The sequence below is a fragment of the Methylobacterium sp. Leaf100 genome (genome assembly GCF_001422845.1).
Taxonomy (GTDB): domain Bacteria; phylum Pseudomonadota; class Alphaproteobacteria; order Rhizobiales; family Beijerinckiaceae; genus Methylobacterium.
Genome location: NZ_LMMW01000001.1, coordinates 284,244 through 391,095, shown reverse-complemented (window position 1 = coordinate 391,095; position 106,852 = coordinate 284,244). Strand labels below are relative to the sequence as shown.

At 68.6% G+C, this 106,852-nt stretch carries 121 protein-coding genes and 2 tRNA genes (2 of these 123 only partly in view); 43 read left to right on the top strand and 80 right to left on the bottom strand.

Features of this window, described 5'->3' with window-relative positions; translation table 11 throughout:
* The 3 genes in view from ASF25_RS01850 to ASF25_RS21680 are tightly spaced (at most 25 nt apart) and all read right to left on the bottom strand, a layout consistent with a single transcriptional unit that may run on beyond the window.
* On the bottom strand, positions 1-3,070 hold the 5' portion of the coding sequence (locus tag ASF25_RS01850; protein WP_056302941.1) for an error-prone DNA polymerase. Its footprint begins 248 nt before the window's first position; 3,070 of the gene's 3,318 nt are visible here — the first part of the coding sequence; its start codon is at positions 3,068-3,070; the stop codon falls past the left edge of the window.
* A 25-nt stretch (positions 3,071-3,095) separates the two neighbouring features.
* Positions 3,096-4,700, bottom strand: coding sequence for a DNA polymerase Y family protein (locus tag ASF25_RS01845; protein ID WP_056302940.1), 1,605 nt, complete (start codon positions 4,698-4,700; stop codon positions 3,096-3,098).
* The gene (locus tag ASF25_RS21680; RefSeq protein WP_082502451.1) at positions 4,612-5,475 is read right to left on the bottom strand and encodes an ImuA protein; all 864 of its coding nucleotides are present in this window, start codon (positions 5,473-5,475) and stop codon (positions 4,612-4,614) included. Before ASF25_RS21680 ends, ASF25_RS01845 begins: the two co-directional genes overlap by 89 nt.
* Before the next feature lie 276 nt (positions 5,476-5,751).
* On the opposite strand from ASF25_RS21680, the gene ASF25_RS01835 reads away from it, so the two are divergent.
* On the top strand, positions 5,752-6,651 hold the full coding sequence (locus ASF25_RS01835; RefSeq protein WP_056302936.1) for a collagen-like protein: 900 nt from the start codon (positions 5,752-5,754) through the stop codon (positions 6,649-6,651).
* 46 nt (positions 6,652-6,697) lie between these two features.
* On the opposite strand, the gene ASF25_RS01830 is transcribed toward ASF25_RS01835, so the two are convergent.
* Positions 6,698-7,921 carry a TIGR03862 family flavoprotein gene (locus ASF25_RS01830; RefSeq protein ID WP_056302934.1) on the bottom strand — a complete coding sequence of 408 codons (1,224 nt, stop codon included), beginning with the start codon at positions 7,919-7,921 and terminating at the stop codon, positions 6,698-6,700.
* Positions 7,922-8,142: 221 nt separating this feature from the next.
* On the opposite strand from ASF25_RS01830, the gene ASF25_RS01825 reads away from it, so the two are divergent.
* Complete coding sequence (locus ASF25_RS01825) at positions 8,143-9,159, top strand: TerC family protein (protein ID WP_056166673.1); 1,017 nt, start codon at positions 8,143-8,145, stop codon at positions 9,157-9,159.
* Positions 9,160-9,183: 24 nt separating this feature from the next.
* Here the strand turns inward: ASF25_RS01825 and ASF25_RS01820 are convergent, their stop codons facing one another.
* The 3 genes from ASF25_RS01820 to ASF25_RS01810 all read right to left on the bottom strand — a co-directional run bounded on the left by ASF25_RS01820 (position 9,184) and on the right by ASF25_RS01810 (position 11,174).
* Entirely contained in the window at positions 9,184-9,942 is a 759-nt protein-coding gene (locus tag ASF25_RS01820) for an N-acetylmuramoyl-L-alanine amidase (RefSeq protein WP_056302932.1), read from the bottom strand.
* A complete protein-coding gene (locus tag ASF25_RS01815) occupies positions 9,939-10,664 on the bottom strand; it encodes a molecular chaperone DjiA (protein ID WP_056166682.1) in 726 nt (241 codons plus the stop codon). The genes ASF25_RS01820 and ASF25_RS01815 overlap by 4 nt, the downstream gene beginning before the upstream one ends.
* A 240-nt stretch (positions 10,665-10,904) precedes the next feature.
* The gene (locus tag ASF25_RS01810; protein WP_056088870.1) at positions 10,905-11,174 is read right to left on the bottom strand and encodes a hypothetical protein; all 270 of its coding nucleotides are present in this window, start codon (positions 11,172-11,174) and stop codon (positions 10,905-10,907) included.
* A 217-nt stretch (positions 11,175-11,391) separates the two neighbouring features.
* Here ASF25_RS01810 and ASF25_RS01805 point away from each other — a divergent pair, with 217 nt between their 5' ends.
* On the top strand, positions 11,392-12,015 hold the full coding sequence (locus ASF25_RS01805) for an urease accessory protein UreE (protein WP_056302929.1): 624 nt from the start codon (positions 11,392-11,394) through the stop codon (positions 12,013-12,015).
* A gap of 163 nt (positions 12,016-12,178) precedes the next feature.
* Positions 12,179-12,358 carry a hypothetical protein gene (locus ASF25_RS01800; protein ID WP_056302927.1) on the top strand — a complete coding sequence of 60 codons (180 nt, stop codon included), beginning with the start codon at positions 12,179-12,181 and terminating at the stop codon, positions 12,356-12,358.
* A 108-nt stretch (positions 12,359-12,466) separates the two neighbouring features.
* On the opposite strand, the gene ASF25_RS22465 is transcribed toward ASF25_RS01800, so the two are convergent.
* On the bottom strand, positions 12,467-13,540 hold the full coding sequence (locus ASF25_RS22465; protein ID WP_156368824.1) for an ATP-binding protein: 1,074 nt from the start codon (positions 13,538-13,540) through the stop codon (positions 12,467-12,469).
* 15 nt (positions 13,541-13,555) lie between these two features.
* Between ASF25_RS22465 and ASF25_RS01795 the strand changes: the two genes are divergently transcribed.
* Positions 13,556-13,627 (top strand) — tRNA-Thr (locus ASF25_RS01795).
* A 137-nt stretch (positions 13,628-13,764) separates the two neighbouring features.
* Here the strand turns inward: ASF25_RS01795 and ASF25_RS01790 are convergent.
* The 17 genes from ASF25_RS01790 to ASF25_RS22455 form a co-directional block, all read right to left on the bottom strand.
* On the bottom strand, positions 13,765-14,259 hold the full coding sequence (locus tag ASF25_RS01790; protein ID WP_056302925.1) for a hypothetical protein: 495 nt from the start codon (positions 14,257-14,259) through the stop codon (positions 13,765-13,767).
* Positions 14,256-14,672, bottom strand: coding sequence for a hypothetical protein (locus ASF25_RS01785; RefSeq protein ID WP_056302923.1), 417 nt, complete (start codon positions 14,670-14,672; stop codon positions 14,256-14,258). The genes ASF25_RS01790 and ASF25_RS01785 overlap by 4 nt, the downstream gene beginning before the upstream one ends.
* Before the next feature lie 84 nt (positions 14,673-14,756).
* Positions 14,757-15,254, bottom strand: coding sequence for a hypothetical protein (locus ASF25_RS01780; RefSeq protein WP_056302921.1), 498 nt, complete (start codon positions 15,252-15,254; stop codon positions 14,757-14,759).
* A 58-nt stretch (positions 15,255-15,312) separates the two neighbouring features.
* A complete protein-coding gene (locus ASF25_RS01775) occupies positions 15,313-15,633 on the bottom strand; it encodes a DUF6527 family protein (RefSeq protein ID WP_056302919.1) in 321 nt (106 codons plus the stop codon).
* Complete coding sequence (locus ASF25_RS01770) at positions 15,633-16,298, bottom strand: lysozyme (protein WP_244472861.1); 666 nt, start codon at positions 16,296-16,298, stop codon at positions 15,633-15,635. The genes ASF25_RS01775 and ASF25_RS01770 overlap by 1 nt, the downstream gene beginning before the upstream one ends.
* Positions 16,299-16,381: 83 nt before the next feature.
* Positions 16,382-16,948: a hypothetical protein gene (locus tag ASF25_RS01765; protein WP_156368823.1), complete on the bottom strand. Its 567-nt coding sequence runs from the start codon at positions 16,946-16,948 to the stop codon at positions 16,382-16,384.
* A gap of 11 nt (positions 16,949-16,959) precedes the next feature.
* Positions 16,960-17,940, bottom strand: a complete 981-nt coding sequence (locus ASF25_RS22460) for a hypothetical protein (protein WP_156368822.1) — start codon at positions 17,938-17,940, stop codon at positions 16,960-16,962.
* Positions 17,940-19,355, bottom strand: a complete 1,416-nt coding sequence (locus ASF25_RS01760; RefSeq protein WP_056302915.1) for a hypothetical protein — start codon at positions 19,353-19,355, stop codon at positions 17,940-17,942. Before ASF25_RS01760 ends, ASF25_RS22460 begins: the two co-directional genes overlap by 1 nt.
* A gap of 21 nt (positions 19,356-19,376) precedes the next feature.
* Positions 19,377-20,849 (bottom strand): hypothetical protein, encoded by a 1,473-nt coding sequence (locus tag ASF25_RS01755; RefSeq protein WP_056302913.1) that lies wholly within the window; start codon positions 20,847-20,849, stop codon positions 19,377-19,379.
* Positions 20,850-20,873: 24 nt separating this feature from the next.
* Positions 20,874-21,095 (bottom strand): hypothetical protein, encoded by a 222-nt coding sequence (locus ASF25_RS01750; protein WP_056302911.1) that lies wholly within the window; start codon positions 21,093-21,095, stop codon positions 20,874-20,876.
* Positions 21,088-21,627: a hypothetical protein gene (locus ASF25_RS01745; RefSeq protein WP_056302909.1), complete on the bottom strand. Its 540-nt coding sequence runs from the start codon at positions 21,625-21,627 to the stop codon at positions 21,088-21,090. The genes ASF25_RS01750 and ASF25_RS01745 overlap by 8 nt, the downstream gene beginning before the upstream one ends.
* Positions 21,624-25,928, bottom strand: a complete 4,305-nt coding sequence (locus tag ASF25_RS01740; RefSeq protein WP_056302906.1) for a host specificity factor TipJ family phage tail protein — start codon at positions 25,926-25,928, stop codon at positions 21,624-21,626. Before ASF25_RS01740 ends, ASF25_RS01745 begins: the two co-directional genes overlap by 4 nt.
* 13 nt (positions 25,929-25,941) lie before the next feature.
* Positions 25,942-26,136 carry a hypothetical protein gene (locus tag ASF25_RS01735; RefSeq protein ID WP_056302904.1) on the bottom strand — a complete coding sequence of 65 codons (195 nt, stop codon included), beginning with the start codon at positions 26,134-26,136 and terminating at the stop codon, positions 25,942-25,944.
* A 10-nt stretch (positions 26,137-26,146) separates the two neighbouring features.
* Positions 26,147-26,545: a hypothetical protein gene (locus ASF25_RS01730; protein ID WP_056302903.1), complete on the bottom strand. Its 399-nt coding sequence runs from the start codon at positions 26,543-26,545 to the stop codon at positions 26,147-26,149.
* Complete coding sequence (locus ASF25_RS01725; RefSeq protein ID WP_056302901.1) at positions 26,542-27,090, bottom strand: DUF1833 family protein; 549 nt, start codon at positions 27,088-27,090, stop codon at positions 26,542-26,544. The genes ASF25_RS01730 and ASF25_RS01725 overlap by 4 nt, the downstream gene beginning before the upstream one ends.
* A gap of 4 nt (positions 27,091-27,094) precedes the next feature.
* Positions 27,095-27,466: a hypothetical protein gene (locus ASF25_RS01720; protein WP_056302899.1), complete on the bottom strand. Its 372-nt coding sequence runs from the start codon at positions 27,464-27,466 to the stop codon at positions 27,095-27,097.
* Positions 27,467-27,468: 2 nt separating this feature from the next.
* Positions 27,469-29,685, bottom strand: a complete 2,217-nt coding sequence (locus tag ASF25_RS22455) for a hypothetical protein (RefSeq protein WP_156368821.1) — start codon at positions 29,683-29,685, stop codon at positions 27,469-27,471.
* Positions 29,686-29,698: 13 nt separating this feature from the next.
* Between ASF25_RS22455 and ASF25_RS01710 the strand changes: the two genes are divergently transcribed.
* Entirely contained in the window at positions 29,699-29,953 is a 255-nt protein-coding gene (locus tag ASF25_RS01710) for a hypothetical protein (protein WP_056302895.1), read from the top strand.
* Here the strand turns inward: ASF25_RS01710 and ASF25_RS23855 are convergent.
* The 20 genes from ASF25_RS23855 to ASF25_RS01620 all read right to left on the bottom strand — a co-directional run bounded on the left by ASF25_RS23855 (position 29,950) and on the right by ASF25_RS01620 (position 45,740).
* On the bottom strand, positions 29,950-30,078 hold the full coding sequence (locus tag ASF25_RS23855) for a hypothetical protein (protein ID WP_280137315.1): 129 nt from the start codon (positions 30,076-30,078) through the stop codon (positions 29,950-29,952). The genes ASF25_RS01710 and ASF25_RS23855 overlap by 4 nt on opposite strands.
* A 29-nt stretch (positions 30,079-30,107) precedes the next feature.
* Positions 30,108-30,509, bottom strand: a complete 402-nt coding sequence (locus tag ASF25_RS01705; RefSeq protein WP_056302893.1) for a gene transfer agent family protein — start codon at positions 30,507-30,509, stop codon at positions 30,108-30,110.
* Entirely contained in the window at positions 30,506-30,952 is a 447-nt protein-coding gene (locus ASF25_RS01700) for a phage tail tube protein (protein ID WP_056302890.1), read from the bottom strand. The genes ASF25_RS01705 and ASF25_RS01700 overlap by 4 nt, the downstream gene beginning before the upstream one ends.
* A gap of 2 nt (positions 30,953-30,954) precedes the next feature.
* Entirely contained in the window at positions 30,955-31,398 is a 444-nt protein-coding gene (locus ASF25_RS01695) for a DUF3168 domain-containing protein (RefSeq protein WP_082502428.1), read from the bottom strand.
* Positions 31,395-31,955, bottom strand: coding sequence for a hypothetical protein (locus ASF25_RS01690; protein ID WP_056302887.1), 561 nt, complete (start codon positions 31,953-31,955; stop codon positions 31,395-31,397). The genes ASF25_RS01695 and ASF25_RS01690 overlap by 4 nt, the downstream gene beginning before the upstream one ends.
* A 1-nt stretch (position 31,956) precedes the next feature.
* Entirely contained in the window at positions 31,957-32,301 is a 345-nt protein-coding gene (locus ASF25_RS01685) for a head-tail adaptor protein (protein WP_056302885.1), read from the bottom strand.
* Positions 32,301-32,765: a head-tail connector protein gene (locus ASF25_RS01680; RefSeq protein ID WP_056302883.1), complete on the bottom strand. Its 465-nt coding sequence runs from the start codon at positions 32,763-32,765 to the stop codon at positions 32,301-32,303. The genes ASF25_RS01685 and ASF25_RS01680 overlap by 1 nt, the downstream gene beginning before the upstream one ends.
* The gene (locus tag ASF25_RS23455) at positions 32,765-33,184 is read right to left on the bottom strand and encodes a collagen-like protein (protein ID WP_244472860.1); all 420 of its coding nucleotides are present in this window, start codon (positions 33,182-33,184) and stop codon (positions 32,765-32,767) included. Before ASF25_RS23455 ends, ASF25_RS01680 begins: the two co-directional genes overlap by 1 nt.
* Before the next feature lie 299 nt (positions 33,185-33,483).
* On the bottom strand, positions 33,484-33,978 hold the full coding sequence (locus ASF25_RS01670) for a hypothetical protein (RefSeq protein WP_156368820.1): 495 nt from the start codon (positions 33,976-33,978) through the stop codon (positions 33,484-33,486).
* 13 nt (positions 33,979-33,991) lie between these two features.
* A complete protein-coding gene (locus tag ASF25_RS01665; RefSeq protein ID WP_056302878.1) occupies positions 33,992-34,507 on the bottom strand; it encodes a hypothetical protein in 516 nt (171 codons plus the stop codon).
* 65 nt (positions 34,508-34,572) lie between these two features.
* Positions 34,573-35,973 carry a phage major capsid protein gene (locus ASF25_RS01660; protein ID WP_244472859.1) on the bottom strand — a complete coding sequence of 467 codons (1,401 nt, stop codon included), beginning with the start codon at positions 35,971-35,973 and terminating at the stop codon, positions 34,573-34,575.
* A gap of 29 nt (positions 35,974-36,002) precedes the next feature.
* A complete protein-coding gene (locus ASF25_RS01655; protein ID WP_056302876.1) occupies positions 36,003-36,689 on the bottom strand; it encodes an HK97 family phage prohead protease in 687 nt (228 codons plus the stop codon).
* Positions 36,673-37,944, bottom strand: coding sequence for a phage portal protein (locus tag ASF25_RS01650; RefSeq protein ID WP_082502426.1), 1,272 nt, complete (start codon positions 37,942-37,944; stop codon positions 36,673-36,675). Before ASF25_RS01650 ends, ASF25_RS01655 begins: the two co-directional genes overlap by 17 nt.
* A complete protein-coding gene (locus ASF25_RS01645; protein ID WP_056302874.1) occupies positions 37,941-39,632 on the bottom strand; it encodes a terminase TerL endonuclease subunit in 1,692 nt (563 codons plus the stop codon). The genes ASF25_RS01650 and ASF25_RS01645 overlap by 4 nt, the downstream gene beginning before the upstream one ends.
* The gene (locus ASF25_RS01640; RefSeq protein WP_056302872.1) at positions 39,632-40,243 is read right to left on the bottom strand and encodes a phage terminase small subunit P27 family; all 612 of its coding nucleotides are present in this window, start codon (positions 40,241-40,243) and stop codon (positions 39,632-39,634) included. The genes ASF25_RS01645 and ASF25_RS01640 overlap by 1 nt, the downstream gene beginning before the upstream one ends.
* 589 nt (positions 40,244-40,832) lie before the next feature.
* A complete protein-coding gene (locus ASF25_RS01635; RefSeq protein WP_156368819.1) occupies positions 40,833-41,600 on the bottom strand; it encodes a transcription termination/antitermination NusG family protein in 768 nt (255 codons plus the stop codon).
* A gap of 254 nt (positions 41,601-41,854) precedes the next feature.
* Entirely contained in the window at positions 41,855-43,621 is a 1,767-nt protein-coding gene (locus tag ASF25_RS01630) for a DNA primase family protein (protein WP_056302867.1), read from the bottom strand.
* Positions 43,622-43,652: 31 nt separating this feature from the next.
* Positions 43,653-44,879 carry a CHC2 zinc finger domain-containing protein gene (locus ASF25_RS01625; RefSeq protein WP_056302865.1) on the bottom strand — a complete coding sequence of 409 codons (1,227 nt, stop codon included), beginning with the start codon at positions 44,877-44,879 and terminating at the stop codon, positions 43,653-43,655.
* Between the two features lie 76 nt (positions 44,880-44,955).
* Positions 44,956-45,114, bottom strand: a complete 159-nt coding sequence (locus ASF25_RS22450) for a hypothetical protein (protein WP_156368818.1) — start codon at positions 45,112-45,114, stop codon at positions 44,956-44,958.
* Positions 45,111-45,740, bottom strand: coding sequence for a hypothetical protein (locus tag ASF25_RS01620; RefSeq protein WP_056302863.1), 630 nt, complete (start codon positions 45,738-45,740; stop codon positions 45,111-45,113). The genes ASF25_RS22450 and ASF25_RS01620 overlap by 4 nt, the downstream gene beginning before the upstream one ends.
* Positions 45,741-45,813: 73 nt before the next feature.
* Here ASF25_RS01620 and ASF25_RS01615 point away from each other — a divergent pair, with 73 nt between their 5' ends.
* From ASF25_RS01615 to ASF25_RS01555, 14 genes are all read left to right on the top strand, one after another.
* Positions 45,814-46,053, top strand: coding sequence for a hypothetical protein (locus ASF25_RS01615; RefSeq protein ID WP_156368817.1), 240 nt, complete (start codon positions 45,814-45,816; stop codon positions 46,051-46,053).
* Between the two features lie 299 nt (positions 46,054-46,352).
* On the top strand, positions 46,353-46,733 hold the full coding sequence (locus ASF25_RS22445) for a helix-turn-helix transcriptional regulator (protein WP_156368816.1): 381 nt from the start codon (positions 46,353-46,355) through the stop codon (positions 46,731-46,733).
* 358 nt (positions 46,734-47,091) lie between these two features.
* The gene (locus tag ASF25_RS01610) at positions 47,092-47,331 is read left to right on the top strand and encodes a hypothetical protein (protein WP_056302858.1); all 240 of its coding nucleotides are present in this window, start codon (positions 47,092-47,094) and stop codon (positions 47,329-47,331) included.
* Positions 47,331-47,705, top strand: a complete 375-nt coding sequence (locus tag ASF25_RS01605; RefSeq protein WP_056302856.1) for a hypothetical protein — start codon at positions 47,331-47,333, stop codon at positions 47,703-47,705. The genes ASF25_RS01610 and ASF25_RS01605 overlap by 1 nt, the downstream gene beginning before the upstream one ends.
* 1 nt (position 47,706) lies before the next feature.
* Entirely contained in the window at positions 47,707-48,057 is a 351-nt protein-coding gene (locus ASF25_RS01600) for a hypothetical protein (RefSeq protein ID WP_056302854.1), read from the top strand.
* 32 nt (positions 48,058-48,089) lie between these two features.
* Positions 48,090-49,067 carry a DUF2303 family protein gene (locus ASF25_RS01595; RefSeq protein WP_056302852.1) on the top strand — a complete coding sequence of 326 codons (978 nt, stop codon included), beginning with the start codon at positions 48,090-48,092 and terminating at the stop codon, positions 49,065-49,067.
* A 104-nt stretch (positions 49,068-49,171) separates the two neighbouring features.
* Complete coding sequence (gene dnaN, locus ASF25_RS01590; protein WP_056302850.1) at positions 49,172-50,293, top strand: DNA polymerase III subunit beta; 1,122 nt, start codon at positions 49,172-49,174, stop codon at positions 50,291-50,293.
* 2 nt (positions 50,294-50,295) lie between these two features.
* Entirely contained in the window at positions 50,296-50,622 is a 327-nt protein-coding gene (locus tag ASF25_RS01585; protein ID WP_056302848.1) for a hypothetical protein, read from the top strand.
* The gene (locus ASF25_RS01580; protein ID WP_056302846.1) at positions 50,619-50,840 is read left to right on the top strand and encodes a hypothetical protein; all 222 of its coding nucleotides are present in this window, start codon (positions 50,619-50,621) and stop codon (positions 50,838-50,840) included. Before ASF25_RS01585 ends, ASF25_RS01580 begins: the two co-directional genes overlap by 4 nt.
* Entirely contained in the window at positions 50,837-51,094 is a 258-nt protein-coding gene (locus ASF25_RS01575) for a hypothetical protein (protein WP_156368815.1), read from the top strand. The genes ASF25_RS01580 and ASF25_RS01575 overlap by 4 nt, the downstream gene beginning before the upstream one ends.
* A complete protein-coding gene (locus ASF25_RS01570; protein WP_056302842.1) occupies positions 51,091-51,411 on the top strand; it encodes a hypothetical protein in 321 nt (106 codons plus the stop codon). The genes ASF25_RS01575 and ASF25_RS01570 overlap by 4 nt, the downstream gene beginning before the upstream one ends.
* A complete protein-coding gene (locus ASF25_RS01565; protein ID WP_056302840.1) occupies positions 51,408-51,905 on the top strand; it encodes a hypothetical protein in 498 nt (165 codons plus the stop codon). Before ASF25_RS01570 ends, ASF25_RS01565 begins: the two co-directional genes overlap by 4 nt.
* The gene (locus ASF25_RS01560; RefSeq protein ID WP_056302838.1) at positions 51,902-52,150 is read left to right on the top strand and encodes a hypothetical protein; all 249 of its coding nucleotides are present in this window, start codon (positions 51,902-51,904) and stop codon (positions 52,148-52,150) included. The genes ASF25_RS01565 and ASF25_RS01560 overlap by 4 nt, the downstream gene beginning before the upstream one ends.
* On the top strand, positions 52,147-52,407 hold the full coding sequence (locus ASF25_RS01555; RefSeq protein ID WP_056302836.1) for a pyocin activator PrtN family protein: 261 nt from the start codon (positions 52,147-52,149) through the stop codon (positions 52,405-52,407). Before ASF25_RS01560 ends, ASF25_RS01555 begins: the two co-directional genes overlap by 4 nt.
* Positions 52,408-52,445: 38 nt before the next feature.
* Here ASF25_RS01555 and ASF25_RS21665 read toward each other — a convergent pair whose 3' ends face one another.
* Both ASF25_RS21665 and ASF25_RS01550 read right to left on the bottom strand, forming a co-directional pair.
* Positions 52,446-54,320 (bottom strand): ATP-binding protein, encoded by a 1,875-nt coding sequence (locus ASF25_RS21665; protein WP_156368814.1) that lies wholly within the window; start codon positions 54,318-54,320, stop codon positions 52,446-52,448.
* Positions 54,321-54,535: 215 nt separating this feature from the next.
* Positions 54,536-55,624, bottom strand: a complete 1,089-nt coding sequence (locus ASF25_RS01550) for a site-specific integrase (RefSeq protein WP_056302834.1) — start codon at positions 55,622-55,624, stop codon at positions 54,536-54,538.
* A 122-nt stretch (positions 55,625-55,746) separates the two neighbouring features.
* Between ASF25_RS01550 and dusA the strand changes: the two genes are divergently transcribed.
* Positions 55,747-56,769, top strand: a complete 1,023-nt coding sequence (dusA, locus tag ASF25_RS01545; protein WP_082502424.1) for a tRNA dihydrouridine(20/20a) synthase DusA — start codon at positions 55,747-55,749, stop codon at positions 56,767-56,769.
* Here the strand turns inward: dusA and ASF25_RS01540 are convergent.
* The 3 genes from ASF25_RS01540 to cobS all read right to left on the bottom strand — a co-directional run bounded on the left by ASF25_RS01540 (position 56,766) and on the right by cobS (position 58,577).
* Positions 56,766-57,461, bottom strand: coding sequence for a TIGR02281 family clan AA aspartic protease (locus tag ASF25_RS01540; protein ID WP_056302832.1), 696 nt, complete (start codon positions 57,459-57,461; stop codon positions 56,766-56,768). The genes dusA and ASF25_RS01540 overlap by 4 nt on opposite strands.
* On the bottom strand, positions 57,458-57,691 hold the full coding sequence (locus ASF25_RS01535; protein ID WP_056303153.1) for a DUF1289 domain-containing protein: 234 nt from the start codon (positions 57,689-57,691) through the stop codon (positions 57,458-57,460). The genes ASF25_RS01540 and ASF25_RS01535 overlap by 4 nt, the downstream gene beginning before the upstream one ends.
* Positions 57,692-57,752: 61 nt before the next feature.
* Positions 57,753-58,577 carry an adenosylcobinamide-GDP ribazoletransferase gene (gene cobS / locus ASF25_RS01530; protein ID WP_056263580.1) on the bottom strand — a complete coding sequence of 275 codons (825 nt, stop codon included), beginning with the start codon at positions 58,575-58,577 and terminating at the stop codon, positions 57,753-57,755.
* A 101-nt stretch (positions 58,578-58,678) separates the two neighbouring features.
* Here cobS and cobT point away from each other — a divergent pair, with 101 nt between their 5' ends.
* The gene (gene cobT, locus ASF25_RS01525; protein ID WP_056263582.1) at positions 58,679-59,716 is read left to right on the top strand and encodes a nicotinate-nucleotide--dimethylbenzimidazole phosphoribosyltransferase; all 1,038 of its coding nucleotides are present in this window, start codon (positions 58,679-58,681) and stop codon (positions 59,714-59,716) included.
* Here cobT and uraD read toward each other — a convergent pair.
* The 5 genes from uraD to ASF25_RS01500 form a co-directional block, all read right to left on the bottom strand.
* A complete protein-coding gene (gene uraD / locus ASF25_RS01520; protein ID WP_056166695.1) occupies positions 59,713-60,219 on the bottom strand; it encodes a 2-oxo-4-hydroxy-4-carboxy-5-ureidoimidazoline decarboxylase in 507 nt (168 codons plus the stop codon). The two genes, cobT and uraD, sit on opposite strands and share 4 nt — an antisense overlap.
* 6 nt (positions 60,220-60,225) lie before the next feature.
* A complete protein-coding gene (uraH, locus tag ASF25_RS01515) occupies positions 60,226-60,579 on the bottom strand; it encodes a hydroxyisourate hydrolase (protein WP_056166698.1) in 354 nt (117 codons plus the stop codon).
* A gap of 39 nt (positions 60,580-60,618) precedes the next feature.
* On the bottom strand, positions 60,619-61,179 hold the full coding sequence (gene uraH / locus ASF25_RS01510) for a hydroxyisourate hydrolase (protein ID WP_082502423.1): 561 nt from the start codon (positions 61,177-61,179) through the stop codon (positions 60,619-60,621).
* 25 nt (positions 61,180-61,204) lie between these two features.
* Positions 61,205-62,596, bottom strand: coding sequence for an MFS transporter (locus tag ASF25_RS01505; RefSeq protein ID WP_082502422.1), 1,392 nt, complete (start codon positions 62,594-62,596; stop codon positions 61,205-61,207).
* A 129-nt stretch (positions 62,597-62,725) separates the two neighbouring features.
* Entirely contained in the window at positions 62,726-64,327 is a 1,602-nt protein-coding gene (locus tag ASF25_RS01500; protein ID WP_056302830.1) for a HAMP domain-containing sensor histidine kinase, read from the bottom strand.
* A gap of 253 nt (positions 64,328-64,580) precedes the next feature.
* Here ASF25_RS01500 and ASF25_RS01495 point away from each other — a divergent pair, with 253 nt between their 5' ends.
* The 3 genes from ASF25_RS01495 to ASF25_RS01485 all read left to right on the top strand — a co-directional run bounded on the left by ASF25_RS01495 (position 64,581) and on the right by ASF25_RS01485 (position 67,718).
* Positions 64,581-65,036 carry a (2Fe-2S)-binding protein gene (locus ASF25_RS01495; protein WP_056302829.1) on the top strand — a complete coding sequence of 152 codons (456 nt, stop codon included), beginning with the start codon at positions 64,581-64,583 and terminating at the stop codon, positions 65,034-65,036.
* Between the two features lie 48 nt (positions 65,037-65,084).
* The gene (locus tag ASF25_RS01490) at positions 65,085-67,289 is read left to right on the top strand and encodes a xanthine dehydrogenase family protein molybdopterin-binding subunit (protein WP_056302827.1); all 2,205 of its coding nucleotides are present in this window, start codon (positions 65,085-65,087) and stop codon (positions 67,287-67,289) included.
* Between the two features lie 174 nt (positions 67,290-67,463).
* Entirely contained in the window at positions 67,464-67,718 is a 255-nt protein-coding gene (locus ASF25_RS01485) for a hypothetical protein (RefSeq protein ID WP_156368813.1), read from the top strand.
* 54 nt (positions 67,719-67,772) lie between these two features.
* Here ASF25_RS01485 and ASF25_RS01480 read toward each other — a convergent pair whose 3' ends face one another.
* Both ASF25_RS01480 and ASF25_RS01475 read right to left on the bottom strand, forming a co-directional pair.
* Positions 67,773-68,048: a hypothetical protein gene (locus tag ASF25_RS01480; RefSeq protein ID WP_056166716.1), complete on the bottom strand. Its 276-nt coding sequence runs from the start codon at positions 68,046-68,048 to the stop codon at positions 67,773-67,775.
* Between the two features lie 132 nt (positions 68,049-68,180).
* Positions 68,181-69,353 (bottom strand): zinc-dependent alcohol dehydrogenase, encoded by a 1,173-nt coding sequence (locus tag ASF25_RS01475; protein WP_056302824.1) that lies wholly within the window; start codon positions 69,351-69,353, stop codon positions 68,181-68,183.
* Positions 69,354-69,835: 482 nt separating this feature from the next.
* Between ASF25_RS01475 and ASF25_RS01470 the strand changes: the two genes are divergently transcribed.
* On the top strand, positions 69,836-70,465 hold the full coding sequence (locus ASF25_RS01470) for a uracil-DNA glycosylase family protein (protein WP_056302822.1): 630 nt from the start codon (positions 69,836-69,838) through the stop codon (positions 70,463-70,465).
* A gap of 57 nt (positions 70,466-70,522) precedes the next feature.
* Complete coding sequence (gene pyrF, locus ASF25_RS01465; RefSeq protein ID WP_056302820.1) at positions 70,523-71,218, top strand: orotidine-5'-phosphate decarboxylase; 696 nt, start codon at positions 70,523-70,525, stop codon at positions 71,216-71,218.
* 7 nt (positions 71,219-71,225) lie between these two features.
* Here the strand turns inward: pyrF and ASF25_RS01460 are convergent, their stop codons facing one another.
* On the bottom strand, positions 71,226-71,867 hold the full coding sequence (locus ASF25_RS01460; RefSeq protein WP_082483599.1) for a TetR/AcrR family transcriptional regulator: 642 nt from the start codon (positions 71,865-71,867) through the stop codon (positions 71,226-71,228).
* Positions 71,868-71,945: 78 nt separating this feature from the next.
* A complete protein-coding gene (locus ASF25_RS01455; protein WP_056166727.1) occupies positions 71,946-72,143 on the bottom strand; it encodes a hypothetical protein in 198 nt (65 codons plus the stop codon).
* Between the two features lie 194 nt (positions 72,144-72,337).
* Between ASF25_RS01455 and ASF25_RS01450 the strand changes: the two genes are divergently transcribed.
* Positions 72,338-72,598: a BrnA antitoxin family protein gene (locus ASF25_RS01450; protein ID WP_244472858.1), complete on the top strand. Its 261-nt coding sequence runs from the start codon at positions 72,338-72,340 to the stop codon at positions 72,596-72,598.
* A gap of 33 nt (positions 72,599-72,631) precedes the next feature.
* On the opposite strand, the gene ASF25_RS01445 is transcribed toward ASF25_RS01450, so the two are convergent.
* The 3 genes from ASF25_RS01445 to ASF25_RS01435 all read right to left on the bottom strand — a co-directional run bounded on the left by ASF25_RS01445 (position 72,632) and on the right by ASF25_RS01435 (position 77,043).
* A complete protein-coding gene (locus tag ASF25_RS01445) occupies positions 72,632-74,428 on the bottom strand; it encodes an NADPH-dependent assimilatory sulfite reductase hemoprotein subunit (protein WP_056166734.1) in 1,797 nt (598 codons plus the stop codon).
* A 212-nt stretch (positions 74,429-74,640) separates the two neighbouring features.
* On the bottom strand, positions 74,641-76,413 hold the full coding sequence (locus tag ASF25_RS01440; RefSeq protein WP_056302815.1) for a flavodoxin domain-containing protein: 1,773 nt from the start codon (positions 76,411-76,413) through the stop codon (positions 74,641-74,643).
* Between the two features lie 123 nt (positions 76,414-76,536).
* Complete coding sequence (locus ASF25_RS01435; RefSeq protein ID WP_056166999.1) at positions 76,537-77,043, bottom strand: Lrp/AsnC family transcriptional regulator; 507 nt, start codon at positions 77,041-77,043, stop codon at positions 76,537-76,539.
* Between the two features lie 228 nt (positions 77,044-77,271).
* Between ASF25_RS01435 and ASF25_RS01430 the strand changes: the two genes are divergently transcribed.
* From ASF25_RS01430 to ASF25_RS01415, 4 genes are all read left to right on the top strand, one after another.
* Positions 77,272-78,069, top strand: a complete 798-nt coding sequence (locus tag ASF25_RS01430; protein WP_056166739.1) for a phosphoadenylyl-sulfate reductase — start codon at positions 77,272-77,274, stop codon at positions 78,067-78,069.
* Positions 78,066-78,995: a sulfate adenylyltransferase subunit CysD gene (gene cysD / locus ASF25_RS01425; RefSeq protein WP_056166742.1), complete on the top strand. Its 930-nt coding sequence runs from the start codon at positions 78,066-78,068 to the stop codon at positions 78,993-78,995. Before ASF25_RS01430 ends, cysD begins: the two co-directional genes overlap by 4 nt.
* Before the next feature lies 1 nt (position 78,996).
* Positions 78,997-80,403: a sulfate adenylyltransferase subunit CysN gene (gene cysN / locus ASF25_RS01420; RefSeq protein WP_056302813.1), complete on the top strand. Its 1,407-nt coding sequence runs from the start codon at positions 78,997-78,999 to the stop codon at positions 80,401-80,403.
* A 139-nt stretch (positions 80,404-80,542) separates the two neighbouring features.
* Positions 80,543-81,232, top strand: coding sequence for a class I SAM-dependent methyltransferase (locus ASF25_RS01415; protein WP_056302811.1), 690 nt, complete (start codon positions 80,543-80,545; stop codon positions 81,230-81,232).
* 34 nt (positions 81,233-81,266) lie between these two features.
* On the opposite strand, the gene ASF25_RS01410 is transcribed toward ASF25_RS01415, so the two are convergent.
* Positions 81,267-81,572: a helix-turn-helix transcriptional regulator gene (locus ASF25_RS01410; RefSeq protein ID WP_056302810.1), complete on the bottom strand. Its 306-nt coding sequence runs from the start codon at positions 81,570-81,572 to the stop codon at positions 81,267-81,269.
* A complete protein-coding gene (locus tag ASF25_RS22435) occupies positions 81,572-81,718 on the bottom strand; it encodes a hypothetical protein (RefSeq protein ID WP_156368811.1) in 147 nt (48 codons plus the stop codon). The genes ASF25_RS01410 and ASF25_RS22435 overlap by 1 nt, the downstream gene beginning before the upstream one ends.
* Before the next feature lie 136 nt (positions 81,719-81,854).
* Here ASF25_RS22435 and ASF25_RS01405 point away from each other — a divergent pair, with 136 nt between their 5' ends.
* The 3 genes from ASF25_RS01405 (at position 81,855) to ASF25_RS01395 (ending at position 84,126) form a co-directional block, all read left to right on the top strand.
* The gene (locus tag ASF25_RS01405) at positions 81,855-83,057 is read left to right on the top strand and encodes a pyridoxal phosphate-dependent aminotransferase (protein ID WP_056263617.1); all 1,203 of its coding nucleotides are present in this window, start codon (positions 81,855-81,857) and stop codon (positions 83,055-83,057) included.
* A gap of 455 nt (positions 83,058-83,512) precedes the next feature.
* A complete protein-coding gene (locus ASF25_RS01400) occupies positions 83,513-83,800 on the top strand; it encodes a hypothetical protein (protein WP_056263620.1) in 288 nt (95 codons plus the stop codon).
* Between the two features lie 107 nt (positions 83,801-83,907).
* Positions 83,908-84,126, top strand: coding sequence for a hypothetical protein (locus ASF25_RS01395; protein WP_056166762.1), 219 nt, complete (start codon positions 83,908-83,910; stop codon positions 84,124-84,126).
* A gap of 8 nt (positions 84,127-84,134) precedes the next feature.
* Here ASF25_RS01395 and ASF25_RS01390 read toward each other — a convergent pair whose 3' ends face one another.
* Complete coding sequence (locus tag ASF25_RS01390) at positions 84,135-84,521, bottom strand: hypothetical protein (protein ID WP_056302808.1); 387 nt, start codon at positions 84,519-84,521, stop codon at positions 84,135-84,137.
* Between the two features lie 470 nt (positions 84,522-84,991).
* Here ASF25_RS01390 and ASF25_RS01385 point away from each other — a divergent pair, with 470 nt between their 5' ends.
* Positions 84,992-85,201 carry a cold-shock protein gene (locus ASF25_RS01385; RefSeq protein WP_055956856.1) on the top strand — a complete coding sequence of 70 codons (210 nt, stop codon included), beginning with the start codon at positions 84,992-84,994 and terminating at the stop codon, positions 85,199-85,201.
* A gap of 192 nt (positions 85,202-85,393) precedes the next feature.
* A complete protein-coding gene (locus ASF25_RS01380; protein ID WP_056166770.1) occupies positions 85,394-85,624 on the top strand; it encodes a hypothetical protein in 231 nt (76 codons plus the stop codon).
* Positions 85,625-85,842: 218 nt separating this feature from the next.
* Here the strand turns inward: ASF25_RS01380 and ASF25_RS01375 are convergent, their stop codons facing one another.
* Positions 85,843-86,724 carry a 3'(2'),5'-bisphosphate nucleotidase CysQ gene (locus tag ASF25_RS01375; protein WP_082478733.1) on the bottom strand — a complete coding sequence of 294 codons (882 nt, stop codon included), beginning with the start codon at positions 86,722-86,724 and terminating at the stop codon, positions 85,843-85,845.
* Positions 86,725-87,079: 355 nt separating this feature from the next.
* On the opposite strand from ASF25_RS01375, the gene ASF25_RS01370 reads away from it, so the two are divergent.
* Entirely contained in the window at positions 87,080-87,574 is a 495-nt protein-coding gene (locus ASF25_RS01370; protein ID WP_056166776.1) for a DUF6101 family protein, read from the top strand.
* Positions 87,575-87,577: 3 nt separating this feature from the next.
* Here ASF25_RS01370 and ubiA read toward each other — a convergent pair whose 3' ends face one another.
* Both ubiA and ASF25_RS01360 read right to left on the bottom strand, forming a co-directional pair.
* Positions 87,578-88,528, bottom strand: coding sequence for a 4-hydroxybenzoate octaprenyltransferase (gene ubiA, locus ASF25_RS01365; protein ID WP_244472857.1), 951 nt, complete (start codon positions 88,526-88,528; stop codon positions 87,578-87,580).
* A gap of 117 nt (positions 88,529-88,645) precedes the next feature.
* Positions 88,646-89,128 carry a hypothetical protein gene (locus ASF25_RS01360; protein ID WP_244472856.1) on the bottom strand — a complete coding sequence of 161 codons (483 nt, stop codon included), beginning with the start codon at positions 89,126-89,128 and terminating at the stop codon, positions 88,646-88,648.
* A 270-nt stretch (positions 89,129-89,398) separates the two neighbouring features.
* Here ASF25_RS01360 and ASF25_RS01355 point away from each other — a divergent pair, with 270 nt between their 5' ends.
* The 5 genes from ASF25_RS01355 to ASF25_RS01335 all read left to right on the top strand — a co-directional run bounded on the left by ASF25_RS01355 (position 89,399) and on the right by ASF25_RS01335 (position 93,225).
* The gene (locus tag ASF25_RS01355) at positions 89,399-90,151 is read left to right on the top strand and encodes a 16S rRNA (uracil(1498)-N(3))-methyltransferase (RefSeq protein WP_056302803.1); all 753 of its coding nucleotides are present in this window, start codon (positions 89,399-89,401) and stop codon (positions 90,149-90,151) included.
* Positions 90,152-90,279: 128 nt separating this feature from the next.
* Complete coding sequence (locus ASF25_RS01350) at positions 90,280-91,647, top strand: glutamate--cysteine ligase (protein ID WP_056166784.1); 1,368 nt, start codon at positions 90,280-90,282, stop codon at positions 91,645-91,647.
* Positions 91,648-91,766: 119 nt separating this feature from the next.
* The gene (locus ASF25_RS01345; protein ID WP_056302801.1) at positions 91,767-92,225 is read left to right on the top strand and encodes a hypothetical protein; all 459 of its coding nucleotides are present in this window, start codon (positions 91,767-91,769) and stop codon (positions 92,223-92,225) included.
* A gap of 100 nt (positions 92,226-92,325) precedes the next feature.
* Positions 92,326-92,571, top strand: coding sequence for a sulfurtransferase TusA family protein (locus tag ASF25_RS01340; protein WP_056302799.1), 246 nt, complete (start codon positions 92,326-92,328; stop codon positions 92,569-92,571).
* A gap of 81 nt (positions 92,572-92,652) precedes the next feature.
* Positions 92,653-93,225, top strand: a complete 573-nt coding sequence (locus ASF25_RS01335) for an NUDIX hydrolase (RefSeq protein WP_056302797.1) — start codon at positions 92,653-92,655, stop codon at positions 93,223-93,225.
* A gap of 128 nt (positions 93,226-93,353) precedes the next feature.
* On the opposite strand, the gene ASF25_RS01330 is transcribed toward ASF25_RS01335, so the two are convergent.
* The 12 genes from ASF25_RS01330 to ASF25_RS01275 all read right to left on the bottom strand — a co-directional run.
* The gene (locus ASF25_RS01330; protein WP_244472855.1) at positions 93,354-94,787 is read right to left on the bottom strand and encodes a GumC family protein; all 1,434 of its coding nucleotides are present in this window, start codon (positions 94,785-94,787) and stop codon (positions 93,354-93,356) included.
* Positions 94,788-95,239: 452 nt separating this feature from the next.
* Entirely contained in the window at positions 95,240-96,346 is a 1,107-nt protein-coding gene (locus ASF25_RS01325) for a glycosyltransferase (protein ID WP_056302793.1), read from the bottom strand.
* Positions 96,343-98,367, bottom strand: coding sequence for a glycosyltransferase (locus tag ASF25_RS01320; protein WP_056303149.1), 2,025 nt, complete (start codon positions 98,365-98,367; stop codon positions 96,343-96,345). The genes ASF25_RS01325 and ASF25_RS01320 overlap by 4 nt, the downstream gene beginning before the upstream one ends.
* 141 nt (positions 98,368-98,508) lie before the next feature.
* Positions 98,509-98,585: transfer RNA gene (locus ASF25_RS01315), tRNA-Pro, on the bottom strand.
* 102 nt (positions 98,586-98,687) lie between these two features.
* The gene (locus tag ASF25_RS01310) at positions 98,688-99,476 is read right to left on the bottom strand and encodes a 4'-phosphopantetheinyl transferase superfamily protein (RefSeq protein WP_056302791.1); all 789 of its coding nucleotides are present in this window, start codon (positions 99,474-99,476) and stop codon (positions 98,688-98,690) included.
* Complete coding sequence (locus ASF25_RS01305) at positions 99,473-99,670, bottom strand: hypothetical protein (RefSeq protein WP_156368810.1); 198 nt, start codon at positions 99,668-99,670, stop codon at positions 99,473-99,475. Before ASF25_RS01305 ends, ASF25_RS01310 begins: the two co-directional genes overlap by 4 nt.
* 240 nt (positions 99,671-99,910) lie before the next feature.
* Entirely contained in the window at positions 99,911-100,783 is an 873-nt protein-coding gene (locus ASF25_RS01300) for an RNA polymerase factor sigma-32 (RefSeq protein WP_056171967.1), read from the bottom strand.
* 239 nt (positions 100,784-101,022) lie between these two features.
* Positions 101,023-101,616, bottom strand: coding sequence for a CarD family transcriptional regulator (locus ASF25_RS01295; protein WP_056263635.1), 594 nt, complete (start codon positions 101,614-101,616; stop codon positions 101,023-101,025).
* A 530-nt stretch (positions 101,617-102,146) separates the two neighbouring features.
* Positions 102,147-102,485 carry a ferredoxin FdxA gene (gene fdxA, locus ASF25_RS01290; RefSeq protein WP_056171963.1) on the bottom strand — a complete coding sequence of 113 codons (339 nt, stop codon included), beginning with the start codon at positions 102,483-102,485 and terminating at the stop codon, positions 102,147-102,149.
* Between the two features lie 214 nt (positions 102,486-102,699).
* The gene (locus ASF25_RS01285; protein WP_056171960.1) at positions 102,700-103,005 is read right to left on the bottom strand and encodes an RNA-binding S4 domain-containing protein; all 306 of its coding nucleotides are present in this window, start codon (positions 103,003-103,005) and stop codon (positions 102,700-102,702) included.
* A gap of 15 nt (positions 103,006-103,020) precedes the next feature.
* Positions 103,021-106,431: a helicase-related protein gene (locus ASF25_RS01280; RefSeq protein ID WP_056302789.1), complete on the bottom strand. Its 3,411-nt coding sequence runs from the start codon at positions 106,429-106,431 to the stop codon at positions 103,021-103,023.
* A 68-nt stretch (positions 106,432-106,499) separates the two neighbouring features.
* Positions 106,500-106,852, bottom strand: the 3' portion of a protein-coding gene (locus ASF25_RS01275; RefSeq protein ID WP_082502421.1) for a hypothetical protein. Its footprint extends 19 nt past the window's final position; the window shows 353 of its 372 coding nt (coding positions 20-372); its start codon lies off the right edge, out of view; the stop codon is at positions 106,500-106,502.

Sequence of the window (106,852 nt, the reverse complement as noted above, 5' to 3'; positions counted from 1 at the left end):
CGATGCCGGTTTCGTCCTCGAGGGTGAGGAAAACCGTCCCATGGGCCGTGCCGGGCCGCTGGCGGGTGAGCACGAGCCCCGCCACGGTGACGCGGGCGTTGTTGGGCACCCGCATCGCGTCGTGGTGGTCGCGGGCGGGAATCGCACCGATCCGGGCGAGCCGCGCCCGGAAGAACGCCACCGGATGACCCTTCAGCGAGAGCCCGGTGGTGACGTAATCTGCGGCCACGTGCTCGGATTCGGCCATGGCAGGCAGGGCCAAGGCGGGCTCGGCCCGAAACAGTCCGTCATCGGCATGAAAGGCGAACAGCGGTAGCGGCGCTTCCAGCAGGTGCGCGCGCCGGTCCGTCGCGGTCCAGGCGGCTGCCTTTCTCGAGGTGGTGCCCTCCAGGGTCCGCACCGCCCAGAGGGCCGCGCGCCGGTCGAGGTCGAGGGAGCGAAAGGTATCGGCTTCGGCCAGGCGTTCCAGGGCGTTGCGCGGCAGGACGAGGGCCGCCTGCAATCCCTCGATGCTGGCGTAGCCGTTGCCGCGAAGGGCCACGAGACGGCGCATGGCGGCCTCCGACACGCCGCTGATCTGGCGCAGGCCGAGCCGCACGGCGAGCCGCCGGGGGACCTCCGGGGGTGGAAGCTCCGAAGCCGGTTCCAGGGTACAGTCCCAGTCGCTCGCGTTCACGTCGACCCCGCGCACCTCGACCCCGTGGGCGCGGGCGTCGCGGACGAGTTGGGCCGGCTGGTAGAAGCCCATGGGCTGGGCGTTGAGGATCGCGGCGAGGAAGACGTCGGGGTGCCGGCACTTCATCCAGGCCGAGGCGTAGACGAGGAGCGCGAAGCTCGCCGCGTGGCTCTCGGGAAAGCCGTAGGTGGAGAACCCCTCGATCTGCTTGAAGCAGCGCTCGGTGAAGTCGCGCGGGTAGCCGCGCGCCACCATGCCCTCCACGAACTTGGTGCGGAAGTTCACGATCTCGCCGTTGTGCCGGAAGGTCGCCATGGCCCGGCGCAGGCCGTCGGCCTCGGACGGCAGGAAGCCCGCCGCCGTGATGGCGATCTGCATGGCGTGCTCCTGGAACAGGGGGACGCCGTAGGTTCGCTTGAGCACGCTCTCGAGTTCGTTTGCCGGACCTTGGCTCGGATGGGGCGAGGGGTAGAAGACCGGCTCCAGGTTCTGCCGCCGGCGCAGATACGGATGCACCATGTCGCCCTGGATCGGGCCGGGGCGGACGATGGCGACCTGCACCACGAGGTCGTAGAATTCGGCCGGTTTCAGGCGCGGCAGCATCGACATCTGCGCCCGGCTCTCGACCTGGAACACGCCGACGGAATCGGCCTTCGACAGCATGGCGTAGACGGCCGGGTCGGCAGGCGGGAGGTCGGAGAGGGTCGGGTAGTCGTGGCCGTAGTCGCGGGCGAGGAAGTCGAGGCCGCGCTTGAGGCAGCTCAGCATGCCCAGCGCCAGGATATCGACCTTCATCAGGCCGAGCACGTCGATGTCGTCCTTGTCCCACTCGATGAAGGTGCGGTCCGCCATGGCGGCGTTGCCCACCGGCACGGTCTCGTCGAGGCGCCCGCGCGTGAGCACGAACCCGCCGACATGCTGCGACAGGTGGCGCGGGAAGCCGATGAGGGCGTGGGCGAGATCCAGCGCCTGCCGGATCGCCGGGTTCTTCGGGTCGAGGCCGGCCTGCTCGATATGGGCGTCGGGCAGGGCGGCGCCCCACGAGCCCCACACGGTGTCGGCCATCAGCCCGGTGATGTCCGGGGTGAGGCCCAGCACCTTGCCGACCTCGCGGATGGCGCTCCGCGGCCGGTAGTGGATCACCGTGGCGCAGATGGCGGCGCGGTCGCGGCCGTAGCGCGTGTAGAGGTATTGGATCACCTCCTCGCGCCGCTCGTGCTCGAAATCGACGTCGATGTCGGGCGGCTCCGCCCTGTTCTCCGAGATGAAGCGCGCGAACAGCAGGCGGATCTCGGTGGGGTCCACCGCCGTGATGCCGAGGCAGTAGCACACCACGGAATTGGCGGCCGAGCCCCGGCCCTGGCACAGGATGCCTCGGCTGCGCGCGAACTCGACGATGTCGAACAGGGTGAGGAAGTAGCGCGCGTAATCCATTTTCGCGATGAGGCGGAGTTCCTCCGCGATCGTCACGGCGATGTTCTCGGGAATTCCATCCGGGTAGCGCCATCGGGCGCGCTCGTGGACCTTGTCCGTGAGGTAGCCCTGCGGGGTCCAGCCCGGCGGCACCGGTTCGTCGGGATACTCGTAACGGAGCTGATCGAGGGAGAAGCCGCAGGCCTGCGCGATCTCCACCGTCCGCGCGATGGCATCCGGATGCTCGGCGAACAGCCGCGCCATGGCGGCGGGGGCCTTGAGGTGCCGCTCGGCGTTGGCCTCCAGCCGGTAGCCGGCCTCGCGCAGGGTGCAGCCGGCGCGGATGCAGGCGAGGATGTCCTGCAGGGGGCGCCGGCCGGGCACGTGATAGAGGGCGTCCGATACCGCCACCAGAGGCGCGCCGAGGCGGTTTCCCCACTCGGCGAGGCGGCCGAGGCGCCGGCGCTCGTCGCCGCGATGGCGGTGGCTGCCAGCGAGAAACGTCCGCCCCGGCGCCGCCTCCGCCAGGGCGGCGAGGCGGTCCGCGAAGGCGCCGCCCGGGACCTCCGGCGGCATATCGTCCGACGGCATGGCGATGAACATTTGCCCCGCGCTCGCCCCCAGCATCTCGGCGAAGGAGAAGTGGCAGGCGCCCTTCTCCGCCCGGCGGTTGCCCAGGGTGAGGAGGCGGCACAGGCGGCCATAGGCGTCCCGGTCCATGGGGTAGGTGACCGCCTCGAACCCGCATTCCGTCACCAGGCGCACGCCGACCAGGGTGCGGACGGAGGGTTCCCCGGCCTTGGCCCGGCGCAGGCCCTCCGCATAGGCGCGCACCACGCCCGAAAAGGTGTTGCGGTCGGCGATCCCGATGGCGACGAAGCCGAATTCGGCCGCCCGCGCCACCATCTCCTCCGGGTGCGAGGCCCCGCGCAGGAAGGAGAAGTTCGTGGTGACCGCGAGCTCGGCGTAGGGCGGCGTCATGCTCCCGCCCGGCGGGGAGGCGGCTTCACGCGAACATCCCGTGGACGAACCAGCCGACCGTCTGGGCCCGGGCAAGCGTCTGGGCTGGAGGAAGCGTTTGCGCCGGGGAAGCCGCCTGCCGGTAGACCCACAGGCGGCGACCGGCCTCGTCCTCGACCACGTAATAGTCGCGGGTCGGGGTGGCGCCCGACCACCATTCCCCGGCGATGCGCTCGGGGCCCTCCGCATGGGCGACCCGGTGCAGGCGTCGGCGCCAGCGGAAGCGCTGGGGCGGCCCATCGGGGGCGAGAACGTCCTCGGCCGCTTCGCTGCGGGTGAGGAGAACGAGGGGCCGGGGCAACCCCGCGCCGGCCCGGGCCGGACGGTGCAGGGCGATGCGGGTCACGCGCCACGGCTCGGCCGTCTCGGCCCGCTCGGGCACGTGGCTCTCGTGATGCGCGAGGCGCAGGATGCCGCGCCCGAGGCGCTGGCGCAGGGCATCGGCGAGACCCGCCGCGCCCGTCGCCGCGCGGCCATCCCCCGAGAGATCGCCCTGACGCGCGGTGACCGGGCCGGTGCCGACCACATCGAGGCGCACGGTCTCGAAGCCGAAGCCGGCATCGAGGGCCGCCCCGAGGCGGTCGAGGCGGAGGTCGAGGAGCCGTCCCACCAGCACCGGACAGCGGGTCGGCTCGCTCAAGGCAAGGTCGAGGGTCCGGATCACGCCGTCGACCCGGTGCAGGGTGAGGCGCAGGGCCCGTGCGCCGAGGCCGGCGGCCTCCAGGCGCGGGGCGACGGTCTCCATGAGGCGCGTCGCCGTCGCCACGATGGTGTCCTGATGGCCGATGGGGTCGAGGAAGCCGCGCGCGGCGCCGAACGCCAGCGGTTCGTCGAGGGGGGCCAGGGGGTCGGGCCGGTGCCCGAGGGCCTGGTCGAGGCGCCGGATGAGGGTATCGCCGAACCGCCGGACCAGGGGCGCCCGGGGGGCGTCGACGAGGTCGCCGATCCGGCGCAGGCCGAGGCGGCCGAGGGCCGCGGCCGCCTCGGGGTCGATGCGCAAGGCGAGGACGGGCAGGCCGCGCAGGGCATCGGCCTCGCCGCCGGGGGGTACGTGACCGCCGGCTCCGTGGCGGGCAAGGGCGAAGGCGCAGCCGGGATTGCCCGCGAGGGCGAGGCGCGCCGGCAGACCGTTGGCGCCGAGGCGCCGGGCGAGGTCGGCCATCAACCCGGCCTCGCCACCGTAGAGGTGGCTCGCCCCCGCGACGTCGAGGAAGAACCCGTCGCGGCCCTCGGCCTCGCCGAAGGCCGCGACGCTCGGGGTGTAGCGCTTGGCCCATAGGCAGAGACGGTCGAGGGCCGCCGCGTCGGCCTCCGGATCTGCCGGATGGACCGCGAGCGGCGTGTTCAGTCGGGCGCGGGCGCGGGCCAGGGGCTCGCCGGGGCGCAGTCCCAGGGCCCGGGCCCGGGCATCGACGGCGGTGAGGCGCAGGCCCGTCGCTTCCCCGGCGGCGACGACGAGGGGGGACGCATCGTCGTGCGAGCATGCGCGGTGGGGAGACCCATCATGGCCGCCCTGCGCGAGGCCCGCATGCGCCCGCCTCAGGCGGGTGACCGGCCAATGCTCCAGCCAGACCGAAACGATGCGCGGCATGATCCCACTCCAGAAGCCAATCCCCCGTCCGTCCGTTGCGGCAGCGGTCGAGCCGCACCCGCCAGCACGGCCGCTCGATGCAGCCGAACCGGTCGCGCAGGGCCTTGCCGGCGGCGATCCGCCACCGGGTCGCGGCCACGTTGGGGCTCTCCGCCCCCGCCGGGCGTAGGACCACGAGGAGACCTTCCGTGCGGGCCCCGGCCAGATGCAGCCGCCGGCTCTGGATCAGGGGGATGCCGGCATCGACGAGGCCCGCCACCGCCGCAAGACCGCCCCCGGCGGCGGCTTGCCCCCCGTTGCCTGCGGCTGGGCCACCGTTGCCGCCGGCCCGCAGGGCCTCCTCCAGGGCGCGGTAGACGTCGCGGTCGCTGCCCGCCTCGAACAGGAGCAGCCGGTCCGGGTCGAGGCCGAGGCCAGCGAGGCCGTGGCCGTAGGGCATCGGATGCCCCTTCGCGATGACGAGGAGCGCCTCGCCCCGGACGGCGGCGAGGCGCCGGGCGACGAGGGCGAGGGCGAAGCCCAGGGCCGCCGGCTCGTCGCCCTCGGCCTCGGGGGCGACCTCGTGGAGCTGGCCGAGGCCGAGGCCACCGCCGGGCAGGTGCCCGTCGACGGCGTGGACCCCGAAGGACAGGGTCTTTCGCGGGGCGTCCCGACCATGGTGAAGGGCCACGCGCGCCCGCAGGGATGCGAGCCGTGCGGGAACGTCGGTCGCATCCCCATCCGCCCGGTGGGACGCATCCGGGGATTGGGAATGGGGGTGGGGGCGTTGCGACATCCGGGTGGCTCCATGGCCGGATGATAAGAACAAAACAGGAACATATTCAACCGATTTCCGGTGGCCTTGCCCTCGGCCTGCGACTTCTCGGCGTTCCGTCCCTGTCGCCAGAGGTTTGGCCTGTGGAGGGCTGTGGATGCGTGTGGACGGAGCGCCCGACGTGGTGGGAGCCGCGATCGCGCCTGCGGTCGATTACGTAGCTTGACCCTGGGGAACGGGCAGGGCAGCAATCCAGGCCGCCGCGCGCGAGACGCGGGCTCAGCCGGGAGAGAATGCATGCGCGTCGATCGCGTCCTCGTGGTCCTGTCGGGCCTGTTCGTGTGCGCCGGACCGATCTCGGCCCAAGCCCAGGCTCGGCAGGCCCAGGCTCAGCAGGTCAAGCCGCAAGCCCGCCGGGCGCAGGCCCCGTCCCAGCCGATCCAGGTCTACGACGCGCGCTTCGAGAACGGCGACCTGCGGATCTCCGGCAGCGTGCGCAAGGCCGGCACCACCGTGATCCTCGACGAGGACATCTCCGTCATCGCCGACAGCCGGGGCCGCTTCGTCTTCCGCCTGCCCCACATGCCGAACAATTGCGTCGCGACCCTCAAGGCGGGCGAGGACGAGCGCGAGGTGGTGGTGGGCAATTGCGGTCCGGCGGGCCAGCCTGGGCCGAAGGGAGAGGCGGGTGCCAAGGGGGAGCCCGGCGCAAAGGGGGAGCCCGGCGCAAAGGGCGAGGACGGCGCCACCGGACCTCAGGGCGTCGCCGGCCTTCAAGGCTCACCCGGTCCTCAAGGCGTTCCGGGCGCCAAGGGCGAGACGGGTCCGAAAGGCGAAGCGGGTCCCAAGGGTGACACGGGTCCCAAGGGAGAGATTGGTCCCAAGGGTGACACGGGTCCCAAGGGAGAGATTGGTCCCAAGGGCGACACGGGTCCGAAGGGCGAAGCCGGCGCCAGGGGCGCTGCCGGTCCGCAGGGCCCGGCCGGCGTCGCGGCTCCGGTGGCCGCGTCGTCGCCCCTGCGGGCGGTGCGTCAGGAATCCTGCCCGGCGAGCGGTTGCGCCGTGACCTGCGAGACCGGCGAGACCCTGGTCTCGGCCTATTGCCTGCCGACCGGCATCCCGACCATGAGCAAGGGCACCGGCGCGGCCTGCCCCTCCGAAAGCCAGGGGCTGGTGGCCGTCTGCGGCCGCATCTGATCCGCCGCCGCGTCCCCGCGAATGCGGAGAGGCAGCCGGATTCCCATCACGGGCGCGCCATCCAGGCGCGCATCCCCTCCGCCGCCGCCCGGCCGCTGGCGAAGGCCCCCTGGAGCAGGTAGCCCCCCGTGGGGGCGTCCCAGTCGAGCATCTCGCCGGCCACGAACGTGCCGGGCCGGGCGTTCAGCATGAAACGGTCGTCGACCTGCCCGAACGGCACGCCGCCGACGGACGAGATCGCGCGTTCGATGGGGCGCGGGGCCAGGAGACGCAGGGGCGCGGCCTTGATCAGGGCCGCGAGGGCCGCCGCATCGCCGGGGAGCGCCGGGCCCGCCGCTTCGCGCAGGAACCCGGCCGCCACGGGGGACAGCCCGGCGGCCTTGCGCAGGCGGTTGGCGAGCGATTCGCCGGGTCTGGTGTTGCCCAGGGCCCGCGCCAGGGCGGCTTCCGCGAGGTCGGGGCGCAGGTCGAGGCTGATGGCGCCGCCCATCCCCTCGGCGAGGGCCGCCCGGATCGCCTGGGAGGCCGCGTAGAGGGCACCGCCCTCGATGCCTTCCGCTGTGATCATCGCCTCGCCGCGAACCCGATGTTCGCCCACGCTCAGGGCGATGCGCTTGAGGGGTTGGCCGGCGAAGCGATCGGCGAACACAGGCGACCAGGCGACGCAGAAGCCGACATTCGAGGCCCGGAGCGGCGTCACCGGAATGCCCTGGCCCTCCAGCACGGGCACCCAGGCCCCGTCCGAGCCGAGGCGCGGCCAGCTCGCGCCGCCGAGCGCCAGCAGCAGGGCGGCGGGACGAGCCGCGACCCGCCCCTCCGGCGTCTCGAACAGCACCGCCCCCGTCTCCGACCATCCGACGAAGCGGTGCCGGGTGCGGAGCGTGACGCCGAGGCCGTCGAGGCGCGCGAGCCAGGCCCGGAGCAGGGGCGAGGCCTTGAAGCTCTCGGGAAACACCCGGCCGCTCGACCCGACGAAGGTCGGCTGGCCGAGATCGGCGCACCATGCCCGCAGGGCCTCTGGCGGAAAGCTCCCGACGGCTCCGGCCAGGGTCCCGTCCTGCGGCTGATAGCGGGCGAGGAAGGCGGGCAGGGGTTCGGAATGGGTGAGGTTGAGGCCGCCCCGCCCGGCGATGAGAAGCTTTCGCGCGGGCGACGGCATCCGGTCGTAGACGGTCACGGCATGGCCGGCCCGCGCCAGAACCTCCGCCGCCATCAGCCCGGCCGGGCCGCCGCCAATCACCGCCGGGCCGCTCTCGTGGTGTTCCGTCATCCGAACTCCGGTGGATCCCGCGCCGCTCGCCCCCGGCAAGCCCGTGGCGCGGGGGCCCTGTCAAGCGCCGTCCTCGATTCGCGTCGCCCTTGATTCGCATGCACCCTGGCCCCAACTCCGGCCCATCGGCTGCGGGCCCCTCTGGCGGGACGTTCTGTGATGCGTTCCGTGATGTCGGAGCCGATGCTTTCTCTTCCCCAAGAAGCATCGACGGTCCGCACATGGAACTTCTCACCTACGAATGGCTCGGCAAGCCGGTCTGGATGTGGCTCGGCTTCCACGCCCTGGTCGCGGGTCTGCTCGCCTTCGATCTCGGGCTCCTGCACAAGGACAAGAACCACGAGATCGGCGTGAAGGAGAGCCTGCTCCTCACGGCGTTCTACTTCAGCCTCGGCCTCGTCTTCGGCGGCTGGGTGTGGTGGTACCTCGGGCCGCAGGCGGGGCAGGAATACGTCGCCGGCCTCGTGGTCGAGAAGTCGCTGTCCATGGACAACGTCTTCGTCATCGCCGTCATCCTCACGGCCCTCAACATCCCGCGCGCGGCCCAGCACCGGGTGCTGGTCTGGGGCATCCTCGCCGCCGTGCTCCTGCGCGGTCTGATGATCGGGCTCGGCGCCGCCCTGGTGCACCAGGCCGCCTGGGTGCTGTCGATCTTCGCCGCCTTCCTCATCTTCGCCGGGCTCAAGATGCTGTTCTCGAAGGAGGAGGAGCCCGGCGACATCAACGAGAACCGGGCCGTGCGCTATCTGCAAAAGGTCCTGCGCATCACGCCCGAACTGCACGGCCAACGCTTCGTGGTGCGCAAACCCGATCCGAAGACCGGCAAGCTCGCCCTGTGGCTGACGCCGATGGCCCTGGCCCTCATCCTCGTCAACGGCGCCGACGTGATCTTCGCCGTCGACAGCGTGCCGGCGATCTTCGCCATCACCACCGACACCTTCGTGGTCTACACATCCAACATCTTCGCCATCCTGGGCCTTCGTGCGCTCTACTTCGCCCTGGCCGCGATGGTGGACCGCTTCGCCTACCTCAAGACGGCGCTCGCCTTCATCCTGATCTTCATCGGCACCAAGATCGTGGTCGCCGACACGTTCGACCTCGTCCACGTGCCGGCCTGGGTGTCGCTCGCCGTCACCGTGGTGCTGCTGGTGGCCGGCGTCAGCTACAGCCTGTGGCGCACGCGGGGTGAGGTCCGCCCCGATGCTTCGGAAGCGGACAAGGCCCCGCACCACGCCTGAGGGGAGGGGGCTCTCCCCCCTCCTTCAACTCCGGCCCGGCAGGGCTGCGATGAGATCGCGCAGGGTGGTGATGGTGGAGGCGTCGGCAACCCCGTCGACCCGGGCGGGGCGGAAGTGGCGCTGGAACGCGGTGACCACCGCTCCGGTGCGGGCGTCGAAGACGCCGGTCACCGGCAGGTCGTAGCCGTAGAGGGCGAACATCGCCTGAAGCGCCTCGATGGGCTGGCCGGAATCGCCCTGGGAGAAGAAGCGCCCGTCGCGGATCGGCGTCGGCGTCACCCAATGGCCGATGCCGGCCCGCGCGAGGCGGTCCCACGGAAAGTGCTCGCCGGGGTCCTCCTTGCGTTCGGGCGCGATGTCGGAATGGGCCAGCACCCGGTGGCTGGGCACGTTCCAGCGCCCGGTCAGGTCGCCGCAGAGCGCGATCACCGCCGCGATCTGCGCCTCCGGATAAGCCGGCAATCCGCCCGCATGGCCGCCGTTGACGATCTCGATGCCGAGCGACCGGGAATTGACGTCGGTGATGCCCGCCCAGGCGGCCTGCCCGGCATGCCAGGCCCGGCGGCCCTCCGGCACCATCTGCACCACGCGGCCATCCTCCAGCACCACGTAATGCGCCGAGACCTCCGCCACCGGATTGGCGAGGCGCTTCAGGGCGGCCGCCGCACTCTCCATCCCGGTGTAGTGCAGGATCAGCAGGTCGACGGGGCCGCTCCGCCGCTCGCCGTGGTTGGGTGAGGGGTGGACGGAGGTGGCGAGGGGGCTCTCGGCCGTCGGCTTCATCGCAAACCTCGCTCGGCGGCGATCCGGTCGTAGGCCGCGTTGATGGCGGCCAAGCGCCGGGTGGCGATGGTCACGGCCTCCGGCGGCAGGCCGCGCGCCATGGCCCGGTCGGGGTGATTTTCGATGGCCAGGGCGCGGTGGGCCGCCTTAAGGGCGGCGTCGTCCACTCCGTGGTCGAGCCCGAGCACCGCGTAGGGATCGTCCGACAGGCTGACGTGGCGTGCGGCGATGCGGCGGAAGGCCGGCTCGTCGAAGCCGAAGGTCTCGGCCACGGCGCGCAGGTAGCGCTCCTCGGCCTCGTGGATCGCCCCATCGGCCTTGGCGATGTGGAACAGGCCGTCGAGGACGTCCTCGAGCAGGCCGGGTTCGTCTTGGAAGGTGGTGGCGAGCTGGCGCGCATAGGCCTCGAAGCCATTGGACGTGCCCTTGGCGAGATCGAACAGGCGCTGAACCCCGGCGCGCTCGCGTTCGCCCACCTGCACCACCTGGGCGAACGCCTCGATTTCGGAGGGCGTCACCACGCCGTCGGACTTCGCCATCTTGGCGGCGAGGGCCACGAGGCCCGTGGTGAACACCACGTCGCGGGGCGTGGTACCGAACGGAGCGCCCTCGCGGTCGACGAGGAAATGGCCGGCGACCCCGCCGACGAGACCGCCGATCGGTCCGCCGACGGCGAGGCCAAGACCCGCACCCCCGAGCTTGCCCCAGATGCCGATGCTCATCGTTGGAGACTCGGGTGGGATCTCGGAGCGGACCTCGCGGCCGGGCGCGGCAGGGCAGGGGCGGGGGGCGGGGGCATCGGCGGCCGGGTGGGAGAGGGATCGTGAGGCGCCCTTATACCGGAGGGGTCCAGCGATGCGAGGGGTGACGACAAACGAAGGAAGGGCCGGAGCGTGTGCCCCGGCCCTTCCCGAACTCCGCGGTCCGCCGCGCCCGGAGGCGCGGCATCCCATGGATAAAACTCAGCGGCAGTACACGTCGCCGTAGGCGTCGCGGTAGGTGCCGTAGGGGCAGCGCGGGGCGGTGGAGGCGCCCACGATGGCGCCGCCGGCGCCGCCGATGGCCGCACCCGCGAGCGCGCCGCCGGCCCGGCCGGTCGCCGCGCCGCCAATGGCCGCACCCGCGAGCGCACCGAGGCCGGCGCCGCCGAGGGCGCGATCCTCGGGGGTGTTGCAGGCACCGAGCGAGAGGGCGAGGGCCCCGGCGAGGGTGGCGGCGATGAGCTTCTTCATGGTGCGAGACTCCCGTAGGCGTGGTGGTGTCCGGTCTTGGGCCGGTCCGAATCGAGGCTTGAGCTTAGCTATTCCGCTCAAGTAATGCACGTCCTACGGCTAAGGTTCCCGCCGACGTGGGCTGCGGTCGAAGTTTCCGCATTCGGGCCGATGGTTCGCGGCGCTTTCCGTTCGAGCCCGAAATCCGGTAGGGGTGTGGCCTGTCCGAGAGGTTCCCATGCTGCGCGCCACCACCCTGATCCGCAAAGCCGCCGTCCGCGCCGACGCCGTCGTCGATCGCGTCACCCTCGATCATGGCGCCCGTCAGGCCCTGCCCGCGACCCTGACGGGCGTCGGTGGCCTCGGCTTCACGCCGGCGCTGACCAAGGCGGCCGGCCTCGAGGACGGCGACGCCCTGCGGCTGGAGGACGGACGCCTGATCCTCGTGGAGGCGGCCCCCGAAGCCCTGCTGCAGGTTCGCGCCACCAACCCCGCCCGTCTCCTGCGCCTCGCCTGGCAGCTCGGCGGCAGCCACGTTCCGGCGGAGATCGCCGCGGAGGTGCTCTACGTCCCGGCTTCGGCCGCCGAACTCGTGCGCGGCCAGGGCTGCACCGGAACCCCCGTGACCCGCGCCTTCAAGCCGGAGCGCGAGGCCCACGACCACAGCCAGTGCGGACACGATCACGGCCATGATCACACGCACGCGCATTCCCACGGCGAGGCGGGCCAAGCGCATGGGCAAACGCATGGGCATGACCACGGGCACAGCCATGACCACGCGCATGACCACGGCCACAGTCATGATCACGCCCACAAGGATCACGGCCACGTCCACGGGCCCGACTGCAAGCACGATCACTGACCGTCCGCCGCGGTGAAGCCGCGCTCGACTCCCATGGCGATGCGATGATTTCCGACGACCTGCGCTTCTCCATCGCGCCCATGATGGATTGGACCGACGCTGCCAGTTCTATAGAGCGAAAACGGGTATCACTGAGAGGCATGCTGTAGGAAATGCTGTAGTGATGATGGGTGAGGTCGACATTGCCGTCGGGCGCCTGATGCTGTTCGCAGCCGGCCTCGGCGTCGACGAACTCACGCTGCGCCTGATTGCCCTGACGGTCTGGACGGACAGCGTTGAGCGGACCGCCGAGGGTAAGGTCGCGGAGGTCCGGCGCCGGCTGATGCAGTCGGCTGGTGCCTGAGATCGATGGGACTGGCGCCAGTGATTAAGAGGCACAGCCAAGTCGTTGATTTTTCAGAGAGGCGTTGGGAACGCGACTGCTCACTACATCGCCAATCTGACCACAGGCCTACCCGCCTATGAATGGAAGAGACGGAAAAGTCAGGCCCATTGGGCCAACTTCATTATGATGCTGAATCAATATCCGGTCTGATATTTTCTGAACTTCATCGAGTTTTGATCTATTATCAGGATCGGTCCACGCAGTTCCAAGTCTCCACATAATATCTGAGGGAATTTGAATCTTGAGTTCAGCGCCTAATCCGCCATCCAACCCCATGCTCAAGGATATATCCAAATCTGTTTCAGTACCTATCATGCACATATATGTAATTTCAAGCACTTCGAATTGGACCCCTGGTGGCAAAACAATACCATTCGTGAGGCTGCCAACAACCCAGCGATGATCACTGCTTGGAAGGTACTCCCACCTATCCTTCCGACCTAAATGGTAGCTAACGGCACTCGTCTCAGGGGCATCGGCACGAATATATAAATCTCGGCCCATTCCTCGACCAACATTCCTGGCTGAAATCACAATTGCAGCCTTGGTGAATTGTCCGCCTGGATTGTATTGAAGCCGCATACGCGCTGACAGTGATAGCTCTGCATTTGGTTTTCTTCCAAACATTCCAGCCAGAATGCCAGGTGTGACCTTATGAAATGACGATCCAGCACGCATATAGTATCCCTGCGCCTCCGGATGATTGCTGTGAAATGGGATATCAAATCCTGGCGGAATATAGGTTACAACAAATCCTGACTGGCCTTCGCCAACAATAAGACTTATATTCTCTGCTTTGCTGTTCTGCGGTGAGACTAGGCCGCCCATTTCTCCATCAAGTATCGACTTAAATGCAGCCGCATCTACGATCAGCTTTTCGCCGCTTGGAACGTCCCCGACTTCACCTCGCTTGCATATGACGCCCCAAACGATGATTCCGCCGTCTCCATTTCCAAAACCCGACAATGCTTTAGCTAAGTTCTTTCGGTCAAACTTATCCAGAGATCGGGAAGGGAAAGATGTGTTCGCTGTTTTATAATCTATGAACAGATCTTCGGAATATGCAGCCTCTATCATTCGCCGTATTTCGCCCACACCGTCATTACGAAGGCGACGGAACAATTCATCTGCGCGTGTCATTGCTTGCCCTCGGAGGCCACGCCTCCTTTCTAGGCGAACCGCCTTGTAAGCGGTAGGTCGCGAGTTCAAGTCCCGCAACCGGCACCACTTTTTCCGACGCGAGTTGAAACTGACGCCGAAAGTTTCAACTCGCTTTCGCGATCCGCCTTTCCAGGCGCCAACCGAATCACCCGTCCAGAACGCAAAAACCCGCCTCGGCGGTGAGCCGGGCGGGCTTTGGTGGATCAGGGCATGGGACTGCGACAGACCACATCGAACGGCGTGATGATGTCCGGCTTCCGTCGGCGCTGCACCACCCGCTCATACCAATCGCAGGCCACGGACACGCTCTCGACGAGGTAGGCCGGGCCGCAGGGGAAGTTCTCCGGCAGGCCGATGGAGCTTTCCTGCGGCTTGCCGCTGCGGTCCCAGGGGGGATGATCGAAGATCACATCCGGCGGGAGGTAGCGCCGCCCGGCCTCGACGGTGCTTTGCACCCGCCGCTCGTACCGGATCTCGCAATCGTCGTGGTAGTCGATAGTCCGCCGCAGGATCAGGTTGCCACCGGGCTCCACCTCTTCCGTGATGAGCTTGCGCTGACGGACATCGTAGGGCCAGGCCTCAGGGGCTGCGAGGCTCCCCGCCGCGTAACCGACGACGGACGCCACGATGAGGAAGACGAGGCCGCCGAGGGTGTGGCAGGCGCGCGTCAGCCAGCGGTCGAAGGTTCGCACCGTCATGGCGTCCCTTTCTTGAAGAGGTTGAGGATGTCCCGGATGAGCGGCAGCTTATCCATGCCAAACTGCGCCGCCGCGAACATGGCCGGAACGATGAGGAGCCCGAGCTTGTAGATCCGGCTCCAAAAGCGCCGCATGGCCCGGCGCTCAAGCTGCTCGTCGATCAGCTCCGTCAGGGTGTCGAGCCGATCCGGGGTCTGGCGTCGGATGAAGTTGCGCCAGTCCTCAGCGAACAGGACGTAGCTGCGGGGCCCATCCTCGTCGGCGGTGCGGTCCCGCATGGCGCGCTCCACCATCTCCTCCCCCAGGCTCTTGGTCGGCAGGGGGGTGGTCAACTCGACGGCCCGCGCACACCCAGCCGCGACGGCCTGTGAATTCGGGGGCGTCGGCGGCTTCTTCGTTGGCTGTGCGGTCATGGTGTCCCGATGTCCGAGGACGTGACGTGGAGGCTTGGGGCGAGGCCGCGCGCCGCAGCACGCGGCCCGCGTGAGCGGCCCGGCCTACTTCGCGGAGAGGGCCGCCTGCGCCGGCGCGAGGGTGTTGCCGGCGTTGGCGCCATCCTCGAGCTTCAGGGTGCGGAAGATGAGTTCGGCCACGCCCTTTTCGCCGCCGGCCGCGGCCAGCACCTTGGCGGGCACCACGTCGACGGCGCGCTGCACGCCCTTGGCGATGACGGCCGAGCCGACCGGGATGGTGAGGGTCTGGCCCTTCGCCGCGCCCTCCACGGCGTTGAGGGCGTAGTCGGTGACGGCCTTGGTCATCTGCTCGATGCGGGACTGCGTCAGCACCAGGCGCGCCCAGGGGGCGACCTGATAGACCGCCCCGCTGACGAGGCCGACGAGGACGGGCAGCAGGATCGCGGTGAGCATCGTTCCGGCGGACACGATGTAGTCGCCCCACGGGATGACGACGGACGGCATGGGGGCGGCCTCGACGGCAAGGGCATGGGTGGAGAGGGCACTGGCGAGCGCCAGCGCCACGACAAGCGTGCGGGTCATGGTGGTTCTTTCGAAGGCGGAGGTTGCGCGGCTGGCCCGGCCGGCTCGGGATCTCGGATCAGGCCGCTTCGAAGTCGGGGAGCGGCACTGTCTGGCCGGCAAGCGCGTGCGTGCAGTCGCCGAGGAACTGGATCTGGCCGTCCGTCACGAAGGCGTGGCAGACCGCCGGGGGAGCGCCGTCCTGGCCCGCATCGGCGCCGTCGTAACGGACGAGGACGGACGGCGTGAATGTCGGCCGGTCATAGTCGCCGTTGAACCCCCATCGGGAGCCAGGGCTGGCGTCGGTGCTGACGCGGAGCCCGTGCGCCCCATTGCAGCCCGGGCACCAGAACATGACGTGACCGCCCTCAACAGTGCGGAGTTTTCCACGCACCGCCATCAGGCAGTCCTACGGATCGTCGGCAGGCCCGCATCGTTGGCGGGCACGCGGGCGCCGTCGCCATAGGTGTCGTCGATCCAGCGGAAGAACCGCATGAGGAGGTTCGGCCGGGCGGTAACGGCCGGCGCCACGGGCACGATGACGGGGGTGGACACCTCGGGGTGCAGAACTTCGATGACGGGCGCGGCGACCTTGATGGGCTTGGCCGCCGTCGTCGCGCGCGGCAGGGCGACGGCGTAGGGCGTCACGAACTGCTCGGCCTCGGCCTCGCGCCGAGTGATGATCGCGGCCGGCTTCTTCCACATCAGGATCGCGTCGCGGGCGCCGGCCATGTCTCCGGCATTGATCCGCTTGAGGAAAGTCGAGCCCGCGAACGCGGCCGGGCCGATGTTGAAGCAGATCGACACCAGGGCATCGAACACGTGCTGCGGCACGGCGACCTTCAGCCCCTTGCGCACGGGGGCAACATAGGCCTTCGCATCGCGGGCGAAGATCGCGTCGCACTCGGCCGCCGAGATGGTGAGGCCGGCGGTGACGAGCGGCGCGCCTGCCGCCGAGGTGTGGCCGATGCCGATGGTCCAGACGCCGACGGAATCGCGGTAGGCCTTCAGCCGGCGGCCCTCGCGGGCGATGAGCACGGCTTCGCCAATGGCGCTAAGCTCCATGATGGATCTCCTAGTTTTCAGAACGTCAGCAGCTCGGGCCGGGCGGCACGGCGAGCGGGATCAGGATGGTGGTGCGGGCCGGCTCAGGCTCGGATCAGATCGGCACGGCGGAACAGATCGTCCGTGGCGTCGCTGTCGAAATCGAACCGGGTGGCGAGGCTCGACACCAGCGTGCCTTGCCGGTCGTACGTGTTGGCCTGTTCCCAGGCCTGCCAGTCGATGTCCGCCGCCACCCGCGCCGGCTCGAACTCGCCCAGCTCGCGCGTATCCTCGACCGCCTTGCGCAGGGTCGTGTCCACGGTGGTGAACAGCGAGCGCCCATCCGGCATGGGAACCTGCCGCATGATCGCGCGGGCTTGGAAGTTGGTGACGCTGGACGGCACCGGCGCAGGCTCAGGCGCCGGGATCGGCTGATAGGTCACTGACCAGACCGGGGAGCCGTCGGCGTCGACTGGCTCGCGGCTCACTTCCATTTGCCCAGACGGTGGCGCGTCGGGCTCGGGAATGCGAGGCAGGCCGAACGCAGCGCACTCCGCATCTGACCATGCCTGCAGAGTGTCCCAGGATACCGCGACGCCGTCGGCGTTCGTGACCATCGGGGAATAGGGTAGCAGCGTCCAGCCGGAGCCGGATGGGATTGCGTGCGTCATGGCTGGGGGTCCTAGTAGGGGGCTCGGATGGCGAGGTAGATGATGTCGCGAGCGGCGCCGTAGAGTTGCCCAGAAGGCAGGGTGAAGCCGGACGACGATACGGTCATGTAATTTCCGGGGCCGAACTCTGCGGCGGAGTCGTTCGGCTGAAGAACCCTACAACCAGAGCCGAACCCTCGCTGCCCATCCATGATTAGCCATGCGGAGTTCGTTCCAGAGGCGGCCTTAATCAGAACGAACTGCGGTTGCCATCCGAGGTTTACGGTAGCTCCAAAAGTTCCATCGAGAGAGAAGCTCCCACACTGCACAATCCCGTCTGCGCTCGGATCGTGCGCGAAGACGAGGCCGACGTAGTCAACCCCAGCTTGGTTAAATGACGGGTTCACTGTGAAGGAAGTTGCTGTGGCTAAAGCACCATACAGGGTGCTTGCCGTGGCATATGCGCTCGTTGTTTGGAGTGTGAGATAATCTGCTGCTGGATTAGGAAGGCTTCTATGATAAACCGGCCAACCAGTGGCGCTGTTTCTGCCTTTGCCAATAATCATCCCCGGCACAACACCAAGTGCATGCGGGATCAGCCTGTTGCTTGTGCCGTCACCCGTCCATGTGACGATGTCGAAGAACTTGGCGGCGCGGGCAAGAGAATATCCTACCCGCTTATATGGCGCCGCGATTGCATCAAAACGGTATCCGTTGTTATTGAACTGAACTACACCGACGGAAGCCCCGCCGGTATATTCGGCATCCGTATTGTTTGTGATTAGAATGCGCGTAGGGCCACGCGGCGTATCTGTTAAAAGCCAACCCTGAGCAATGTCGCGTGCCTTTTCGAGGACGGCGCCGCCACGTCCAAGAAAATCGATCCCGTTGACGATGGTCTTTTCGGCACCATCCCCCGTCCATAGGTCCGTCGCGAACACGTCCTGCGGCTTCAGGATCGCGCCGCCAGCAATCGCCGGCTTGATGATGGCGGGCGCTGCGAACGGGAACATCAGCGTGCTCCCTTCAGGAAGCCGGTGACCTGAAGCACGAGCGTCCCGCCGACCATGCGCAGGTAGCCCGTGACCAGATCGACCGCACTCGCCGCCGTCGAGGCCGTGATCGTGAGGCCGGTCGGGATCTTGAAATAGGTGGTGTTGAGCGCGAGCGTACGGCCGCCGGTGGCGTCCTGCGCGAACTCCAGGGCGATATCCTCGCCGTCCTTCCCGCCGATGAAGGGCCCGCCGAGCGTGGTGTTGCCGGTAGCGACGATGGACTGCCGAAAGCCGTTCGTTCCCCAATCCGGGATGAATGTCGCGGCCCAGGCCGGCGAGGTGTAGGCCATGGCGTCGGCCATGGATTTCGCCGTGAGGAACTTGGCGTCGTCCGTGAGGGTGCGGAGATCCGTGCCGGCTGCCTTGCCGGGTACGCCCGCCGCCGACGCCAGGGCCGCCGCGTTGGTCAGCGTGAGGAGGCCCCGCCCGTAGGCCGTCGTGGTGAGCGCTGCGATGGCGTCGAGGTCGGCATCCCACGCCTGGACGTTGGTGCCGATGACCAGGGCGAGCAGCCCTCGCATAGCGGCGTAGTCGGTTGCCGTGAGGAGCGACCGACCATTCGCCGAGGCATCCGCGATGTTGGCCGCATTGATTGCGGACAACAGTGCCACCGCACCAAGGCCTAGATTGGTCCGGGCCGTGGGCTTGTCGACGAGGTCCGCGAGGTTCTGGGCCTTCGCCAGCTTGCCGCCGACAACGGTGACCAGGGCCGCGTCGGAAGTTTCGTTGGCGACAAGCCGGCCGGCGATCTCATTCAGGGTGTCGAGATCGGACGGTGCCATGCCGATGATGGCCTGCACCGCCGCCGTAAGATCGGCCTGAGACACGGCGCCGATCACGTTCCGGCCCGCTGCGGCGTCAGCGATGGCGAGCAACGAGCGGCCGAGCGCCGTTGTGGTCAGGGCGGCGATGGCCGCGAGGTCGGCATCATAGGGCTGCACCTCGAAGCCGGGCCGCAGGGCGAGGTTCTGACGGGCCGCCGCCGGATCGGCGAGGTCGGACAGGTTCGCCCCGCGCTTCGAGGCCTCGGCGTCCACCTCGGCGATTGCACCCTGTACGTTGGTGGCCGCGATCCCGCCGACGGGGGCGAAGGTGATACCCGAAGCCGCCGCACTACCCTGGCCGGCGTTCTGGATATCGACCAAGGCCTGGTCGCGAGCGGCGTTGATGGCGGTGATCGCCGAGGCGCGCACCGCGACGATGATGGCCTGCTGCGACACGCTTGCAGCCAAGAGGTCCGACACGGCCACGGTGGGCCGGGTGGATTCGATGGCCTTGCCGATGAGCAGCAGCGCCTTCGGGTCGGGCGTCGCCGGCAGGGCGTTGATCGAGGCCTGGATACCGGCATCGAACAGGGTGAGATCAAGGGCCATGGCGAACTCGCGAGTGAGGGGTCAGAGGCCGCAGAGGGCCAGGGTTTCGAGGTCGTCAGACCATTCGGTGCCGGAGGCGTCGGCCTTGATCGCCAGCACCTTCCCGGCGTCGTGCTGGGTGAAGGACGGGATGCCGGAGGCCGCCGCGGCGCTCGCCGCCGCCGCCTGCGCCGCATCGCGAAAGCTGCGGCTCTCGTCGCGGTAGCCGAAGCTCAGATCCCGGGCGGTGACGGCCTGGTCGCGTGCCCCGGTCGCCGTGGTGACGGCGGCCTGGATCTGCTGGAAATTGCCGAACACGCCGGTGGCGTCGGCCAGGGCCTGCGTGGTGGCGGCCCGGTCCTGCCCGGTGCGGACGCGGTCGGCCGCAGTGGCGGTGGCCGCTGCGCTCGCTTGGCCCGCCGAGGTCTGGGCATCGTTACGGAAACCCTCGGCCGCACCCCGCGCGGCAACGCTCGCGTCCCGCGCCGTCTCCGCCCCCTGGCGTGCCGTGGTGGCGGTGGTGGCCGCCGTGGTGGCAACATCGCGGGCCCCGACTGCCGTGGTCGCGGCGTCCGTTGCGGTGGTGGCCTTGGTCGAGGCCGTGGCGGCCGAGGTGGCGGCGTTGGTCTCCGATGTCTTGGCGTTCGTGGCTGCCGTGCTGGCGGTGGTGGCCGAGCCGGCGGCACCGTCCCGGGCGGTGATGGCGGTGGCCGCCGACGCCGTGGCCGAGGTGGCGGCGCCGCTCGCCGTGGTGGCCGACGCGCCGGCCGCCGTGGCCCTGTCCGTGGCCGTGGTCGCCGCCGCCGTGGCGACACCCGCGCGCTCCGTCGCGGTGGCCGCCGAGGAGGCCGCGCCCGAAGCCGAGGCACCGGCCAGGGTCGCCTTGTCCGTCGCGACCGTGGCTGCACCGGTCGCGGTGGTCGCCGCACCCGTGGCGGCGCTGGCCGCCCCCGTCGCCGTGATGGCCGCTGCCTGCGCGATCTCGGCCTTGTTGCCGACGGTGCCGGCCGCCGCCTGCGCCGCCGCCGCCGCGGCCTGCGCTTCGGCCGTGGTCTGCGCCGGGGTCGTCTGCACCACCTGACCGCTCGACCAATCAGAGGCCGCCCCGGTGTTGGCAAGCTTCACGTAGAGGGTGAAGGGCAGTGGATCGACGGAGAGGTAGACGAAGTTGGCCGGCTGATTGTTGTAGGCGTCACGCCCCGCGAACGATCCGGCCTGGTCGAACTTGAACGGCAGCGCGCCGTCGAGCTTCCGCAGCAGTTCGTTGAGCTGTTTGTTCGTGGTGACGCTCGTCGACCAGTACGGGCCGGACAGGCTCACATCCCAATCGGTCCGTCCCGCCAGCGTGGGGCCGGGCCACGGCTGCGCCAGGGTGATCTGACTCGGCACCGACGAGGCAACGGTGACCGTGATTCCGGCGAGGATGAAGAGGTCGCCCGGCTGGACGATGAAAGCGGTCGCGGTGCCGACAACCGAAGTCGACCCGCTCGTCACGGAGACGGCAGGGAGGGCCATGGGGATTCCCGGTGTGGTGTGGCGTCAGGACTTCGGCGACGGGGTCTTGGGCTTGCCGATCCGGGCCTTCACGGCCTCGCAGGCCTCGACCCATGCCAGGGACTCGGCCGGGATCGGCTGGCCGTCGGCCAGGGCACGAATGGCCTTCGCGAGGGCGTCGAGCCCGTCGCCAACGTCCGGATATTCGGCGGCGCGACGGGCGCGGTAGTCGGTGCTGTGGCGCAGCGTCCGGCGAGGCTCAGCCATCGGCAGTCACCGTGAACACCGCATCGCGATAAGCCGGGGCCCGCACCGTCACGGTGTACGTGCCGGGGTGTTCGAATTCGAGATCCAGGACCGGCGCGTCCCAGGCGTAGACCGTGGGCAGATCCGGCGGGATCATGATGGCGACCTGACACGGCATCGGCAGGCCGCTCAGGGTCAGCCCGTCGAGGGTCACGGGGCTCGGCCGCTTCTCCCGCACCACCCTGGCGTCGAGGTCGACGTAGTGGGTGGTGCCGAGGTCCTCCGCCGGCATGAAGCCGGGGCCCCAATCGAGATCCGGCGCCGCCAAGATGCCGCCGCTGTGGACCCGCTCGATCTGGATGGCCCCGAACGACATCATGCCCCAGCCGTGCACGGTGCCGTCAGGGTGGTGGCGCACGAACCGCACGCTCCCGAGCAGCCGCGGGTCGGTGTCCTCGCGGCTGAAATGCCCGTTGGTCGCCTCCGTCCCGACGGGGGCCGTATCCTCGCGCAGGACGAGGGCGGTACCGGTCTCTTCCATGGCGGCGCTCATTTCGAGAGTTCGGTGACCACGATGGTGACACCCCCGACGCCCTGGCCGTTGGTGTGGACCGCCGTATAGGTGTGGTACCCGCCGCCCGGCTGGTCGATCGCGACCGTCGCCATGGAGCTGAGGTAATACTGGATGTTGCCGCTGTCCGGTTTGAACAGGGCGAACGACGCGTTGACGATGGAGATGTTCTGCCCGTCGCGCTGGATGATGAGCTGACCCGGGCCGTTGGTGCTGCCGCCGTTCGAGTTGCCGTTGAAGTAGGCCTTCACCTCAAGCCGGGCGCTACCCCGGACGCCGATCCCGACTGAGGCGGACGTGCCCCCCGAGCCGGCCGCCACGATCTGCGACACGGCCCCATCCGCGATCTGAATGTTGCCGACGATCAGATTCCCGATCTGCGCCGACTGCGTGATGAGGTTCTGCGCCGAAAGGGTCCGCCCCGTAATGCTGCCGTCAACGATGAGATCCCCGCGCAGGCGCAAGGTGTAGGCCGCCGCGCCGTTGAGCTGGCGCATGCCGGTGAAGACTAGGCCGCCACCGTTCCCGTCGAGATCGAAGGCGACGCCCCATTGGACGCTGATGCCGTCGATGGAGGACCCGTACTGCGTCAGGGTGGCGGTGTGCCCGTTCTGTGTCGTGCTCAGGACCGAAAGGGACTGCGCCTGCGAGCTGACCCGGCCGTCGATGTTGCTCGTGGTGGCCGTCAGGCTGGAAATCGCGTTGGCCTGCGCGTTCACCTGGCCGCCGACGCCGCTGATGATCGACTGCAGGTCGATGGCGAACCTCGTGACGGAGCTGATACCGGCCTCGTTGGCCGAAACCCGCGACGTGAGGAGTTGGGTCGCCGTGGCCTGACCCGCGATCTGCCCACTCTGGCCCGACAGGATGGAATTCAGCGTGATGGCGTATTCGGTAACGGAGCTGACCCCCGCCTCCGTCTGCGTCACGCGCGCCGACAGGTTGCTGATCGCCGTGGCCTGACCGCTCACCCGCCCGTTCGGACCGGTCACTTCGGCCTGCAACGCGGTGTAGGACTGCGACAGCGAAGAGATGCCGCCCTCGGTCTGGCTCACCCGCGTGGTGAGCTGCGAGGTGGCGATGGCGTTGCCGCTGACGCCCGTTTCCGTGTTCTGCACCCGCGAGGTCAGGCTGGTCACGGATTGCGAGGTCGAGGTGACCCGCCCGTCCACGTTCGTCACGGTGGTGGTCAAGCTCTGCAGCGCGGCGGCGTTGCCGACGATGTTGCCCTCGGCGTTGGTCAGCCGGGCGCCGAGGGTGGTGGTCACCCCGGCAAAGGCTTCCTTGTCCGAGATCCGCAGCTTGTCGACGCGCTCCAGGGCGGCGAAATTGTCCTGCGCCCGGCCCTCGGCCGCGACCTTGTTGAACTGGCGCGCCTCGTAGGCGGCGCCGGCCTCCGTGGCGGCCGCCTGCGCGAATTCCTCCAGGCGCACGTTGAGCTGACGATTCACGTCGAGCAGGATCGCCATGCCGGCGCGCAGCTCGCGCTCGGCGAGCTGGCCCGCCTGCGCCAGGGCCTCGGCGCCGATGGCGTTGACCCGGTCGATCTCCTCGCGAACCCCGGCGAACAGATCCTCGAGGCCCTCGACGTACTCGCTGCGCACGATGGGCGCGACGGTGGTGAACGTCGCGGTGATCCAGGGGCCGGGAAGGCCCGTGCGCCCGTAGGCGCGGGCCCGCACCGTGACCGGCCCGTCGACCTGGCGCATGGCGGCACGGCCCGACGATTCGGGACCGAACGGCGACAGGGTCTCCCAGGTCGCCGCATCGTACGACAAGTCGGCCTCGTAGTTCCGGGCGCCGCGCGTGGCCGAGACGCCCCACACCACCTCGATGCCGGTTTCGATCCGGACGCAGCGGGCGTGCAGCACGGAGATCTGCGGCACCAGCGGCTCGGCGAGGCTGTCGGCGTTGACCGGCGCCGGTGCGATCACGGTCTCATCGAGCAGTTGCCAGACGCGCGGATCGTCCTGCACCATTTCGATCTGAACGTGGTCGGCGTCGCTCGGGAGCGCGGCCCGGGCCACATAGGTTTCCTGCAGCTCGACGAGGTCGCCGAGCACGATGGTGGTCGGATCCTGCGTGTCGCGGGCGAGCACATCGCCGAGGCCAAGCCCGGTCTGCACCCGCAGCGCCGCCACGTCGTCGGGGTGGAGCTCCAAGCCACGCGGGCCGACGCCGCGCATGCGCAGGATGCCCCACTCGCGCCCAACGCGGGTCCGGACGGAGCCGTACCCCCACTCGACCGGCACGTTGGCGACGGTGTCGAGCTGCAGCACCGTACCGGCGCGCGAGGCGACGCCGTAGGTCTGTTTCCCCTTCAGGAACCACAGGTCGGACAGGATATGATCGCCCGGGTAGACGAGGCGCCCATCCCACTCCGTGGTGACCTTACGCTCGACCCCGCGGAACACCGACACCGCCGCGAGCCAGGTCGCATGCTTCAGGGCGTGCAGCCCATCGGTGATGCCGGCGACGCGGTAGCGCTTCGGCGTCCGGGTCGGCGGGCCGTAGGAGAACCGGGCCTCGTCGGGGCGGCGCGGGTCGCCGTCGCGATCGAACTCTACGATGACATCGCCGCCCTCGACCTTCGTGCTGTAGCTCGCGCCCGAGCTGTCGCGCACGATCTGCCGCCGGGTGAGGACGTGACGGGGCTCGGCCCGGCTCTCGTCGCGCACGAAGGAATGCACGGCGCCGACCTTCACCGGGTCGGCGCGGAGCGGATGCAGTACTTCCGAGGCGGCTTCCCAGAACGACGACACCTCGGGCAGTTGCCCGTCATAGGTGTCGTTCGCGGCGAGCAGATCGCCGTAATACAGGGCTTTGTCGGCATCGACCCCATCGGGCGCATCGAGGCCGTAGCTGTTCCGCACCAAGTCGCAGAACGCCCACACGGCTTTCCGGGTCGGCTGCTCGACCCAGGCCGAACCGTCCCACACCGGCAAGATGCGGGTGGCCTCGACGGAGATATCCCCGAAGGCCGTCACGGTCAGGCCCTTTCCGGCCCGGACGCGCAGGACGATTTCCGTAGTCTGCGGCCGAACCCGGGTGTCGTCCTCGAAGGCGAACATGCCGTCCCAGACCACCCGGTTTTCGATCTCGACGCCGGGCAACGGCTCCGGATAGAGGTTCTGTGCGCTCACCTCATAGGCGCCGGATTTCGGCAGCCGGAAGTAGGCGTTCCGGCGTAGCGGCGTGCGGATATAGGCCTCGCCGGGTTCCTGCGAGCGCCACATCTCGAACTCGGGTCCGATGACGTTGCCCGTGTTCGGGTCGATCTCACGCCCGAAGAACACCACCCCGGCCGGTGCCCCGCCGGATTTCCCCGACGACGACACCCGGTAGATCGCCGGATAGGTCCAGTTGAATTGCGCGGCATCGACGGAGACGCCCTGCGGCGCCAGGCGGTACCACGGCGTGCGGGCCGGATTGCCGCCCGGCCGGGGCAGTTCCTGACCGCCGACGGACGGCGACGGGATGATGTCCCCGGGGACGATGGCAGAGGGCTGCTCGTACAGGAACTCAACCACCGCGCCCTGCGGACCGGTGACGGCGTTGAACGGCGCCTGGATACCCGAGGCCTCATTCCAGAACAGCGCGTCGCCGACCCGGATGCGGTGGATCTGGAACTTGCCCAGCCCGAGCGTCATCCGCTTGGTGAGCACGTTCGCATCACCGTCGATGGTGAAGTAGTCGGGTTGGCTCAGGGGCGGCGAGGTCCAGCGCCGGCCGTAGAGGAGGGGCTTGCGCGCACCGGGCTTCGGCACGTTGCCGCCGCCCGACACGCTGTAGAGGTCGCCGTTGGCGCGCTTGGCCGCCGCCTTCGAGGCCTGCGCCGCGTAGCCGAGCGCCAGACCGCCCACCACCATGCCGGCCTGGATCGCGATGGTGAGGCCGCCGGCCGCCGCGCCGGCCCCGGCGCCAAAGACCGCCGCCCCTGCGATGGCCGGGGCCGCGTAGGGCGCCAGGGCGATGAGGGCGATGGAGGCGATGGCGAGGCCGATGGAGGCCACGCCCTTCCCCAGCGGCGTGAGGGTGATGACCACCACGTCGCCCGGCCCCACCAGTGTCTTCGGCCAGCTCGCGCGGAGGCGCACCGTCCGGTCCGACGGCGGGTAGGCCTCACTGGCCTGGCCGCGCCGATGCACCGACACGATGAAACGCCGCCCGGCCGGCGGCCGATGCCGGGCCACCACCGTGGACAGGCGTCGCCGCCGACCGGACAAGCGCACGGGCTCGCCGCGCGGCTGGCCGACCACGTTGGTGGTGAGGACGAGGGTCATGGGGCTCGGGGGATCAGGCGGGCTTGTCGGCCGACGCTTCCTCGGCGTCGAGGTCGATATCAGTCAGCGTCAGCGTCACGCTCATCTTGCCCGCAATGATGACGGGCCCGCCGCTGACCACGGCCACTTCCGTGCCGTCGATGCGCGCGCGGCGCACCTGACCGTCCGAGCTCTGGATCAGGGTCACTTTGGTTCTCTTCGCGGCCATGTCGGGGCTCCTACAGGGGGATGAGGTACGTGAGCCGCCACCGGCGCGCCTGCGCCAGTTCCAGCGGCGGATCGAGGGCCACGCCGTGCCCCTCGTCGGTGTGCAGGATCAGGCCGCCGTCCTCGGACAGCCACGTCCCCGCATGGGTTTCCGCGCCCGGCACCCGGCCCATGAGGACCAGGGCCCCGTCCACGGGTTTGGGAATCGCGCGCCAGGCCGCCCGCACCGGATGGGTCGCGAGGATCCGGGCCCGGGCCCGGAGATCCGCGACCAGCCCGGGGTCGCCGGCCGGGAGCGTGCGCCCGAACAGCACCGCCTGCGCAAGGCTGGCGAGGTGCCAGCAGTTGAAGCTGGCGCGGTCATAGGGCCGTCCGCGCACGCTCCGGAGGAACGCCGCGCGATCCGTCATGAGAACAGGGCGGGGTAGTCGTCGCGGGCGAAGAACGCGTTGGGCCCGGTCGGCACGTTGAGCTGTCGGCCGTCCGGCCAAGCGATGGTGCCCTCGGCACGCTCGGCCGAGATATCGAACCGGGTCATTTCCAGACCGGTCAGATCGTCGTCGTCCGGCCCGGTCACAGCGTCGAGCTGCCCCGGCAACACCCGGTATTGCCGAAACCCGATGGTGATGGCCTCGTTGTAGCCGACCACGCCGCGCATCAGCTCGTGCAGTAGGTCCGACACGTTGTCGATCTGCAGCTTGCCGTCCGTCGGCCCGTCCATGTCGGCACCCGGCGGGATCAGGGTGAAGGCGCAGAGCTGATGCGGCAGGCGCGGGCCGCCCTCGAACAGGGGCAGTGCCAAGGTGTCGCCCGGCGCGCCCAGGTCGCTGTCCACGTTCTGCACGAGCAGGATCGCGGCATCGAGGGACGGGTGGTCGACTTCGCAGGTGGTGAGGATCACGCCCTCTTCGTCACCCGAGGCGTAGGCCTCGGCCAGCGCGGCGCTCAACGTCATTGGCTCACCAATCCTGCACCACGAGGGCGAAGGTCACCACGGAGGTCGGCCCGTCGTCGCGTTCCGACACCGCACCCTCGATGCGACAGGTGCGCGGCGCGAGGACGCCCGAGGGCACCCGCACGGGCGCCGTGAATCGGCGGGTACCCATGTTGAGATCGGCCCGCACGAAGGCGCAGAACGTGACGAACTGCGCCCGCGTCAGCCGCAGGCTGATCTTGCGAGCCGTCGAATCGTAGAGCTGACGACGCCGTGCGCGCGGCGGGCCGTCATCGAACTCCGTCACCTGCGGCGGGGTGTAGAGGGCCTCGGTGCCGCCCGATCCGACGAGGGGCACCAGATCGGGCAGGCCAGCCGGCCAGGACGGCAACGCCATGGTCAGCCTTTTCGCGAGGCGGCGGTGTTGAGGAACGGCGCGAGCGGCCCCTGCCCGGCGCGCCCGCGCCCGCCCAAGCCCCGTTCGGCCTGGCGGATGACGAGGTCCACGCCGCCATCGCTGCGCCGCTGCGGCGTCGCCTGCACCTGCTCGCCGGCATAGTTGTAGACGTTGACCGGGGCTGCACCGCCGCCGTTCCCGGAGCCCTGGAGGATGGGCACGATCTGCCCGCTGCTGTTCGGGATGAACATCTCTCGGCCGCGCTCGCCAACCGTGTACGCCTGACCCGCCTCGACTGGTCCGCCGTTGGCCTTGAACCCTCCGAAGAACCCCTTGAGCAGGCCGGCGATGCCGCCAACGGTGTCACCGGAGCTGGCCGCGGGGGCTGTACCCAGCAGTCCGGCAAGCGGCCCCTGACCGGTGAACGAAGCCTGCAAAGCGGATCGCGCGATCTGTTTCGACAGGTTTCCGACAATGTCGCTGAAGGAACGGCCTTCCAGAATGGCGTCGGCGAAGGCGTTCGAGGCGGCCTCGCCGAAGTAGCGGGACGATTCGGCCGCCTGACGGATCGCCTGATTGGCGTCCATGGTGCGATCCTTATAGGTCTGCCAGGCCTCGGCGCCGGCCAGCACGCGCTTGCGCTCATCATCCGAAAGGGCTGCGCTCTCGCGGTTGCCCTTTTGCACCTCTTCACGCGCGGCGGCCTCGGCCTTCGCGATCGCCACCGCCTTCTCACGCTCAACGTTCGTCTTCTCGACGTTGTCGAGTTCGGCCTTGGCGGTGTCGCGGGCTTTTTCCAGCTGATTGATCAGGGTCTCAACGGCGTCGAGGCGTTCACTGCCTCCACGTGCTGATCGCCCCCCACCCAATTGCGGGAGCGGATTTCCGCCGCCGCCGCGGCGGCGGGGCGCTTTGACCTCGATCTCTGGCAACTCGGCTTCGGCCTGCCCGATGATGCCGATCGCCTTGCCGGCCTCGCGAAGCGCCGTGATCTGATTGCCGGCCGTCAGCACCTTGCCGATGTATGGAATCTGATTGACGACCTCTTTTATCCCGCCAACGATGCTCGTGACTTGCGTGTAGAGACTGACCGCCGCGCCAACCGCACGCACGATCGCGGACTCGACCTGCAGGAATGCGTCGTAAGTGTCGAGAACTGAAGCCGTGATATCCTTTTGGATCGGTGCGAGCGCGGAAGCCAGTGTATTGGCGATGTCCTTCGCCTTAGCGTCGAGTTGATTGGCCCGCTCAACTTCCTCTGCACCGACAATCTGAATGCCAGCAACCGTTGTTGAGGTGTTGTCCATCGCCGCCTTGAGCTTGTTGACGGCATCCTCACCGTTGCGAAGCTGACGCTCGAACTCAGGGCCGACGAACTTTCCAGCCAAGTCAAATGCGACGAGATCCTTGCCTTCGTCTTTAAGACTTTGGATTATAGCAAGAAGTGCACGAAGTTTTGCTTCGTTGCCATCTGCGCCATCAACGGACTTTTTTTCCGATCCGGTGATATTATTAGCAAGAACGTTCTGCTGAAGCCGGTCGCTGAGCGCCGACGTATTGCGTCCATCCTTGCCCTCGCCGAGCTTCAAGTCGGCGGCGTCGCGGAAACGGTTGAGCGATGCCGCAGCCTGATCAACCGTGAGACCGTACTTCTCAGCGCCTAGCGTAACCCGCTGGAAATACTCAGGGGAAACGCCAGCACGCTCAGCCTCTTTACCAATCTTGACGAAATCGGCGATGTGCTCACGCGCCGCGTCAATGGATGCCGACACGCTGGCGAACACGAGCTTCGCGGCCTCGAATGCGATGAAGGCGCCGAGCAAGGTCCGCAGGGCGGGGATCTGTGCGCCGAGCGTGGTGATGGCGGTTGTCGTGCCAGCAATACCCGCCTGGACACCAGCCTGCGCCGCCTGCGAAGACGCTGCCGCAGCGGTGAAACTGGTTACAACGCCCTGAAGCGTCGCTTTCTCAGCCGTGGCCGCGTTGGCCGTAGCAGTCGCGATGTTCTTTACGTCGCTTCCGATGGCGCCGGCTGCGCGGGTGAGGTTCTGCTGTAGGGCACCCAGAGCGTTGCCGGTCTGGTTGCTGTTGGCAGCCAGGCCAGACAAAGCAACACCAGCCGACGCCATGTTGCCGGCTATGGACGCAGCAAGGCTTGCCATCGCGTTCTGAGCGCGCGAGGTGTCTGCGCCGAATTGAATGACAAGCGGATCGGCCATTTAGGAAACGCCCATGTATTTGATCCTCGTCCTCATGGCCTGCACGCCAGGTGGCAAGCAGGTGCCCTGCACGTTCGACCGGGTCAGGGAGCCAGTGACGCCACTGGAATGCGCCCGCTATGTCGACGGGCGGCTATTGGACGGGCGCAAGATGTTCATCTGTGCGACCGACGACGACCTGAAGGACCTCAAGCGCACAAAGGGCATGGCAGCTACACTGGACAAGACGACAGCCATTGCGGTTCGGCTGACTTCTCAGATCCGCTAAGCTCGCCCAGCCGCCATTTCTTCCATGAGCACCTCGAGGAACTCATCATCGGACGGCGCCTGCTCAGCCGGACTATGGGCCGAGATGAACCCGTCGAGCGCCGCGTGGAACTCGGCCAGCGTCATCCCCTTCACGTCCTGCGGCGTGTAGCCCGCTACGGCCCCGGCGCGGATGAAGACGGAGAGGTCTCCGGGGCGGAGTTTTCGCCCCCCTCCGTCACGCCGTTTCCCTCCGGCACGCCGCTGACAGCGCCTTGCACGATCTGCACGGCGAGGCCCAGGAAGTCGGCGATGGGATAGTTCGGAGGGTGGTAGCGCATCACCAGGGCCTGCGCCTCGACCGGCGAAGAGCCGGCGCCCTCCAAGCCGAGACGGATCGGCTCCCAGATGTCGTTCACACCGAACCGGTGCGTGGCGAGCCGGGCCATGATCTCACCGACGCCCGCATTGCACAGGCGTTCCAGCTCGGACAGCTCGCCGAGTCGGAGCTGGAAGTTGCGGTCACGCCCCCCGAAAGGGGCGCGCACCATCGTACGGGAGGTGTCGCCCGCGCTCACGTGGCGCCGGTCCAGGCAAGCGCGCCGTCGCCGCGGAACTGCGCCGTGAACGACACGATGCCGTTGTTGTTCTTCGTGATCTCGAAGTTCTCGATGTGGACGTTGCCTGCCCACTTCCCGCCGCCGCCGGCCGCATCGCGGTCAATACGGAATTCGTAGGGCACTGCCGTTTCGCTATCCACGTCGGCTCGGAAGTCGTCGAGGTGATCGGCCGCGAGCGAGCCGGCGAACCGGCCGCCCCACGAGGTCGAGCTTTTAATGCTCTTGCGAGTCGGGATCGCCGTAGGGTTGGCGCAATCGGGGACCGTAGCATCCTCGTAGGCATTGGTAATGGTCAGCGTCTGCGAGGTCGCGAGGCACACGAACTTGGCGGCATCACCTGCGCCTCGGTAGGTACGAAATCGGTTGCCGGGAAGGAGATCGGCATAATCGGGGGTCGCCATGGTCAGCTCTCCATATCCGGGCCCGGCCCGGTGATGAGGGTGGTGAGATCGAGGAACACCGACTTCGCCTGGAGCGGGTCGATCACGTCGCCGGCCTGCGTGACCTCGATCATCTTCTGCAGGCGGAAGGGCGCGGCGAGCGGCGGAGTGAACACCTCCCGCCCGTCGAGGGCCGCCGTCATCGCATCGATGAGCGACCACGCCTCGGTTCGGCCGGCGGCGGTGGAGACGGCAAAGAGGCGCGCCTGAACTGTCCAGCCGCGCCCGCACCCGACCTCGAACCGCGTGTGGCGCATAGGCCCAATGTAGGCGTAAGGCGGTTGCGCTTTGCCTGTCGGCACTTCGTCATAGATTCGGTAGTCAGCGATTTCGCGGAAGCCCAAATCGGATTGCAGGCATTTCCGGATAGCGTCACGGAGAGGCAGAATAGGCGACAGCGCGGTCATAGCCCCTCACGGCTTGCTGCGCGCAGCTCGCCGGTCCAATCGGACAGGGCTTCGCGGGCGGAATTGTAGAAATACGGTTGCGCCTCCACGTCGGTCGGGCCCGAAGCCCGCACCTGGCGTCCACCGGCGCCCGTGGTGTCGGCGAACAGATTGCCGTCCGCGACCGTGCCGCCGGCCCGGTGACCGGCCTCGACGGCCAAGGCGTAGTCGTATCCATCACGATCCGCCGTGGCCTCGACCACCCACGTCTTCCCCTCGCGGCGGTACGTGATGCCGTTGAGGAGCAAGCCGCTGTCCTGCGGCACGCGGGAGCGCATCAGGTCGACCATTTCGCGGGCGGCCTGCTCGCTTGCGTTGTCGGCCCGCAGGGCGAGTTTCACCCCGAACTGGACAACTTGCTTGGTGACGGCCTCGACACCGAAGATGCCGGACACCGTGTCGATGAGCCGGAGCCCGGACAGGATGCCCCGACCGTTCGAGAAGTCGCGCGCCGCACCCGTCAGCGTGAGGGCGGAATAGCCTTGCGTGGCGAGGCCAAAAGTTGCGCTGATGTCCATGCTACTGGCCGCCGAGGTTGCTGGACAGGGTGAGGACGATGAGGCCGGTCCGCCGATCCGGCAGGCCGACCCCGGTGACCGCGAAGTTGCGGCTTTGCAGCAGGACCCGGTCTGCGTTGGTGACCGTGCGGGCGTTCGCCGAATCGCGGATGGTCAAGGCACCCTCTTCCACGTTCTGCGCGCCGCCGCCCTGAACGGCCTCGCGCACGGATTGCGTGCGGAAGTTGGCCCAGACCGTGAAGACGGACGCATAGTCGCCCCGGTCGCCGGTATCGCGCCCCTCCGCGTCGAGGATGGGCGGCTGGCGCAGGAACTGCGCCCGGAGATCCAGCCGGCCGGGGTCCATCAGATGCCCCACACGCGGTAGGGCGACAGGAGCGCATCGACGCCCATGGGCATGGCGCCCATGCTCGTGGCCGCCGTGACGGCCATACGGTTCTCATAGAGGTGGCCGACCATGAGCAGGATCGCGTGGCGGATCGGCGCCGGTACCGCACTATCGACATAGCCCGCGCGATAACGCACGGTGACGCCGTCGGCGGACGGGGTTTCGCTGACGATTCCGAGCAGGGGCGGCAACGGCAGGCGCCGCTCCCGCGACCAGACGCCCGCCGGCAGAACCACCTCAAGCACCTGCTCGCCGAGCGCCCGCCCGAGCCAGCCATCCGGCCCATCGATCCAGGCTGTCGCAACGGCGATCAGTCCCTCGACATAGACCTTCGCGCTCACGTCGCCGTCGAGGCGGAGGTGCGCGTTTGCCTGTTCCCAGGACACGACCGGTTGCGGTGGCGTGATGACGGAGACGCGCATCAGTTGCAGATGACCCGGATGGTGATGGGCGTGGCCGGCGCCGGCTCGAACGGGCCAGCGGTGAGCAGCAAGGTGCCGCGCGAGCGCTTGGCCGCGACGGTCGCGCCGGACAGGGTCTGAGCGGTGACGCCGCCAATCACCATCTGCTCGCCGACCCAGGACGGGATCACGTCCACGTCCGGCGTGGTGGTGCAGGGCGTCCAGGTGAAGGTGGCGATGCCCGCGACCGACGACGTGACGGTGTAGCGCTCGATGCGCTTCGGTGCGCCGGCCGGGCCGGTGGCGCCTACACCACCCTGAGGCCCTGTCGGGCCAGTCGGGCCGGTATCCCCCTTCGGACCAACCGGGCCGTTCGGTCCCGGGAGGCCTTGGATTCCGCGCTCGCCTGCACCGCCGGCCGGACCCACAGGTCCCACCACGCCATCTGCACCGCGAGCGCCAGGTGCACCGTCTCCACCGCGAGAGCCTGTTGCGCCTGCAGGACCCGCAGGCCCCGTTCCACCACTTGGTCCGGCATCGCCCTTGGCTCCCGTCGGTCCCTGTGGCCCCGCGGGACCAACGGCCCCGGGCGGCCCTTGTTCGCCCTGAGGCCCTTGCGGCCCCGCCGGAGCGACCCGCGGGACACCGTCACCCATCATGGGGCTCGAGGAACGCAGGGTGCCGTGCGCTGGCGTAGCGAGCGCCAGCGCGGCGCAGAGCAGGATCGAGAGGACACGCATCAGCCGCCCCGCCCGTACTGAAGCTCCGGCGCGCACTCGCCCGTCGGCGGCGCCGTCGCGATCAGGGACACGAATTTCGGCTCGCTCGTGCCCAGCGTTTCCGACGAGCGGGCCATGAAGCGGGTGCCGGTCCGCAGCGTCACGGTCTCATCCATGCTGGACACCTTGCGGATCCGGACATCGACGTTGCACGGGTTCACGAACCGATAGCTGGTCGCGTCCGCCGGCTTGGTGATGGCGAATTGCTTCGCCGTGGCAGTGACCCCATCGAAGATGATCGGGTCACCCATGCCGGAGCGGATGAAGGGGGCCGCCAGCACCGCCATCGGCGTCATCGGCCCACCGCAGGGGACCGCGACCCGGTTCGAGCCGGTGTCGCAGTTGAGCACGATACCAGACAGGTTCGTCCCATCGGGCTGCCGCCAGGGCATGAACCCATTCTGCGCAGCGAGCAGGCCGACCATTATGAGTCCGAGGGCTGCCGTAGCAGCCACGCGGCCCATCGGCTCAACCCTTGGTCACGGGCGCGGCAGGGTCGCCCTTATTGGCAACCGGTGGCGCAGCCTTGTTGCTGACCGCAGGCGCGGCTTTCTCGGCCTTGGCGGCCTCCGCCTCATGCGCCAGGACACGTTTACGCTCCTGCGCAGCCGCCTCGGCATCGGCAACGGACCGCTTGAGCGCGTCGAGGCGCTCGGCGGTCGACCGCTCGGTGCCCACGACATCCCGCCGAAGCACGTCCAGGCGCTCGGCCGTCGTCCGCTCCGCTTCTGCGGCGGCATCCACCGCCTTCCGATGGCGCTCACCGGCCTCGGTCACGAGCCGGTCGAGGCGCGCGAGTTCCTCTGTGCCGGCGGCGATCTGGGCCGCCACATCGAGCACCGAAAGCTTGCGCCTCGGACCCGTGCCGTCATCGACACAGATTGCGCCCATGGCTTCCAGACGGTCGAAATCAGCCCGGTCGAACTCGCGAACGGAGCCCTCCGGATCGCCATCGAGGGGCTTGAGTAGAATGGCCTTGATCATGGTCCGTCTCCTTTCGGTTCATGGAGCGGGCGGCCGAAGCCGCCCGCCTGCATGAGCCGAGGGGGCTACGCGACGCGGCCGAGATCGCCGTAGACGATGGCCTGCGGGCGGTAGATCGCCATCGCCAGCCGCTCCTCCGCGCGGATGGTGACCTTGTTGCGGACGAAGTTGTCCTGGTCCTCGGTCGACACGTCGATGGTGGCGTCCTGGCGATCGAAGATCTGCGCCGCGAGGTTGAAGGCGCCGACCAGGGCCTTGTCGACGCCCATGGCCTGCGTCGGGACCAGCGGCAGGCCCCACAGCGTCGGGGCGACGGTGCCCTGCGGGTTGCCGATGATGTATCGCCCCTGCGTGTCCTTCCCCATCTCGATGGCAGCCCAATCGATCGGGTTCAGCACGATACCGTTCGGGGGATACTCGGCGAGGGCCGCCTGCAGGATCATCAGGCGGAGCGTGTCCACCTGCGTGGTGGCGATGAGCCCGCCGGGAGCCGCGTAGGCGACGGCCGCCGTCACGAGGCCGAGCAGGTTCTGCCCGGTGCCGGACCCGTTGAGGAGCTGATTCTCCTCGGCGAGGGCCAGGCCGTAGCGCAGGCGCTGGTCGATGATGGAGCGCAGGCCCGGCGCGTCGGCGAGGATCTGCACGGAAGTCCGCATCCAGTGCGCGATTGTCCGGACGGTCGCCGTCTTGTCTTCGAACTGCAGTTCCGACTGCGGCTTCACGGCCCCTTCGGCGACCAGGGCGGCGTTGTTCGTGAACAGCTTCTCCTGCTCGTACTCGATGGAGTTGCTGGCCGTCTGGCCCGGGAGGATGAGCGAGCGGACGGTGAGGCGGCGCTGCGGCAGCTCCACCTGCAGTCCGCGCCGGTCGGCCGGGATCAGGGCCCCGGCCGAACCGGCCGCGTCGGTGGTGAGCGACGTGATATCCTTCACCTCGACGAGGACGCGCCCGCGGGGACGCGTCTGGCCGGCGAAGCTCTTGAACGCATCGTCCTCCACGAACCGTTCGCCGGCCGTAAGCAGCCGATCGTCCGGCTCGCCGCGACGGGCCATCTTCTGGTCGAGCTCGTCGAGGCGAGCTTTGGCTTCGTTCATGCCGAGGATGGCCTGATCGGCGAGTTCCTTGGCCGTGGTCGCGAGCGGCGTCCCCTTAGCGGCCTCGGCCAGGGCCTTTTCCGCGATGGCCTTCACACCGTCGTGCTTAGTGTCGAAGTCCCGCTTGAAGTCGGCGGCCAGCTCGGCCGCGCTCTTGCCGCCGGTACCACCCTCGCCGGGCCGCTCGAACAGGATGCGGGGGCCGATGGCGCAGGCCGCGAGGCGGGCGATGCCACCGGCTCCGGCCAGGGCCCAGGGAGCCAGGGAGGTGGAGGCGAGGGCCGAGCCGAACGCGGCGTGCGCGTCGGGTGCAGCGGTGATGAAGGCGAGGGCCATCAGGCCCGCCGCCATGAGGGACAGGAAGGTTTTCACGATGATCTCCGAAATCGGGGGTTGTGCCGTCAGTTCGTCAGGGCACGCAGGAAGGCGAGCCCGTCATCCGCCGCGTCGGCAGGTTCCCCCTGCCCCTTCAGGTGGAGGCGCGCGGCGCGCTCCGCCTGCGAGTTCGAGAAGCCCAGCCCCTTCAGCCAGACCTCGAACTCTCGCTCTGTCAGCCGGTCCCCGGCCTTCAGCTTCTCGGTAAGATCGTGCGCGGCCTTGGCGGCCTTCACGCTCTGCACGACCGCATGTTCGTTGGCGCCGACGGACACGATGCTGACCTCGACGAGGTCCAGCTTCTCGAGGGTCCAGACCCCCGTATCGGTGTCGACGCTGTAGGCCTTGATCCGGTAGCCGATGGAGAGGCCGTCTATGTCGCCGGCCTTCAGCAGCGCGTACGCCTCGCGACCCCGCTGCACGTCCATGTTCAGCTTGCCCTGCATCAGCAGGCCCCGGTCGTCTTCCTTCGCGCCGACCCAACGGCCGATCGGCTCATCGGCGTTGTGCTGCCAGAACAGCTTAGGCATCGTACCCTTGGCCTTGTGCGCCGCGAGGCTGTCGGCGTAGGCGCCGGAGGCAATCACATCGCCGTAGGCGTCCGGCTCGCCATTGAAGGTCGAGCCGTACCCCTCGAACTCGCCGGATTCCTTGAGCGCCTTGATCGCCAGGACCGGGGCGGTGCGCCGATTGTCCTCACTTGAGCGCTTCATTTCGATCCCCGCTGATGGCACTGGCGAGCGGCACATCCTGCATCTGCACCGTCACCACGTCGCCGCCGGCAACCGGCGGCAGGTTTTCGAGCGCGCGAACCTCGTTGCGGGTCGCGATGCCCATCCGGATCGCCTTTTCGTAGGCCTCGTACCGGCTGGCCGTGTCGCCGCGCAGCAAGCCCTCGAAGTTGAATTCGATCGTAAGTCCCTGCGCGCGTCGTTCCGCGAGGGGTACGAGCTGTTTCAACAGGGCCTGCTCGATGCGCTTCAGACGCTTGCGCAGCGTGAATTTCTGGAATCCCAAGACATCGACTTCCTTGCCGGTGCCCCAGTTCGACGCCTTGTCGCCGAAGCCAACCATCCCAGGCGGAACACCGAAGATCCGACAGACTTGTTCACCGCTGAACTTACGACTTTCCAGCATCTGCGCATCGGCGGGATTGATGGACAGCGGAACCCAGGTCAAACCACCATCGAGCAGCATGGGCACACCTTGCTTCATACTCCCCATGTACTTTTCACGAAGGTTTTGCTCCAACTCGTCGCGCTGAGGCTTCGTGAGCCGGACATTTTCAGGCGTTGACAGGACGCCGCTCGCGTTCACGCCGTTGCGGAACATGGCGCCCGCCGCGTTCTCGGCCTCCAGCGCGTCCCGGAACACCCCTTGGCAAACCGACAGGGTCGATGCCCCCGACAGCGCGTCGCCCAGTGAGCCCCGGATGTGCAGCACATCCTCGCCCCGCTTTACGATGCGCCGCCCGTCCTCTTTCCACTCGTACTCAATGCCGCCATCACCACGGCGGCGCCCCTTAACCAAGTCTGGGCGGATCGGGTGCAGCGCGGCGATGGCGCCGGACGAACCTCGCTCCATCAGCGCGTAGGCGTTGCCCTGCAACTCGATGCCGGCAGCCATGAACTCCCAGAAGTCGACGGCCGTCTGGTCATAGTTGGGGCTGTCGTGCAGCACGAAATACAGGGGATGGTCGCGCGCGACCCTGCGGACACCGGACGCATCCGTCCGGTAGACCATGAGGGGCAGCGACGCGATCGTGCCGGCGATGAGCTGAACGCAGGCCCATGTCGCTGACAGACCGACCACGCCACCTCCATGCGCGGCATGCGAATCGCGGTAGTCGGCGACGGTGACCTGATTGGTGACGAAGTTGTTGCCGTTCTCAGTCGAGGCTTGCCTAGACCGAAACGGCTCGATGTCCTTCCCACCATCGAGCCCGAAGGCCCGCCTCAGCCATTTCATGCGTAGCTCTCAATCCAGGCGTTGGGGTCGAAGGGCGATTCCTGCGCGATGGCGAGGCCGAGCCCCATGATCCCGGCCACGGGACCGTCGATCTTCTCCGAGGACTTGACCTTCGTCGGCTTGATGTTGCCGGCGTCGTCGGTGGCGATGGCGATGTTACCGATCATCCACCGCAGGGCCGGATGGCCGCCGTGGTCGAGCAGTCCGGCCAGCACCAGGCGCTCCCATTCCTTCGAGGGCGCCGACATGGAGGCGAAGCCCTGGCCGAACATGACGACGTTGGCGCCGTCCTCAGCCAAGCGGACGGCCGTGCCGGTGGCGTTCCACCGGTCGAGGGCGACGCCCTGGACATCGAACGCCTCGGCGTCTGCCTTCACTTGGCGCTCGATGACGGCGTAATCGACCACGTTTCCGTCCGTGGCGATGACCGCCCCGGCTTTCGCCCAGGCATCGTAGGGAACGCGGTCCCGCCGGGCCCGGAGCGCGATGGATTCCGTCGGCACCCATAGGCGCACCACCAGCTTCCACCGCTCATCGGCCTCGACGGGCGGGAACACCCACACGAGGGCGGTGAGGTCCGACACCGACGACATGTCGAGGCCACCGAAGCACCGCCGCCCGCGCAGCTCGACGGGGAAGCGTTGCCACGCCTCCGGGTCGGGCGCACAGGCATCCCACTTCATCAGGGACAGCCAGCGGACCACCTGCTCGGTCCACTGATTGAGGTGATACCGGCGGAAGTCGTTCTCTAGGCGGGGATTGTCCCGCGCCTTGGCGCACTCGGCCCGCAGGTATTCGATCTTAGGCGAGATCCCGAGGTTGGGGTTGGCCTTGAGCCACACCGCCTCGTCGGTCCAGTCATCTTCCGCGGCGGCGGCGAAGATCACCACCAGGGTGGTCGCGTCGGCCAGCCCGCCCGTCAGGATCGACAGGCATTCCTCCCACAGCACCCACCCGTAGTTCCGGCTCTTGAACCCGGCCGTCGAGCCATAGAGCTCGATAGGCTGATCGCGGGCCGCGATGGATTGGTGCAGCGTCCCGTACAGGGTGCCGTCCGCCCATTCGTGCATCTCGTCGCCGACGATGACGGAGGCGCTGAGACCGTGCTTGCCCTCCGCCTTGCCCGACAGCAGCTCGAACTTGGACCACAGGTCGGGCAGGTAGAGCGATTTCTTGAACGCCTGCACCCGCTTCGAGAACGCGGGCGAGAGGCGGACCATCGTCTTGGCCTTCTCGAACACGATGCGCGCCTGCGCTTCGTTCCGAGCCATGGCGTAGGCCTGCCCACCCATCTCCCGATCGCACACCCAGAACAGGATGGTGAGCGCGGCCAGGAACTCGGTCTTGCCGTTCTTACGCCCAATCCAGAGGAACAGGCGCCGGAAGAGCCGGAACCCATCGGCGGTTTTCCACCCGACGAGCAGGCGTACAATAGCCGCCTGCCACACGGTGAGGCGGAAGGGTTTGCCGGCCCAGCGCCCCTCCGTGTGGCGGAACAGCGTCGGCCACATCGCGACGACGCGTTCGGCCAGTGCGTCATCGAACCATGCGCCCGGCGTCGCGGCGGCCCGATCCCAATGGACCGCGACGAAGGCCAGGGCCTGCGCCTCGGCTTCACTCACCCACCCCGGATGCGGGAGCGGTGAAGGATTCGCGAGCGCCGCCATGAGGGCGGGCGACGCGACCATCAGTTCGGCCGCGTGCCCGGCGCCGGGGCTGCATGGTCGGCCATGAAGCCGACAGGATCGACTTCGGTCGCCGGAGTCGGCGACGCCGGACCTTGGCCGCGTTCGGTCTCATCATCGAACAGGCCGCCGAGGGGATTGGCCGCCTGGTCGCGCATTACTTTGTAGCGGTCCGCCGGGGTGAGGCCGTAGGAGGCTTCGAGCTTACCCATGGCGAGTTCGATCCGGTCCCGGTGGCTGGCAGCCGGATGCCGGCGGGGCATCTCATCGCCCGTGACCGTCTTCACCAAGCGGGTCACGCCCTCTGTCTTGATCGTCTGCGTCGCCTCGATCCACTCGGCCTGGTAGACGCACCAGCGCGCAAACGCGTAGCGGTCCATCCGGTCGAGCAGATTGCGCCGGTGGAGATGCGGGGCCTGCTCGCGCCAGATCTTCAGGGCCAAGGTGAAGGCTTCGTCACCCTTGCCCGTGGTGAGGAACGTCGGCGGGCGCAGCGGATCGTTAGCCGCGAGGCGTTCGGTGCGCGCCATGGTCCGGGCCGCGCGGGCACGCTTGCCCGGGCTACCCTTCGCCGCCTGTAGCGCCGGGCTGTCCGGCTTCCGTCCACGCGTCATCGGCGATCAGCCAAGCGGCCTTGGCTCCTCTCATAAAAAAAGTTTCCGCCAATATCGCGGAGAAAAAGAGGGGGTTAGACAACCGGTCTACAGCTGTCTTCTCTGAACTTTCGACACCCCCCCCACCCCCTCAGCGTGCCGCCTGTTCTTCGGCTTGCTTGGCTGAGTTGTGGTGCGGGGTGCACAAGGACTGGAACGGGCCAGCCCAGAACCTCGCGACATCGCCACGGTGCGGCTCGACGTGATCGCACACGACAGCTGCAGTCACTCGACGCTCGGCCATGCACATGCAGCACAGCGGTTCGAGCCTCAACTGCTCGGCCCGCGTCGCCTGCCATCGGGCCGTCCCATACAGGGCGCGGGTCTCAACCTCTTGGCGACGGCGTCGGTCATAGGCCCGTGTCGCCTGCGCCCGGTCCGCATCGGAGCCAGGGCCAGCAGCGGGCCGAAAGGTACGGGGACGCCAAGCCATACCTTCGGATACGAAAAGACCCCGCATGCTCGCGCACCGGGGCCATTCACCAAAGCTAACGCACGGGGCGGTGGTTGCAGATTTGCAACAACAGTCCCGTGCGACCTCCAATCGCTATCACTCCAATGCCACATCGGCAAGCATCATCGGCACGGAGAAAGACCGGCCGAACAGGGTGATCCACACATCGATCCTGTCCGGCGGGCTCACGGCGTCCACGACACCGCCAAAGGATCGGTAGGCGCCGCTCAACACGCGCACCTTCCGCCCTGGCGCAAACCGCAGCGCAGTCCTGGCCCAGGCCTGCGCACCCTCATCCGCAGCCCTGGCCTCCATCGCCGCATCGGAGAAGTCATACACGCCCGCAGCCTGCGCTGTGCGCAATCCTTGGATCAGCTCGACCGGCACAGTCGCCGGCACCCCGCCCACGCGCACCATGCCTTCGAGGCCCGGCGTCTCCCGCAGGCCGTACAGGCTCTGCCCCGGTCCGAGCCCCACGAACAGGTAGCGCGGCAGCAGTGGCGCGGCCTCCGTCACACGCTGACGGCTCCGCGTGCGGCTCACCGTCATCACCGGCAGGCACGTCACGAACTCCCGCCGCTGCAGGGTCTTGGCCGCCGTCTGTTCCCGCTTCGGGTTCGTGTAGGCCACGAACCACTCCCGCTCATCACCGTCGTTCGTGTGACCAGCATCAGGCGCCAGGGCGACCTCTGCGGCGGCCTTGCGGTCGCTCGCCGCCACCCAGCCGGCCCGCTGCTCGGGAGAGAAGTCCGACGGGCGCAGAGCCTTGGGGGCAGAGGCGGGCACAAAGCTATCATGCTGCATCACGAAATCCGTCAGGTGAGAGTGGTGAGACTTGGAGGATAGTTCAAAATCAACCGTCACCAAACAAACTCCTATCAAATTCAACAACTTAAATAGATATGGTGAGAGTGGTGATAGTTTTTCCACGTAGTGTCTATGAATTCTGTTCTAGCTTACCCCGGAACCCCGATTGTCTATACCTACGCGCGAAACCCTCACCAGTATCACCATTGGCACCTAAGTGCCTGCGATCACACAGAAATAGGGTGGTGATACTTACATTCAGAGGGTCACCACACCCTCACCACCATCACCACGAAACGGCGTGGTGAGGCTCAACGACGGAAGTCGAGCCCGTCCTGGGGTTGCGGGGCGTCAGGTCGGTCCGGCACGTCGTGCAGCTCGCAGCCCTGGTAATAGACCCGTCCGGCAATGGGTCCGTGATCGTAGAGCTGTTTCAGTCGCTTCCCGAACCGCGTCTGCGATAAGGTCCGCTTCGCGTTGGCGAGGGACCACGAGTGATAGGCCTCGTAGAGCGCGTGCGCCGTTTCTCGCCCGTTGGGGGTCGCGCGCACACAGGCGGCCAGGAACTCACCCACCGGGTCCATATCCTCCCGGTATTCCTGCGTGTCGGCTGTCACCGAGGGCGCGATGACGAGCCCGTTCGCCATGAAGTCGCACACGCCTTCGATGAGCCATGCCAGGATGCCGGCGCCCTCGCCATCCACGAACCGGGATATGACCACCTCGAAATCGTCGCGTTCCTCGACGGGGATGGTCTGATCCCAATGCACCAGCAGCATCCGGCGCCAGATGCCGTTGTCCGTGCCGGTGATGGTCGGATAGTCGTTGCCGCTCATATGCGCGGTCGCGAAGTTCTGGAACTCGAAATAGCCCTTGTAGAGCGACCGAACCGGGATTGGCTCGCCACCGGTGAGCTTCTTGATCATATCCTCCTGCAGCGGCACGTTGCCCGCCACTTCGAGGATGCGCACGAACCGCCGCCCGTATAGCCGGGCGATATCGGGTGACGCCCCGCCCGACGCCCGTTCAGAACCGCCGACGATGGATTCGCGCGGCAGGCCGACCGCGAGGCTGGGGCCCAGCACCCGGGCGATCGTCTCCAAAAACACCGACTTGCCATTGGCGCCGAGCCCGTAGTGGAACATCAGGTGCTGCACCGGCACGCTGAGCAAGCCGAGCGCCGTGAACTGCTGCACCGTTCGCCGCTTAGCCGCGTCCGGCAGCATCCGCTCCATGAAGGCCCGCCAAAGAGGTGCCTCGGCGCCCTTCCGATAGGGTTGCGGGACCACGGCGGTGATCCAGTCCTCCCGGCGATGCCCCTCTATGGCGTCGCAGATCCCGACGAGCCGCGTCACGGAAGGATCCGGGCACTCGTCGTCCCGTTCGGACCGGAACGCCAACGTGTGCGTGAGGCAGGCCACCCGGTAGCGGTCAGCGTTGAACGCGTCCGGATTCCGTCGCAGTCGTGGCGCCGCGCAGTGCAGCGTCGCCTCCAGACGCGCCTTGTTCTTCGAGGAAACGCCGAAGGCGCGACGCTTGCCCCGGCGCCTGTCCAGGGCATCGGCTGCCGCGGCCCCTTGCGCCACGGTCACCTTCTCATCGTCCGTCAGGTCGGCCCGCGCCTTTCCCTCCAGGGCTTCGGCAGCCTTGATAGCAGCATGCTCCCGCGGGCTCGGGTGGATGAATTCGGATTCGAGGATGATCCGGTCGCCCAGCAACTGCACCACCATGCTGGCGAGCGCCAACCCGCCGGCCAGGTCCCAATGCGTCCCCGTCCATGCGAGCCACGAACCGCCCGACACCTCGTCCTGCGCCACCACCGACAGATCGGCCCCGAAATGCCGGATGAGGCGCTTGCCGTTATCGGTGTCGGAATGGTCGAGGGTCGCGCAGTGCGCCAAGTCCTCCGGGTCCACCTTGCGCGGACCACCGGGCCCAGCATCGTCGGCGTCGCCGAAGGGTGGTTCCGGAGGGCCGCCGCCCCAGCCCTCGCCCGGGTCGAAGTCGCCGTCATCGCCGCCGACGGGTGTCGCCTCGTCCACCAACCGTTTGATCTCGCGGCGCGGATCGTCCGTCATGCTGTTTCCATCGCGTTGATGAGATTGAGATTCACGCCGCAGCCCTCCGCAGCACGTCATTGAAATCCTCGCCCTCAGGCGCCCATGCCACCCGCACGGTGCAGCCGGGCACCTGGTGGCGGATGCGGGCCGCGCCGCGGGCCAGGGCGTTCTCCGTGAGCGTCCGGTCACTGTCGGAATCGCCCAGCTCCCACACCTGCCGCAGGGTCGCCGGCACGGGGATCGACGGCGCGGCCAGATCCGGCACCGGCCCGGGCACCGGGCGCGCCCGACGACGGCCGAGGCGGTCGATCGTCGCTTCGCTCGGGTGCGGAACCGACTTGGCGGCCCGGCCGCCGATGTTGCCGAGGCTGTAGCCCGACCAGAACGCCGCCTCGGCCACGCGCGGGTCACCCGCCGCCACCAGGGCCCGCCAGACCGACAGCACCGTCTCGATGCCCTCTCCGAGGAACAGGATGGTCGGCGCCGGATGGCGCACGAGGGGGATGTGCCCACCCTTGGCCGAGCCGCGCACCTTTTTCGCCGGAAGCAGCTCGCCCGTGTCGGGGTGGAACAGCTCGACCTTGCCAGAGGGCCGCGCGAGGTCGATCCATGTGGCGTGCAGCCCCGCGAACCGGCCGCCGGGCCCGATGACGGGCGCCAGCAGCGCCGGCCCCTCGTGCACCACCTTCCAGACCTTGCCGCCCTTGCTGTTCGCGACGTGCTCCCAATACGGATGCTTGAGGGCGCAGCGCAGCCACACGTCATCGGGGACGATGAGACAGCGGAGGTCGCGCAGGTAGGCCTCGGCCGGCGTCCCCGTCAGCTTCACGCCCGAAAGCCACAGCTCACGGCATCGGGCCAGCTCGCGGTCCCGAAATTCATTGGTCTCCACCTCGCGCTCGGCTTCGGCCTCGGCCTGCTCGGCCCGGCGAGCCGCGAGCGCGGCCACACGGGCGGCCCGCGCCTCCGCCGTTTCGCCTGCGTCGCGATTCGGCGGAGGGCGGCCGGTCAGGATCTCGCAGGCGACGCGGAACTCACACCCGTCGAGATGCTGGACCAGGGCAATGGCATCCCCGCCGACGCCACCGCGCCGACAGTTGAACACCCCCTTGCGGGGATTGATCGAAAACCCGTCATGGCCGCCGCAGAGCGGGCACGGCCCCACCTGCTCGTGCCCGCTGCGCTTCAGCGTCGAGCCGCGCGCGGCTACGGCCTCTTCCACAGTCACGGCGCGCGCCTCTTCCACCCATGCTTCGAAGGCAGACGATCCAGACATCGTTCAAGCTCCAGGGTTGCAGGCGCACGGAAGGGACCGCGCGAGGCGGGACGGTGATGGCGGCAGTAGTGGCGGCTTAGGCGGCGGGCGGCGGGTCCGGCGTCGTCGGGCGCCCCCGCGCCTCGCAGGCCCGCGCCCCGGCAAGCATTCGTTCCCCGCAGAACACGGGGATCCGCGCCAGTCCGCGCAGGCCCAAGCCGGCGAGGATGAAGCCGAAGCGCACGAGCCCGCTCACGACAGTCGCCCGAGCTGACGCTGCAGGTCGGCCAGCCGCGCCTCGAGCTTCACCTGCTCGGCCCCGCGTGCCGCGGCGTCGAGCCAGCCCGGCGGCCGGTGCAGCATCGCCCGCAGCAGTTCAGGCCCGTAGGCGCAGGACAGGATCAGGATGGCGCGCCCGTTCGGCAGCGCCGCCCCGGCCAGCCACTTCTTCACCGTGTCCGCCGGAAGGCGCGTGCGCGCCGCCACGTGCTGCGCCGTCTTGTCGGGGTGCTGCCCGCGCAGGAACCGGGCGAGCCCGGCCCCGTCCACGGCGTCGGACCAGTCGCGCTCCCCCTTCGGGAAAAAATGGTCCCACAAGGTGGCGGACATTCCCGCGCCCTCGGCACAGGCTGCCTCTACCGCAGCGAGCGCCGAGGCCGGCGTTTCGGGGGCGAACAGCCACTGCAACACCGGGAGGGGCGAGGTGTCGGGCATCCAGTCGAGGGCGGCGCGTGGCGTGGTCGCGAGGGCATCGGAGGCATACGCGGTCACGGAGGCACAGGCCTCGCTCGCCGCCTGCGCCCCGGCATCGAGGACGGACCAGGCGCCGTCGACGGCATCGGCGAGGGACGGCAGGGAAACGGCGCGAAGGCGATCAAGCATGGTCCGCCCCGCGCTTGTCCAAGCTGGTGTAAGCCACGAACCACGAGCACTCCGGCACCGCGAGGCAATGACTTTGACCGACGATCACATGGTGGGGGAGCAGCCCCCGATCACGACACGCTTTCAGGTGCTCTTCGGCCCTGAGGGCGCGGCCCGCATCGTGCTGTTCGCCGACACGAACGCCGAGGATAAGCCCATCGCCACCCTTGACCTCGACGCGGCGGACGGCGACCTGCTGGCGCGCCTGCTGACGACGCGCCGCGCGACCTATGACGAGCAGCGCCGCAATCACGAGGCCGGCGCACAGCAGTGAGCGAGAGGCGGGCATCAGGCAGCCGCTCCAGCTCTCTGAAGTGATGCCAGTGCCGAAGGCGGCAAAGACTTCCAGACAGCCGGGTGTGCCTGCAGGCCTAGTTCCGACAAGGCTTTGGTGATGGGCTCATATGCTGCGGCGGTAAAAAGGCCTCGATCACGCCAGTTCGAGACGGCCTGCATCGTACGGCCCGTGAGGCGTGCAACCGCAGCCGTCCCGCCCAGTGCGTCAATGATCTCAGAGGTGGTCGCTAAGGGCTCCATACCCCCGGAATATACACAGTTTGGGTATATATCAAGATGCACACGAACTTCATGGAAGCCCGATACACAGCATGTGAATATGTGGCTATGCCACAGGTGTCCTTACCCGCTGATCGCAAAGAAGAAATCGCCTCCCGCGTGCGCGTGCTGCGCAAGGCGTACTTCGAGACACAGGTTGCCGCAGCAGGGCGCTGCCAAGTGTCAACGAACACGTGGAATCATTATGAAAAGGGCCGCAGCCCACCGAGCGATCCCGTGATGATGAAGCTCAAGGTGCTGCACGGCATAACGCGCGACTGGATTATGGATGGGAGCCTTTATGGCATGCCTCCAGACACCCAGGAACGGCTTCTCAAAACGCCTGACCCTGGAACGCGTTCTAACCGCCGCCGCGACGCCGAGAAAACTTCGGCCTGATGACCCCGGCCGCCTCGACGTTAGGGCGCTTGTATTCGGTCAGAAAATACTCGTAACCCGCCCGCATTAAATCGAGCACGCGTTGGGCGTCGGATTCGTCACGCGGCAGCTGCAACGCCAGCTCCATCGCCAATGCGCGAAGGTCGCGTTCACTCAGCTTCCCGTCCTCTGGCTCGCTTGGTGACATACTCGCTCCCTTGAGGGCATGAGAACAAAAACCGAACAAATCTGCAAGGCTGAATTCCCAAGCTGGGGATAGGGGCATCTCACAAAATACACAGATTGTGAAGTTGAACCTTGCGTATCCCCAAACCGTGTATATTCTTTGCCCATCGCCACATCGCGATGGAGCCGCCCCGTGTCCAACCCCCTGCTCGACCCGCCGTCGCCGGCTCAGGTTCGCGACGCTCTTCGGAAGCACCTCGCCCGCAAGCTCGGCTGGTCCGGCAAGACGGCGGACGCCTGCCTCGACCCGCTCTCGAACGAAGACATCGCCCGCTGCCTGACGGTGGACGCGGAAGAGACCCGCACGGCGCTCTACGCCCGCTCGTGTGACGCCCTCGCCCAGGCCGGCGGCCAGCAGAGCGCGGCCGCGTGATGCCGTATCGCCGCCTCTCCGACGAGCATTATGACGAGATCGCCTCGCGTCGGGAGGCGGGCGAGAGCTTGTCTACGATCGCCCGTGCGTTCGGTTGCTCGTCCTCGAATATTTACCTGATCTGCCTCCGGCTCGGCGCCGATCTGCCCAACGCCAAACCGCTTCCGAGCGGCGTGCGCGGCCCGCTGGTCATTGAGCGAAACGGGCACACCGTCCGCCGGTTCTGCGCCGACGAAGACGCCCGTCTGCTCGCCCTGGAGGCCCAAGGCCTCGGCACTGGGGCCATCGGCAAGGCCATGGGGCGTCATCCCAACTCCATCCGCGTCCGGCTCATGACCCTGGCCCGTCGCGAAGCCCGCAGCGAGGCCGCCTGACATGACCACGAAACCCATCCGCAGCTTCACCGACCTCGTCGGCGTCCTCAGCCGGGGGCGCTTCTCGGAGAAGTGCAACGACCACCTGACCCACGCCTTGGAAACGCTGGAAGCGCTCCCCGACGCCCAGGGCAAGGCCACCCTGACCGTCACCCTCAACATCGCCTTTCAGGAAGGCCGGGTCGAGGTGACGCCCTCCGTCAAGTCCAAGCTCCCCGAGGAGAAAGGCTTCGCCGGCACCCCGTTCTGGTCGATGGATGGCGGCTTCTCCGTCCAGCACCCGAGCCAAAGCGACATGTTCGCCGGGCCCCGCGCGTCGTCCGACGCCCCGCGGTCGCGCGACAGCGCCTGACCCCCTCCACCCCAGCCTGACGGAGACAGTTCATGGCTTCCTCGAACACGTCCACCACCGACGCCCGCACGAAACCCACCCCGAGCTGCTACGGCGGCGAGGCCGAGGCGATCCAGAAGATTGCCGATCTCACCATCCAGGGCACGCGGCCGGAGATCATCTCCGTTCCCGTGTCGGGCCTCGGCGACGGCCTGCCCACGGCCATTCCCGTGTTGGTCAAGCCGGGCACCAACGGCGGCAGCGTCGTCAGCGTCAAGGATCAGATCGAGGCCTATCGCACCGGCCCAGCCCGGCGCACGGGCACGGCCACGGTCACCACCCTGGCGAGCTTCATCGAACTGACGAACCGCCACAAGGATGCGGACTCGACCATCTTCGCCAAGACGGACTGGCCAAACCCGGCCCTGACGGCGGTCATCGACTATCACACGGCGAGTGGCGCGGCCCGCAACGCCGACCACCGCATCGTCTACCGCTTCCCGATCACGCCCGAGTTCCAGGCGTGGATCGACCACGCCGGCAAGAAGTTCGACCAGGCCGAGTTCGCCGCATTCCTCGAGGATCACGCCGCCGAGCTGGCCGCGCCCTTCGATGCGGAGAAGATCGAGTTCGAGCGGCTGTTCAAGGCACGCCTGGCGCCGCCCAACGAGCTGATCACCCTCGCTCGCAGCCTCGAAATCTGCGTGGGCCAGCGGATCAAGAATGCGGTGAAGCTGCAGTCGGGTGAGACCGACATCACCTTCGTCGAGGAGCACACCAACACGGCCGGCGAGCCCATCACCGTGCCGGGTGTCTTCATGATCGAGTTGCGGGCCTTCATCGACGGCGAGCGCGTTCGCATCCCGGCCCGGCTCCGCTACCGCGCCACCGGCGGCGGCATCGTGTGGTTCTACGATCTCTACCGCTGGCAGGACCAGATGCGCGAACGCGTCAGCGAGGACCTCGCCAAGGCCGGCACGGACACGGGCCTGCCGTTCTACGAGGGCGCGCCCGAGCCCATCGCTCGCTGACACCCCGATCTCGCGCCCCGCTTCCTCCCGGCGCGGGAAACTTCGGCGGGGCGCGTCAGCCGCAGCCCCGCCGCCTTTTCCTCACCGACAGGCCCTGAGACCCGATGCGCCTCACCTGCGAACGCTCCGGCCTGTTCAAGGCCCTCAACGCGGCGACCCGGACTGTGTCCCGTCGCAACACGATTCCGATCCTGTCCAATGTCCGCCTCGACGCCGAGGGCAAGCGCCTCACCATTCGCGCCACGGATCTGGACATCGAGATCCAGATGGAATGCGCGGCCACGGTGGAGGAGGCCGGTGGCGTAACCGTGCCGGCCCACACCCTGAAGGAGATCGCCCGCAAGCTCGCCGACGACAAGCCGGTGTCCTTCAAGACGACGGACAAGGGGCAGATCGTCGTCCAGTCCGGCCGCTCGCGGTTCGAACTCGGCACCCTGCCCGTCGGTGACTTCCCCGACCTGCAGGCCGGCGAGATGCCGACCCGCTTCACCTGGCCCGTGGCCGACGTGCTGCGGATGTTCGAGCAGACCAGCTTTGCCATCTCCACGGAGGAGACCCGGTACTACCTCAACGGCGTCTACCTCCACGCCCCGGACGGCCTGGAGCGCCATGAAGGCTTGCGCGCCGTCGCGACCGACGGACACCGCCTCGCCCGCCTCGCGCTGCCCCGCCCTGATGGCGCCGAGGGCATGCCGGGCGTCATCATCCCCCGCAAGACCGTGGCCGAACTCGGCCACCTCGTGGAGATCGACGGCAGCGCGCAGTTCGAGGTGGCGGTATCGCCCACCAAGATCCGGTTCACCCGCGACGACGTGGTGCTGACGAGCAAGCTCATCGACGGCACCTTCCCCGACTACGCCCGGGTGATTCCCACCGGCAACGACAAGCACCTCACCGTCGCCCGCGAGGTGCTGGCCGGCGCCGTCGACCGCGTCTCCACCGTGTCGAGCGAGCGCGGCCGGGCCGTGCGCCTCGACATCGACGTGGGTGTGATCCGCCTCAGTCAGCGCAACCCCGATGCCGGCGAGGCCACTGACGAGGTGGATTCGAGCCTCGACGGCGCGCCCCTGCAGATCGGCTTCAACGGGAAGTACCTCGGCGAGGCCCTGGCCGTGCTGGGCGGCGAGCAGATTGTGTTCCAGCTCGCCGACCCCGGAAGCCCCACCATCCTGACGCGCACGGGCGACGATGCCCTGCTCGTCGTCCTCATGCCGATGCGGGTGTGATCATGGCACGGACCAAGCAAGAGACCGACGAGCTGCTGCTGGCCGTCATGGAATGGGCCGAGGCCGATCCGGATGCGGCCCTGGTGGTGGCGACCGTCAATGACGGCACTCAGGAGACCGGCGCCCTCATCACTCTCGGCCATGCCGGGTGCTCCGTGGTGTCCACCATGGCGACCGTCGCCGAGCTTCTAGATCTGGCCGAGGAACAGATCCTCGCCGGCAAGCAGGTCCTCGCCGGCAACATCACGGGCGACGATCAAAAATCCCTCAAGCGCATTCGCGACGGGCGCGCCGCCCTTGGGCTCGGCCAGTCGGAGGCGGTCCATTGAAGAGCGACAGCCTGCGCACCCGCCGCGCCGAACTCGCCGCCACCTACGCCAAAGCCCGCCGCCGGCATCGCGGGCAGGCCGGGGCCATCGCCCGTCTGCAGGACGCCACCACCGCCCTGCTGCGCGAAGAAGTGAAGGCGCACCGCCCCCGCCGAGGGCGTCCGCCCAACCCCCGCCCGAGCAACCCCGACCTCTTCGTCAGCGAGGCCCGCCCGTGAGCACGAAAGCGCCAATCCAACCGCAATTCGCCGGGGTGATGAACGCCCTGGCGCAGGGCATCGACGAAGGGCTCAACGGCCAGCGTCGCCCGAAGACGATCGGTTTTGCGCTGCTCGTTTTCGAGTTCGGCAAAACCGAGGGTGGCCGTGTGAACTACGTCTCGAACGCCGAGCGCAGCGACATGATCACTGCCGTGAAGGAGTGGCTGGCACGCGCTGAAGGGCGGGTCATCGAGACGGAGACCAAGCAGTGACCGCACCGTCCCTCATCCGCGCGGCCCTGGCCGCCCCCGATCGCGCCGAGCGCACCCGGCTCATGGCCGACACCATGCGCCACCACGAGGCGGGCCCCGAGGGGGCCTGCACCTTCCACCACCTCATGGCCCGCGGCTTCTCCCCGGCCGAAGTCGAGGCCTACCGCGACGACGCCCGCGCCCTGTGCACGGGCCGCCCCGCCATCGTCCTCGCCGCCCCGCCCGGCCGCCGCGAGGGGCAGGCCCTTGTCCGCGTCGCCCGCGCCCTGCGCAAGCGCCAGGCGGCCACGCAGCAGCAGGCTGGGGGCGCGGCATGACGAGCGCCGCCCTCGTCGCAACGATCGGTCACGCCGCCGCCGTCGCCGAGGCCGCGCGGCTGCAGCAGGCCTATTCCGATCTGTCGGGCCGATACGAAGCCCTGCTGCGCGACTGCCATCCAGCCTACAGCGCCGGCCATCACACCCTCGTCCCGCAATCCCGCGCCGCGCAGGACGTGGCGGCCGAGCGGCGGCGCCAGATCGTCGAGGAAGGCTGGACGGCATCCCACGACGACGCCCACACCGACGGCGCGCTGTCCCAGGCCGCCGCAGCCTATGCGCTCGTCGGGTCGCTGTCGGACGAGTGGCGCGAACGGCTGTTCCCGTCCTCATGGGGCACGGTGATCTGGGCCATGTGGCCGGGCACTTGGTCCCGCCAATGGTTCAAGCCGAAGGACCGCCGCCGCGATCTGGTGCGGGCCTGTGCTTTGCTGATTGCCGAGATCGAGCGCGTCGACCGCGCTGCCATCGTTCAACGTGAGGCAGGACAATGACGGAGTTACAGGAAGTCGCCCGCCCGCTGTCCGATTGGCACGAGGATATGGGCGACGTGCTGTGGTGGTTCTTCCCGATGACGGAAGCGCCCTACGTCGGGTCCCCGCTCGATTGCGGGCGTACCTGCGAAATCACGCTCCGGCTCGTCGGGGAGGAGCACATCCATAGCGTCAGCATCGGCGGTTGGCCCGGCTACCACACGCATTTCACGCCACTCCCAGCCCTGCCTAAGGAGCCCGCATGAACACCGCCTTCCTCCTGATGGCGCAGTACAGCGGGGCTGCCGTCATCCCGATCGACCGGGTGTGCAAAGACTACTTCTCACACCTCACCCCGGAAAAGCTCGTCCGCAAGATCTCGGCAGGCGCCATCGCCCTCCCGCTGGTCCGCATGGAGTCGAGCGAGCGCTGCGCCAAGGGCGTGCATCTCAACGACCTGGCGCTGTGGATCGACGAGCGGGCCGAGGCCGCCCGCAAGGAATGCCGTCAGCTTTGTGGGTAAGCTGCCGACATAGGCAGTAGTTGATATTGGGCGCTATTCTACCTTTTCATAAAATTCGATACGAAAATTCTTGCAGGACCGAGAGCCGGTTCGTTCGATAATTTATCACCGTAATCTTCTAAGACCTTCCGAACCCACCGATCTTTATCTTCTGTTTCTTGCGGGACAAAACTCTCAAGTTCGCCGCTAGGAACAACATATAAACCGATTTTTGCCAGTTCGTTTAATAGTCGTTCAGCCGCAACCCTGTCCTTGCCATTAAATAGAGACAAGCCGCTGTTTTTCGCTAAATCCCAGCCCTGACTTGGTTTTAAAGCACTGTTAACTTGCTTTTTTATACCAGCAGAGAATGTTTCCGCATCGTCAGGAACACTGTTCATGATATCTATGACTTTTTGTTTTGCATCTGGAATTCTATTTGCGCCTATTCTCTCAACGGCGTCTCGGACTGATTGCAGATCATCCTTGAAAGCTTCATAAGGTGCATTTAGTGCATCCAAAACAGCCTTAAACTGGCCTGTTTGGCGAAAGATATCGAAATCGGCTACCGCAACTACCGGGACTGCGAGACTATTCAACGCGCGTACGATTTTAGGGATTCCTCCCTTACCGCCAGTTTGTACAAACAAAGCTTCTCTGACGAAAGCAGTATCATCATTTTCTCGCAGAGCGTCAGATAGTGCTCCGTAAAACTTACAGTCGCCATCGGCTTCGCAGACAATAGTTCTATCATAGAATACACCATCCAAACCATTCGAGTACCGTAAAGAAGGATCAGACCATGCTGCCTTGAGTCGATCGCCTCGCAGTTCAGAAGTTGTCGTAGTGTCTCCATTTCTATTTAAGCGAACAATAACGATGCTGTCGTGGTTGCTTTCGAGGAGTCCTCTCAGAAAATCCGGGCTATGTGTTGCAATGAATATCTGTTTGTTTGCATTAGCAACTGCTCCGAGGCTACGGGCCATTTGTCTAATTTGGGGCGGGTGGAGGAAGGTTTCCGGCTCGTCAATAAAAAGAATTCTTTGATCAAGCAATGCGGAAGATAGGATGGTTCCAACGTAGCTTCGCATCCCGTCGCCTTGCGTTTCAAGACGAGGAAAAGTTCTCAACCTAGCAATATAGGCTTCGTCGCCAATATTTTCGCCGGGCTGCAATGCAGCTCCATTCCCGACGTGGAGTGGAACTGTATTGCCTGCCATAACGTCGAGACCGATTTCTGTTCCAAATGCTTTTTTGAAAGAAGCAGATAGTTTGTCCCGGAGAACCTTTGCTTGATGTAGATGATGAAGAGGATGTGTATAAGCTACTCGTCCGAAATCTATAGACGGCCTTGAGTCGGCATGGTGTACTCTATCAATAGTTGCCGACATAGATGATAGGAGTGATCCTAACATTCCAAAATTACTACTTGCCGGAAAATGCGTGGAACCCTTGAGTAAAGTCGCTGTCGAGCCGTGCATTCCTGGAAATGTGAAGTTGCCATTAATAAGCACAGTGTTTTTTTGTAAAAATTCGTCTACTTCGTCCGACGTTGCTTGTATGAAAAGCTCAACATTGTCAACAATTGGATTGTTGATTGCTGGTATTCTGTTAAAATTTGGGGGTTGAGCGGCGTTCATAGGCATCATATTGATTTGCATCGTGTAGAATATACTTTTAAGTGCAGTTGTTTTTCCGCAATTATTTGCACCAACTAACACCACAATACTATTTTTTTCAAGTATCAGCTCTCTTCCGTCATGGAACATTACTTTCTTTGCATATGCCGATAACGTCATTTTGGCTTCCGCTCTGTAAACGTTCGGATATCTTGTAAGGATCTGCGCCGCTTTTGCTGGATGTAAGCCTGTCACATCATGGATGGGCTTTGCAAGCCATTCAGTTAATGTTTGCTTGATCGGATCATTGGCCAATCTCGTTAAATCGTTTATTCTGATATCACCAATTTTTGTGTCTGTTGTAGCAAACACAGTGTGATTTCACCGTTAAAAACTGGGTATAGGTCTTTTAGATTGTAATCACACAGATTAATTACACTAGATAATAAAATTATCGTATAACAATTGGATTGTTGGATGAGGCTTGATTAGCCCACTTTTTCAGTGGACGAACTTCGCCTCCAGCGTAGTTAACTGTCCGGTGCCAATGGCGCTGTAACTATTTTGAGCCAGGGCCAACCGACGAAACGGTCTCCGGTCTGACGGACATGCGTGTACCTCTGAAGGCTCTGCCAGGACCGGTGTCCAGAAACCGAAGCGGCGAGGGGCACCGTGCGGCCCATCTCGAAAAGCCGCGACACCCCCTCGTGCCGAAGATCATGGAAGTGCAGATCCTCGATGCCGATGAAGGCACACGCGCGGGTGAAGGCGGCCGAAATTGCATCTGTCGTGTAGGGGAAGATGCGCGCGTCGACCCGGGGCAAGGCGGTTGCGATGTGAAGCGCCTCGGACGGTAGCTCGCACCACACATCATTCCCGACCTTTTGCCCGGGGTTTTTCATGTCCCGCACCAGCACGCGCGACCCGTCCTCGTCGAGGTCCGCCCACGCGAGGCGCGTGATCTCTTCCTGACGGCGGGTGGAGAACAGCGCGAAAGCGATGATGCGCTGCATGGGCAGCGATCCCGGCCGACGGGCGCGCACCCCTCCGAAATGCTCCATCAGCGTATCGAGCTCGCCCAGCGTCGGGCGCCTGTCGCGCGAGCGCGACTTCGCCGTCAGGCCGAGCCGCTTGGCAACGGAGATAGCCGCATCCATCTGCGCGGGATCGAGCGGGTATCCCCATGCAGGCCTCGCTACGGCGAAGACTGCGCCGAGATGCGCCATGTAGTTTCCCACCGTCTGAGGTAGGCGACCAGTCGACAGGTCGCGCGCGAACGCCACGATCTCCGCGCTGGTCACGGCCGAACAGGGCTGCTCCGCAAGGTCGAAGGTCTTGATGGTGCGCAGCACCTGCGCCTTCGTTTTTCCAAGCGCACGACGCGAATCGCTGATGTATCGGTCGATCGCCGCTCCAAGCGTCGGATCGTCAGCCTTGGTCGCGGTAAGAGCGCCAGGCTGTCCCAGCTCGTGCTCACGCTTAGCGATCCACGCTGCAGCGGCCGGACGCCGATCAAACGTCTTGGTCTCCCGGTGCTGGAGGCCGTCCCTTTTGACCACGATCTGCGCATGGTATCCGGTCGAGCCGTCTTTCCGCTTGCGCGGCAGGATGGTGCCCACGTCGCCCCCGATGGCCGGTACAGCATGGCCTGAGGGCTACAGCATTGCTGTACAGCGGGCAACGTTTGAGGCGTTCCGAGCCGTACCAAGCCGGACTGAGTACAGCATTGAATGAGAGCGAAGTGACCGCAGGGCCTGAAAAATTCAGCAATCTCAGTGGATGGCAGCTAAGCGTTGCACCGATGATGGATTGGACCGACCGGTACTGCCGGGCGTTCCACCGCACCCTGTCGCGGCGTGCACGGCTCTACACCGAGATGGTCACCACCGGGGCGGTGCTGCACGGCCCGCGCGACCGCCTGCTCGGCTTTGCCGCCATGGAGCATCCCGTGGCGGTGCAACTCGGCGGCTCGAACCCGGCCGATCTCGCCGCCTCCGCGCGGATCGCCGAGGATTTCGGCTACGACGAGGTCAACCTCAACGTGGGCTGCCCGTCCGACCGGGTGCAGGACGGCCGCTTCGGCGCCTGCCTCATGCGCGAGCCCGCATTGGTGGCGGAGTGCGTCGCCGCCATGAAGGCGGCGGTCTCGGTCCCCGTCACGGTGAAGTGCCGCATCGGCGTCGACGACCAGGACACCGAGATCGCCCTCGACGCCCTCGCGGAGGCGGTGATCGCGGCCGGCATCGACGGCCTCGTGGTGCATGCCCGCAAGGCCTGGCTCCAGGGCCTGTCGCCGAAGGAGAACCGCGACGTGCCGCCACTCGACTACGATCGGGTGGCGCGGCTGAAGCGGGCGCATCCGGGGCTGCCCGTCGCCATCAACGGCGGCATCGCCACCATCGCGGACGCCAAGGCGCAGCTCGCGCATGTGGACGGCGTGATGATCGGGCGTGCCGCCTACACCGATCCGGCGATCCTCCTCGACATCGATCCGGTGCTGTTCGGAGAGGCGGCCCCAGTGGCCGACGCCTTCGCCGCCGTTGAGGCGTTCGTGCCGGTGTTGGCCGACTTCCTCCAGGACGGCGTGCGCCTGCACGGGGTGACCCGGCACATGCTCGGCCTGTTCAACGGCCGCCCCGGTGCCCGAGCCTACCGCCGGCATCTTTCGACCCGTGGCCTCGACCCGGAGGCCGGCGTCGAGATCCTTCGGGAGGCCGTCGCCCTGGTGGCGCGGGCGGAGGCCGAGCGGGATCAGGCGGCTTAGGAACCGCGCAGGATCAGCCGGTCACCGCGCACCTCGAAGCCGGACAGGCGGTCGAGGAAGCTCATGCCCAGGAGATTGTCGCGTAGGGCCCCCGGGCGGCTGACCAGGGCCGGAACCCGGCGCTCGACGATGGTGCCGACCCGCAGCGATTCGAGGAAGACCGGGGCCGCGACCGTGGTGCCGTTGGCGGTGGAGACCTGCACGGCGAACTCCGACGCCGTCGGGCGGATGCCCAGGGCTGCCGCCGTCTCGGCCGTGAGCACCACCGCGCTCGCGCCCGTGTCGAACTGGAAGCCGTGGGGCTGGCCGTTGATCTCGGCGCGCACGTGGAAGTCGCCGTCCGCCCGGCGTGTGATGGTCACGCTGCCGTCGGTCCCGACCACGGCGCTGCCCGGCCGGACGGCGCCCAGGATCCGCGCGCCGACGGTCCGGGCGTCGTCGCGGTAGGCGTAACCGGCGACGAGGGCGAGGGCGAGGACGCCCCAGATCAGTGCCGCGCGGAGGTTCGCCCCGAGATTGCCCCGGAACTGGTGCCAGAACCCGGCGACGATGACGGCCAGCAGGCTGCCGCTGACGGCGAGACTCGCCAACTGGTCTGACTCCAGGCCGACGACGCTCTGATTGTCGTGCGAGAACACCAGCACGGCGAGCACGATTCCGAGGGCGACGAGCGCCAGACCGACGACGCTCATGGGGTCGCTCGGGTCGGTACGTCTCGATCCGATGCAGCCCGGTTCGGGTAGGCCTGGCGCAGGCGCTCGGGCAGCCCGGCCATCACCGCCCGCCGCTGGGGCTCGGACAGCGACCCCCACAGGGCGATCTCGTTGCGCGTGCGCCCACACCCCTCGCACAGGCCCGAGACCGCGTCGAGCAGGCAGAGCTTGGTGCAGGGACTGGAGGGTTTCGCGGCGGCCTGAATCATCCCGGCGTTCATGCCAGCCGGTGCGCCCCGGGATCAAGCCCGGTTGGGTCCGCGCGGAGCCTCACGCCGGCACCATGGCCACGAGGCCCAGGAGGGCGGCGATCTCGGCCACTTGCTGGCAGGCGCCGATGACGTCGCCCGTCTGGCCCCCGATCCGGCGCCGGGCCAGCGCCGTCACCGCCAGGGCGCCCAGGCCGGACAGAAGCAGCATGAGCAGAACGCCGCCGACGGGCAGGCCGAGAAGTCCGCCGAGGAGCGCCAGGGTGAGGGCGAGGGCACCCGCTATCGCGACGGCGGGGCGCCCCGGCCGACCGACGCTGGCGGCGGCACCGTCGCGGCGTGCGGGGACGAGGAGCACCATCGGGGCGAGGGCGGCGGTGCGCGACAGGGCGGCGGCGAGCACGAGGGCGAGGGCCGCGCCGCTCCCCGTCCGGTCGAGGAGGGTGGCGAGCGCCCCGATCCGCAGGGCGAGGGCGAGGACGAGGGCGACGCCCCCATACGCACCGATGCGGCTGTCGCGCATGATCTCGAGACGCCGCTCCCGGGTGGTGCCGCCGCCGAACCCGTCGGCGACGTCGGCCAGACCATCCTCGTGCAGGGCGCCGGTGATCAGGACACCCGTGGCCACCGCCAGGGTCGCGGCGAGGAACGGCCCGAGGCCGAGCCCCCAGGCCGCCAGCAGCACGAGACCACCGGGCAGAGCCAGGACGAGACCGGCCAGGGGCAGCATCCGGGGCACGCGGGTGAAATCCGGAGCGGCATGCGGGTCGCCCTCGCCGGGCAGGGCCGGCACCGGCAGGCGGGAGTAGAAGCGCAGGCACGCAGCCCCGTCGTAGGCGAGGAGGGCCCCCGGGAAGGCCGGCTCGTCCCGCGCATCCTCGCCCATCGCCACGTCGTCCCGCCTTCACCGCCACCCGCCCCGCCGTTATAGCTCCGGGCACAGGCGGCCCGCCATCCCGGCGCAGCGTCCGCCACCGGATCCGCGCCATGACCCAAGGGCCATCCCCCGAGCAGACCCCGTTCGGCGACATCCGCCGGCTCCTCGACGCCCTGCCGGGCCCGGACCGGGACGCCGTCGCCATGGTGGCCGAGCGCGACGCCACCCTGACGAAGCCCGCCGGGTCCCTGGGGCGCCTGGAGCATCTCGTGAGCTGGCTCGCCGCCTGGCAGGGCAAGGGCCAGCCGAGCCTCGACCGGCCCCTGGTCTGCGTCTTCGCCGGAAGCCACGGCGTCGCGGCGCGGGGCGTCTCGGCCTATCCCACCGCGGTGAACCGCCAGATGCTCGAGAACTTCGCCGCGGGCGGCGGCGCCATCAACCAGATTTGTGCCGCCTACGGCCTCGGCTTCAAGGTGTTCGACCTCGCCATCGACCTGCCGACCGGCGACATCACCACGGAGGCCGCCTTCGACGAGAAGGCCTGCGTCGCCACCATGGCGTTCGGCATGGAGGCGGTGGCCGCCGGGACCGATTGCCTCGCGGTCGGCGAGATGGGCATCGGCAACACCACCGTGGCGGCGGCGATCTACGCCGCCCTCTACGGCGGCGAGCCCGCCCACTGGGTCGGGCGCGGCACGGGGGTGGACGAGGCGGGCCTCGCCCGCAAGGTCGCGGCGGTGGAGGCGGCCCTCGCCCACCATGCGGGCCATCTCGACGATCCCCTCGAGGTGCTGGCCCGCCTCGGCGGCCGGGAGATCGCCGCCATCGCGGGGGCGATCCTCGCCGCGCGCCTGCAGCGGGTGCCCGTGGTCCTCGACGGCTACGTCGCCACGGCGGCGGCGGCGATCCTGCACGCCCTCGACCCGTCGCTCCTCGACCATTGCCTCGCCGGCCACGTCTCGGCCGAGGGCGCCCATGCGGACGTGCTGGAACGCCTCGGCCTCGTGCCGCTCCTGGCCCTCGGGATGCGGCTCGGCGAAGGATCGGGCGCGGCCCTGGCCGTCGGCCTCCTCAAGGGCGCGCTCGCCTGCCACCGCGACATGGCGACGTTCTCCCAGGCCGGCGTGTCGGAGCGCTCGGCCGGTTAAGCGAGCAGGCGGTCGAGGCGCATCCGGGTGATCAGGGCGATCTCGTCGAGGGCGCTCGCCGCCTCGTCCACTGGGTCCCGAAGCACGCGCGTTTCGAAGATCCGAAGGATCTCGGCCCGGTCGCGGCCCCGCACGGCGACGATGAACGGGAACCCGAATCGCTCGCGGTAGGCGGCGTTCAGGCGGTCGAAGGCGTCCGCGTCGGCGGGTGGCATGCGGTCGAGGGCGGCGCTGCCCTGCTCGCTCGCCGAATCGGCCGTCATGCTGCGCGCCCGCGCCTCCGGGCCGGCGAGTTCCGGGTGACCGTCGAGGAAGGCGCTGCGCGCCGCCGCCGGGGCCGCCCGCACCACGGCCATCATCGCCCCGTGCAGGTCCGCGACGCTCGCGAAGGGCCGGGCCGGGAACGCTCCCTCGGCCACCCAGGCGGCATGCTCGAACACGCCGCCCAACAGGGCTACGAAGGCCTCACGGTCGAGGTGATTCAGGGTGGCGAGGTCGGTCATGCGGCGTCAGCTTCCCCGATAGGTCGCGCAGTTGCCGGGCGTGCACAGCATCGGCACGTGATAGTGCTGCTTCACGTCGAACACCGAAAAGCGCACCACCGGGTTGTCCACGAAGATGTCGGCCTCGGTCACGCCGGGCTTGGCTTTCAGATAGGCGTCGATGTGGAATTCGAGCTGGTACTGGCCCGCCCTGGCTTCGTCGCCGGGCAGGATCGGCTTGTCCGTGCGCCCGTCCGCGTTGGTGACGACGGATTTGACGAGGCGCCACGCATCGCCCTCCCTCACCGAGAAATCGATGCGCACGCCCGGTGCCGGGCGGCCGCGATCGGCGTCGAGGACGTGTGTGGTGATGCCGGCCATGGGGTGTCGTGTCTCCGGGAGGGCGTCGCGTGTGTGGGGTCAGCTGCCGCGGTAGTAGGAATAGCCCCACGGCGTGAACAGCACCGGCAGGTGGTAGCGCTGGCTCGCGTCGCGGATCACGAAGCGCACGGGCACGAGGCCGAGGAAATTCGGGCTCGGGAGGGTGGCGCCGGTCTTGGCGAAATACGCCTCGAAATGCATGAGCAGCTCGTAATGGCCGACCTTCAGGGCATCCTCCGACAGGAGCGGTTCCGGCGTGCGGCCGTTGGCGGCCGTGGTGACGGTCTTGATCGGCCGGTAGGCGTCGCCCTCGCGGATGGAGAGGTCGCAGACCATGCCGGCGCCGGGCGTGCCGTGGAAATTGTCGATGGCGTGCAGGGTCAGGCGTGGCCCGAGCCCGGCCTGGGTCACCGGCGCCGTCGTCAGGGCGCCGGGCTGGGACGGGCTCGCCGGGGGCGGATTCGCCTGCGCCAGGGCACCCGGAACGGCGGCCAGGGCGGCCCCGCCGATCCCAGCGCCGACGAGGCTTCGGCGCGTAAGGGCAAATCCGTCGAATTCATGTCCGGCGACGTCACGTCGATCCGTTCTATGTCGATCCATGGAAGGCTCCTTGGGTGGGTCCGGCTCACGCCACCGCGATGCGCGGCTCCGGGGCGGGCGTCTCCGGGGCGGGCGTCTCCGGGGCGGGCGTCTCCGGGGCAGGCGGCTCGGGCGGGACGAAACTGAAGATGAGGACGAGGGCGAAGCCCTCGACGGCGGCGACGATCCACAGGCCGGTGGAGACCGAGCCGGTGAGTTCGCGCAGGAATCCCATGGCGGCGGGCGCGCCGAAGCCCGCGAGATTGGCCACCGAATTGATCAGCGCGATGCCGGCGGCGGCGGCCGAGCCCGCCAGGAACCGGCCGGGGATCTGCCAGAACACCGGGATCGCGCTCATGGCGCCGACGATGGCCACGGTGAGGGCGACGACGGACAGGGCCGGGCTCACGGGTACGAGGAATCCGAGGAGCGCGATGGCCGCAGCGCCGACGAGGGCCGGGACGCCGCAATGCAGCCGCGCCTCGCCGGAGCGGTCGGAATGAAGGCCGTTGAGGATCATGCCGGCGCCGCCGCACAGGTAGGCGCCCGACAGGATCCAGCCGATGGTGAGCGGATCGGTGAAGCCGGCCTCCCGCACCACGCTCGGGCCGAAGAAGGTCAGCGCCGAGTTGGCGGTGACGATGCTAAAGAAGATCGCGATGCACTGCCAGACGCGGGCGTCCTTCAGGGAGGCCAGGATGCGGTGCTCGCGGGGCCCGAGGGCCGCCGCGTCGCGGGCCAGATCCGCCACCACCAGGGCCCGCTGCGTGTCCGTGAGCCACAGGGCCTTCGCGGGCCGGTCGGTCAGATAGAACAGGGTGACGAAGCCGGCGAGGATCGACGGGATGCCCTCGATGAGGAACACCCACTGCCAGCCGGCCCACCCGTTCACGCCGTCCATGCCGGTCATGATCGCACCGGCGAGCGGCCCGCCGATGACGCCGGCCAGCGCCGAGGCCGACATGAACAGGCCGAACACCCGGGCGCGTCGCTCCGTCGGATACCAGTAGGTCAGGAACAGGATCACGCCCGGATAGAACCCGGCCTCGAACACGCCGAGCAGGAAGCGCAGCGCGTAGAACCCGGCCGGCGTCGTCACGAACATCATCGCCACGCAGCACGCCCCCCACAGGAAGGTGATGCGGGCGATGGTCCGGCGGGCGCCGATGTGTTCCAGGAGCAGGTTGCTCGGCACCTCGCAGAGGAAGTAGCCGAGGAAAAAGATGCCCGCGCCGATGCCGTAGACCGTCTCGCTGAACTTCAGGTCGGCGAGCATCTGCAGCTTGGCGAAACCGATGTTCACCCGGTCGATCCACGACAGGATCCACAGGCCCATCAGGAACGGCAGGAGCCGCCAGGTGATCCGGCGGTAGGCCGCGTCGAGGTCGGTAGGGAGGCCGGCGTACGGGGGGAGGGCGGTCCGGGCTGTCTGGCTCATGGTCCCCGTCCCCGCGGCCCGATTCGGCCCAGCCGATCGTCGCGGCGGCATCCTTCGGGACGAAGCAACATACGGACCAGGGACGGCGCCTGGAAAGGGGAGATCCGCGCTCCGGCTCCCGTCTGGGCCTCAGGCCGCCCGCGCCGCCGAGCGTCCGCGCTTGGCGTCCGCCGTGGCCTTGTCCGAATCCTGGCTCATGAGATCCTGGATCGGCAGGTCCCCGCCCCGCAGGTCCCCGCCCGGCAGGTCCAGCGCCGGCAGGGTATCCATGACCCGGCTCGCCGGGAAGGTGACCACCACCTCGGTGCCCTCGCGCGGCTTCGACTGCAGCAGGAAGTTGCCGCCGTGGAGATCGACGAGACCCTTCACGATGGGCAGGCCGAGGCCCGAGCCCTGCTCCGCCGTCTTGATGGCGAGGGACCCGCGCCCGAACGACGACATCACCGTGCCGAGCTCGTCCTCCGGAATGCCCGGTCCGCTGTCCTTCACGCTCACGTATTGCCCGCCGGACGAGGTCCAGCCGACCTTGATGGTGATCTCGCCGCCCGGCGGGGTGAACTTCACCGCGTTCGACAGGAGGTTGAGGATGATCTGGCGCAGGGCCCGCTCGTCCGCCCACAGGCGCGGCAGGCTGTCGTCGATGAACTCGTGGAAGGTCTGGCCCTTGCTGCGTGCGCGCAGGCCGACCATGTGGCGACACTCGTCCACGGCGAAGCCGAGCTGGATCGCCTCCTCGTTGAGCTCGTAGCGCCCGGCCTCGATGCGGGAGAGATCGAGGATCTCGTTGATCAGGTTGAGGAGGTGCAGGCCGCTGTCGTGGATGTCGGCGGCGTATTCCTTGTAGGACGGCGCGACGTGGGCGCCGAACACCTCGTTCTTCATCACCTCCGAGAAGCCCAGGATGGCGTTGAGCGGCGTGCGCAGCTCGTGGCTCATGGTGGCGAGGAACCGGCTTTTCGCGAGGTTGGCTTCCTCGGCCCGGCGCCGCGCCTCGTCGGAATTGGCCTTGGCTTGCTCGAGTTCGCCGAAGATCGCGTCCTTCTCGGCCTGGGATTTCAGCGCCCCGACCGTCGAGGCGTAGACCCGCCGGGCCAGCCCCATGAAGAACACCTGCGCGCCCACCACCATGGTGACCAGCATCGCCGTGTCCATGTCGTGCGAGAACACGAGGAGCGACAGGGCGGCGATGTTGAGGGGAATGAGGGCGGCCACCGCGGCCGCCGGCAGGGTCGCGGCGAGCATCGTCGACACCGCCGCGACGATGAGGAGGCCGAACAGAACGAAGGTGCGGGCCCCCGGCGTGGTGCCGACGAGGATCATCAGGGCCCAGGACGTGCTCTGTACGACCTCGCACACCATGAAGTAGCGCCGCCACACCGCGACGGAGACCGCCTCCGGGTCCTGCGCCAGGAAGCGCCGGGTGGCGAACATCGACAGGGCGACGGCCGCCAGGAGACAGGCCGCCCACACGGCCGCCACGGGGGGCGGCACCCAGAGGGCGGAGCCCCCCGCGATGGCGAGGCCCAGCAACGCCAGGGGAATGACCGCGCCGGCCCGGTACTGGGCATAGACGCGCACCAGCTCGTAATCGAAGGCGCGTTCCAGCCCGCTCGTCGAGGTCAGCTTCTCGCGGGCCGAGCGCATTTCGCGCGCGACCTCGCGGCGGCGCACCGCCTCCGGGGCGGCCGGGCCGCGCCCACGCTGAATCATCTCCGCTGTCAGGTCGGGCATTACCGTCTTGAGGATCGCGCGAAGGGGCGCTCGCACCCCATGGGGGACCGCGAGCATGTCGGAACACGACCCCTGCGAGACTGACCCGGATATGTTAAGAACGGCCTGCCGCGATCCGCGGCATTGTCTCGATTCCGGACGCTTCGGCGGCGTGACCGGTCGTCGGCGTGGACAAGTCCTGTGTGGTGGCGCACACGAATCGCGCCGTCAGCGGTCTAGCATCATTCCAAATTACGAATTCGGAGCACGACCCATGGTGAAGCTGACCGTCAACGGCGTCGCCCATAGCGTCGAGGCCGATCCCGAGACCCCGCTCCTCTGGGTGCTGCGCGACCACCTCGACAAGACCGGGACCAAGTATGGCTGCGGCATCGCGCAGTGCGGCGCCTGCACGATCCACCTCGACGGCCAGCCCGTCCGCGCCTGCCAGACCCGGATCGGCGACATCGGCGAGGGCAAGGTCACCACCATCGAGGGCGTGTCCGGCAAGGTCGCCGAGGCCGTCCGCACCGCCTGGCGCGGCCTCGACGTGGTCCAGTGCGGCTACTGCCAGTCGGGCCAGATGATGTCGGCCATCGGCCTTCTCTCGGGCAACGCGAAGCCCACGGATGCCGATATCGACGGGGCCATGGACGGAAACGTCTGCCGTTGCGGCACCTACCAGCGCATTCGCGCGGCGATCCACGAGGCGGCGCGCAGCCTCGCCTGATCGTCCCCCTGCCCGAATCCTGAAGACCCGTCCGAATTGGAGTCCGCCATGCTGAAGGTCCGTCAGGCCCTGGAGACCGTCCCCTCCCGCCGCGCCTTCCTCGGCGGGGCCACCGTCGCGACGGGGGCGATCCTGCTCGGCTTCACCCTCGGCGGCCCGCGCCATGCCCGCGCCGCGGGCGGTCCCGACCTCACCGGCGGTCCGGCGAAACCGAACGCCTTCGTGCGGATCGCCGCCGACGACACCGTCACGGTGATGATCAAGCACCTCGACATGGGCCAGGGCAACACCACGGGCCTCGCCACCATCCTGGCCGACGAACTCGACGCGGATTGGGCCACCGTCCGTACGGCCTTCGCCCCGGCGGATGCGGCCCTCTACAGCAACCTGCTCATGGGCCCCGTGCAGGGCACGGGCGGCTCCACGGCCATCGCCAATTCCTGGCTCCAGCTGCGCCGGGCGGGTGCGGCCGCCCGCGCCATGCTGGTGGCCGCCGCCGTCGAACGCTGGAAGGTCCCGGCCGGCGAGATCACGGTCTCGAAGGGTCTGGTGCGCCACGCCGCCTCCAACCGGCAGGCCCGCTTCGGCGAACTCGCCGAGGCGGCCGCGGCGCAGCCCGTGCCGCAGGAGCCGACCCTCAAGCGTCCGGACCAGTGGACGCTCATCGGCACCAAGGTGCCGCGCCTCGATTCAGCCGCCAAGACCGACGGCAGCGCCACCTATTCCATGGATATCCGGCGCCCCGGCCAGGTCACGGCCGTGGTGCTGCACGCGCCGCGCTTCGGCGGCGTGGTGGCGACGATGAACAGCAAGGCGGCGCAGGCCATGCCGGGCGTCCTCGACGTGGTGACGATCCCCACCGGCGTCGCGGTGATCGCCAAGGACACGTGGTCGGCCATCAAGGGCCGCGAGGTGCTGGACGTGACCTGGGACGATTCGGGCGCCGAGACCCGCTCGTCCGACGCGATCCTGGCCGAGTACCGCGAGCGCCTCAAGAGTCCCGGCATCGTCGCCTCGGAGCGTGGCGACGCCGGCGGCGCCATCGGCAAGGCCGCGAAGGTGCTGGAGGCGGAGTTCACCTTCCCCTACCTCGCCCACGCCTCCATGGAACCCCTCAACGCCACCATCGAGCGGGCCCCGGACGGCACCTATGACGTCTTCGCCGGCTGCCAGATCCAGACCATCGAGCAGGCCGTGGTGGCCGCCACCCTCGGGGTGACCACCGACAAGGTCCGCCTCCACACCCAATGGGCCGGCGGCTCGTTCGGCCGGCGCGCGACGCCGAGCGCCGACTACTTCGCCGAGACCGCCGCCATCGTGAAGGCGACGGGGGGCAAGGCCCCGGTCCATCTCGTCTGGACCCGCGAGGACGACATGGCTGGCGGCTACTACCGGCCGATGGTGGTGCACAAGCTCAGGGCCGGCCTCGACGCCGCCGGGGCGGTGGTCGGCTGGGAACACCGCATGATCGGCAAGTCGATCATGATCGGCTCGCCCTTCGAGGCGATGCTGGTGAAGAACGGCGTCGATTCGACCTCCATCGAGGGCGCGTCCGACACGCCCTACGCGTTGCCGGCCTACCGGTTCGAGGTCAACAACGCCCGCGAGGGCGTACCGGTGCTGTGGTGGCGCTCGGTGGGCCACACCCACACGGCGCACGCCATGGAGGTGTTCATCGACGAGTTGGCTCACGCCGCCGGGGCCGATCCCGTCGCCTACCGCCTCGCGATGCTGAAGGGCGCCCCGCGCCTCTCCGGCGTCCTGGCGCTCGCCGCCGAGAAGGCCGGCTGGTCGAACCGGCCTTCGGGCAAGGGGCACGGATTCGGCGTCGCGGCCCACGAATCCTTCGGCTCCTATGTCGCCATGGTGGCCGACGTCACCGCCGACGAAGCCAAGATGAAGGTCAACCGCATCGTCGCCGCTGTCGATGTCGGTATCGCCGTCAACCCGGACATCATCCGGGCCCAGGTCGAGGGTGCGGTCGGCTTCGCGCTCTCGTCGGTCCTGCGCAACCGGATCACCCTCAAGGACGGGGTGGTGCAGGAGCGCAACTTCGACACCTATGAGCCGACCCGCATGAGCGAGATGCCGGTGGTCGAGGTTCACATCATGCCGTCCACCACGGCGCCGACGGGCATCGGCGAGCCCGGCGTGCCGGTCATCGCCCCGGCGATCTCCAACGCCGTCTTCGCCGCCACGGGGCGGCGCCTGCGATCCCTGCCGCTGGATCTCGGCGGGCTCAAGGGCGTCTGACCACCGTCGTCGGAAGTCACGGGCGCAAGGCCCGTGACGTCAATCATGGATTGTCAATCTCTCGCTCGTAGACCGGACGGACAACGACCGGTTTCGAGCGATCAGATGCTGTCCTGGGTTCCGTCGATCTTCAAGCGGTTTACTGGCGTTCAGCAGCCGTCCCGGCCGCGCAGCATGGACACTGCGCTCTTGCCGGCGATCCTGCGCATCGGCAACCGCACCTATGCCTGCGACATCGTCGGTCAGGTCAACGACAAGACCCTGGTGAACCTGCGCCGGGACGTGGTCATCGGTCCGAACGAAGCCATCGACATCAAGCTCGATCGCGACCGCACCTATCGCCGGTTCAACGTGCGGTGGAAACACGGTCTCCAGATCAGCGTCCAGCCGATTACGTCCTGGGCCGCACCGAAGGCGCAGACCTCCTGAGCCGGGACCCCTCGGATTTCGTGAGCTAGGCGCGGCCGGCCGAGCCGATGAAGGTCACGCCGGATCGATCGCGAAAGCCATGCCGAGGCCCGGTCCCTGATCCGCATAATCGACGAGGGCGTAGCCGCGCTCGGCTAAGGCCGCCTCCAGGATATCGTGGTGCTTGCGGAACATCTGGCCGATGGCCAGCGGCGTCAGGCGCGGGTTGCCGCGTCGCAGTTCGTCCACGCCGACGTGCAGCGGCGCGCCGCCCCGGTCCGCGATGCGCACCAAGGCGGCGGCCAGATCCGCCGCCTTGGTCTCCGACGCCGATTTCGCCTTGAACGCCATATCGTCTCCCGTCCCGGCGCGCCTGAGGCCCCCCGCGCGGACGTGGTCCGCTCCAGGAATCCTCGCCAGAGATCCGACAACGACCTTGGACCGGGAAGGGATTCCAATCCAGGGTGCTGCCGGTCATGCACGCTAGTTGGGGTGGAACACCACCTTCACGCAGCCATCCTTCTTGTCGCGGAAGGTCTTGTACAGGTCGGGCCCGTCGGCGAGATTCGTGGAGCGGTGCGTGATCATCGACGTCATGTCGATCTTGCCCGCCTGGATCAGCTTGGTCAGCGGTTCGAGGTAGCGCTTCACGTGGGTCTGGCCGCTCTTCATGGTCAGGCCCTTCTGCACGATCATCCCCATGTTGATCGGGATCGGCCCGCCATAGACGCCCGGCACCGAGACGATGCCGCACGGGCGCACGGCCTGGATCGCCTCCATGAGGGCGTAGGGCCGCTCCGTCGAGGTGAGTTTCTCCTGGATGGTGTTGACGATGGAGGCGAGGCCGTGCCCGGCGCTGGCCTCCATGCCGACGCAGTCGATGACGGCGTCGGCCCCCTCACCCTTGCTGATCTCCTTGATGCGCTCGAACACGTCGTCGTTGGCGTAGTCGATGATGTCGGTGGCCCCGTAGGTCCGGGCGAGCGCGAGGCGCTCCGGCACCGTGTCGATGGCGATGATGCGCTCGGCGCCCATGATCTTGGCCGACTGGATCGCGAACAGGCCCACCGGACCGGCGCCCCAGACGGCGATGATCTCGCCGCCCTTGATCTCGCAATGCTCGGCGCCCTGCCAGCCTGTGGGCAGGATGTCGGTGAGGAACAGGAGCGATTCGTCGTCGACGCCCTCCGGCGCCAGCATGGGGGCGACGTCCGCCATGGGCACCCGGACGTACTCGGCCTGGCCGCCGGAATAGCCGCCGGTGAGGTGCGAGTAGCCGAACAGGCCGGAGGTGGGGTAACCGAACTGGGCCGCCGCCATCGCGCCGTTGCGGTTCGAGCGCTGGCACACCGAGTAATTGCCGAGGCGGCACTGGCGGCACTCGCCGCAATTGATGTTGAACGGCACGACGATACGGTCGCCCTTTTTGAACTTAGTGAAGCCGGCGCCGACCTCGACGACCTCACCCATGAACTCGTGGCCCAGCACGTCGCCGCTCTCCATGGTCGGCATCTGACCGTCCATGAGGTGGAGGTCCGAGCCGCAGATGGCGCACGAGGTCACCTTGATGATGACGTCGCGTGCGTCCTCGATCCTCGGGTCCGGCACCGTATCGCACCTGATGTCGCCCTTGCCATGCCAACACAGTGCCTTCATCCGGAACGTCCTCTGCGATGTCGCGTGGCAGTCCGAGCGATCCGATCCCAGAGATTCAGATCGAAATCTTGATCCGATCGGTCGGCCACTACCGATGATGCCTCGATACCGGATTCAAGACGCTTGGCCGGGGATATGTTCCGATTTTCAGGTCCGCAGGAACGTCGCAAGATCGTTCGGCCGGTGCTCGCCTTGAATCCGCGCGAGCGCCCGCGGTCCACCCTCTCGGGACCCTGAAGGTCGGCTCCGGGATCGCCGCCGCCGCGGCCGGATCACCGACCCTCATCCGCAGCTGCCACCTCGGCATCGGCAGAGTTCGGCATCGGCAGAGTTCGGCATCGGCGGATTTCGGCATCGGCGGATTTCGGCATCGGGGGGAATGAGGGAAATCGGGTCGATGCGTCGTTCGCCATCGGCCCAGGCCGGAAGCCGTCGTCTCGCCCCTGTCCAGGGCCGAGGCGCGCCCCTATCTCCGGACCATCATGCAACCTGTTCCGGATTTCGACGCGACGGCCGCGTCCCTGCGCGCCTGCCGGATCTGCCGCGACGCGCCGGTCTACGGGCCGCCCTTGCCTCAGGAGCCGCGCCCCATCGTCCAGGGCCGTTCCAGCGCGCGCCTCTGCATCGCCAGCCAGGCGCCGGGCAACCGGGCCGACAAGAGCGGCGTCCCGTTCATGGACCCCTCCGGGATTCGCCTGCGCGACTGGCTCGGCCTCGACGAGGCCGCGTTCTACGATGCGTCGCGCCTCGCCATCGTGCCCATGGGTGCGTGCTTTCCGGGCTACGACGCCAAGGGTGGGGACCGCCCGCCCCGGCGCGAATGCGCCGAGCGCTGGCGGGCCGAGCTGTTCGCGGGGCTGCCCAACCTCGACCTGATCCTCGTCATCGGCCAGTATGCGCAGGTGTGGCACCTCGGGCGGTCGAAGGGCGGGCTCACCGAGACCGTGCGGGGCTGGCGCGCCGTCCTGGAGGCCCCGCGCCGGCCGCGCGTGCTGCCCCTGCCGCACCCGTCCTGGCGCAACAGCGGCTGGCTGAAGGCCAATCCGTGGTTCGAGGCCGAGCTGCTGCCGGTTCTGCGGGCGGAGGTGGCCGCCGCGATGGCGCCGCGTTGACACCGGGCTCCCGACGCGGGATGGCCGCCCGACGCTTCCAGGCCGAAGGACCCGACGATGCCCGCCATGCCCGATCCGCGCGACCGCCTCATCGTCGCCCTCGACGTCGCGACGGTGGCTGAGGCGGAAGCACTTGTGGAGCGCATCGGCGACGCCGCGACCTTCTACAAGATCGGCTACCGCCTCGCCTATGCGGGCGGGCTCGCCCTGGTGCCCCGTCTCGCCGCCGCCGGCCTCAAGGTGTTCCTCGACCTGAAGCTCCACGACATCGGCAACACCGTGGAGGAGGGCGTGCGGGCGCTGTCCGACCTCGGGCCGACCTTCCTCACGGTGCATGCCTATCCGCAGACCATGCGGGCGGCGGTGCGGGGACGCGGTACCGGCGGCCTGCGGATCCTGGCCGTCACCGTGCTGACCTCCTACAACGAGGCCGATGCGCAGGAGGCCGGCTACGCGCTGCCCGTCGCCGACCTAGTGGCGCAGCGCGCACGCCAGGCAGAGGAGGCCGGGATCGACGGCATCGTCTGCAGCGCCGTCGAGGCGGTCTCGGTTCGGGGTGTGGTCGGGCCTTCGCGCCTCATCGTCACCCCCGGCATCCGGCCTGCCGGCAGCGGCCTCGGCGACCAGAAGCGGGTGATGACGCCCGGCGAGGCCCGACGCGCCGGTATCGACCATGTGGTGGTCGGGCGCCCGATCACCGGCGCCGCCGATCCCCGCGCCGTCGCGCAGGCCATCGTCGCCGAAATGGTATGATGCGGGATCAGGCCGGCGCGCGCAGGCTTCTCAGCAGAAAGGCGATCATCGCCTCGACGGGGGGAACCCCGGCATCGGGGTAGCGACTGACGAGGGTGGGATGGCAGTAGCGCAGCACCGCCGTATGCAGGCAGGCGGCGGCGGTCGCTGGATCGTCCACCGCGAATTCACCCGCCGTGATCCCGTCGCGCACCAGGGTCTCGATCATCGAGCCGATCCGCTCGATATGGTGGGCGCAGACATCCCAGCTTTCGGCGACGGCGGCCTCGACCATCTCGTGCATGCGCGGGTTGGCGTCGCAGCGCTCGACGCAGGCCCGGTGCAGGACCAGAATCACGCTCGTGAGCCGTGCGCTTGCACTTTGCCCGGGCCCCTGCGCCGCGATGGCCACGCGCTGCTCGGTCTCGTCCATGAGACGCTTGATCACGGCCTCGTGGATCGCCTTCTTCGAATCGAAGAAACGATACACGTTGGCCGGACTCATCCGCAGGGCGCGGGCGATGTCGGCGACGGTGGTCTTCTGGTAGCCGATCTCCCGGAACGCCTTTTCGGCGGTTTCCAGAATGCGGCACCGGGTCATCGGCGCCGCTTCGTGCGGAAGAGCGAGGTCGTCGGGGAGGGCGGTCACGGGTGCCGCTGCGGTGGTCATGGCATCACGCTAGGGGGCGGCCCAGGCAAGGTCAAAGGCTCAAAGAGCCCTCGACGCACGTGACGCGGGGAGTGTGCCTTACGAGCCGAACTGCGATCCGAGCTGCTCCAGATATTCGGCCAGATCGACTCCGCCGACGCGCTTGCCGTAATCGAACCGCATGCCCTGCTGAATGTCGACGCTGCTCGACTTGGTCGTCAGGGTAAAAGGCTTGACGCAGATCCAGGCGCCGTCGTGGCGATGTTGGAAGAAATTCAGGATCTCGTGCTTGGCCATGGCCGGGTTCCCCTCTGTCTGGGGAATCAACGGCCATCAACCGCAACGGTTCACTCGAGGCCCGAATTTCGACATGTTTCGAAAAAAGGTGGCCGATGCGGTCGCGTTCCTGACCGTCGTTCACACGGATCGGAGCGGCGTCACCCGAATCATCTCGGCTCGCCCTGCCTCGCAACGGGAAAGGAAACGCTATGATGAAGCGCTACGCGCGTCCGATGACCTCCGTTGAGATCGCGGCCGTACCGGACGCCGAGATCGATTTCAGCGATGTGCCGGAACTCGATGAGGCGTTCTGGACAAACGCCAAGCTCGTCGAGCCGGATCGGACGCAATCCGTCACGCTCCGGGTCAAGACATCGGTCCTCGATGCCTACAAGCAGCAGGGGCGAGGCTACCAGACGCGCATGAACGCCGTTCTGGAAAGTTATGCCCGTGCGACGTTCAAACATGAGTGAGGGAGCGAGACATCCCCGCTCCCTCGCCGCAACTCAGGCCGCGCTCTTCAGCGGGCCGATCTTCTCATGGAAATCCGGGCCGTTGACCGTCTTCGTCACGTAGCCGTCGCGGATGAGGTAGTCGCCGAAGCGCTCGCCGGGCCGCTTGTTATTCGCGTAGGCCGCGAACAGGGGATCGAGGATCGTCTTGATCTCGGAGGCGGTGACGTCCTCGCCGTAGAGCTTGCCCAGGCGCGAGCCGTCGAAGGCCGCCCCGAGATAGAGGTGGTAGCGCTCGGGACCGCGACCCACGAGACCGATCTCGGCGATGAACGGCCGGGCGCAGCCGTTGGGGCAGCCGGTCATCCGGATGGTGATCTCGTCGTCCTGCAATCCGTGGGACGCGAGGCTGGTCTCGAGCTCGGTCATCAGGTCGGGCAGGTAGCGCTCGCTCTCGGCCAGCGCGAGGCCGCAGGTCGGCAGCGCCACGCAGGCCATGGAGTTGCGGCGGAGCGCACTGGCGCCCTTCATCATGCCGTGCTGGTCGACCAGGGCCTCGATCTCGGCACGCTTCTCGGACGGCACGTTGGCGATGATGACGTTCTGGTTGCCGGTGAGGCGGAAGTCGCCCTCGTGAATCTCGGCGATGCGGCGCAGGCCCGTGAGCAGCTGCGGGCCGTTCTCGTAATCTTTGATCCGCCCGGAAGCGACGTAGAGCGTCAGGTGGTGGCGGCCGTCGTCGCCCTCGGTCCAGCCGTAGCGGTCGCCGTTGCCCGTGAAGGTGAAGGGCTTCGGATCGGCCAGCGGCTTGCCGACGCGCTTCTCCACCTCGGCCCGGAAGGCGGCCAGCCCGTAGCGCTCGATGGTGTACTTCAGGCGGGCGTTCTTGCGGACCTTGCGGTTGCCCCAGTCGCGCTGCACCGTCATCACGGCCTCGGCCGCCTTCAGGGCGTCCTCGGGCGCGACGAAGCACATCACATCGGCGGTGCGCGGGAACGTGTCGGTCTCGCCGTGGGTCATGCCCATGCCGCCGCCGACCGTGACGTTCCAGCCCGTGACCTTCCCCTTCTTGTCGAGGATCGCGATGAAGCCGAGGTCGTGGGCGAAGATGTCGACCTCGTTAGAGGGCGGCACCGCGATCACGGTCTTGAACTTCCGTGGCAGGTAGGTCTTGCCGTAGACGGGTTCGATCTCGGCCGCGTCCTCGCCGCCGACCACGCGCTCGCCGTCGAGCCAGATCTCGCGCCAGGCGCTGGTCTTCGGCAGCAGGGAATCCGAGATGTTCTTGGCGAGATCGTACGCGACCTTGTGGGCGCCCGACTGCGCCGGGTTCGTCGCCGACATGACGTTGCGGTTGACGTCGCCGCAGGCCGCGATGGTGTCGAGCAGCGTCGCGTCGATGGCCGCCATCGTGCGCTTGAGGTTCGACTTGATGACCCCATGATACTGGAAGGTCTGGCGCGTCGTCGCCCGCAAGGCCCCGCCCGCATAGACCGTGGCGATCTCGTCCAGCGCCAGCCACTGCTTCGGTGTGACGACGCCGCCGGCGATGCGCAGGCGGATCATGAAGCTGAAGGCCTTTTCGAGCTTCTTCTTGGTCCGTTCCGCGCGGATGTCGCGGTCGTCCTGCATGTACATCCCGTGGAACTTCACGAGTTGGCCGTCATCCTCCGAGATGGCGCCGGTGGCGTGCTTCAGGAGCCCGTCGGCCAGGGTCCCGCGCAGGTAGCCGGAGGCGATCTTGAGGTGCTCGTTGTGCGCGAGGCCGGCCGACCGGGCGGCTTCCGCCTCGGTGATGGGACGGTCGGTCGGCGGGGTCTCGTAAAGGCGGGGAGGGGTCTGCTCGGCCATGGCGGAATTCCGATACAATCAGTGTCGATCGCGAGGCTCGCATCGCTCGCGGATCGCTCAGTGGAGTCGTGCTCTCGGATGCTGTCCGCCGCGTCATTCCAGGGCGCCGTAGGCGAACCCGGAATCCAAAAACACAAGTCGCGGTTCAGTCGGCTCCGTCGGCGGTTCTGGGTTCCGGGCTCGCTGTCGCGCCCGGAACGACGGTGTGATCCTCAGTAGACGTCCTGCTGGTAGCGGTGGGCGCGCTCCAGGGCCGCGACCGCCGCTTCGGCATCGGCCGGGGTGAGGGCCTTCACTTGCTGATAGGCGCGCACGACGGCGCTGCGCACGTCCTTGGCCATGCGGTTGGCGTCGCCGCAGACGTAGAAGCTGGCGCCGCCGTCGAGCCACGCCACCAACTCCTTGGCGTGATGGTCGATGCGGTCCTGGACGTAGATCTTCTCCGGCTGGTCGCGGGAGAAGGCGACGTCGATCTGCGTGAGCGACCCGTCTTCGAGGGCGTCCTGCCATTCGAGCTGATAGAGGAAGTCGTGGGTGAAGTGGCGGTCGCCGAAAAACAGCCACGAGCGTCCGGGAGCTTCCACGGCGCGGCGCTCCTGCACGAAGGCGCGGAACGGCGCCACGCCGGTGCCGGGGCCGACCATGATGATGTCGGTGGCGGGGTCCTGCGGCAGGCGGAAGTGGCGGTTCGGCTTCAGCTTCACCCGCAGCTTGGCGCCGTTCTTCACCCGGTCGGCCACATGGGTCGAGGCGACGCCGGAGCGGGCCCGGCCATGGGTCTCATAGCGTACGGCGGCGATGACGAGGTGGACCTCGTCGCCGACTTCCTTGCGCGATGAGGCGATAGAGTAGGCGCGCGGCGGCAGGGGCCGGGTGATGGTGCTGAGGTGTTCGGCCGTCACCTTAGCCGGGAAGCTCTGGATGAGGTCGATGAGGTGGCGGCCCTCGATCCAGGCCTTGGCTTCGCCGCTGTCGATGAGCTTCTGCGCCTCGGCATGGCCCGTGGCCTTGGCGAAGCGCTCCACCGTGGTGGCCGACAGGGTGGTGATGTCGCGCTCGGCGAGCAGCGCCCGGCGCAGGGCGTCGTCGCCGGAGAGCCCCGTCGCGGTCAGGATCTCGTCCACGAGGGCGGGGTCGTTCTCGGGGTAGATCTCGAGGCTGTCGCCCGGCTCGTAGGCCGGCGCGCCGTCCTCGAATTCGAGGGCGATGTGGATCGTCTCCTTGTCGGAGCGCGACGAGTTCAGGTTCACGTGGTCGACGACCTCGACCACCCGGGGCTCGCGGCTCGGCTCGGCTTCCTCGTCGTCCTCGGCGGCGCGGGCGGCGAAGTCGACGGCCACAACGTTGTCGGCGCTCGGCGCCGGGGCCAGGGCCTTGAGGGTGTTCTTGATCCACTCGGCGGCCGGCTTGTCGAAGTCGAGGTCGAGGTCGGCGCGCTCGTATGCGCGCTTGGCGCCGAGCGCCTCGAAGCGGGCATCGAGCGCCTTCCCGATGGCGCAGAACTCCGCGTAGGAGGTGTCGCCGAGCGCCAGCACGGCGAAATCGATGCCGTCGAGGCGCGGCGCGCCGTCCCCCATGAGTTCGCCGTAGGCCCGCATGGCCCGGGCCGGGGGCTCGCCCTCGCCCCAGGTCGCCGCGATGGCCACCACGTGCTTCTCGCTCGCGAGCGACGCCACGTCGAGATCGAAGAAATCCACGATCTTGGGCTTGAACCCGTTCTTGCGGGCGAGTTTGGCGACATCGCTCGCGAGCTTCTCCGAATTGCCGGATTCGCTGGCGAACAGGATGGTCAGGGGCTCGGCCGCCTTCGGGGGGGCGGCGGGCGCGGCGGCGGCGGGCTGGCCGCCCGCGGCGTCGAGGCCCGCGAGGAAGCCGGCGAGCCAGGCCCGCTGGATCGGGGTCGCGGCGCCCAGGACGGCGTCGAGGCTCGCCCGTTCCTTGTCTTCGAACGGGGCCGTGCGGGGGAGGATCGCGTGTCGTGCCATTGGGAAAGCCATGTCGTCCTGAGCGGCCGCGCTGCCAACGGAATGTCCGTTTTACAGAACGACGTCACGGTAGAAGGAGCTGCCTGCGGTTGCGCCGCAAAACAGAAGTTCGTTCTCTTGCGCCTATTCCCCCGCAACCACCGACAGCGTCGGCACGAAGCGTCCGCTGGCCGGTGGAGCCGGCAGGGGCAGGGCGGTGGTGGACTTCACCTTCTCCATGGCGAAGCGCGATGTCACGTTCTTCAACGGCAGCGTCGCGATGAGATGCTTATAGAAGGTGTCGTAGGCGCGCATATCGGCCACGACGACGCGCAGCATGTAGTCCACATCCCCGGCCATGCGGTAGAATTCCAGCACCTCCGGCATGGCCGAGACGGTCTCGGCGAAGCGCTCCAGCCACTCGCGGGAATGGTCTGCGGTCTCGATGGAGACGAACACCGTCAGGCCGAGGCCGAGTTTCACGGGATCGAGCACGGCGACGCGCCGGTCGATGACCCCATCGGCCTCCAGGCGCTGGATGCGCTTCCAGCACGGGGTCTGCGACAGGCCGACCCGCTCGCCGATGGTGGCGATGGAGAGCGTGGCGTCGTGCTGCAACAGCCCGAGGATCTTCAGATCGATCGCATCCAAGGTGGCCTCGTGTCGGTTCCGGGATCGGCGCGGCGTGCGGACGAGCACGGCGCACGACCCTTATGAGAAGGATCTTTCCTTGTCAGGCAACCATGACGGGATCGGGCCGTTGGCCGATCGCACCGCCCACAGGGCCGGGATGTCCGGCACGCAGGCTGTGATGCCTTGACAGCGTTCGTTATAGCGAACATTTCAATCGTCAGACAAGCGGACATTCCGAACACCGTCATGAGCTTTCCCCTGGAACACGCGGCGCGCGCCCTCGCCGACGGCATGGCCGGCCTCGATCTCAAGGGCCGCATCGCCCTCATCGAGGCGACGGTACCGGGCCGCCTCGTCTTCACCACGAGCCTCGGCATCGAGGATCAGGCCCTGACGCACGCGCTGGCGATGAACAAGGGTCGTACCGAGATCGTCACCCTCGACACCGGCCGGCTCTACCCCGAGACCTACGACACCTGGACCGAGACCGAATCGGCCTACGGCATCCGCATCCAGGCCTACGCGCCGGAGCGCGAGGCCGAGGAGCGTTTCGTGCGGGAGGAGGGGATCAACGGCTTTCGCCAGTCGGTGTCCGCGCGGCAGGCCTGCTGCGGCTTCCGCAAGGTCGAGCCCCTGGGGCGGGCGCTCGCGGGCGCCGCCGGGTGGCTGACGGGCCTGCGCGCCGGGCAATCGGCCAATCGGGCCGACACGCCGCTGGCCGAGGCCGACGAGGCCCGCGACCTCATCAAGATCAATCCCCTGGCTGATTGGAGCCGGACGGATGTCGACCGGTTCGTGGCCGACAACTACATCCCCTACAACGTCCTGCACGATCGCGGCTTTCCCTCCATCGGCTGCGCCCCCTGCACCCGCGCCATCAAGGTCGGCGAGGACGAGCGTGCCGGCCGCTGGTGGTGGGAGCAGGCCTCGAAGAAGGAATGCGGTTTGCACATCCACGCCCCAGAGGCCGACGTTCAGCCTGGCCAGGAGCCGGCGGCATTCGAAACCCCGACCCACACGAACGCCCCGGAGATGGCCCGATGAGCGCCGCCCTCGCAGCCACCCGCGCCGAGCGCCTCACCCACCTGCAGCGCCTGGAGGCCGAGAGCATCCACATCATGCGGGAGACCGTCGCCGAGACGGAGAACCCGGTGATGCTCTACTCCATCGGCAAGGATTCCTCGGTGCTGCTGCACCTGGCCCTGAAGGCGTTCGCGCCCGGCCGCCTGCCGTTTCCCCTGATGCACATCGACACGACGTGGAAGTTCAAGGAGATGATCGCGTTTCGCGATCAGCGGGCCAAGGATCTGGGGCTCGACCTCATCGTCCACACGAATCAGGAGGGTCTGGCGCGCGGCGTCGGTCCCATCAGCCACGGGTCGGAAGTCCACACCGACGTGATGAAGACGCAAGGGCTGCGGCAGGCGCTCGACAAGCATAAGTTCGACGCGGCCTTCGGCGGCGCGCGCCGCGACGAGGAGGCGAGCCGGGCCAAGGAGCGCATCTTCTCGCTCCGTACGGCCCAGCACCGCTGGGACCCCAAGCGCCAGCGCGCCGAGCCGTGGCACGTCTACAACCTGCGCAAGAAGCGCGGCGAGTCCCTGCGGGTGTTCCCGATCTCGAATTGGACCGAGCTCGACGTCTGGCTCTACATCGAGCAGGAAAACATCCCGATCGTGCCGCTCTACTTCGCCAAGCCCCGCCCGGTGGTGGAGCGCGACGGCCAGCTCATCCTCGTCGACGACGACCGCCTGCCCCTCGAGCCCGGCGAGACCCCGAAGGACATCTCCGTCCGCTTCCGGACGCTCGGGGATTATCCTCTCACGGGCGCCGTCGAGAGCGACGCCGCGACCCTGCCCGAGATCATCGGCGAGACCCTGGCCGCCCGCACCTCGGAACGCCAGGGCCGGGTCATCGACAAGGACGGGTCCGGCGCCATGGAGCGCAAGAAGCAGGAGGGCTATTTCTAAGATGACCATCCATCAATCGCCCGAGGCCTTCGGCTATGACAGCTTCCTCGCCGCCCATCAGAGCAAGGAGGTGCTGCGCTTCATCACCTGCGGCTCGGTGGACGACGGCAAGTCGACCCTGATCGGCCGGCTCCTGCACGACACTAAGCAGATCTTCGACGATCAGGTCACCGCCCTGCAGCGCGATTCGCGCAAGCACGGGACGCAAGGGGCCGAGATCGACCTCGCGCTCCTCGTCGACGGTCTCCAGGCCGAGCGCGAGCAGGGCATCACCATCGACGTCGCCTACCGGTTCTTCTCCACCGACAAGCGCTCGTTCATCGTCGCCGACACCCCCGGCCACGAGCAGTACACCCGCAACATGGCCACCGGCGCTTCCACGGCGGACGTGGCCGTGATCCTCGTCGATGCGCGTCAGGGTCTGACCCGGCAGACGCGCCGCCACGCGCTCCTCGTCTCGCTGCTGGGCATCAAGCGGGTCGCCCTCGCCGTCAACAAGATGGACCTCGTCGGCTGGTCGCAGGACAAGTTCGCGGCCATCACCCAGGCGTTCGACGCCTTCGCGGCACCCCTCGGCTTCACCGAAGTCCGGGCGATTCCGCTCTCGGCCAAGAACGGCGACAACGTCGTGCTGCCGGGCGCCGCCGTGCCCTGGTACACGGGCACGCCGCTGCTGCAGTACCTCGAAGAGGTGCCCGTGCGCGTCGAGGAGCAGGCGGCGCCGTTCCGCATGGCGGTGCAGTGGGTCAACCGGCCGAACTCCGAGTTCCGGGGCTTCGCCGGCCTCATCGCCAGCGGCTGCGTCGCCCCCGGCGACAGCGTCGTCATCGCACCCTCGAACCGCACCTCCACCATCGCCCGGATCTACACCGCCGACGGTGACCTGCCGCACGCGGTGGAGGGCCAGTCCGTGACCCTCGTGCTGGCCGACGAGGTCGATGCCTCGCGCGGCGCCGTCATCGCGGCGGCCTCCGCGCCGATCCGCGTCACCGACAGTCTCGACGCCCGCCTGTTCTGGGCCGCCGAGACCGAGCTGAACCAGGGCGCGACCCTGCTCGCCAAGATCGGCACCGTCACGGTCAACGCCGTAGTCAGCACCATCCGCAGCCGCCTCGATCCCGAGACGGGGCAGGCCGAGCCCGTGACCCGGCTCGTCGCCAACGACATCGGTGACGTCACCCTGACCCTCGACCGGCCGGTGCCGGTGGACGCCTACGCGCAGAACCGCGACACCGGCGGCTTCATCCTCATCGACCGCGAGACCACGGATACGGCGGCGTTGGGTCTCGTCCAGGCGGCGTCCTCCGCCCCGAAGCCGGCGGAGACCAACGTCGCCGAATCCGAGCCCTTCGAACCCGTCAAGTCCGGCGGCCTGCTCTCCGGCATCAAGCGCCTGTTCGGCGGCTGATCCTTCAGCCCGACCCGCCCTCGCGCCGCCGTCCCCTTGCGGGGGCGGCGGCGTTGTCGTGTCGAAGGGTGACGGGCGCGGCGGCGATGTGCGACACGGCTGACCCCGTCGTCCATCAAAGGATCGGTTTGTAGGAAAAATGGCGAAATTTCACTTCGTCGAGGATTATGAGCGCCACGTCGCCGACCTGATCCGGCAGCATCCCATCGACACGGCCATGAGTCTGGCGGTCGGCGGCTCGTACGCGAGCGTCGGCGCCATCGAGTGCGAGATCCTGCTGCACGCCGGCTTGGAGCCCGGCATGGCGGTGGTCGATCTCGGCTGTGGCAGCGGACGCCTCGCCGTGGCCCTCGCCGATCGGATCGCGGTCGGCTATCTCGGCCTCGACGTGGTGCCGGCCCTCCTCGACTACGCGCGGTCGCGAACGCCGCGGGCCTACAGGTTCGTCCTCAACCGCGCCCTGTCCCTGCCCGTCGAGGCGGCGTCGGTGGATGTGCTGTGCGCCTTCAGCGTGTTCACCCACCTCCTGCACGCCGAGACCTACCTCTACCTCGAGGATGCCCACCGGGCCCTGCGTCCCGGCGGCCGCGTGGTGCTCTCGTTCCTCGAATTCGCCATCCCCGACCATTGGGCGGTGTTCGACAAGACCGTGCAGGCCCAACGCGCCAGCACGGTGCCCCACCTCAACCAGTTCATCGAGCGCAACCAGATCACCGTCTGGTCCCAGCGCCTCGGCTATGCGCACGTGGCGTTCATCGACGGCAACACCGCGCCCTGGCCTTCGGGCGAGCCGCTCGGGCAGTCCATCGCGATTCTCACCAAGGGGTGAAACTTCGAGCCCCTTGCAGTTCCCGACGTTGTCGTCAGGCCGGCTGAGCGTCTTCTGCAGACGCGCTTTCGAGACGGATATGCAACGTGGCACCCGTCGCGTCGGCGAAGCGGCGGAGCGAGGTTGTTGTGGGGGCGGATTTCCCACTCTCCCACCGCGCGACCATGGCCTGGGACGTGCCGATACGCTGGGCGACTTCCGCCTGGGAGAGGCGCGCGCGATGACGGGCCTCGGCCATGGCGAATGCCAGGTCCATCACCGGCGATACTGCGTCCCGCGCGGCCCGGTAGTCCGGCTCGGCATTCCACCGTTCGCGGATGGTCTTGAACGGAATCGCCATCACACCACGCCTTTCGCTCGCTCTTCGGCCAGATCCAGCCACCGCTCGGTGTTTTCTGGGTCTTCTTCATGAAAGCGGCCACGATCACGACGCGCTTGCCGGTCCGCGAGAACGCCCTCATCGAGGACATCGACTGTCCAGCTCATGCCCATGAACTTATGCCCATGAACTTATATCAAAAATGGCATTGCGCAATGCGGTCCCGGTGAACTTGCCCCGCTTTCGAACGGCGACTACGGTCCCGCCCGTCCGAAAACCGCGCAAAACTACCGGAGTTCTCCCATGGGCTTTCTCGCCGACGCCCTGTCGCGTGTGAAACCGTCCGCGACCATCGCGATGACGCAGAAGGCGCGCGAGCTCAAAGCCGGCGGGATGGATGTCATCAGCCTGTCCGTGGGAGAGCCGGATTTCGACACGCCCCAGCACATCAAGGATGCGGCCGTGGCGGCCATCGCTCGCGGGGAGACGAAGTACACGCCCGTCTCCGGCATCGTGCCCCTGCGCGAGGCCATCGTGACGAAGTTCAAGCGCGAGAACGGACTCGACTACAAGGCGTCGCAGACCATCGTCGGCACCGGCGGCAAGCACGTGATCTACAACGCCCTGCTCGCCACCCTGAACCCCGGCGACGAGGTGGTGATTCCGCGTCCCTACTGGGTCTCGTACCCCGAGATGGTGGTCCTGTGCGGCGGCACGCCGGTCTTCGCTGAGACCACCATGGAACACGACTTCAAGCTCCAGCCGGAGGAGCTGGAGCGGGTGATCACCCCGAGAACGAAGTGGATCATCCTCAACTCGCCGTCGAACCCCTCGGGGGCGGCCTATGCGCGGGACGAGATGAAGCGGATCACCGACGTGCTCCTGCGCCATCCCCAGGTCTGGGTCCTTACCGACGACATGTACGAGCACCTCTGCTACGGCGATTTCGAATTCGTCACCCCGGCCCAGGTCGAGCCGAATCTCTACGAGCGCACGCTCACCATGAACGGCGTCTCGAAGGCCTACGCCATGACCGGCTGGCGCATCGGCTACGCCGCCGGCCCGGAAAAACTCATCAAGGCCATGGATTTCGTCCAGGGTCAGCAGACCTCGGGCGCCTGCTCGATCTCGCAATGGGCGGCGGTGGCGGCCCTCGACGGGCCGCAGGCGCACCTCGCCGAGTTTCGCACGGCGTTCCAGGCGCGCCGCGACCTCGTGGTGTCGATGCTGAACCAGACCCAGGGGTTGAAGTGCCCGACGCCCGAGGGTGCGTTCTACGTCTATCCCTCCTGCGCCGAGGCGATCGGGCGCAGGGCGCCGTCCGGCAAGGTCATCGAGACCGACGAGGACTTCGTGGTCGAGCTGCTCCAGGCTGAGGGCGTCGCCGCCGTCCACGGCTCGGCCTTCGGCCTCGGGCCGAACCTGCGCATCTCCTATGCGACCTCGAACGCCGCCCTGGAAGAGGCGTGCACCCGCATCCAGCGGTTCTGCGGTTCGTTGCGGTAACCATCGTCGGTCGACCCGCGCCCGGGGCTCCTGCGGCGCGGGGACCAATTGCCGGCTCCCGGCCCGGCGCCTACATCGACACTCCCTGCCGCCGATGCGTTCGATGGTTTCGCGGACCCGCTCGGGCCTCGCATGGTGGCGGGGCCTGTCGTGACGGGGCGGTGCGGACCAGTTCTCTGCACCGTTCCTGTGAGGCCTAGTGGGCCGGGTTGCGGCAGGCGTGTCACGGATGCGGGGAACAGGAACCGCGGCCGTGGCGCAAGGCCCACCCTTTTCACCGCGTCCCGCTCCGTCCGTTGCTGCCCGTCCGGTGTTTGGCCGCCGGGACCGTGTGCGGCCCGATCCGGGACGGTGAGCCGGGTTGGACGGGGCCGTTCGTTAACGCTCGTGGGTGAAGATGCTCCAAGGCCGGGGAACCGGTCGCGTGCCACCGCGTAGCTTCGGGCCTGACCACAATGAGACGCCTCCTCACGGGTGGCATCAAGGCGATCCTCGCCATCGCCGCGCTCTCCACCGCCGCCCATTGGACCATGCGCCTGCAGCGCGAGCCCGCGCCCCGGCCCGTGGCGGCGCTTCCCGATCCGGTGACCACCGGCTCAATCGACGCGCGAAAGCCCGTCGCGGGCCCGGCCGCCGCGTCGGCGGACGTGACCCGCGGTCTCGACCAGCGCCGCCTGTCGGAACTGTTCGCCGGCACCGCACCCGAAAAGGCCAAGGTGCAGAAGGCCGCCGTCAAACGCTGACGGGACTTCCGCAGGGGCGCGCCGCTGCGACCGCGACGACCACGTTTCCGGAACCCTCCGCCCGGGGCATGTGTTGGTCAGCGCATTCCCATCGCAGGAGAGTCCGCATGGCCAACCCCGGCCTACCGATCCCCGAACCCTTGCCCGGCGGCATTCCGGGCGACCTGCCGGCGCCCCCGCCGCCCGACGAGCAGCCGGATATCGGCCCCACCGGTCCGCGTACGCCCTATCCGGTCAACGATCCGGGCATCGACGAGCCGACGGGTCCGGGGTCCGAGCCGGATTACCTGCCCGGTGGCCCGACCGATCCCGGCGTCCGGATGTAACCGTCCGCTCAATGATCCCCGTGCGAGGTACGCACGTCGCGCGGGGCACTGAGGATTTCCGAGAGGCTCGTCACCACGTGGCGGGCCTCTTCGTCCGTCAGGCGCAGCTGGAACGGCGGCAATGCCCCGGCCTGGAGGGCGACCACGGCCTGCCCCTGCTCGTCCGTCCCCACCTCGATGGCCGAGGAGGTCACGTCGAGCATCGCCAAGTCCTCGTCCAGCTCCTCCGGCCCGTCGGTGTCGTCCGGCTCGTCGATGGCCGTGAGGAGATGGCCGACGGCCCGCACCAGGGCGCGGGCGGCACGCGCATCCATCACCACCGCCGTCGCCTGGTCGTCCTTCTGGAAGGAAAGCTGGATGTTCGCGCCTTCGAGGGAAACCGAGATGCCCGCCATGAACCGCCTAACTGCCTCGTCACCGAACCGCCCCCGCCCATTCCGGTCCGCGAAACTCCCACGGGCGAGGCGGGACGCGGCGGAGATGGGCATCGACGGCGCTCAAGAGTGCCTTACAAAATCCCCGTCCGCCACCGGTGCGCGCGTTGGGCGCGGCGGAGCGGAAGGCGTTTCGGAAAGGGACACTAACTGCCTGGACCCGAACCCTTATATGCACCGGGACGCCCGGGATTCCCAGCGGTCGGCGCCATTGCCGCAGGCCATTCGAAGGCATCCGTGAGCCGGCACGCCTTGTTGCGGCCGCATGAACCGACTACATATCTCATCAGCGGGTTTCGGTGAGCCGGGCGCTTGTACACCCAAGCGTTTCACGTCCTGCTGATCCCCGTCAGGACGTTTTGAAGAGGATCTACGTTGCCGTATCCCCAGGATCCGGTGGCCAGATCGACGAACGATACGAGGATCTATTCGTGAATACCGGCACTGTTAAGTGGTTCAACGAGACCAAGGGCTACGGCTTCATTCAGCCTGACGATGGCGGCAAGGACGTTTTCGTCCACATTTCCGCCGTCGAGCGTGCAGGCATGCGCAACCTCATCGAGGGCCAGAAGATCTCTTACGAGATCCAGACGGACAAGCGCAGCGGCAAGGACTCGGCTGGTAACCTCCAGGCGGCCTGACGCCCTCGGCGCCAGCCCTCGGGGCTGGCGTCACCAACGGTCCTCGTGAAGAGCCGTTCACCGTCGGTCATCGATCACGCGTTCCGGATGGGAACGATGGCTCGATCCGGCACCCCGCAGCACCAAGCGACGATACCGGACCCGTTAAGGGGTCCCGCACATCACGACACCTGAAAGTACACAAGAAAAAGCATGTTGTTCGAATACACCCGACGCAGAAGCGTCCGTTCGCCCGTCACCGACGCGGCGACCTTCCGGGTGGACCGTCTCAAGCAGGCCGCGACGCGCGGCGCCAAGACGACCGACCTGAGCCATCTCATCGACACCTCCTACAACTATCATTCGGCCCGCGAACTGCGCTGGCACCTCGCCGAGCGGTTCGGCATGGCCCCCGAGGCCGTGGCCCTGCGCGAGCACGCTTGAGCACCGGCGCGCGGACCCGGTTTCGCTGAGCGAAACGGTTTTCCGCGTTCGAACGGGCGCCGATCGGGTCGCCCCCGTCTCGGCTCCCGACGGGCGCTCCACCCACCTCCAGACGACCGGACACCCCCTCTCCTTCCAGAGGGGGCATCGTCGTGTCGAGCGCGGACTCGGACCTTCCGCGTCGTGGCGACCCTCGTGGGTCGCGCCCCTCGACGACCCTAGCCGCGGGCCAGGGCTTCCACCGTCTCGGCCCGCAGGCCGTCCGGCAGGGCGATGAGGGCCCCGTGGACCGGGTCCGGGCGGTTGTAGGGCGTGGGACGGCCTGACAGGTCGCTCACCGAACCGCCGGCCTCGCGCAGGAGCAGGTCGGCGCCCGCCAGATCCCAGTCGCGGGCGTCCGACGACACCAGTCCGACATCAATGGAGCCGTCGGCCACCCGCGCGACGCGTAGGGCCAGGGATGGCACGCGCTCGACCACGACGAAATCCGGCTTCACTCCGCCCTGGGTCGCGCCGCGTGCGAGGCGCTCCATCATCGGTTTCGGGCCCGTCACGCGCGCGCCCGCGAGGGCCGCCTGCGCGGAGGCGCGGAGGGGCGCGCCGTCGCGGGTCGCCCCGAAGCCCGCCGCCGCCTCGTAGAAATGTCCGCTCACGGGCGCATGGACGAAGCCGAGCACCGGCTGGCCGCCGGCCAGAAGCGCCACGGAAATCGACCAGTCCGGGTGCCCGGTGAGGAAGGCCCGGGTGCCGTCGATGGGATCGACGATCCAGACGAGGTCGGCCTTGAGGCGCAGCGCGTCGTCGGCCGTCTCCTCGGAGAGCCACGCCGCCGCCGGCAGCAGAGCGCTCAGGCGGATCTTCAGGAACGTATCGACGGCGACATCCGCCTCGGTCACCGGCGAGCCCCCGGCCTTCGACCAGATCCGCGCGCCCGTCTGCTCGCCCGCCCGGAAGAACGGAAGCGCGAGGCCGGCCGCCTCGCGGATCGCGTCGCGCAGGGCCGGCACGAGGGCGTGCACCTCGTCCCGGACTTCGACGGGTCCTCGGGCGTGGGCCGCATCCGGTCCACCCGTGGCGGGTGGTACGCTCGTATCGGGCATGCGACTCCTGTCGGATCGGGGTTCTGGCGAAAAAGGCGTTGGGGACGGAGCAGGGAGGATGCCACGCGGCAGGCCGATGCGCCGTCCCGTCCGTTGTAGGGTGCCGGGTCGGCCGCCACAAGGATTGCTGCGCAGAGGTCGATACGCTTGGATCTCGGATATCGCGGCAAGGAACCGTTGAGCATTCTTGGCATCAAGCCCGCGTCCATATTCGCTTAACGCTCACTCTTAAGGTCGCTGGAGGAGGTTAGACGCAATTCTGCTTGTCATAGACGGGCGGTCCAGCAGAGGCCGTTGCCAGCAACAGGGTCACCGGGCCATGAACACTTTCGCAAGCACGAACACTTTCGCAAGCATGAACACCGTCGCCAACCTGAACCACGCCGCCGACGCCGCCACCGTTCAGGCCCTGCCCGCCTTCGTCGCCGCCCGTCTGCCGGTGATCGGCCGCACCGGTGCGCTTGCGCCCACCGGCGTCGCCCTGGCCTTCTCGGAGGACGCCAGCGACACCTGCGGCGAGGATCGCTTCGATCTCCTCCTCGTCGGCGCGGACAGTGCCGTCATCGGTCGCCTCGGCCCGTTCTGCGAGGACGAGGTGGTGGCCCTGTGGCGGGATGTTGCCGGCAAGTCCGGCCTGGCCCGGATGATCGTGAAGGAGGACGGCAGCCTCGCCGCCGTGTCGCGTCAGATCGGCCCCGTGGCGCTGGGCCTGACCCGCACCCGCCGCCGCCACGGCCTGCTCTCCGGCCGCCGCCCGCGCTTCCTCGTGCGTCGCAAGACCGGCTCGCTGCCGGTGCGCCCGCTGATCCATCGCGGCGAGAGCGAGATCGCCTGCGGGGGCGTCTGCTGAACCTTATCCCGTCCAGGCCCGCAGGCCCGCGTCGAGCGCTAGACCGGCGAACAGGATCAGGCCCGCATCGCGGTTCGATCGAAACAGCATGAGGGCGCCGCGCCCGTTTCCCGCTTCCAGGCGCCGGATCTGCCATCCGAGATGGGCGGCGAACCCGGCGACGCCGAGGAACCCCACGGGGCCGGCCCCCGCCCGCCAGGCGGCGACCCCGACGAAACCCGCGGCGGCGGCGTAGCAGGCACCGATGGCCGGCTTCAGACGCGGTCCGAAGGTGCGGGCCGAGGAGCGGATGCCCGCGATGGCGTCGTCCTCGATGTCCTGTACCGCGTAGATCGTGTCGTACCCCACCACCCACGCGATGGTGCCGGCGTAGAGCAGCCAGGCTGGGGCATCGAGACGGCCGAACACCGCCACCCACCCCATCAGCGCGCCCCACGCGAAGGCGAGGCCGAGGACGAGCTGGGGCATCGGCATCACCCGCTTCATGAACGGATAGATCGCCACCGGCAGGAGCGACGCGATGCCGACCAGGACGGCGTCGGCGTTGAACTGCAGCAGCACCGCCAGGCCGACGAGGGTCTGGAGACCGAGGAACGCCGCCGCGTGCCGGGCCCGAACCTGGCCGGAGGGAAGGGGGCGCGAGCGGGTGCGCTCCACCTGCGCGTCGAGGTCGCGGTCGGCGATGTCGTTGTAGGTCGAGCCCGCGCCGCGCATGGCCACGGCGCCCACGAGGAACAGGACGAGGTGGAGCGGGTTCGGAGCCGTGCCCGCGGCGAGGCCGGCCAGGGCCGCCGACCACCAGCACGGCAGCAGCAGCAGCCACCAGCCGATGGGGCGATCGATGCGGGCGAGGCGCAGGTAGGGGCGCGTCCGCCGCGGCGCCCAGCGGTCGACCCAATGCCCGGCGACGGCATCGGCGACGGGGTGTTCTTCGGATGGGGGGGAGCGGGTCACGCGCATGCGGGACCGGGGGTGCTGGGAACGCCAATCATCCCGCGGCGTATGGCGGGCAATGCCCCGACGAGACAAGTCGCCGGGCAAGTCGCCAGGAAAGGCGCCGGGACTGCGCGATCAGAGTGCGCCCTGGGGCATCTTCATCGCACCGGTGAGGCCCGGGCCGCCGAGGAGACCGCCGCCACCGCCGCCGTTCTGGGCCTGGGCGCGGCCCTGGGCTTCCATTTTGGCGGCCTGGGCGGCGATGCCGCAGATCTTGGTGCGGATGCCGCCGACCTTGAGATGGTCGGCCTTGAAGCCTTCCGCGAACGAATCGGGGATCGAGCACCACTCCTTGTTGGCGGTGATCCACTTCATCCCCTCGGAGCCGTTGTTCTGGAGCTTGCCGAACAACGCGCAGGCTTCCTGCGGGGTCATCTTCTTCTTCGAGTTCGAGGCGGAGTTCGCCTTGGCCACGAGGTCCTTGCGGGCCTGCAGGGTCTTCTGGATCTCGCCGCACTCGACGGCCTGCGCGAAGGCGGTCTGCGAAGCCAGCACGGAGCCGGCCAGCACGGAGCCGGCGAGGACGACGGCGACCGTCGCGATATGCTTGAACGACATGCTCTGACTTCCCTTAAAGTCTCCCCGACGCCCCGGCGGGAGCTCTGCCCCTGACCGCCGGCGCGATGGCCCGATCCGCTGCGGGGACGCGATGCGTCCCGCGCGATTCGAAACCCCGAAAGGCGTTTCGCCATAGGAATGTGGCGTCTTTCGAGTCGCAAACCGCGCCGGCCGTTCGGCCGTGGGCAAAGCGCACAAAGTCGGCCCGCGTGGCTCTTTGGCCACAGGCGGCGCGTTGACAGGCTTCGAGCGCCACGCGACCACCCCCGCATGGCCGCCTACGATTTCACCGCCCCCCGCCTTCACGTCGAGGCCAGCCTCGCGCCGGACGCGGTCCTGCCCCTCGACCGGGCGCAGGCGAACTATCTGCTCAACGTCCTGCGCCGGGGGCCGGAGGACCCGGTGCTCTTGTTCAACGGACGCGACGGCGAGTGGCGGGCCACCCTGGCGCAATCCGGCCGCAAGAGCGCCGACCTCGTGGTGCGGGAGCGGACCCGTGGCCAGACGCCGCGCTCCGACCTGCACTACCTGTTCGCGCCCCTGAAGAGCGCGCGCCTCGACTACCTCGCCCAGAAGGCGGTGGAGATGGGGGCCGGCACCATCCGGCCCGTCTTCACGCAGCGTACGCAAGGGGAAAAGCTGAACGCCGAGCGCCTGCGCGCCAACGCCGTCGAGGCGGCGGAGCAGTGCGGCATCCTTAGCCTGCCGGACCTTCCCCCGGCCGTGCGCCTGCCCCAGGCCCTCGCCGACCTCGCGCCCGAGCGCCTGCTCGTGTTCTGCGACGAGGACGCGCCCCTGTCCGATCCCATCGCGGCCCTGCGCGGGGCAGCCGACCCGGGCGCGCCCCCGCCACTCGCCGTGCTGGTCGGGCCGGAGGGCGGGTTCGCGCCGGACGAGCGCGCGCTCATCGCGGGCCGGCCCAACACCGTTGCCCTGTCCCTCGGACCCCGCATCCTGCGGGCCGATACGGCCGCCGTCGCGGTGCTCGCCCTGGTGCAGTCGGTGCTGGGGGACACACGCTGACGCCGCGCGCCGTCGCGCGCGTTGTTCGCGCCGCGGGCGTGGATTAAGGAGGCGGCATCCCGACGGGGCGCAACCGACCCCAGGTCGACCGGCCTTTCATCCGACCCTATTCACCACGAGGCCAGCGCATGGCGCGCGATACGTCCGACACGACGCCGCTGACGACGCGGGATGAACTGATCGCGTGGTTCGCCGAGGGCGAGAAGCCGCCCGCGCGCTTCGCCATCGGCACCGAGCACGAGAAGGTCCCGTTCTACCGCGACGGCAACCGCCCGGTCCCCTACGCCGGGGATTCCGGTATCCGCGCCCTTCTCGAAGGCCTCGCGCGCGAGACCGGCTGGGAGGCCATCGAGGATGCGGGCCATCTCATCGGTCTCGCAGGCCAGGAGGGCGGCGCCATCTCCCTGGAGCCGGGCGGGCAGTTCGAGCTCTCCGGCGCGCCGCTGGCCGACGTGCACGCCACGGAATCCGAGTTGCGCACGCACCTCGAGGCCGCCAAGCGCGTGGCCGACCCCCTCGGCATCGGCTTCCTCGACCTCGGGATGAGTCCAAAGTGGACTCGCGAGGAAACGCCCGTGATGCCGAAGAGCCGGTACAAGATCATGGCCGGCTACATGCCGAAGGTCGGGACGCTCGGCCTCGACATGATGCTGCGCACGGCCACCGTGCAGGTGAATCTCGACTTCGCGTCGGAGGCCGACATGGTCGCCAAGATGCGCGTCGCCCTGGCGCTCCAGCCCGTCGCCACCGCGCTCTTCGCCAATTCGCCCTTCACCGACGGACGGCCCAACGGCTTCCTGTCGCGCCGCTCGGAGATCTGGCGCGACACCGATCCCGACCGAACCGGCATGCTGCCCCGCGCCTTCGCCCCGGGCTTCGGCTACGAGGCCTATGTCGACTGGCTCCTCGACATGCCGATGTACTTCGTCAAGCGCGGCGAGACCTATCACGACGTCTCCGGCGCCTCGTTCCGCGACCTGATGGCGGGCCGGCTCGCGGCCCTGCCGGGCGAGCGCGCCACGGTGTCGGACTGGGCCAACCACGCCTCGACGGCCTTTCCCGAGGTGCGCCTGAAGCGCTTCCTCGAGATGCGCGGCGCCGATGTCGGCGGCCCGGCGATGATCGCCGCCCAGGCGGCGTTCTGGGTCGGCCTGCTCTACGACGATGCGGCGCTGGCCGCCGCCTGGGACATCGCCAAGGGCTGGAGCGACTGCGATCGCGAATGCCTGCGCGCCACGGTGCCGCGCCTCGGCCTCGCCGCCCGCATCGGCGGACGGCCCCTCGGCGCGGTCGCGGCGGAAGCCCTGGCGGTGGCCCGCTCGGGGCTCGCCGCCCGGGGGCGCCGCGACGCCCAGGGGCAGGACGAGACCCGCCACCTCCAGCCCCTGGAGGCCATCGTCGCCGCCGGGCGCTCGCGGGCCGAGGGCTACCTCGCGGATTACGAGGGCCGGTGGCAGCGCTCCGTCGAGCCGGCCTTCACCGAGTGCGTTTTCTAGGGAATCTGACGCGGATCCGATCGCGCCGATTGTGAAAGGCTTGACTGTGTTCGTTCGGGAACGGTTCAGGCACGATGCCGTTCATAGGGATATCTGATCGCAAGCCGGAGACGTTCCGCATGTCGCGCATCCTGTCCCTCGCCCTCGCGGGCACCACCGCCCTCGGTTTGTCGGCGGGCTCCTTCACCTCCGCCCAGGCGGCCCCGTTCCCGGCCCTCAACGCCGGCCAGATCGCCGGTGAGCGTGCCGGCGTCGAGAGCGTGCGTTGGCGCGGCGGCTACGGCGGTGGCTATTACGGCGCCGGCTACGGCCGGGGTTACGGCCGTGGCTATTACGGCGGTTACCGTCGCGGCCCCGGCATCGGCGGCGCCCTCGCGGCCGGTGCGGCCCTCGGCATCATCGGCGGCGCCATCGCGGCGAGCCAGGCCCCGCGCTACGGCTACTACGACCGGGGCTATGTCGGTGCCGGTTACGGCTACGGCGCCCCCGCGTATGGCTACGGGTACGGTGCCCCCGCCTACGGCTACGCCGCGCCGGCCTACAGCTACGGCTACCCGGCTTACGGCTACGGCTACTGAGGGCGGCGGCCGGCCCGGCGATGAACGCCGGGCCTCCATCCCGACATCACCCGTCGACGGCTCCCGGGCCGCGACGGGTTTTTTCATGGCGTGAGAGCTAATGCCCGCTGAACCGTCCGATCCTGTCGAACTCGACCTGTCGGGCCTGAAATGTCCGCTGCCGGTGCTGCGCACCCGCAAGGCCCTGCGGCGCCTGCCCCCCGGTGCCGTCCTGGCGGTCCTGAGCACGGACCCCCTGGCGGCCATCGACATCCCGCATCTCGTGCGGAGCGAGGGCGACGCGCTGCTGGACCAGGAGCGCCGCGACGGCGCGATTCGATTCACGATCCGGCGCGGCCCGGACTGAGGCCGCCTCATTCGTGCGCCAACGCACTGCTAAGGCCCGCGCGTCGGCCGTCCCGCATCGGACGGCGCGTGAGGAAAGAGCATGGCGCCTGTCATCCGTGGCACTCGGATCCTGCATGACGGCTGGAGCCGGTTTCTCGTCGCCGAGGTGACGATGCCGGACGGAACGCGTCTCGCCCGTGAGATCGAGGATCATGGCCGCGCCGTCGCCGTGCTGCCCTACGATCCGGTGCGCGGCGTGGCGCTCCTCGTCGAGCAGTTCCGGCCCGCGGCCCTCTACGCGGCCGGGACCGAATCCCTCTTCGAGGTTCCGGCCGGCCTCCTCGACGAGGCCGATCCGGAGGAGGGCGCGCGGCGGGAGGCCTACGAGGAGGTCGGCGTGCGCCTCGGGACCCTGGAACGCATCGCCTGCGGCTGGAGCATGCCGGGCATCTCCACGGAGCAGATGGACCTGTTCCTCGCCCCCTACGGCGCCGACGACCGCTCCGGTCCGGGCGGCGGCCTCGACGCCGAGCACGAGAACATCACGGTGCACGAGATGGATCTCGCCAGCCTCAGCGCCATGAGCGACCGGGGCGAGATCACCGACATCAAAACCCTGCTCCTCGTCTACGCCCTGCGCCTGCGCCATCCCGACCTGTTCGCGGCAGCCTGAGGGGGCCTTCCGGCGCGGCGCCGGTCCCTGAGCGGGTCCACGTCGGCAAGCCAACGTGAACCTGCTTAGCTCTCTGATCTGTCGCGGGATTTCGACGCAGAGCCGGTGACCACTCTTGCGAAACCCGCTCAGGCGTCGACGGCGCGGAAACTCCGGGCGCCGACGGGTGCGGCGGGGCTGCGATCCATCGCGTCACGGCGGTCGCGGCTGGCGCCCCGCAGCAGGGCGAGGCCGGCCCCGAGGGCGAGGCCGAGCGCCAGGGCGACGGGCAGGATCACCTTGGGCGAGGGCGGCCAGCTCCGCAGGCGCGCCGGGGTCGCGGCCGAGATCACCCGGACGTTGGAGCTGTTGAGGCGCTCCTGCTCCGAGGTTTCCCGTGCCCGCTTGAGGAAGGTCTCGTAGACGGCGCGCCGTGAGTCGAGCTCGCGCTCCAACTCGCGCAGGCCCACGTTGGCGCGGTCGTTCCCGGAGGTCTCCACCTTGGCCCGGTCGAGGCTCTTGCGCACGGCGGCTTCGGTGGCGGCGGCCCGGTCGTAATCCTTCTGCGAGGTGTCGATGATCCGCTCCTTCTCGCGCTGGATCATGCGTTGGAGATCGCGTTGCTGGGCGAATTGCTCGGCCATGGCCGGGTGGCGCTCGCCCAGCCGCGTCGCGAGTTCGGCGGTGTTGCGGGACAGGCTGGCGTAGGATTGCCGCAGGTTCTGCATCTCGGTGGATTGCAGCATCTCCGGCAGGGAGGTGCCGGCCTCGCCCGCCCGCATCCGCCTGGCTTGGTCGAGGCGCGACTGGGCTTCGGCGGTGCGGATCGTGGCGGTGACGAGCTGCTGGTTGAGGTCGCTGAGCTGCTGGTCGCTCAGAAGACGGCCGCTGGTGGTGACGAGCTTGTTCGCCTCCCGGTACCTCACCACCTTGCCCTCGGCCTCCTCCACCCCGCGCCGCAGGCTGGTGAGGCGGCCCGAGAGGGCGTCCGAGGCCCGCCGCGCCGCGTCCATCCGCGCCCGGGCCTCCTCGGCGAAGTAGGCGTCGCCGATGGCGTTGGCGATGCGCGCCGATTTCTCCGGGTCGAGGGTCTGCACGTAGACGTCGATGACGAAGGTCCGTTCCGCCCGGCGCACGCCGAGCTTCGTCCGCAGGGTGTCGAGGGCGATGTTGACCGGGTCGCGGCTCGCCGGCGGCGGATCGAGGCCGAGGAGTTGCTTGACGCCGATGACGACGGGGTTCGTCGAAGGGGTCCGGACGAATTCGTCGTCGGTGGCGAGCTTGAGGCGTTCCACCACCCGGCCCAGGACGCTGTCCGACTGGATCACCCGCGCCTGGCTCTCGGCGATGGAGACGCCGCTGTCGGCCTGCGGCGACCGGGTGGTGAGGTCGTTGGCGATGACGGAGAGATCGGTCGGATCGACGAGGATCTGCAGGACCGAGGTGTAGGCCGGCTTCAGCAGACCGAGGCCCGCGACCGCGAGGGCGACGGCGATCACGCCGGCGAGCACGATGAGGCCGACGCCCCGCCGGAGCCGGCGCAGGATGGCGGCGGGCTCGGGCGCCGAGGACGGGCGCTCCATCGCGATCGGTTCTCCGCGTATCGTAGTCCCGAAGTCGAACATCGTCCCGTCTCCCGACTGTCCCGCTTCCGGGGTGTCGCCCCGCCCTCGCTCCGCTTCATCCGGGGAACGACCGTACCGATTTGGCACAGGCGCTCCCGTCGTCGACGTGGATGCGGGGTGGTTCAGCAGCGGGCGTGCCAGCCCGCACCGTCCCGGTTTCGCGTCGTCCCGGCTTCGCGTCGGCCGAACCGGAACGGGTGAGCGTCGCCTCGCGGACGGGCCTCACGGAGCCGTCCGCGGCACCGGCAAACCCTACGAACCCCCCGGTGTAGAAGACGCTATCGCGACGCCGACCTCCACGGAGATTCCTGTGGGGAACCTCGATGACAGGGGGGTATGATTACCGAACTCTGCCCGAATCCCGCATGCGACCCCGTGGCTCTGTCCGGCCGAGGCGCGCAGGCGACCCCTCAGGAGGCCGGAACGACGCCGTCCGGCGCGTCCGCGTAGGCCGCCGTCCCCCGGTCGAGGAAACCGCGGAAACGCGCCGCGTCGGCGGCCGCGAGACCGTTCCAGCGGGCCACGTTGGCCCGCGACGCCCGCGCCGCCTCGGGCAGCCGCGTCCGCGCCCAGGCGGCGATGCGGGCGGCCGTGCCCTCCGGGTCGTCCGGCGCGACGAACAGAGCGGAGTCTCCCAGCACCTCGGAGAACACCGCTCCCTCGGGGGCGACCACGGGCAACCCGCCGTGCTGGACCTCGAGGAGGGGCAGCCCGAGGCCCTCGGCCTTCGAGGTGGACAGGAGAAGGTGACAGCTCTCGGCGAGGCGGCGCAGGCCGGCATCGTCGACGTAGCCGTGCAGGGTGAGGAAGGCGGGCGGTGCGTCGAGGAAGGCGTGGCGGCCCCAGCCGACCCGGCCGACCACGTGCAGTTCCGTGCGGATGCCGGCGGCATTCAGGGCCGCCACGATGGCGAGGGCGGCCGGATAATCCTTGCGCGGTTCGATGGTGCCGATGGCGAGGATGCGCAGGGGTAGGGCCGGATCGTAGGCCGCCGTCCGCGCCAGATCAGCGAGGCCGAAGACGTCGCGTACCCCCGGCCGAAGCAGCGCCACGAGGGCGTCGCGCCGGCACACGTCCCGCACCGCCAGCCCGGTGGTGCGTGAATTGACGAGGAAGCGGCGTCCGAACCGCATGGCGAAGGCGAAGCTCGGTGCCATGTAGAGCCGGCTCTTCCAGCTCAGGTCCTCCGGCCGGGTCAGCAGGAAGGTGTCGTGGACGTAGGTGACGCAGCGGGTGCCGAAGGCGATGCTCAGGGGGCTCGGCGGGAAGCCGGGGAAGACGAACAGCGCCGAGCGGTCGGCGAGCGCCCGTGCCGGCAGGCCGAGATGCTGGGCCAGCATCATCCCGGGTACACCGCCGCTGCGCACGGAATGGACCTCGTGCGGGGCGAGGTTCGCGGCCGAGAACAGGTCGAGGGCGACCCGCTCGATCCCGGTGACGTGGCCGCGCAGGTTGCTCAGGTCGAGATAGACCCGGCGCGGCGCCGGCGTCGCCGTCAGGGCGAGGGCCGCACTCATCGCGCGCGCCGCGAGGGGCTGGCGAGAAGACTGCCGACGTACAGGACCCGGCGAATCCAAAGCGGCAGGTCCCGCCCGAAGACGGCGCGCTTGGCCCGGCGCAGGAGGCGGATCGGGGCGGGGGAGGGGCCCGGCACGGTCCCGGTCTCGCCCGGATGACGCACCCGCGCGAAGGCGAACCGGCCGAGCATGGCCGGCGCAAAGCGCAGGCGCCCGTCGGCGGGCGCCGGGATCAGGCCCTGTGCGACGAGGACGTCGTTGAACCGCAGGGCGGCGGCGGCATGGCTGAACCGGCTCTCGAAGGCGATCCGCGCCTGCGCGCCGAGGCGCCGGCGCCGGGCTTCGTCGGCGATGAGACCGGCGAGGGCGGCCGCGAGGGCGCCGGGCTCCTGCGGGACGAGGACGCCCGAGACGCCGTCGATCACCGCGCTGGTGAGTCCGGAGGCCCGGTAGGCGACGGTGGGAAGTCCGCACAGCCCCGCCTCCACAGGGGTCTGTCCCAGGGTCTCGTTGAGGCTGGCGGTGAGGTAGATGTCGCAGGCGCCGTACCACGCCGCCAGACCGGCCTCGTCGCCGACGGGACCGGCGGCGAACAGGTCGGGCAGGCCGAGGGCGTCCGGATCGTCGAGGCGTCCCACGGCGACGAAGCCGACACCCGGCCGCGCGACGCGGCGCAGGGTGGCGACGAGGTCGGCGAACCCCTTGCCGGGGGCGTCGGCGATGACGGCGGCGAACATCACCAGCACGCCGTCGACGGGCAGGCCGAGGCGTCGGCGCAGAGCCGTGCGGTCGCCGGGCCGGAAGGCCCCCGTGGGAAACGCGAGGTCGATCCGGGCCACGGCGGTGCCGGCGGGCGCGTTGGCACGGGTGTACTCGTGGGTCCAGGCCGAGTTGGTCAGGAGCAGGGGGCCGCCGGGACCGGCGAGGTACGCCCGCTTTTCGGCATGGACGCCCGCGATCCGGGACGGTGCGAGGTAGGGGTACTGCGTCGGGGTCGGGCAGCCCGCGTCGCAGCCCGTGGCGAGGCGGGTGCAGTCGCACGGGAAGGCGCAGCGCCCGGTGATGGGGAACAGGTCGTGCATCACGACGGCGACGGGAAGGTGTGCGGCGAGGCGCGCGAGGAGCCCGAGCCGGCGCGTCGCGCCGTGGATGTTGCCGACGAGGAGGAGATCGTGGCCCCCGTCCCGGATCGCCGCCTCGGTGCGGGGGAAACGGTCCTGCCACTCGGCTCTCGCCGGCACGGCCTCGTCGAACAGCCGCAGGCCCGTCACCCGATGCCCCGACAGCGCGAGGGCTTCGGCGAGGCGGCGATGGGCGATGCCCGCCCCGCCGCCGGCGCCCTGGTCGGTCAGGGCCGCGATGGCGAGGCCGGCGGGGTGCGGGGGTGGGACGTGACCCTCCGGCGCGCGCTGGAGCAGGACCGGGCGCCCGACCCGCGCCAGCCGCAGCCCCGCGAGGCGTGGCCACAACGCGCCGACCGGAGACGGATCGGCGAGGTCGAGGCCGCCGGCCGCGTGGATCGCCGCCCGCGACAGCAGGCATTCGCCGCCTGTGAAGGGGCCGAGGCGTCCGGCCGGAACCCGGCCGTCGAGGGGGCCGGGCGCCTGCGCGACCGCATCGAGGCCCAGAACCGTTTCGCCGAACACCACCCGCAGGCCGGTGACGACGTCCGCCGCCGCGAGGGACGCCTCCAGGGCGAGGGACGTGAGGGCGCCCGGCGCCAGGAGGTCCCCCGCCCGCAGGACGAGGACGAAATCCACGGACGGATCGGACAGCAGGGCGGCGACGCGGGCCGTTGCCTCGGGTCCGGGCGGGACGTGATGGTGCTGGAGCGGCCGGTAATCCTGGCCCGCCACGGAGGCGTCCGTGCCGGCGAGGCCGGGCGTGCCGGGGGGCGACGGCGTGAGGATGTGCAGATTCGGCCAGGGCCGTCCGTCCGGAAGGGTCGCCGGAACGGCTCCGTCCTTGGCTCGTGGCCCGAAGGGCCACCCGGCGACGCCATGGCCATCGTGTTCGCGCATGACGACGGTCACGTCCGTGATGGGGTGCCGCCGAGACCTCGACACGCCGAACCAGCCCCAGCCTTTAGCCGAGGGTGGGAGGAATTCATGAAGAATTGCTTGTGCTCTCTGAGCCGGGAAGACCGCTCTCCCGGGGAGAGCTGGTCGGAGTGGCAGGATTTGAACCTGCGACCCCCACGTCCCGAACGTGGTGCGCTACCAGACTGCGCTACACTCCGAAGGCCGGCGCGCTGCGCCGACGAGCGGACCTATAGCGAGGCCGACGGCGGCCTGCAAGCGGATCGTTGCCCGGCTGCGCGCTTTCTTCGATGCGCCGACGGTCAGATGCCGATCCGGTCGGCCCAGTCGGGCGACAGGGCCGCCAGGGCGATCGCCGCCCGGGGAATCGCGAGGGCCACGGCGCCGACCGTGCCCGGTGCGGGCGCGAGGGTGGCCAGGGTCCAGGCGGAGGCCGGCCCATCCGCATCGTCGACCTCCAGCAGGGCCGCAGGGGCGGGTGGGACTGCGACGGCGAACCCGTTCAGTGGCCGCGACAGGCCCGCCCCCACCGCCTTCACGAAGGCTTCCTTGGACGTCCAGCAGGCATAGAACGCGGCCTCCCCGTCGGATCCATGGGCTTCGAGGGCAGCGACCTCGCGGGGATGGAAATGGGCGCGGGCGATCCGCAGGGCATCGGGAATCGGCCGCGGCACCTCGATGTCGACCCCGATCCGCCCCGTGGGCGAAAGGGCCACGAGGGCGTGCTCGCCCGAATGGGACAGGTTGACGTCGAGGCGTCCAGCCTGCGCACCGGCGAGGCTCGGCCGTCCGAACGCGGAGACCGAGAAGGACAGGGTTCGCGCCTCCGCCTCCAGGGCGCCCGCCAGGAGGAGGCGCAGGGCCGCGTGGCTCGCGATGAAGCGATCCCGGTCGCGGGCCTGCAGGAACCGGTCGGCGCGGAGCGTCTCGTCGCGGTCGAGGAGGGCGAGGCAGGCGGCGCGGCGTGCGGCGTCGAGGCGAAGGCCTGCATGCCAGACGATGGCGCCCCCGGGCCAACCGGGCTCACGGACTGGCCAATTCGAGACCGGCCAATCCGAGACCGGGAATGCGCTTCCGGGAGGACCCGTCACCGCCCGCGCGAGACGGGAAGTCGTCGTGGCGTGTCGCGACGGCTCACGGCAACGAGGATCAGCAGATACCCGATCTCCACCACGGCGAGGGCGCCCACGAACAGGCCGATCGCGGCCTGCACCGACAGGCGGTGGTGAAGGGAGACCAGCAGCACCGCCGAGGCCGAGAGGGCGATCAGGGTCGGCAGGACCATGATCGATTTCCAGGGGAGGGGGTCTCGGTCGTTCATCGGCTCGATCACACTTCCGTGCGCGAGCGTAACGCGACCGCCGCGGGTAGCGAAAGATGCCGGATCGATAAAATTGTACCGAACCTCACGCTGTTGCGTGGGTGTCACATTCAGAAACGAAAACGGCACCGCCCCGGATATCCGACCCGACGCGACGCCCAGATCCAACCGATATGCCTCGTGCCTACGAGAGCTCGAGAGCCGTCAGGCGTAGACGTTGCCCGCCGTCTGCGGGAACCGCTCGGCGAGGGCCCGGCGCAACTTCTCCAGGGCCCGGTTCTCGATCTGGCGCACGCGCTCCTTCGAGATCCCGAGGCGCAGGCCGAGGGCTTCCAACGTCGCCTGATCCTCGGCGAGACGGCGCTCCTTGAGGATGCGCAGTTCGCGCTCCGACAGCACGGCCAGGGCTTCGTTGAGCCAGGTCAGGCGACGCTCGCCGTCGACCTGGGCCGAAACCGTCTCGTCGGGCAGGGCCGCGCCGTCCACGAGGAAGTCCATCCGCTCGGACGAGGCCTCGCTTTCCTCGCCGACGGGGGCGTTGAGGGACATGTCGGGCCCCGACAGGCGCGCGTCCATGAGGGCGACATCCTCGCGGGAGACGCCGATGGCAGTTGCGATGCGGCGGTGGATCTCGTCGCCGACATGCTCCTCGGTGGATTGCATGAGTCGGGCACGGAGGCGCCGCAAATTGAAGAAAAGGGCCTTCTGGGCCGAACTCGTGCCACCGCGAACGATGGACCAGTTGCGCAGGATGTAATCCTGGATCGAAGCGCGGATCCACCACGTGGCGTAGGTCGAGAACCTGACCTCCCGCTCCGGCTCGAACCGGGCGGCGGCCTCCATCAGACCGACATGCCCTTCCTGGACCAGATCCGCCATCGGCAGGCCGTAGTGGCGAAAGCGGCCCGCGATGGCGATGACGAGGCGCATATGGGCCTCGATCAGGCCGTGCAGGGCGCGCTCGTCGCGCTTGTCCTTCCAGCGGACGGCGAGGCCGCGTTCTTCGTCACGGGCAAGGAAAGGCGCTTCCATCGCCGTGCGTATGAACTGACGCCGTATCCCAGCGATGTCCGCCATCCCCGCCTCCGCCTCGTTGAAACGTTCGCTTCTGCCGCAAGATCGGAACGTCCCATTCGGGGGCGAACACACAGTCTTTGCGTGGCGACTGACAACGGAGGCGTCGCGGCGATTGTTCCCGCATCGCGCCTTGGTGAATACAGATCCGCGCAGGGGCAGCCGGGGCTCGATACGAAAAAGCCCGGCGCTGCTGCGCCGGGCCCGGATCTTCGTATCGATTCAGATGGCGCGGATGCGGCTCAGGCCGCCTCTTCCTGGATCTCGTCGGCCTCGGCCTCACCCTCGGCTTCCGCCTCGCCCTTGGCGCGGCGCGGCGACTTCGCCAGGCTCTGCTCGATGAGCTTGAGGGCCTCGGTCTCGGTGATGCGGTTCACCGAGGAAATCTCGCGCACGATGCGATCGAGGGCGGCCTCGTAGAGCTGACGCTCGCTGTAGGATTGCTCGGGCTGGGCCTCTGAGCGGAACAGATCGCGCACCACCTCGGTCACCGAGAGCAGGTCGCCCGAATTGATCTTGGCCTCGTATTCCTGGGCCCGGCGCGACCACATGGTGCGCTTGATCCGGGCGCGGCCGGTAAGCACGTCGAGGGCCTTCTTGACGAGCTCGGGCTCGGCGAGCTTGCGCATGCCGACGCTGTTGGCCTTCGCGGTGGGCACGCGCAGGACCATCTTGTCCTTCTCGAACGAGACGACGAACAGCTCGAGCTTGTACCCGGCGATCTCCTGCTCCTCGATGGCGGTGATGCGGCCGACACCATGCGCCGGATACACGACCGCTTCGCCGGTCTTGAAGCCTTGCCGGCCCGTTGCCGTCGTCTTCTTGGCTGTGGTCATGCGAGAAGCGCCTCCAGAACATCGCGCGGAATCGATCGCCGCGCCGAACCGTAACTCCCGGGGTGGGTCACCCGGCCTCAGCCCCTTGGCCGGAAGCCGATCCTCGAAAGAGGCCGGACCCACGGATTCCCAGGCTAACCGACACAGCGCAACGAAAGACCGTCCGCCGAAGGCGCCACGCGCCTCCAGCGGTCGATCGCATGCGACCTCGTTTTCTCAAGCTTGCGAGAGAGCCATCTGTCGAGGGCCGGAGGCAGCACGTCGGGCACGAACGACGGCAGGCCATAGGCATAGCACAATCGTGCCGCCGAATCAAAGGATTGCCGGCACAGGCTCACCCGGCGTCCAACGCGAATCCCCGGCGATCGCATCGCTTTGACGCAGGCCGGGACGCGCGAGCGGCATCGGGAGCGGCAAGCAGCGGACGGTTCGACCCGGCATCCGGCGCGGTCTCCCGGGCGCGACGATCCACCCAGCGCCATGGGCGCGGCAGGCGGTCGAGGCGGGGTCTCGTTCGTCCTCGACGCGTGTCAGTCGCCTTTGCCGGGGCTCGCCGAGAAGTGCGCCTCGAACTTGCCGGCGACCCCGTCCCACTCCTTGGCGTCGGCGGGGGCGTCCTTCTTCTGGGTGATGTTCGGCCAGGTCTTGGCGTAGTCGGCGTTGACCTTCAGCCAGGTCTCGAGGCTCGGCTCCGTGTCGGGCTTGATCGCCTCGGCGGGGCATTCCGGCTCGCACACGCCGCAATCGATGCATTCGTCGGGATGGATGACGAGCATGTTGTCGCCTTCGTAGAAGCAGTCCACCGGACACACCTCGACGCAGTCCATGTACTTGCACTTGATGCAATTGTCGGTGACGACGTAGGTCATGGGGCCTTCAGTCCTCGATCCGCGCCGGCCCGGACCGCGATGGGGAAACCCCGCCGACCCGATGGCTTTGCAAATCCGTTGACGCTTTGGCTGGTGCGGGTACCCGCTCCGCCTGATGGGGCAGGCTCTAGACCCTGGCCGAAGGGCTGACAAGCGCGGCAACCCGGCCCTGCGCAGTCGACGGTACCGGTGTCGTACGGGGGACACGGGGTGTTCAGCCCGGCGGCGTGTCGACGGCGGTCGTATCCAGGGAGGCCGTGTTGAGATCGGCATAGAGTGTCTGGGCTTCCGGCGCACCGCCGCGGCGTTCGCCGAGGTCGAGCACCCGCACCAGGGCGGTGGTGTGGGCCGCCGCCACGGTGACGACGTCGCCCACCGCGATGGCGGTGGCCGCCGCGTCGGCCCGACGTCCGTTCACCCGGACGTATCCCGCCTCGACAAGGCCCGCCGCGAGGGTGCGGGTCCGCGCGAAGCGCGCGAACCACAGCCATTTGTCGAGACGCTGGCGCCCCGGCTTCATCGAGTCACGGGCGCCTCAACGCTTGTTGCCCTCGCCCGCCTCGAGCTGGGCCTTGAGGGCGGCCAGCTTGGCGAAGGGCGAATCCGGGTCCGGGGCCCGCTCGCGGCGCTGCGGCCGCGGCTCGTCGCGCGGCGCCGCACGGGGTTCGTCGCGCCGGTCGGGACGGGTCCGGCCCGGCTCGAAGCGCTCGCGGCGCTGGGGACGACCGTTCTCGGGCCGTCCACCCTCGCGGCGTCCGCCCTCCGGACGCTCGCCGCCGGGGGCACCACCACGCGGGCGTCCCTGACCGTCGGACGCACCGGCACCGGCCTGACGGCGCTGATCCGGCCGACCTTCGCCGGGGGCGCGGTTGGCCACCCCGTCGCGGTCGCGACCACCACCACGCGGGCGGTTCTGACGCGGGGCGCTACGCTGCTGGCGCTGAAGCCGCCAGACCTCGACGGTGACGATCTCCGCCGCAGCGGCCTCGTCCTCGGCGCCTTCGCTCGTTGCGTCCTCGCCCTCAGCGCCGTCGGCCGACACGGCCTCGGTGGGGTGCTCGGCCGCGTCGGCGAGGCTGGCGGCCTCGGCCACGGGCTCGGGGGCCGGCTCAATTGTCTCGGCAGTCTCGTCCGAAGTCGTGTCTGCCGAAGTCGTTTCTACCGAAGTCGTCTCGGGCGTGGTCGCTTCTTCCGTGGTCGCTTCTTCCGAAACCGTCGCCGGCTCCGGTGCGGTGGCTTCGATGGGGTTCTCGATCAGGGGCGTCGCCACGGCGTCGGCCGTCGCGCCGGGCTCGATGGCGGCATCCACGGCCGTGGCGCCGTCGTGGCCCTCGGCCGCCTGAGCGGCTTCACCCTCTGCAGTGGGGGCATCGTCGTTCGCGGCGCCGTCCCCGGTCGTCGCGTCGGCCGTGTCATCGGCCGGCACGCTCACCTGTACGGGCTGGGTCGAGGCCGCGGGCAGCAGCGGCACGGTGATGGCCGGGCCCGGACGGGTCTCCGGGGCGTAGCCGAGCGACTTCAGGATCGAGGCGAAATCCTCGCCCGAGCAGCCGACCAGCGAGGTCATGCCCACGGTGGCCACGAAGGCGTCGCCGTCGGCGGTGCCGGCTGGCGCCTCGCCCGGCGTGGTGCCGGGGCGGTAGGCGATGGCCGGGCGGATGAGATCGGCGAGGCGCTCGAGGATGTCGACGCGCACGGCGCGCTCGCCGCACACCCGGAAGCCGGCGGCGCGGTAGAGGCCCTTGGCGATCTCGGGGTCGACCTTGATCGAGGTGCGGCCGGAGCTCGCAAGATGCGCGATCTCGTCGAGGCCGCGCTGGTCGAGGCCGCCGTTCTTGAGGGCCCAGAGCTGGGCCGCCAGGGTCCGGGGCGCCGGCTTCAATAGGGCCGGCAGGAAGATGTGATAGGCGCCGAAGCGCACGCCGTGGCGGCGGAGCGCCCCGCGGCCCTCCTGATCCAGGGTGCGCATCTCGTGCATCACCTTGGACCGTTCCAGGACGCCCAGCGACTCGACCACCTGATAGCCGATGCCCTTGGCGAGGCCCGTGAGGTCGGCCGCCGTCTCGATCTCCATGAGCGGCCCGAGGAGCCGCACCACGTGGGCCTTGAGCCAGGCGGTCAGCCGGCCCTCGACCTTGTCGCGGGCGGGGCCCGTGAGCTGCTCGTCGGCCAGCAGGCGCACGTGCGGCTCAAATAGCTTGTCGCCGGGCGTCAGCTTGGCCACCGGGTCGCCGGTCCAGCGCACGACGCCGTCGTGGCTCAGCACCAGGGACGCGTCGGCGGCGGCCGAGAACCGCTCGGCGCGGGCCTCGATCTCGCCGGCGAGCGCCTTCTCGGCCGCGCTGCGCAGGGTCTTGGCCTCATGCCCCTCCGCGCCGGGGTCCGGGACGAACTGGAAGCCATGCAGATGGCCGACATGCTGTCCCTCGACGGTAACGTCCCCGCCGGCGGTGATCTCAGCTTCCAACATCGTATTCTCTCTCAAGCGCCGCATCAGGACGCTGGTACGCCGGTCGACGAAACGACTTGCAAGGCGTTCGTGCAGGGCGTCGGACAGCCTGTCCTCTACCCGACGTGTCTCGCCCTGCCAATGCACCGGATCGATGAGCCAATCCGGCCGGTTCGCCACGAAGGTCCAGGTCCGCCCCTGCGCGATGCGCTGGGAGAGCGCGTCGATGTCGCCGTCGGTGCGGTCGATCATCGCCACGTGCTTGGCGAACCAGTCGTTGGGAATGCGCCCGGCCATGCCTCGCATGAGGAAGCGGAACAGCTGGGCGACGAGGTCGGCATGGGTCTGGGGATGGACCTTGCGGTAGTCCGGCACGCCGCACACGTCCCACAGCCGCTTCACCGTGGCGGGTGTGGAGGCCATGTCGCGGATGTCGTCCTCGCGCATGAGGATTTCCAGCGCCGACTGGTCCTCGCCCATGGGAGCACGGGTGAGGCCGCGTTCGCGCGGGTGCTCGTCGAGGCTCGCCTGCAGGGCCTTGAGGGAGGAGAAGTCGAGGTCCGGGTTGCGCCATTGCAGCACCCGCAGGGGCTCGAAATCGTGGGTCTCCAGGGCCTCGATCATCTCGGGCTCGAAGGGGGCGCAGCGCCCCGTGGAGCCGAAGGTCCCGTCCGAGAGGTGGCGCCCGGCCCGCCCCGCGATCTGCCCCATCTCGGGGGGCGTCAGCTTGCGGAAGCGGGTGCCGTCGTACTTCCAGTTCGCCGCGAAGGCGACGTGGTCGACGTCGAGGTTGAGGCCCATGCCCACCGCGTCGGTGGCGATGAGATAATCGACCTCGCCGGACTGGTAGAGCTCGACCTGGGCGTTGCGGGTGCGGGGCGACAGGGCGCCGAGCACCACCGCCGCGCCGCCGCGCTGGCGCCGGATCAGTTCGGCGATGGCGTAGACCTCCTCGGCCGAGAACGCCACGATGGCCGTGCGCCGGGGCAGGCGCCCGAGCTTCTTCTCGCCCGCGAAGGTCAGCTGCGACAGCCGGGGCCGCGTGGTAGTGTGGACGCCGGGGATCAGCGACTGCACCAGGGGCAGCATGGTCGAGGAGCCGATCAGCAGGGTCTCCTCGCGCCCGCGCTGGTGCAGCAGGCGGTCGGTGAAGACGTGGCCCCGGTCCATGTCGGCGGCGAGCTGGATCTCGTCGATGGCCACGTAGGCGACGTCGAGGTCGCGCGGCATCGCCTCGATGGTGGAGATCCAGTAGCGCGGCCGGTCGGGTTTTATTTTTTCCTCACCCGTGACGAGGGCGACCTTGTCGACCCCGACCTTGGCCACCACCCGCAGGTAGACCTCGCGCGCCAGCAGCCGCAGGGGCAGGCCGATCATACCCGTCGGGTGGGCGAGCATCCGCTCGATGGCGAGGTGGGTCTTGCCGGTGTTGGTCGGCCCGAGCACCGCCGTGACGCCGCGTGCGCGGGCCTGCGGGGGGAGGGAGGGGCGGAGCATGGGCGCGGGGCGGTCCCTTCGGCGAGACAGGCCGGCGACGGTGAACGTGTCGCGCGGGAAAGGCCCGGTCAGTCGCCCCGGCGTGGGCGACGTGGCGGTCCACGCTCATATGGGGCGCCGGCCCCGGTTCCGCCAAGGCCATCGGGGCCAGGTCGGCCCGCGTCGTAACCGCCGCCCGGGTCGTATCCCCCCGGACCCGCACCGCCGAGGCCCGGCACGCCGTAGATCTCGATCCGGGTCCGGGACGGCGGCGCCGCGAGGTCGGCGCAAAGGGTATCGGGCATGGCCGTGAGCGGCCTGCCCCGGGGGCGGCGCCCCTCCACCACCTCGGCCGAGGAATAGGCGTCGCCGCCGCACCCGGAATCGTCGGTGTTCAAGGGGGCCGCCGCGGCGGGGCCGGCGGCGAGCAGGAGGGCGAGGA

What these genes read in the sequence shown, in the direction of transcription:
- ASF25_RS01380 (WP_056166770.1), top strand. Translation starts at nt 85,394, where the DNA reads ATGTTGTTCGAATACACCCGACGCAGAAGCGTCCGTTCGCCCGTCACC.
- ASF25_RS01605 (WP_056302856.1), top strand. Translation starts at nt 47,331, where the DNA reads ATGCCGTATCGCCGCCTCTCCGACGAGCATTATGACGAGATCGCCTCG.
- uraH (WP_056166698.1), bottom strand. Translation starts at nt 60,579, where the DNA reads ATGGCCGGCATCACCACACACGTCCTCGACGCCGATCGCGGCCGCCCG.
- ASF25_RS01445 (WP_056166734.1), bottom strand. Translation starts at nt 74,428, where the DNA reads ATGGCCGAGCAGACCCCTCCCCGCCTTTACGAGACCCCGCCGACCGAC.
- ASF25_RS01360 (WP_244472856.1), bottom strand. Translation starts at nt 89,128, where the DNA reads ATGTCGTTCAAGCATATCGCGACGGTCGCCGTCGTCCTCGCCGGCTCC.
- ASF25_RS01620 (WP_056302863.1), bottom strand. Translation starts at nt 45,740, where the DNA reads ATGCTTGATCGCCTTCGCGCCGTTTCCCTGCCGTCCCTCGCCGATGCC.
- ASF25_RS22465 (WP_156368824.1), bottom strand. Translation starts at nt 13,540, where the DNA reads ATGACACGCGCAGATGAATTGTTCCGTCGCCTTCGTAATGACGGTGTG.
- ASF25_RS01305 (WP_156368810.1), bottom strand. Translation starts at nt 99,670, where the DNA reads ATGGTCCTGCCGACCCTGATCGCCCTCTCGGCCTCGGCGGTGCTGCTG.
- ASF25_RS01485 (WP_156368813.1), top strand. Translation starts at nt 67,464, where the DNA reads ATGGACACTGCGCTCTTGCCGGCGATCCTGCGCATCGGCAACCGCACC.
- ASF25_RS01695 (WP_082502428.1), bottom strand. Translation starts at nt 31,398, where the DNA reads ATGACCGCGCTGTCGCCTATTCTGCCTCTCCGTGACGCTATCCGGAAA.
- cobS (WP_056263580.1), bottom strand. Translation starts at nt 58,577, where the DNA reads ATGGGCGAGGATGCGCGGGACGAGCCGGCCTTCCCGGGGGCCCTCCTC.
- ASF25_RS01755 (WP_056302913.1), bottom strand. Translation starts at nt 20,849, where the DNA reads ATGGCCCTCCCTGCCGTCTCCGTGACGAGCGGGTCGACTTCGGTTGTC.
- ASF25_RS01845 (WP_056302940.1), bottom strand. Translation starts at nt 4,700, where the DNA reads ATGCCGCGCATCGTTTCGGTCTGGCTGGAGCATTGGCCGGTCACCCGC.
- ASF25_RS22435 (WP_156368811.1), bottom strand. Translation starts at nt 81,718, where the DNA reads ATGAGCTGGACAGTCGATGTCCTCGATGAGGGCGTTCTCGCGGACCGG.
- cobT (WP_056263582.1), top strand. Translation starts at nt 58,679, where the DNA reads ATGACCCAAGGGCCATCCCCCGAGCAGACCCCGTTCGGCGACATCCGC.
- ASF25_RS01340 (WP_056302799.1), top strand. Translation starts at nt 92,326, where the DNA reads ATGCCCGCTGAACCGTCCGATCCTGTCGAACTCGACCTGTCGGGCCTG.
- ASF25_RS01355 (WP_056302803.1), top strand. Translation starts at nt 89,399, where the DNA reads ATGGCCGCCTACGATTTCACCGCCCCCCGCCTTCACGTCGAGGCCAGC.
- ASF25_RS01475 (WP_056302824.1), bottom strand. Translation starts at nt 69,353, where the DNA reads ATGAAGGCACTGTGTTGGCATGGCAAGGGCGACATCAGGTGCGATACG.
- ASF25_RS01800 (WP_056302927.1), top strand. Translation starts at nt 12,179, where the DNA reads ATGATGGGTGAGGTCGACATTGCCGTCGGGCGCCTGATGCTGTTCGCA.
- ASF25_RS22445 (WP_156368816.1), top strand. Translation starts at nt 46,353, where the DNA reads ATGCACACGAACTTCATGGAAGCCCGATACACAGCATGTGAATATGTG.
- ASF25_RS01700 (WP_056302890.1), bottom strand. Translation starts at nt 30,952, where the DNA reads ATGGCGACCCCCGATTATGCCGATCTCCTTCCCGGCAACCGATTTCGT.
- ASF25_RS01710 (WP_056302895.1), top strand. Translation starts at nt 29,699, where the DNA reads ATGTATTTGATCCTCGTCCTCATGGCCTGCACGCCAGGTGGCAAGCAG.
- ASF25_RS01535 (WP_056303153.1), bottom strand. Translation starts at nt 57,691, where the DNA reads ATGATTCAGGCCGCCGCGAAACCCTCCAGTCCCTGCACCAAGCTCTGC.
- ASF25_RS01825 (WP_056166673.1), top strand. Translation starts at nt 8,143, where the DNA reads ATGGAACTTCTCACCTACGAATGGCTCGGCAAGCCGGTCTGGATGTGG.
- ASF25_RS01345 (WP_056302801.1), top strand. Translation starts at nt 91,767, where the DNA reads ATGTCGCGCATCCTGTCCCTCGCCCTCGCGGGCACCACCGCCCTCGGT.
- ASF25_RS01630 (WP_056302867.1), bottom strand. Translation starts at nt 43,621, where the DNA reads ATGACGGACGATCCGCGCCGCGAGATCAAACGGTTGGTGGACGAGGCG.
- ASF25_RS01680 (WP_056302883.1), bottom strand. Translation starts at nt 32,765, where the DNA reads ATGCGCGTCTCCGTCATCACGCCACCGCAACCGGTCGTGTCCTGGGAA.
- ASF25_RS22460 (WP_156368822.1), bottom strand. Translation starts at nt 17,940, where the DNA reads ATGTTCCCGTTCGCAGCGCCCGCCATCATCAAGCCGGCGATTGCTGGC.
- ASF25_RS01640 (WP_056302872.1), bottom strand. Translation starts at nt 40,243, where the DNA reads ATGACGCGTGGACGGAAGCCGGACAGCCCGGCGCTACAGGCGGCGAAG.
- ASF25_RS01350 (WP_056166784.1), top strand. Translation starts at nt 90,280, where the DNA reads ATGGCGCGCGATACGTCCGACACGACGCCGCTGACGACGCGGGATGAA.
- ASF25_RS01410 (WP_056302810.1), bottom strand. Translation starts at nt 81,572, where the DNA reads ATGGCGATTCCGTTCAAGACCATCCGCGAACGGTGGAATGCCGAGCCG.
- ASF25_RS01555 (WP_056302836.1), top strand. Translation starts at nt 52,147, where the DNA reads ATGAACACCGCCTTCCTCCTGATGGCGCAGTACAGCGGGGCTGCCGTC.
- ASF25_RS01650 (WP_082502426.1), bottom strand. Translation starts at nt 37,944, where the DNA reads ATGAAATGGCTGAGGCGGGCCTTCGGGCTCGATGGTGGGAAGGACATC.
- ASF25_RS22455 (WP_156368821.1), bottom strand. Translation starts at nt 29,685, where the DNA reads ATGGCCGATCCGCTTGTCATTCAATTCGGCGCAGACACCTCGCGCGCT.
- ASF25_RS01735 (WP_056302904.1), bottom strand. Translation starts at nt 26,136, where the DNA reads ATGGCCGCGAAGAGAACCAAAGTGACCCTGATCCAGAGCTCGGACGGT.
- dnaN (WP_056302850.1), top strand. Translation starts at nt 49,172, where the DNA reads ATGCGCCTCACCTGCGAACGCTCCGGCCTGTTCAAGGCCCTCAACGCG.
- ASF25_RS01805 (WP_056302929.1), top strand. Translation starts at nt 11,392, where the DNA reads ATGCTGCGCGCCACCACCCTGATCCGCAAAGCCGCCGTCCGCGCCGAC.
- fdxA (WP_056171963.1), bottom strand. Translation starts at nt 102,485, where the DNA reads ATGACCTACGTCGTCACCGACAATTGCATCAAGTGCAAGTACATGGAC.
- ASF25_RS01455 (WP_056166727.1), bottom strand. Translation starts at nt 72,143, where the DNA reads ATGGCCAAGCACGAGATCCTGAATTTCTTCCAACATCGCCACGACGGC.
- ASF25_RS01370 (WP_056166776.1), top strand. Translation starts at nt 87,080, where the DNA reads ATGAACACCGTCGCCAACCTGAACCACGCCGCCGACGCCGCCACCGTT.
- ASF25_RS01495 (WP_056302829.1), top strand. Translation starts at nt 64,581, where the DNA reads ATGGTGAAGCTGACCGTCAACGGCGTCGCCCATAGCGTCGAGGCCGAT.
- ASF25_RS01655 (WP_056302876.1), bottom strand. Translation starts at nt 36,689, where the DNA reads ATGAAGCGCTCAAGTGAGGACAATCGGCGCACCGCCCCGGTCCTGGCG.
- ASF25_RS01730 (WP_056302903.1), bottom strand. Translation starts at nt 26,545, where the DNA reads ATGACGGATCGCGCGGCGTTCCTCCGGAGCGTGCGCGGACGGCCCTAT.
- ASF25_RS01400 (WP_056263620.1), top strand. Translation starts at nt 83,513, where the DNA reads ATGAGACGCCTCCTCACGGGTGGCATCAAGGCGATCCTCGCCATCGCC.
- ASF25_RS21680 (WP_082502451.1), bottom strand. Translation starts at nt 5,475, where the DNA reads ATGTCGCAACGCCCCCACCCCCATTCCCAATCCCCGGATGCGTCCCAC.
- ASF25_RS01720 (WP_056302899.1), bottom strand. Translation starts at nt 27,466, where the DNA reads ATGGCGTTGCCGTCCTGGCCGGCTGGCCTGCCCGATCTGGTGCCCCTC.
- ASF25_RS01430 (WP_056166739.1), top strand. Translation starts at nt 77,272, where the DNA reads ATGAGCTTTCCCCTGGAACACGCGGCGCGCGCCCTCGCCGACGGCATG.
- cysD (WP_056166742.1), top strand. Translation starts at nt 78,066, where the DNA reads ATGAGCGCCGCCCTCGCAGCCACCCGCGCCGAGCGCCTCACCCACCTG.
- ASF25_RS01285 (WP_056171960.1), bottom strand. Translation starts at nt 103,005, where the DNA reads ATGAAGCCGGGGCGCCAGCGTCTCGACAAATGGCTGTGGTTCGCGCGC.
- ASF25_RS01395 (WP_056166762.1), top strand. Translation starts at nt 83,908, where the DNA reads ATGGCCAACCCCGGCCTACCGATCCCCGAACCCTTGCCCGGCGGCATT.
- ASF25_RS01390 (WP_056302808.1), bottom strand. Translation starts at nt 84,521, where the DNA reads ATGGCGGGCATCTCGGTTTCCCTCGAAGGCGCGAACATCCAGCTTTCC.
- ASF25_RS01760 (WP_056302915.1), bottom strand. Translation starts at nt 19,355, where the DNA reads ATGGCCCTTGATCTCACCCTGTTCGATGCCGGTATCCAGGCCTCGATC.
- ASF25_RS01560 (WP_056302838.1), top strand. Translation starts at nt 51,902, where the DNA reads ATGACGGAGTTACAGGAAGTCGCCCGCCCGCTGTCCGATTGGCACGAG.
- ASF25_RS01835 (WP_056302936.1), top strand. Translation starts at nt 5,752, where the DNA reads ATGCGCGTCGATCGCGTCCTCGTGGTCCTGTCGGGCCTGTTCGTGTGC.
- ASF25_RS01405 (WP_056263617.1), top strand. Translation starts at nt 81,855, where the DNA reads ATGGGCTTTCTCGCCGACGCCCTGTCGCGTGTGAAACCGTCCGCGACC.
- ASF25_RS01780 (WP_056302921.1), bottom strand. Translation starts at nt 15,254, where the DNA reads ATGACCCGCACGCTTGTCGTGGCGCTGGCGCTCGCCAGTGCCCTCTCC.
- ASF25_RS01750 (WP_056302911.1), bottom strand. Translation starts at nt 21,095, where the DNA reads ATGGCTGAGCCTCGCCGGACGCTGCGCCACAGCACCGACTACCGCGCC.
- ASF25_RS01280 (WP_056302789.1), bottom strand. Translation starts at nt 106,431, where the DNA reads ATGCTCCGCCCCTCCCTCCCCCCGCAGGCCCGCGCACGCGGCGTCACG.
- ASF25_RS01740 (WP_056302906.1), bottom strand. Translation starts at nt 25,928, where the DNA reads ATGACCCTCGTCCTCACCACCAACGTGGTCGGCCAGCCGCGCGGCGAG.
- ASF25_RS01790 (WP_056302925.1), bottom strand. Translation starts at nt 14,259, where the DNA reads ATGACGGTGCGAACCTTCGACCGCTGGCTGACGCGCGCCTGCCACACC.
- cysN (WP_056302813.1), top strand. Translation starts at nt 78,997, where the DNA reads ATGACCATCCATCAATCGCCCGAGGCCTTCGGCTATGACAGCTTCCTC.
- ASF25_RS01440 (WP_056302815.1), bottom strand. Translation starts at nt 76,413, where the DNA reads ATGGCACGACACGCGATCCTCCCCCGCACGGCCCCGTTCGAAGACAAG.
- ASF25_RS01815 (WP_056166682.1), bottom strand. Translation starts at nt 10,664, where the DNA reads ATGAGCATCGGCATCTGGGGCAAGCTCGGGGGTGCGGGTCTTGGCCTC.
- ASF25_RS01765 (WP_156368823.1), bottom strand. Translation starts at nt 16,948, where the DNA reads ATGACGCACGCAATCCCATCCGGCTCCGGCTGGACGCTGCTACCCTAT.
- ASF25_RS01325 (WP_056302793.1), bottom strand. Translation starts at nt 96,346, where the DNA reads ATGAGTGCGGCCCTCGCCCTGACGGCGACGCCGGCGCCGCGCCGGGTC.
- ASF25_RS01505 (WP_082502422.1), bottom strand. Translation starts at nt 62,596, where the DNA reads ATGAGCCAGACAGCCCGGACCGCCCTCCCCCCGTACGCCGGCCTCCCT.
- ASF25_RS01470 (WP_056302822.1), top strand. Translation starts at nt 69,836, where the DNA reads ATGCAACCTGTTCCGGATTTCGACGCGACGGCCGCGTCCCTGCGCGCC.
- ASF25_RS01830 (WP_056302934.1), bottom strand. Translation starts at nt 7,921, where the DNA reads ATGACGGAACACCACGAGAGCGGCCCGGCGGTGATTGGCGGCGGCCCG.
- ASF25_RS01820 (WP_056302932.1), bottom strand. Translation starts at nt 9,942, where the DNA reads ATGAAGCCGACGGCCGAGAGCCCCCTCGCCACCTCCGTCCACCCCTCA.
- ASF25_RS01775 (WP_056302919.1), bottom strand. Translation starts at nt 15,633, where the DNA reads ATGGCGGTGCGTGGAAAACTCCGCACTGTTGAGGGCGGTCACGTCATG.
- ASF25_RS01810 (WP_056088870.1), bottom strand. Translation starts at nt 11,174, where the DNA reads ATGAAGAAGCTCATCGCCGCCACCCTCGCCGGGGCCCTCGCCCTCTCG.
- ASF25_RS01295 (WP_056263635.1), bottom strand. Translation starts at nt 101,616, where the DNA reads ATGACCACAGCCAAGAAGACGACGGCAACGGGCCGGCAAGGCTTCAAG.
- ASF25_RS01745 (WP_056302909.1), bottom strand. Translation starts at nt 21,627, where the DNA reads ATGAGCGCCGCCATGGAAGAGACCGGTACCGCCCTCGTCCTGCGCGAG.
- ASF25_RS01330 (WP_244472855.1), bottom strand. Translation starts at nt 94,787, where the DNA reads ATGGAGCGCCCGTCCTCGGCGCCCGAGCCCGCCGCCATCCTGCGCCGG.
- ASF25_RS01375 (WP_082478733.1), bottom strand. Translation starts at nt 86,724, where the DNA reads ATGCCCGATACGAGCGTACCACCCGCCACGGGTGGACCGGATGCGGCC.
- ASF25_RS23855 (WP_280137315.1), bottom strand. Translation starts at nt 30,078, where the DNA reads ATGACGCTGGCCGAGTTCCACGCGGCGCTCGACGGGTTCATCTCGGCC.
- ASF25_RS01595 (WP_056302852.1), top strand. Translation starts at nt 48,090, where the DNA reads ATGGCTTCCTCGAACACGTCCACCACCGACGCCCGCACGAAACCCACC.
- uraH (WP_082502423.1), bottom strand. Translation starts at nt 61,179, where the DNA reads ATGGATCGACATAGAACGGATCGACGTGACGTCGCCGGACATGAATTC.
- ASF25_RS01540 (WP_056302832.1), bottom strand. Translation starts at nt 57,461, where the DNA reads ATGAGCGTCGTCGGTCTGGCGCTCGTCGCCCTCGGAATCGTGCTCGCC.
- ASF25_RS01685 (WP_056302885.1), bottom strand. Translation starts at nt 32,301, where the DNA reads ATGGACCCCGGCCGGCTGGATCTCCGGGCGCAGTTCCTGCGCCAGCCG.
- ASF25_RS01320 (WP_056303149.1), bottom strand. Translation starts at nt 98,367, where the DNA reads ATGCGCGAACACGATGGCCATGGCGTCGCCGGGTGGCCCTTCGGGCCA.
- uraD (WP_056166695.1), bottom strand. Translation starts at nt 60,219, where the DNA reads ATGACCGACCTCGCCACCCTGAATCACCTCGACCGTGAGGCCTTCGTA.
- ASF25_RS01645 (WP_056302874.1), bottom strand. Translation starts at nt 39,632, where the DNA reads ATGGTCGCGTCGCCCGCCCTCATGGCGGCGCTCGCGAATCCTTCACCG.
- ASF25_RS01335 (WP_056302797.1), top strand. Translation starts at nt 92,653, where the DNA reads ATGGCGCCTGTCATCCGTGGCACTCGGATCCTGCATGACGGCTGGAGC.
- ASF25_RS01690 (WP_056302887.1), bottom strand. Translation starts at nt 31,955, where the DNA reads ATGGACATCAGCGCAACTTTTGGCCTCGCCACGCAAGGCTATTCCGCC.
- ASF25_RS01480 (WP_056166716.1), bottom strand. Translation starts at nt 68,048, where the DNA reads ATGGCGTTCAAGGCGAAATCGGCGTCGGAGACCAAGGCGGCGGATCTG.
- ASF25_RS01490 (WP_056302827.1), top strand. Translation starts at nt 65,085, where the DNA reads ATGCTGAAGGTCCGTCAGGCCCTGGAGACCGTCCCCTCCCGCCGCGCC.
- ASF25_RS01585 (WP_056302848.1), top strand. Translation starts at nt 50,296, where the DNA reads ATGGCACGGACCAAGCAAGAGACCGACGAGCTGCTGCTGGCCGTCATG.
- ASF25_RS01625 (WP_056302865.1), bottom strand. Translation starts at nt 44,879, where the DNA reads ATGTCTGGATCGTCTGCCTTCGAAGCATGGGTGGAAGAGGCGCGCGCC.
- pyrF (WP_056302820.1), top strand. Translation starts at nt 70,523, where the DNA reads ATGCCCGCCATGCCCGATCCGCGCGACCGCCTCATCGTCGCCCTCGAC.
- ASF25_RS01665 (WP_056302878.1), bottom strand. Translation starts at nt 34,507, where the DNA reads ATGATCAAGGCCATTCTACTCAAGCCCCTCGATGGCGATCCGGAGGGC.
- ASF25_RS01500 (WP_056302830.1), bottom strand. Translation starts at nt 64,327, where the DNA reads ATGCCCGACCTGACAGCGGAGATGATTCAGCGTGGGCGCGGCCCGGCC.
- ASF25_RS01770 (WP_244472861.1), bottom strand. Translation starts at nt 16,298, where the DNA reads ATGGAGCTTAGCGCCATTGGCGAAGCCGTGCTCATCGCCCGCGAGGGC.
- ASF25_RS01460 (WP_082483599.1), bottom strand. Translation starts at nt 71,867, where the DNA reads ATGACCACCGCAGCGGCACCCGTGACCGCCCTCCCCGACGACCTCGCT.
- ASF25_RS01450 (WP_244472858.1), top strand. Translation starts at nt 72,338, where the DNA reads ATGAAGCGCTACGCGCGTCCGATGACCTCCGTTGAGATCGCGGCCGTA.
- ASF25_RS01785 (WP_056302923.1), bottom strand. Translation starts at nt 14,672, where the DNA reads ATGACCGCACAGCCAACGAAGAAGCCGCCGACGCCCCCGAATTCACAG.
- ASF25_RS01600 (WP_056302854.1), top strand. Translation starts at nt 47,707, where the DNA reads ATGACCACGAAACCCATCCGCAGCTTCACCGACCTCGTCGGCGTCCTC.
- ASF25_RS01725 (WP_056302901.1), bottom strand. Translation starts at nt 27,090, where the DNA reads ATGACGTTGAGCGCCGCGCTGGCCGAGGCCTACGCCTCGGGTGACGAA.
- ASF25_RS01300 (WP_056171967.1), bottom strand. Translation starts at nt 100,783, where the DNA reads ATGGCGGACATCGCTGGGATACGGCGTCAGTTCATACGCACGGCGATG.
- ASF25_RS01415 (WP_056302811.1), top strand. Translation starts at nt 80,543, where the DNA reads ATGGCGAAATTTCACTTCGTCGAGGATTATGAGCGCCACGTCGCCGAC.
- ASF25_RS01565 (WP_056302840.1), top strand. Translation starts at nt 51,408, where the DNA reads ATGACGAGCGCCGCCCTCGTCGCAACGATCGGTCACGCCGCCGCCGTC.